The sequence below is a fragment of the Photobacterium sp. J15 genome (assembly GCF_963870815.1).
Lineage (GTDB): Bacteria > Pseudomonadota > Gammaproteobacteria > Enterobacterales > Vibrionaceae > Photobacterium > Photobacterium marinum.
On sequence record NZ_CAWMUI010000002.1, the window covers coordinates 461,372 to 576,714 of the forward strand.

The 115,343-nt window shown below is 44.9% G+C and carries 105 protein-coding genes, 1 tRNA gene and 1 other RNA gene (2 of these 107 running past the window's edge); 50 read left to right on the plus strand and 57 right to left on the minus strand.

From position 1 onward, the window contains the following. A protein-coding gene (locus tag AACQ93_RS18930) for a cation-transporting P-type ATPase (protein WP_064607760.1) crosses the window boundary here: on the minus strand, positions 1–2,515 show its 5' portion. Its footprint begins 239 nt before the window's first position; 2,515 of the gene's 2,754 nt are visible here — the first part of the coding sequence; the start codon lies at positions 2,513–2,515; its stop codon lies beyond the left edge, outside the window. A 272-nt stretch (positions 2,516–2,787) separates the two neighbouring features. On the opposite strand from AACQ93_RS18930, the gene AACQ93_RS18935 reads away from it, so the two are divergent. The 4 genes from AACQ93_RS18935 to AACQ93_RS18950 all read left to right on the plus strand — a co-directional run bounded on the left by AACQ93_RS18935 (position 2,788) and on the right by AACQ93_RS18950 (position 7,674). Next, the gene (locus AACQ93_RS18935; protein WP_064607762.1) at positions 2,788–3,624 is read left to right on the plus strand and encodes a formate/nitrite transporter family protein; all 837 of its coding nucleotides are present in this window, start codon (positions 2,788–2,790) and stop codon (positions 3,622–3,624) included. Between the two features lie 93 nt (positions 3,625–3,717). Continuing rightward, the gene (gene fdhF / locus AACQ93_RS18940) at positions 3,718–5,814 is read left to right on the plus strand and encodes a formate dehydrogenase subunit alpha (RefSeq protein ID WP_232323360.1); all 2,097 of its coding nucleotides are present in this window, start codon (positions 3,718–3,720) and stop codon (positions 5,812–5,814) included. Between the two features lie 2 nt (positions 5,815–5,816). Next, complete coding sequence (locus tag AACQ93_RS18945; RefSeq protein WP_064607764.1) at positions 5,817–6,848, plus strand: 4Fe-4S dicluster domain-containing protein; 1,032 nt, start codon at positions 5,817–5,819, stop codon at positions 6,846–6,848. After that, positions 6,841–7,674, plus strand: coding sequence for an iron-sulfur cluster-binding protein (locus AACQ93_RS18950; protein ID WP_064607766.1), 834 nt, complete (start codon positions 6,841–6,843; stop codon positions 7,672–7,674). Before AACQ93_RS18945 ends, AACQ93_RS18950 begins: the two co-directional genes overlap by 8 nt. A gap of 19 nt (positions 7,675–7,693) precedes the next feature. Here AACQ93_RS18950 and AACQ93_RS18955 read toward each other — a convergent pair whose 3' ends face one another. The 6 genes from AACQ93_RS18955 to AACQ93_RS18980 all read right to left on the minus strand — a co-directional run bounded on the left by AACQ93_RS18955 (position 7,694) and on the right by AACQ93_RS18980 (position 14,144). Continuing rightward, positions 7,694–7,912 carry an acyl carrier protein gene (locus tag AACQ93_RS18955; RefSeq protein WP_232323361.1) on the minus strand — a complete coding sequence of 73 codons (219 nt, stop codon included), beginning with the start codon at positions 7,910–7,912 and terminating at the stop codon, positions 7,694–7,696. A 26-nt stretch (positions 7,913–7,938) separates the two neighbouring features. Then, on the minus strand, positions 7,939–9,294 hold the full coding sequence (locus AACQ93_RS18960) for a dihydrolipoamide acetyltransferase family protein (RefSeq protein ID WP_064607771.1): 1,356 nt from the start codon (positions 9,292–9,294) through the stop codon (positions 7,939–7,941). Beyond that, entirely contained in the window at positions 9,294–10,277 is a 984-nt protein-coding gene (locus tag AACQ93_RS18965; protein ID WP_064607773.1) for an alpha-ketoacid dehydrogenase subunit beta, read from the minus strand. The genes AACQ93_RS18960 and AACQ93_RS18965 overlap by 1 nt, the downstream gene beginning before the upstream one ends. A 13-nt stretch (positions 10,278–10,290) precedes the next feature. Further along, positions 10,291–11,331, minus strand: coding sequence for a pyruvate dehydrogenase (acetyl-transferring) E1 component subunit alpha (gene pdhA, locus AACQ93_RS18970; RefSeq protein ID WP_064607775.1), 1,041 nt, complete (start codon positions 11,329–11,331; stop codon positions 10,291–10,293). A gap of 13 nt (positions 11,332–11,344) precedes the next feature. Further along, on the minus strand, positions 11,345–13,102 hold the full coding sequence (gene acsA / locus AACQ93_RS18975; protein ID WP_064607777.1) for an acetate--CoA ligase: 1,758 nt from the start codon (positions 13,100–13,102) through the stop codon (positions 11,345–11,347). Between the two features lie 97 nt (positions 13,103–13,199). Continuing rightward, entirely contained in the window at positions 13,200–14,144 is a 945-nt protein-coding gene (locus AACQ93_RS18980; protein WP_064607779.1) for a LysR family transcriptional regulator, read from the minus strand. Between the two features lie 89 nt (positions 14,145–14,233). Between AACQ93_RS18980 and AACQ93_RS18985 the strand changes: the two genes are divergently transcribed. Continuing rightward, a complete protein-coding gene (locus AACQ93_RS18985; RefSeq protein ID WP_064607781.1) occupies positions 14,234–14,581 on the plus strand; it encodes a DoxX family protein in 348 nt (115 codons plus the stop codon). A 126-nt stretch (positions 14,582–14,707) separates the two neighbouring features. Here AACQ93_RS18985 and trxC read toward each other — a convergent pair whose 3' ends face one another. The 6 genes from trxC to dhaK form a co-directional block, all read right to left on the minus strand. Next, positions 14,708–15,145, minus strand: a complete 438-nt coding sequence (gene trxC / locus AACQ93_RS18990; RefSeq protein WP_064607783.1) for a thioredoxin TrxC — start codon at positions 15,143–15,145, stop codon at positions 14,708–14,710. Between the two features lie 211 nt (positions 15,146–15,356). Further along, on the minus strand, positions 15,357–15,554 hold the full coding sequence (locus AACQ93_RS18995; protein ID WP_007464005.1) for a hypothetical protein: 198 nt from the start codon (positions 15,552–15,554) through the stop codon (positions 15,357–15,359). A 522-nt stretch (positions 15,555–16,076) separates the two neighbouring features. Then, on the minus strand, positions 16,077–17,111 hold the full coding sequence (locus tag AACQ93_RS19000) for a hypothetical protein (RefSeq protein ID WP_064607785.1): 1,035 nt from the start codon (positions 17,109–17,111) through the stop codon (positions 16,077–16,079). 18 nt (positions 17,112–17,129) lie between these two features. Then, complete coding sequence (locus AACQ93_RS19005) at positions 17,130–18,416, minus strand: cytochrome-c peroxidase (RefSeq protein ID WP_064607787.1); 1,287 nt, start codon at positions 18,414–18,416, stop codon at positions 17,130–17,132. Continuing rightward, positions 18,400–18,813: a FixH family protein gene (locus AACQ93_RS19010; protein WP_232323362.1), complete on the minus strand. Its 414-nt coding sequence runs from the start codon at positions 18,811–18,813 to the stop codon at positions 18,400–18,402. Before AACQ93_RS19010 ends, AACQ93_RS19005 begins: the two co-directional genes overlap by 17 nt. A 273-nt stretch (positions 18,814–19,086) precedes the next feature. Next, entirely contained in the window at positions 19,087–20,154 is a 1,068-nt protein-coding gene (gene dhaK / locus AACQ93_RS19015) for a dihydroxyacetone kinase subunit DhaK (RefSeq protein ID WP_064609618.1), read from the minus strand. Between the two features lie 295 nt (positions 20,155–20,449). On the opposite strand from dhaK, the gene AACQ93_RS19020 reads away from it, so the two are divergent. After that, positions 20,450–21,412 carry a SphA family protein gene (locus AACQ93_RS19020; RefSeq protein ID WP_198160202.1) on the plus strand — a complete coding sequence of 321 codons (963 nt, stop codon included), beginning with the start codon at positions 20,450–20,452 and terminating at the stop codon, positions 21,410–21,412. Positions 21,413–21,701: 289 nt separating this feature from the next. Next, a complete protein-coding gene (locus AACQ93_RS19025) occupies positions 21,702–22,955 on the plus strand; it encodes an HD-GYP domain-containing protein (protein ID WP_064607792.1) in 1,254 nt (417 codons plus the stop codon). A 137-nt stretch (positions 22,956–23,092) separates the two neighbouring features. Here AACQ93_RS19025 and AACQ93_RS19030 read toward each other — a convergent pair whose 3' ends face one another. Continuing rightward, complete coding sequence (locus tag AACQ93_RS19030) at positions 23,093–23,800, minus strand: HAD family hydrolase (RefSeq protein WP_064607794.1); 708 nt, start codon at positions 23,798–23,800, stop codon at positions 23,093–23,095. Positions 23,801–24,061: 261 nt separating this feature from the next. Here AACQ93_RS19030 and AACQ93_RS19035 point away from each other — a divergent pair, with 261 nt between their 5' ends. The 4 genes from AACQ93_RS19035 (at position 24,062) to AACQ93_RS19050 (ending at position 28,597) form a co-directional block, all read left to right on the plus strand. Further along, positions 24,062–24,991, plus strand: a complete 930-nt coding sequence (locus AACQ93_RS19035; protein ID WP_064607796.1) for an aromatic alcohol reductase — start codon at positions 24,062–24,064, stop codon at positions 24,989–24,991. Positions 24,992–25,092: 101 nt separating this feature from the next. Beyond that, positions 25,093–26,472, plus strand: coding sequence for a Na+/H+ antiporter NhaC family protein (locus AACQ93_RS19040; protein WP_064607798.1), 1,380 nt, complete (start codon positions 25,093–25,095; stop codon positions 26,470–26,472). A gap of 74 nt (positions 26,473–26,546) precedes the next feature. Continuing rightward, the gene (locus AACQ93_RS19045) at positions 26,547–27,425 is read left to right on the plus strand and encodes a helix-turn-helix domain-containing protein (RefSeq protein ID WP_064607800.1); all 879 of its coding nucleotides are present in this window, start codon (positions 26,547–26,549) and stop codon (positions 27,423–27,425) included. Between the two features lie 119 nt (positions 27,426–27,544). After that, positions 27,545–28,597: a Gfo/Idh/MocA family protein gene (locus AACQ93_RS19050; protein ID WP_232323363.1), complete on the plus strand. Its 1,053-nt coding sequence runs from the start codon at positions 27,545–27,547 to the stop codon at positions 28,595–28,597. A gap of 279 nt (positions 28,598–28,876) precedes the next feature. Here the strand turns inward: AACQ93_RS19050 and cspE are convergent, their stop codons facing one another. After that, positions 28,877–29,089: a transcription antiterminator/RNA stability regulator CspE gene (gene cspE / locus AACQ93_RS19055; RefSeq protein WP_064607802.1), complete on the minus strand. Its 213-nt coding sequence runs from the start codon at positions 29,087–29,089 to the stop codon at positions 28,877–28,879. A gap of 662 nt (positions 29,090–29,751) precedes the next feature. On the opposite strand from cspE, the gene trmY reads away from it, so the two are divergent. Next, positions 29,752–30,348: a tRNA (pseudouridine(54)-N(1))-methyltransferase TrmY gene (gene trmY, locus AACQ93_RS19060; RefSeq protein WP_007464033.1), complete on the plus strand. Its 597-nt coding sequence runs from the start codon at positions 29,752–29,754 to the stop codon at positions 30,346–30,348. 143 nt (positions 30,349–30,491) lie between these two features. On the opposite strand, the gene AACQ93_RS19065 is transcribed toward trmY, so the two are convergent. Both AACQ93_RS19065 and AACQ93_RS19070 read right to left on the minus strand, forming a co-directional pair. Next, positions 30,492–31,583, minus strand: a complete 1,092-nt coding sequence (locus AACQ93_RS19065; RefSeq protein WP_064607804.1) for an NADH:flavin oxidoreductase — start codon at positions 31,581–31,583, stop codon at positions 30,492–30,494. Between the two features lie 222 nt (positions 31,584–31,805). After that, complete coding sequence (locus tag AACQ93_RS19070) at positions 31,806–32,705, minus strand: LysR family transcriptional regulator (protein WP_064607807.1); 900 nt, start codon at positions 32,703–32,705, stop codon at positions 31,806–31,808. Between the two features lie 378 nt (positions 32,706–33,083). On the opposite strand from AACQ93_RS19070, the gene AACQ93_RS19075 reads away from it, so the two are divergent. From AACQ93_RS19075 to AACQ93_RS19095, 5 genes are all read left to right on the plus strand, one after another. Further along, positions 33,084–33,980 (plus strand): DsbA family protein, encoded by an 897-nt coding sequence (locus AACQ93_RS19075; RefSeq protein WP_064607811.1) that lies wholly within the window; start codon positions 33,084–33,086, stop codon positions 33,978–33,980. A 196-nt stretch (positions 33,981–34,176) separates the two neighbouring features. Continuing rightward, positions 34,177–34,872, plus strand: a complete 696-nt coding sequence (locus tag AACQ93_RS19080) for a pirin family protein (protein ID WP_064607813.1) — start codon at positions 34,177–34,179, stop codon at positions 34,870–34,872. Between the two features lie 38 nt (positions 34,873–34,910). Then, entirely contained in the window at positions 34,911–35,444 is a 534-nt protein-coding gene (locus AACQ93_RS19085; RefSeq protein WP_064607818.1) for an NADPH-dependent FMN reductase, read from the plus strand. Positions 35,445–35,457: 13 nt separating this feature from the next. After that, positions 35,458–36,702: a hypothetical protein gene (locus AACQ93_RS19090; protein ID WP_064607819.1), complete on the plus strand. Its 1,245-nt coding sequence runs from the start codon at positions 35,458–35,460 to the stop codon at positions 36,700–36,702. 11 nt (positions 36,703–36,713) lie between these two features. Next, entirely contained in the window at positions 36,714–37,541 is an 828-nt protein-coding gene (locus AACQ93_RS19095) for a hypothetical protein (protein WP_064607821.1), read from the plus strand. A gap of 85 nt (positions 37,542–37,626) precedes the next feature. On the opposite strand, the gene yidA is transcribed toward AACQ93_RS19095, so the two are convergent. Further along, complete coding sequence (gene yidA / locus AACQ93_RS19100) at positions 37,627–38,436, minus strand: sugar-phosphatase (RefSeq protein WP_064609620.1); 810 nt, start codon at positions 38,434–38,436, stop codon at positions 37,627–37,629. 171 nt (positions 38,437–38,607) lie between these two features. Further along, on the minus strand, positions 38,608–39,759 hold the full coding sequence (locus AACQ93_RS19105; protein ID WP_064607823.1) for an iron-containing alcohol dehydrogenase: 1,152 nt from the start codon (positions 39,757–39,759) through the stop codon (positions 38,608–38,610). Positions 39,760–40,044: 285 nt separating this feature from the next. Between AACQ93_RS19105 and AACQ93_RS19110 the strand changes: the two genes are divergently transcribed. The 3 genes from AACQ93_RS19110 to AACQ93_RS19120 all read left to right on the plus strand — a co-directional run bounded on the left by AACQ93_RS19110 (position 40,045) and on the right by AACQ93_RS19120 (position 42,156). Further along, positions 40,045–40,941, plus strand: coding sequence for an AraC family transcriptional regulator (locus AACQ93_RS19110; protein ID WP_064607825.1), 897 nt, complete (start codon positions 40,045–40,047; stop codon positions 40,939–40,941). Between the two features lie 132 nt (positions 40,942–41,073). After that, complete coding sequence (locus AACQ93_RS19115) at positions 41,074–41,637, plus strand: hypothetical protein (RefSeq protein ID WP_157097608.1); 564 nt, start codon at positions 41,074–41,076, stop codon at positions 41,635–41,637. A 144-nt stretch (positions 41,638–41,781) separates the two neighbouring features. Then, positions 41,782–42,156, plus strand: a complete 375-nt coding sequence (locus AACQ93_RS19120) for a hypothetical protein (protein WP_232323364.1) — start codon at positions 41,782–41,784, stop codon at positions 42,154–42,156. Between the two features lie 145 nt (positions 42,157–42,301). Here the strand turns inward: AACQ93_RS19120 and AACQ93_RS19125 are convergent, their stop codons facing one another. Next, positions 42,302–43,921, minus strand: coding sequence for a CHRD domain-containing protein (locus AACQ93_RS19125; RefSeq protein WP_064607829.1), 1,620 nt, complete (start codon positions 43,919–43,921; stop codon positions 42,302–42,304). Between the two features lie 761 nt (positions 43,922–44,682). Here AACQ93_RS19125 and AACQ93_RS19130 point away from each other — a divergent pair. After that, positions 44,683–44,773, plus strand: a tRNA-Ser gene (locus AACQ93_RS19130). A 46-nt stretch (positions 44,774–44,819) separates the two neighbouring features. After that, positions 44,820–44,949, plus strand: a non-coding RNA gene (locus AACQ93_RS19135) — RtT sRNA. Between the two features lie 55 nt (positions 44,950–45,004). On the opposite strand, the gene AACQ93_RS19140 is transcribed toward AACQ93_RS19135, so the two are convergent. Then, positions 45,005–46,738, minus strand: a complete 1,734-nt coding sequence (locus AACQ93_RS19140; RefSeq protein ID WP_064607831.1) for a methyl-accepting chemotaxis protein — start codon at positions 46,736–46,738, stop codon at positions 45,005–45,007. Between the two features lie 337 nt (positions 46,739–47,075). Between AACQ93_RS19140 and AACQ93_RS19145 the strand changes: the two genes are divergently transcribed. From AACQ93_RS19145 to AACQ93_RS19175, 7 genes are all read left to right on the plus strand, one after another. Further along, complete coding sequence (locus tag AACQ93_RS19145) at positions 47,076–48,482, plus strand: AMP-binding protein (protein ID WP_064607833.1); 1,407 nt, start codon at positions 47,076–47,078, stop codon at positions 48,480–48,482. 47 nt (positions 48,483–48,529) lie between these two features. After that, the gene (locus AACQ93_RS19150) at positions 48,530–48,898 is read left to right on the plus strand and encodes a 3-hydroxyacyl-ACP dehydratase FabZ family protein (RefSeq protein ID WP_064607835.1); all 369 of its coding nucleotides are present in this window, start codon (positions 48,530–48,532) and stop codon (positions 48,896–48,898) included. 21 nt (positions 48,899–48,919) lie between these two features. Further along, positions 48,920–50,152 (plus strand): beta-ketoacyl-[acyl-carrier-protein] synthase family protein, encoded by a 1,233-nt coding sequence (locus AACQ93_RS19155; RefSeq protein WP_064607837.1) that lies wholly within the window; start codon positions 48,920–48,922, stop codon positions 50,150–50,152. Then, positions 50,145–50,609 carry an ApeP family dehydratase gene (locus AACQ93_RS19160; protein WP_064607839.1) on the plus strand — a complete coding sequence of 155 codons (465 nt, stop codon included), beginning with the start codon at positions 50,145–50,147 and terminating at the stop codon, positions 50,607–50,609. The genes AACQ93_RS19155 and AACQ93_RS19160 overlap by 8 nt, the downstream gene beginning before the upstream one ends. Continuing rightward, a complete protein-coding gene (locus AACQ93_RS19165; RefSeq protein ID WP_064607841.1) occupies positions 50,606–51,331 on the plus strand; it encodes a 3-ketoacyl-ACP reductase FabG2 in 726 nt (241 codons plus the stop codon). Before AACQ93_RS19160 ends, AACQ93_RS19165 begins: the two co-directional genes overlap by 4 nt. Positions 51,332–51,535: 204 nt before the next feature. After that, positions 51,536–52,069, plus strand: a complete 534-nt coding sequence (gene mog, locus AACQ93_RS19170; RefSeq protein WP_064607842.1) for a molybdopterin adenylyltransferase — start codon at positions 51,536–51,538, stop codon at positions 52,067–52,069. 79 nt (positions 52,070–52,148) lie between these two features. After that, positions 52,149–52,919: a hypothetical protein gene (locus tag AACQ93_RS19175; RefSeq protein ID WP_064607844.1), complete on the plus strand. Its 771-nt coding sequence runs from the start codon at positions 52,149–52,151 to the stop codon at positions 52,917–52,919. A gap of 325 nt (positions 52,920–53,244) precedes the next feature. On the opposite strand, the gene AACQ93_RS19180 is transcribed toward AACQ93_RS19175, so the two are convergent. The 13 genes from AACQ93_RS19180 to yhfZ all read right to left on the minus strand — a co-directional run bounded on the left by AACQ93_RS19180 (position 53,245) and on the right by yhfZ (position 65,855). Continuing rightward, entirely contained in the window at positions 53,245–53,823 is a 579-nt protein-coding gene (locus AACQ93_RS19180) for a hypothetical protein (protein ID WP_064607846.1), read from the minus strand. Between the two features lie 158 nt (positions 53,824–53,981). Beyond that, positions 53,982–54,872: a DUF7916 family protein gene (locus tag AACQ93_RS19185; RefSeq protein ID WP_064607848.1), complete on the minus strand. Its 891-nt coding sequence runs from the start codon at positions 54,870–54,872 to the stop codon at positions 53,982–53,984. Further along, positions 54,853–55,224 carry a PTS lactose/cellobiose transporter subunit IIA gene (locus tag AACQ93_RS19190; RefSeq protein ID WP_064607850.1) on the minus strand — a complete coding sequence of 124 codons (372 nt, stop codon included), beginning with the start codon at positions 55,222–55,224 and terminating at the stop codon, positions 54,853–54,855. The genes AACQ93_RS19185 and AACQ93_RS19190 overlap by 20 nt, the downstream gene beginning before the upstream one ends. Before the next feature lie 2 nt (positions 55,225–55,226). After that, positions 55,227–56,549 carry a PTS sugar transporter subunit IIC gene (locus tag AACQ93_RS19195; protein WP_064607852.1) on the minus strand — a complete coding sequence of 441 codons (1,323 nt, stop codon included), beginning with the start codon at positions 56,547–56,549 and terminating at the stop codon, positions 55,227–55,229. Positions 56,550–56,559: 10 nt separating this feature from the next. Beyond that, positions 56,560–56,871: a PTS sugar transporter subunit IIB gene (locus AACQ93_RS19200; protein ID WP_064607854.1), complete on the minus strand. Its 312-nt coding sequence runs from the start codon at positions 56,869–56,871 to the stop codon at positions 56,560–56,562. A gap of 277 nt (positions 56,872–57,148) precedes the next feature. After that, entirely contained in the window at positions 57,149–59,332 is a 2,184-nt protein-coding gene (locus tag AACQ93_RS19205; RefSeq protein ID WP_064607856.1) for a carbohydrate-binding protein, read from the minus strand. A 101-nt stretch (positions 59,333–59,433) separates the two neighbouring features. Then, a complete protein-coding gene (locus tag AACQ93_RS19210; protein ID WP_064607858.1) occupies positions 59,434–60,696 on the minus strand; it encodes a phosphopentomutase in 1,263 nt (420 codons plus the stop codon). Next, positions 60,689–61,882: a YhfX family PLP-dependent enzyme gene (locus tag AACQ93_RS19215; protein WP_064607860.1), complete on the minus strand. Its 1,194-nt coding sequence runs from the start codon at positions 61,880–61,882 to the stop codon at positions 60,689–60,691. Before AACQ93_RS19215 ends, AACQ93_RS19210 begins: the two co-directional genes overlap by 8 nt. A gap of 101 nt (positions 61,883–61,983) precedes the next feature. Then, positions 61,984–63,285 (minus strand): YhfT family protein, encoded by a 1,302-nt coding sequence (locus AACQ93_RS19220; protein WP_064607862.1) that lies wholly within the window; start codon positions 63,283–63,285, stop codon positions 61,984–61,986. Positions 63,286–63,294: 9 nt separating this feature from the next. Then, positions 63,295–63,654: a DUF2620 domain-containing protein gene (locus AACQ93_RS19225; RefSeq protein ID WP_064607864.1), complete on the minus strand. Its 360-nt coding sequence runs from the start codon at positions 63,652–63,654 to the stop codon at positions 63,295–63,297. Between the two features lie 26 nt (positions 63,655–63,680). Continuing rightward, positions 63,681–64,559, minus strand: a complete 879-nt coding sequence (locus tag AACQ93_RS19230; protein ID WP_064607867.1) for a phosphotriesterase family protein — start codon at positions 64,557–64,559, stop codon at positions 63,681–63,683. Continuing rightward, positions 64,553–64,930 carry a PRD domain-containing protein gene (locus AACQ93_RS19235; protein WP_064607869.1) on the minus strand — a complete coding sequence of 126 codons (378 nt, stop codon included), beginning with the start codon at positions 64,928–64,930 and terminating at the stop codon, positions 64,553–64,555. The genes AACQ93_RS19230 and AACQ93_RS19235 overlap by 7 nt, the downstream gene beginning before the upstream one ends. Positions 64,931–64,958: 28 nt before the next feature. Continuing rightward, a complete protein-coding gene (gene yhfZ, locus AACQ93_RS19240) occupies positions 64,959–65,855 on the minus strand; it encodes a GntR family transcriptional regulator YhfZ (RefSeq protein WP_064607871.1) in 897 nt (298 codons plus the stop codon). A 361-nt stretch (positions 65,856–66,216) separates the two neighbouring features. Here yhfZ and AACQ93_RS19245 point away from each other — a divergent pair, with 361 nt between their 5' ends. Next, on the plus strand, positions 66,217–66,699 hold the full coding sequence (locus tag AACQ93_RS19245; RefSeq protein ID WP_064607873.1) for a glutathione peroxidase: 483 nt from the start codon (positions 66,217–66,219) through the stop codon (positions 66,697–66,699). A gap of 42 nt (positions 66,700–66,741) precedes the next feature. Here the strand turns inward: AACQ93_RS19245 and AACQ93_RS19250 are convergent, their stop codons facing one another. Further along, complete coding sequence (locus AACQ93_RS19250) at positions 66,742–67,716, minus strand: CHAD domain-containing protein (protein WP_064607875.1); 975 nt, start codon at positions 67,714–67,716, stop codon at positions 66,742–66,744. A gap of 298 nt (positions 67,717–68,014) precedes the next feature. Here AACQ93_RS19250 and hppD point away from each other — a divergent pair, with 298 nt between their 5' ends. Next, positions 68,015–69,088 (plus strand): 4-hydroxyphenylpyruvate dioxygenase, encoded by a 1,074-nt coding sequence (gene hppD / locus AACQ93_RS19255; RefSeq protein WP_198160204.1) that lies wholly within the window; start codon positions 68,015–68,017, stop codon positions 69,086–69,088. A 125-nt stretch (positions 69,089–69,213) separates the two neighbouring features. Here the strand turns inward: hppD and AACQ93_RS19260 are convergent, their stop codons facing one another. After that, positions 69,214–70,764, minus strand: a complete 1,551-nt coding sequence (locus AACQ93_RS19260) for a phospholipase D family protein (RefSeq protein ID WP_064607879.1) — start codon at positions 70,762–70,764, stop codon at positions 69,214–69,216. A gap of 234 nt (positions 70,765–70,998) precedes the next feature. After that, the gene (locus tag AACQ93_RS19265; RefSeq protein ID WP_064607882.1) at positions 70,999–72,048 is read right to left on the minus strand and encodes a hypothetical protein; all 1,050 of its coding nucleotides are present in this window, start codon (positions 72,046–72,048) and stop codon (positions 70,999–71,001) included. 415 nt (positions 72,049–72,463) lie between these two features. Here AACQ93_RS19265 and AACQ93_RS19270 point away from each other — a divergent pair, with 415 nt between their 5' ends. Next, positions 72,464–72,916 carry an acyl-CoA thioesterase gene (locus tag AACQ93_RS19270; protein ID WP_064607884.1) on the plus strand — a complete coding sequence of 151 codons (453 nt, stop codon included), beginning with the start codon at positions 72,464–72,466 and terminating at the stop codon, positions 72,914–72,916. A gap of 567 nt (positions 72,917–73,483) precedes the next feature. After that, complete coding sequence (locus tag AACQ93_RS19275; protein ID WP_064607885.1) at positions 73,484–74,122, plus strand: outer membrane beta-barrel protein; 639 nt, start codon at positions 73,484–73,486, stop codon at positions 74,120–74,122. A 236-nt stretch (positions 74,123–74,358) separates the two neighbouring features. Here the strand turns inward: AACQ93_RS19275 and AACQ93_RS19280 are convergent, their stop codons facing one another. Continuing rightward, on the minus strand, positions 74,359–75,255 hold the full coding sequence (locus tag AACQ93_RS19280; RefSeq protein WP_064607887.1) for a LysR family transcriptional regulator: 897 nt from the start codon (positions 75,253–75,255) through the stop codon (positions 74,359–74,361). A gap of 446 nt (positions 75,256–75,701) precedes the next feature. On the opposite strand from AACQ93_RS19280, the gene AACQ93_RS19285 reads away from it, so the two are divergent. Next, on the plus strand, positions 75,702–76,340 hold the full coding sequence (locus AACQ93_RS19285; protein ID WP_064607889.1) for a porin family protein: 639 nt from the start codon (positions 75,702–75,704) through the stop codon (positions 76,338–76,340). A gap of 107 nt (positions 76,341–76,447) precedes the next feature. Next, positions 76,448–76,696: a hypothetical protein gene (locus tag AACQ93_RS19290; RefSeq protein ID WP_007464173.1), complete on the plus strand. Its 249-nt coding sequence runs from the start codon at positions 76,448–76,450 to the stop codon at positions 76,694–76,696. A gap of 177 nt (positions 76,697–76,873) precedes the next feature. Here the strand turns inward: AACQ93_RS19290 and AACQ93_RS19295 are convergent, their stop codons facing one another. The 7 genes from AACQ93_RS19295 to AACQ93_RS19325 form a co-directional block, all read right to left on the minus strand. Then, positions 76,874–78,217, minus strand: coding sequence for a TldD/PmbA family protein (locus AACQ93_RS19295; RefSeq protein ID WP_064607891.1), 1,344 nt, complete (start codon positions 78,215–78,217; stop codon positions 76,874–76,876). After that, a complete protein-coding gene (locus tag AACQ93_RS19300) occupies positions 78,217–79,602 on the minus strand; it encodes a TldD/PmbA family protein (protein ID WP_064607893.1) in 1,386 nt (461 codons plus the stop codon). Before AACQ93_RS19300 ends, AACQ93_RS19295 begins: the two co-directional genes overlap by 1 nt. 111 nt (positions 79,603–79,713) lie before the next feature. Beyond that, complete coding sequence (locus tag AACQ93_RS19305; protein WP_064607895.1) at positions 79,714–80,703, minus strand: CobW family GTP-binding protein; 990 nt, start codon at positions 80,701–80,703, stop codon at positions 79,714–79,716. A 140-nt stretch (positions 80,704–80,843) separates the two neighbouring features. Next, on the minus strand, positions 80,844–82,907 hold the full coding sequence (locus AACQ93_RS19310) for an acetoacetate--CoA ligase (protein ID WP_084419330.1): 2,064 nt from the start codon (positions 82,905–82,907) through the stop codon (positions 80,844–80,846). A 13-nt stretch (positions 82,908–82,920) separates the two neighbouring features. Continuing rightward, the gene (gene maiA, locus AACQ93_RS19315; RefSeq protein ID WP_007464183.1) at positions 82,921–83,544 is read right to left on the minus strand and encodes a maleylacetoacetate isomerase; all 624 of its coding nucleotides are present in this window, start codon (positions 83,542–83,544) and stop codon (positions 82,921–82,923) included. Between the two features lie 15 nt (positions 83,545–83,559). Beyond that, positions 83,560–84,582 (minus strand): fumarylacetoacetate hydrolase family protein, encoded by a 1,023-nt coding sequence (locus AACQ93_RS19320; protein WP_064607897.1) that lies wholly within the window; start codon positions 84,580–84,582, stop codon positions 83,560–83,562. Positions 84,583–84,642: 60 nt separating this feature from the next. Continuing rightward, positions 84,643–85,773 carry a homogentisate 1,2-dioxygenase gene (locus AACQ93_RS19325; protein WP_064607899.1) on the minus strand — a complete coding sequence of 377 codons (1,131 nt, stop codon included), beginning with the start codon at positions 85,771–85,773 and terminating at the stop codon, positions 84,643–84,645. 414 nt (positions 85,774–86,187) lie between these two features. Here AACQ93_RS19325 and phhA point away from each other — a divergent pair, with 414 nt between their 5' ends. The 5 genes from phhA to AACQ93_RS19350 all read left to right on the plus strand — a co-directional run bounded on the left by phhA (position 86,188) and on the right by AACQ93_RS19350 (position 91,355). Continuing rightward, positions 86,188–87,003 (plus strand): phenylalanine 4-monooxygenase, encoded by an 816-nt coding sequence (phhA, locus tag AACQ93_RS19330; protein WP_064607902.1) that lies wholly within the window; start codon positions 86,188–86,190, stop codon positions 87,001–87,003. Further along, positions 86,996–87,364, plus strand: coding sequence for a 4a-hydroxytetrahydrobiopterin dehydratase (locus tag AACQ93_RS19335; protein ID WP_007464194.1), 369 nt, complete (start codon positions 86,996–86,998; stop codon positions 87,362–87,364). Before phhA ends, AACQ93_RS19335 begins: the two co-directional genes overlap by 8 nt. 384 nt (positions 87,365–87,748) lie before the next feature. Beyond that, positions 87,749–89,050, plus strand: a complete 1,302-nt coding sequence (locus AACQ93_RS19340) for a paraquat-inducible protein A (protein WP_064607904.1) — start codon at positions 87,749–87,751, stop codon at positions 89,048–89,050. A gap of 41 nt (positions 89,051–89,091) precedes the next feature. Continuing rightward, positions 89,092–90,738 (plus strand): intermembrane transport protein PqiB, encoded by a 1,647-nt coding sequence (gene pqiB / locus AACQ93_RS19345; protein WP_064607907.1) that lies wholly within the window; start codon positions 89,092–89,094, stop codon positions 90,736–90,738. Continuing rightward, positions 90,738–91,355, plus strand: coding sequence for a PqiC family protein (locus AACQ93_RS19350; RefSeq protein WP_064607909.1), 618 nt, complete (start codon positions 90,738–90,740; stop codon positions 91,353–91,355). Before pqiB ends, AACQ93_RS19350 begins: the two co-directional genes overlap by 1 nt. Positions 91,356–91,469: 114 nt before the next feature. On the opposite strand, the gene AACQ93_RS19355 is transcribed toward AACQ93_RS19350, so the two are convergent. Further along, positions 91,470–91,685 (minus strand): hypothetical protein, encoded by a 216-nt coding sequence (locus tag AACQ93_RS19355; protein WP_007464203.1) that lies wholly within the window; start codon positions 91,683–91,685, stop codon positions 91,470–91,472. 212 nt (positions 91,686–91,897) lie between these two features. On the opposite strand from AACQ93_RS19355, the gene AACQ93_RS19360 reads away from it, so the two are divergent. Next, the gene (locus AACQ93_RS19360; protein ID WP_064607911.1) at positions 91,898–92,803 is read left to right on the plus strand and encodes an ROK family protein; all 906 of its coding nucleotides are present in this window, start codon (positions 91,898–91,900) and stop codon (positions 92,801–92,803) included. Between the two features lie 117 nt (positions 92,804–92,920). Here AACQ93_RS19360 and AACQ93_RS19365 read toward each other — a convergent pair whose 3' ends face one another. Both AACQ93_RS19365 and AACQ93_RS19370 read right to left on the minus strand, forming a co-directional pair. After that, entirely contained in the window at positions 92,921–93,973 is a 1,053-nt protein-coding gene (locus AACQ93_RS19365; protein WP_157097609.1) for a hypothetical protein, read from the minus strand. Between the two features lies 1 nt (position 93,974). Further along, entirely contained in the window at positions 93,975–94,457 is a 483-nt protein-coding gene (locus tag AACQ93_RS19370) for a hypothetical protein (protein WP_051035745.1), read from the minus strand. A gap of 230 nt (positions 94,458–94,687) precedes the next feature. Between AACQ93_RS19370 and AACQ93_RS19375 the strand changes: the two genes are divergently transcribed. After that, entirely contained in the window at positions 94,688–97,267 is a 2,580-nt protein-coding gene (locus AACQ93_RS19375; RefSeq protein WP_198160206.1) for a hybrid sensor histidine kinase/response regulator, read from the plus strand. Positions 97,268–98,072: 805 nt separating this feature from the next. Here the strand turns inward: AACQ93_RS19375 and AACQ93_RS19380 are convergent. The 3 genes from AACQ93_RS19380 to AACQ93_RS19390 all read right to left on the minus strand — a co-directional run bounded on the left by AACQ93_RS19380 (position 98,073) and on the right by AACQ93_RS19390 (position 101,111). After that, a complete protein-coding gene (locus tag AACQ93_RS19380; RefSeq protein ID WP_064607915.1) occupies positions 98,073–99,233 on the minus strand; it encodes an MFS transporter in 1,161 nt (386 codons plus the stop codon). Between the two features lie 813 nt (positions 99,234–100,046). Continuing rightward, a complete protein-coding gene (locus AACQ93_RS19385) occupies positions 100,047–100,475 on the minus strand; it encodes a MarR family winged helix-turn-helix transcriptional regulator (RefSeq protein WP_064607917.1) in 429 nt (142 codons plus the stop codon). 9 nt (positions 100,476–100,484) lie between these two features. Then, on the minus strand, positions 100,485–101,111 hold the full coding sequence (locus tag AACQ93_RS19390) for a cytochrome b/b6 domain-containing protein (RefSeq protein ID WP_007464219.1): 627 nt from the start codon (positions 101,109–101,111) through the stop codon (positions 100,485–100,487). A 131-nt stretch (positions 101,112–101,242) separates the two neighbouring features. Here AACQ93_RS19390 and AACQ93_RS19395 point away from each other — a divergent pair, with 131 nt between their 5' ends. Further along, positions 101,243–101,674, plus strand: a complete 432-nt coding sequence (locus AACQ93_RS19395) for a c-type cytochrome (RefSeq protein ID WP_064607920.1) — start codon at positions 101,243–101,245, stop codon at positions 101,672–101,674. 91 nt (positions 101,675–101,765) lie between these two features. After that, positions 101,766–102,452, plus strand: a complete 687-nt coding sequence (locus AACQ93_RS19400) for a hypothetical protein (protein WP_064607922.1) — start codon at positions 101,766–101,768, stop codon at positions 102,450–102,452. A gap of 82 nt (positions 102,453–102,534) precedes the next feature. Here the strand turns inward: AACQ93_RS19400 and ylqF are convergent, their stop codons facing one another. Beyond that, complete coding sequence (ylqF, locus tag AACQ93_RS19405; protein ID WP_064607924.1) at positions 102,535–103,485, minus strand: ribosome biogenesis GTPase YlqF; 951 nt, start codon at positions 103,483–103,485, stop codon at positions 102,535–102,537. A gap of 506 nt (positions 103,486–103,991) precedes the next feature. On the opposite strand from ylqF, the gene AACQ93_RS19410 reads away from it, so the two are divergent. Next, the gene (locus AACQ93_RS19410; RefSeq protein ID WP_198160208.1) at positions 103,992–104,147 is read left to right on the plus strand and encodes a hypothetical protein; all 156 of its coding nucleotides are present in this window, start codon (positions 103,992–103,994) and stop codon (positions 104,145–104,147) included. A 237-nt stretch (positions 104,148–104,384) separates the two neighbouring features. Then, positions 104,385–104,780, plus strand: a complete 396-nt coding sequence (locus tag AACQ93_RS19415) for an ACT domain-containing protein (protein ID WP_064607926.1) — start codon at positions 104,385–104,387, stop codon at positions 104,778–104,780. 85 nt (positions 104,781–104,865) lie between these two features. Here the strand turns inward: AACQ93_RS19415 and AACQ93_RS19420 are convergent, their stop codons facing one another. The 3 genes from AACQ93_RS19420 to katG form a co-directional block, all read right to left on the minus strand. Continuing rightward, positions 104,866–106,422 (minus strand): BCCT family transporter, encoded by a 1,557-nt coding sequence (locus AACQ93_RS19420; protein WP_084419334.1) that lies wholly within the window; start codon positions 106,420–106,422, stop codon positions 104,866–104,868. After that, the gene (locus AACQ93_RS19425) at positions 106,409–107,329 is read right to left on the minus strand and encodes a homocysteine S-methyltransferase family protein (protein ID WP_064607928.1); all 921 of its coding nucleotides are present in this window, start codon (positions 107,327–107,329) and stop codon (positions 106,409–106,411) included. The genes AACQ93_RS19420 and AACQ93_RS19425 overlap by 14 nt, the downstream gene beginning before the upstream one ends. A gap of 231 nt (positions 107,330–107,560) precedes the next feature. Then, on the minus strand, positions 107,561–109,771 hold the full coding sequence (katG, locus tag AACQ93_RS19430) for a catalase/peroxidase HPI (RefSeq protein WP_064607930.1): 2,211 nt from the start codon (positions 109,769–109,771) through the stop codon (positions 107,561–107,563). Between the two features lie 263 nt (positions 109,772–110,034). Between katG and AACQ93_RS19435 the strand changes: the two genes are divergently transcribed. Together AACQ93_RS19435 and AACQ93_RS19440 are read left to right on the plus strand one after the other, a co-directional pair. Then, positions 110,035–110,850, plus strand: coding sequence for a glycine betaine ABC transporter substrate-binding protein (locus AACQ93_RS19435; RefSeq protein WP_064607932.1), 816 nt, complete (start codon positions 110,035–110,037; stop codon positions 110,848–110,850). Next, a complete protein-coding gene (locus AACQ93_RS19440) occupies positions 110,843–111,025 on the plus strand; it encodes a hypothetical protein (protein WP_064607934.1) in 183 nt (60 codons plus the stop codon). The genes AACQ93_RS19435 and AACQ93_RS19440 overlap by 8 nt, the downstream gene beginning before the upstream one ends. Positions 111,026–111,136: 111 nt before the next feature. Here the strand turns inward: AACQ93_RS19440 and AACQ93_RS19445 are convergent, their stop codons facing one another. Beyond that, a complete protein-coding gene (locus AACQ93_RS19445) occupies positions 111,137–111,838 on the minus strand; it encodes a hypothetical protein (protein WP_064607936.1) in 702 nt (233 codons plus the stop codon). A gap of 497 nt (positions 111,839–112,335) precedes the next feature. Between AACQ93_RS19445 and AACQ93_RS19450 the strand changes: the two genes are divergently transcribed. Continuing rightward, the gene (locus AACQ93_RS19450) at positions 112,336–113,034 is read left to right on the plus strand and encodes a response regulator transcription factor (RefSeq protein WP_064607938.1); all 699 of its coding nucleotides are present in this window, start codon (positions 112,336–112,338) and stop codon (positions 113,032–113,034) included. Beyond that, positions 113,027–114,358, plus strand: a complete 1,332-nt coding sequence (locus AACQ93_RS19455) for an ATP-binding protein (protein WP_064607941.1) — start codon at positions 113,027–113,029, stop codon at positions 114,356–114,358. Before AACQ93_RS19450 ends, AACQ93_RS19455 begins: the two co-directional genes overlap by 8 nt. On the opposite strand, the gene AACQ93_RS19460 is transcribed toward AACQ93_RS19455, so the two are convergent. Then, positions 114,345–115,343, minus strand: partial view of a YdcF family protein gene (locus AACQ93_RS19460; protein ID WP_064607943.1) — the 3' portion only. 27 nt of this gene lie beyond the right edge of the window; 999 of the gene's 1,026 nt are visible here — the last part of the coding sequence; its start codon lies beyond the right edge, outside the window; the stop codon is at positions 114,345–114,347. The two genes, AACQ93_RS19455 and AACQ93_RS19460, sit on opposite strands and share 14 nt — an antisense overlap.

Here is a 115,343-nt window from a genome sequence, read left to right on the forward strand (position 1 = left end):
ATGAAAAAACAGAGCCGGTGATATAGCGCGAATTAAATAGGTAGAAGATTTCAAACATCACCAGAGTATTCACGGCAGCAGTTCTTGCGTAATCCACGCTTTGTCCGTTCCCTGTCTCCCAAAGAAAAATACCTAATGTTCCGCACATAAGAATGAATGATACAAAGATAATCCGCCAGGTCAGCAGGGTATCAAGCATAGGTTCATCAGCATCACGTGGCGGACGTTTCATAACCTCGCTCTCCGGAGGCTCAAAACCAAGTGACAGGGCAAGGGTGACGGTAGTAATCATATTGATCCAGAGAATTTGCACTGGGGTCAGCGGGAGCTGGTGAAAGCCGTAGGCGACAGCCGCAATGATACAAAGTGAAACGCCGCCGCTGGTCGGTAGGATAAACAAAATCGCTTTTTTCAGGTTGTCGTATACCGTCCGTCCTTCTTCGACGGCATAGGCAATGGAGGCAAAGTTATCATCGGCAAGTACCATTTCTGCAGCTTCTTTTGCCGCTTCCGTCCCATTTTTGCCCATGGCTGTGCCAACATCACAGCGCCTTAGTGCCGGGGCATCGTTAACGCCGTCACCGGTCATAGCAACGATAGCTCTTTTTTGCTTGAGAGCGTTAATCAGGCGGACTTTATGCTCAGGACTGACTCTGGCATAAACATCAACGTTATCGACTTCGTTCTGAAGTTGTTGGTCTGTGAGGTGCTGAAGTTGTTGTCCGGTCAGGACATCATCAGGATTTAGTAATTTTAATCGTTGGGCGATTGCTTTTGCTGTCATCGCATGATCCCCGGTGATCATTTTGACTCTGATCCCTGCTTGCTTGCACTTATTGACTGCTCTTATGGCTTCTTCCCTTGGCGGGTCAATCAACCCGAACAAACCCAGCATGATGAAATCTTCCTCGACATCAGCAAACCTCAGTTCTTTCTGGCCTTTACGTGCCAGTTTGTAGGCAACAGCCAGTACACGCTGTCCCTGCGAGGCTAATTGCTCGATTTGTTGTTGCCAGAACTGGTGATCTACTTGCTCAAGTGAGGAGTCGTTTTTTTGCTGTTCACACATTTCCAGTACCCGTTCAGGGGCACCTTTGACGAAGATAAAGCTATCTTTGCTGTGATCGTGATTATGACTGTGGTGCAGGGTTGCCATAAATCGGTGTTCTGACTCGAACGGGATTAGATCATCCCGAGGGTATTGCTTAGTTTCTGTGTCCTGCTCCTGTCCGGTTTTCAATCCGGCAACCAGAAGCGCTCCCTCCATTGGATCGCCATGCACGCACCAGCCATGGCTGTTTTGCTCTAGTGAGGCGTCGTTACACAAAACGGCAGCGCGTATTATTTCAGTTAGCAAAGGTTGTTCGTCGGCTGGAACGGTTTGCTCTCCAACCATAACAACACCATGAGGGTCATATCCGGTACCGGTGAGCGTGTAGAGAGTATTTGTTGTGACAATGGAACGTGCAGTCATTTCATTGCGGGTGATGGTGCCGGTTTTATCGGTACAGATAACACTGACAGAGCCCAGCGTCTCAACCGCTGGCAGACGGCGGATAATGGCATTACGGCGTGCCATGCGCTGTACACCAATAGCCAGTGTGATGGTCATAATGGCTGGTAAGCCTTCTGGAATGGCGGCAACCGCAATACTGACAGCTGCGAGGAACATTTGAGTGGCTGAATAATCACGAAGAAAGACTCCGATAGCGAAAGTTGCCAGTGCGATGGCAAGGATCCATGCGGTCAGCCAGCGGGCAAAGCGACTCATTTGAATTAACAGCGGTGTGGTTTCATGCTCGATTTCTGAGACCAGAGTGCTGATTCTGCCAATTTCAGTATCAGAGGCGGTAGCAACGACAATGCCGCTTGCCTGACCATGAGTAACTAAGGTGCCGGAAAACGCCATGCAGAAACGATCACCAAGAATCGCATCTGATTTGACTGTATCTGTGTGCTTTTCCACAGTGACAGATTCCCCTGTCAGTACTGCTTCGTTGATCTGGAAACTTTTGACTTTAAACAGTCGGAGATCAGCCGGTACTTTATCTCCGGATTGGAGCATAACAACATCGCCGCAGACCAGTTCTTCCGCGGGAATTGTCATTTGGCGGTTATTTCTGATCACTAACGCATTAGGTGACAGCATTTGCCGTATTGCTTTGAGTGCATCTTCAGCTTTGCCTTCCTGAATGAAACCGATAACAGCATTAACCAGAACGACGCCAAGGATTACTCCGGCATCAAGCCAATGACCGAGAATAGCTGTGGTAAAACAAGCAATAAGCAGTACATAAACCAGAACATTATGGAATTGGTAAAGGAAGCGAACTAAGGGACTTCGCCGTTTAGCCTCAGGGAGTTTATTCGGGCCATCACGATTCAGCCTCTCCTGAGCTTGTGGTTCGCTCAGGCCTTCAAATGATGATTTTAAGTTTTCAGTTATATGCTCTGGCGTTTCAGCATGCCATGGCGGAAACGAAGAGGTTGACTGCTGGTGGTGGCCGTCTTTCATCCATGTTCTCCTTAATCCAACATCTAACCCCTTAAGAACTAAAACTAAGTTAAGCACACAGCATAAAATAATCAGGATGGAATCGGGATTGTTGAGAGCTTTGACACATTTATCGGAGTTGTTTATCAGCAATGTGAAAGCAAAATCATCCACATTTATTAGGGCTTTATATTGATAAAACAGCAATCTGGACTAGCTTAAGAAGCAGATTTCCCCCGTTGCTTTTTATTTTTGTCACGGGGACTTGTCAGATTTGATACCAAGGAGTTGGCATGGCTGATCTTTACGGTTTTGATGCGTTTTCTCCCAAACAAATTGCTGAGAAAGTCGATACGCTCGGAGTCACGAAAGCAAGGTTACCACTGCTCTCTATGGTGATGCTGGGGGTGTTGGCCGGCGCATTCATTGGTCTCGGTGCTTTGTATTTCACTCTGATTAAATCTGACGCCTCTTTCAGTTATGCCACCGGGCAGGTTCTTGGTGGCATGATGTTTTCGATGGGCTTGCTGCTGGTCATTGTGGCCGGGGCTGAACTCTTTACCGGGAATAATTTGCTAGCAATGGCTTGGGCGGATAACAAAATTACTACCGCAGAGCTGCTGAAAAACTGGCTGGTTGTCTGTGTGTCTAATTTTGTCGGTGCGACAGGGCTGGCGATTTTGGTTTTCCTTTCCGGTCATACCGACCTTAATAACGGGGCGATTGCTGCGGTTTATCTCAAGATTGCGGAAGCGAAGTGTGACATGCCATTTTGGATCGCTTTCTTTCGCGGTGTGCTCTGTAATGTGCTGGTGTGTATGGCGGTGTGGATGGCACTGGCTGGGCGCAGTGTGATTGATAAAGCGGTGGCGATTATCTTCCCGATTTCAGCTTTCGTTGCCGCCGGTTTTGAGCACAGTATCGCTAATATGTATTTCATCCCGTTGGCGATGCTGCTGAAATTATCCGGTGATGCCGGGATTGCGGCGGAGTCGGTCACCATGATGGGATTTATCGGCAACCTGATTCCTGTGATTCTAGGGAACCTTGTCGGTGGTAGTGTGCTGGTGGGCCTTGTTTATCATGTTATTTACCTCAGAGGGGCGAACCCGACTAAGCCGAAGGATTAATCTTACTGATTTTATGGCGCTATTCTCATGCCTGCTTCTATTGAGGTTCGGCATGATTGCTATACTCAGACCAATACTCGACATAGGCTGTGTATGACGATGACTTCCTCAATTGTTAAAACTGTCTGTCCGTTTTGCGGTGTAGGTTGCGGGATTAACCTGAAAGTCGATGAAAAGGGAATGCTCACGGGTGTTGAGCCTTTGCCCAACCATCCGATGAGCCACGGTAAACTCTGTGAAAAAGGCTGGAGCACAGCCTATGCCATTAATCCGGACAACCGGATCACTGAACCTCTCAAACGTATCAAAGATCATTTCGAGCCAATCACCTGGGATGAAGCGCTGGACACTATCAGTAGTTCACTGAAGGATGTGCTGGAAGAGTCTGGCCCCGCTGCTGTTGGGGTGATCAGTAGTGCTCGTGCCACCAATGAAGATAACTACGCCGCTCAGAAGCTTGCCCGAGCGGTGCTCAGAACTAACAATGTCGACCACTGCGCTCGAATTTGTCACAGCCCGACAGTAGCCGGGTTAAAGCAAACATTAGGTTCAGGAGCGATGACCAATAGTGCCAAAGACATCTTTGCCACTGATCTTATTCTCGTTATCGGCGCAGATCCGACAGAAAATCACAGCGTGTTTGGCGGGCAGATATTCGAAGCGCAGCAAAAAGGGGCGAAGTTGATTGTCATCGACCCCAGAGTTACTCGTCTTGCCAAGGTCGCTGATATGCATGTTCAGCTCAGGCCGGGCAGTAATATCGCTCTGCTCAATGCGATGTTGCATGTCATCATCAAAGAGAACTGGCACAACCGGGATTTTATCAGCCAGCGTTGTGAAGGTTTTGATGAACTGGCGAAGAACGTTGAGGATGTCACGCCCGAGTCAGTTGAGAGGTCAACGTGTGTCAGTGCCGAACAGATACGACAGGTAGCTAAGGCTTACAGTCAGGCGAAAAGCGCCATGATCCTCTACGGTATGGGGATCACCCAGTTTGTCAGCGGGACACAGAGTGTGATTGGTCTTTCTAACCTGGCGTTGGCTTGTGGTCATATAGGCAGGCCGGGAACCGGGATTAACCCGCTGCGGGGACAAAACAACGTGCAGGGAGCCTGTGATATGGGCTGTCTGCCCAATGTCTATCCCGGTTATCAGGGGGCGGACAGCACCGATACTCAGGCAAAGTTCTCTCAGGCATGGGAAGGGGACGTTGCTGATCAACCGGGGCTGACGTCACTGGGAATGACAAAAGCGACGTTAGCCGGTGATTTTCGTGCGCTTATTCTTTTTGGTGAAGATCCCGTAGTGACAGATCCGGATCAGAACCATGTCCGGGCGGCGCTTAAGGAATTGGATTTACTGGTAGTTGCCGAGTTGAGTATGACCGAAACTGCCAAAATGGCTGACATTATTCTTCCTGCCGCGTCATTCGCCGAAAAAGAGGGCACCTTTACCAACTGTGAGCGCCGCGTACAGCATATCACTCCGGCACTCAGTCCTCCCGGCTCTGCAATGGGGGACTGGCAATGGATGAGGGCGCTGGCAGAGCGTCTTGGCAGTAATCAACTTAGTTGGTTAAACAGTGAAGAAGTGTTCAATGAAATGACATCCCTGACGCCTTCTTATCAGGGAATGAGTTATGAAGCGATTGATCGAGAGCAGGGGTTGCAGTGGCCATGCAATCAGGATGCGCCGGAAGGGACAGACATTCTCCATCGCAACAGTTTCCCGATAGGCAAAGCGAAGCTGATACCGGTTCATTACACTGAAATTGATGAACCGGCAGATGATCAGTATCCGTTGCTGCTGACCACCAACCGGCTCCATTTTCATTATGGCTGCGGTTCTATGACCCGAAAATCCCCTTTGCTTGAACGGGAAATCCCGCCGGGTGTGCTGTTTATCAATCCCGATGACGCCCGTTCGCTGAAAATTACCCGCTATGCGCCTGTAGGTGTCCGTTCCCGACGTGGCTATATCGAGACACGCGCCATGATCACTGATGATGTGCCGCCGGGGCTGGTAAGCATGCCATACCATTTCAAAGAAGCACCTTCTAACCAACTAACGAATACGGCGCAGGATCCGATTACTAAAATGCCTGAGCTGAAGGCGTGTGCTGTGGCGGTATTCCCGCTGCCATCAGGGCAAGACCCTAAGGACGTCCGGCGTTTATGGGAGGAAGAATAACGATGCAGCAATATTTGCTAGAGTCGATCGGTGAGTTACAACGTCACTTGTTTGATTCTCACCGTTTCTATCAGGTGGTGGAAACCGCTGAAGGTGAAGCTCACTGGCAGCAGGTCGAGTCGGATATCTTTCCGCCGCTTACAAACCAACAGCCCATGAGTTCAGCTAAGGGTTTCTTCTTTGCTGAAAGGGAGCCGCTGTATGTCTTTGACGGTCAGTTTTTCCGCGAAACATTGCCCGAGCCGGAGCCTTTTGTTTTGTTCGGGGTGCATAGCTGTGATTTAACCGCCATCCATTATCAGGATACGTTTTTTGAACAAGACCCGTATTATCAGGCTCGCCGCAAACAGGCGCTGCTGGTGGGTATTGACTGTACCCACCCGTGCAAAAACGGGTTTTGTTATATGGTCAATGCCGGTCCCGGCGTGCGCGACGAAACGGCTGATTTGATCCTTCATCCATTGGAGGAAGGACACTGGCTGCTGGTCGCGGTTACCACACGGGGGAAAGATGCCATTCATGGTATGTCGCTGACTCCGGCATCTTCTCATGACATGAATCAGCGCTGGGATCGCTTGAGTCATTGTGAACATGAATTTGAGGATCATTCTTATATCCAGCAGGGAATTGAACTGATTAACCGGGATGAACCGTCGGAAACTTTTTGGAATAAGGTCGGGGTTCAGTGCCTTGCCTGTTCGGGTTGTACAACTTTGTGTCCCACCTGTTCCTGTTATGGGACCCAGACTCACAAATTGATTGATGAAAATGCTGATGTGACCCCCGAATCCAGTGAGCAGGTTAGGTTCTGGGATTCTTGCCTGTATGAAGGATTTCAGCGGGAAGCCAGTTTCCATAACCCGAGCGAGCAGGCCGGAGAGCGGGTAAAGCGCTTCTGGTATCACAAGTTCAGTGATGATTTTTTACCTGAGTTCGGCCGTTATGGATGCGTGGGTTGTGGTCGGTGCGAGCAGGCGTGTCCAGGGGTAATAGGGGTTCATTCGATAATGAAAAGGATAGTCAACGATGCATAGCCTAACTCCAACCGCGATTCAGTTGATTGACTTTTATGATGACGGCGAACTGGCCCGGCATTTTCACTTTCGCCTGATGCCGGGCGCAGATATAGATCAATGGCAGAAAGCCAAAACCGGACAGTACTTCATGTTGTGTCTGCCGAACGCGGGGGAAGCGCCTTTCACTTTTACCCGGCTCCCTGATGAAGAGGGTAATTTTCATGGTCTGGTCCGGAAAATGGGAACAGTGACATCAGAGTTGTTCCGGCAGGAAGCCGGGCAGGTCCTAGGCGCGCGTGGGCCATATGGTGTCGGCTGGCCGATGAAGAAGATCGCCGATAAACGCGTGTTGGTTGTTGGTGGTGGTTGTGGGCTTGCGCCTTTAGTTGGTGTAGTTGATGAATTGATTCAACAGCAAAACTATACTCAGTTGACTGTGGTGTACGGCGCTCGTAATCGCCAGGCTAAGATGCTCAATAGAGAAAGGACGCGTTGGCAGCAGTTTATTCCGGTGTTCAATATGATTGAGAACGGTGACACCAATGGTGACGAAAGTGAATACAGTGGTACACCTTCCGATATCATGCCGACGGTTCTCGACAGTTTCGGGGAGCTGCCGGATGTTGTATTGCTTGCCGGACCTGAGGGAATGATGTTTAGCCTGGCTGAATATCTGGTTGCTTATGGGGTTTCTGATCATTCAATTTATATGTCGGTCGAACGTCGAATGCATTGTGGTGTCGGCACCTGTGGGCATTGCTACGCGAAAAGTAAGTATGTTTGTACAGACGGTCCGACGTTTAGTTGGGATGAGTTGCAGCAATACCTGCCTGCCGAGCGTTAGGATTCTTGCGAATAGTTCTTTATTGAACTAAATGGCTGTGAAGGTATTTGATTATGCCGCTAAGCGTTCTGACTTTCGGGTAATCCTGTTCGGGGATATTAACTCCGCATGCCTTTTTGATAGCAGTGAGTAGGTTGAGGAAGTCCATTGAATCAAGATCGCACTCGTCACGAAGAGCTTCGTCCGGATCGATATCTCCCTCTTCTATTTCCGGGGCAATACCTTGTATTGCTGTCATAATAATCATTCTGATTTCATCAATATTCATAATGCTTCCGGTTTTTGTAAGTTATTTGACAACGCACGGAGAAACTTCGCGCCTAAGGTGCCGTCACTCACTCGATGATCGGCACTGAGGGTAACAGTGATAGTGTCGGCGATCACAAGCTCCCCGTTTTTGACGATGGCTGCCTGGCGCAGGCGGCCGAAACCGACAATGGCAACCTGTGGCGGATAAATAACCCCGAAGACACTGTCGGAACCACGATCGCCGATGCTGGTGACGGTAATGGTGGCATCTGTCAGCTCCGAGGTTCGCAAGTGACCTGTTCGGCTACGTTCGGTAACATCGCGTAGTGCTTGCATGATAGCGTCAGCTGAAAGTTGATCGACATCGTGAATAGCCGGAATTACCAGACCGCCGTCTCGCAGGCTGATGGCGTTACCGATGTGAATGCCTTTGCCCGGTTCAAACTGATGTTGCTGATAAAAGCCATTGAGAGTCGGAAATCTAGCCAGTGCTTGCGCCGTTGCCTTCAGTAGCAGGGCGAGCAGCAAAATGCGTCCATCAGGCTCACGCTTATCATTTTCTGCCTGAAGCCACTTAACGGTTTTAGTGACATCAATATCGAGCGACAGATAATAATGGGGGATTTCCCGTTTCGATAGCTCCATTGCTGAGGCGATAGCTGTTCGCATGGCTTCCGGGTTGTAATGTTTGCGTTTTTTGCTTTCCGGTCCAGTGATGCCGGCTGCCAGCGGAGTCGAAAATGCTTTTTTTCTAGGTGCTGGCTGTTTAGGGGCGGATTGGCCGGGGTCTGGTAATGTAGAGGCTGGTTTTGCGGCAATTCCTTCAACATCTCTCAACAATATGGCACCGTCCGGCCCGCTGCCTTTTATGGCTGTCAGATCCCATCGGTTTTTTGCGGTTAGCTTCCTGACGACAGGGGAAGCAAGTATCCTTGAAGTCGGCTTCTGACTGGAAGGTTTGGCAAGGTTCTTTTCTGATAAGTCATACTGGGCCGGCTGTTTGGTTATTACTTCTGCTGCCTGTGCTTCTGTTGTTAGCATTTCTTCCTTTGGTAAAGCCTGACTGAGGCTTTCTGCTGATTGCGGAGCTGAGGGGGAACTCGGTGTGATATCGCTCAGCTCTCCTTCAACTTCGAGGCGGGCTAAGACTGTACCGACTGGCAGGGAAACAACCGGCTGGACAAGGATCTGGCTGATTGTTCCGGAATGGTAGCATTCCATGTCTATTGCCCCTTTGTTGGTTTCAATTACGGCAATAATGTCGCCTTTACTGACCTTGTCACCTTCGACAACCTGCCATTCAACCAGTGTTCCGTCGCGCATATCAGCACCCAGTGACGGCATGGTGATATCAATCGTTGTTTTGCCCATCAGCGGCCTTCCATTAATGCTTTGGCGGTGGCAACAATCTGCGGAATTTGCGGAAGAGCGGCCTGCTCCAGGTGGCTCGGGTAGGGGATAGGCACTTCTGCGGTACATATCCGCTTTACCGGAGCGTCCAGGTGCCAGAAGCCTTCCTCCATGATGATGGCACTGATTTCTCCGGCAAGGCTCCCTGTGTACCAGCCTTCATCAATAATGATGGCGCGGTGGGTTTTCGCCACACTGGTCAGCAGCGTCGGTTTATCCAGCGGTCGCAGGCAGCGCAGATCGATCACTTCTGCAGAAATTCCGATTTCCTGAAGTTGTCCGGCTGCTGTCAGGGCTTTTTTCAGGTTTCCACCGTAGCTGATCAGGCTGATATCTGTGCCTTCTTTTCTGACAATTGCCTGCTCCATTGATGCTTCAGGGATGTCGGGGACATCTCCGGATTCATTGAGCAGCATGACATGTTCGAAAATCAGCACCGGATCCGGATTGGCCAGCGCCTGTCCAAGCATGTATCGCGCGTCACAATGGGTCGCCGGACTGAGGACTTTTAGGCCGGGAATATGGGCGTAGAAATTTTCCCAGCTGTGCGAATGTTGGGCGGCAAGCTGTTTTCCGGCTCCGCAGGTCATACGGATCACCAGCGGAACATGAAACTGTCCGCCGGACATATGCCTGAGGGTGGCGGCTGTATTGACGATTTGATCCATTGCCAGCAGGCTGAAATTGACGGTCATGACTTCTACCACCGGACGCATTCCGCCAAGGGCGGCACCAATGCCGACACCGACAAAGCCGGACTCGCAAAGTGGGGTGTCGATAATTCGCTCCGGTCCGAACTGATCCAACAAGCCTTTGCTGACGGCATAACAGCCGCCGTAATGACCGACATCTTCCCCCATCAGAAAAACACGCGGATCCTGACTCAGGGCTTCTTCCAGACCTTCACGAAGTGCTTCCCGGTAGCTTAACGTTCTCGAACCCATGAGCTTGCCCTGTTTATTTTTGTTGAGAATCTGGTTGTGACAAATCTGATTGTGATGAATTTCGGCGCGAAGAGTCGAGTGGTGGTGTGTAGACGTCCCGGTGTAAGTCTTCGATCGGCTCCCAGTCGCTTTCTTCGGCAAAGTGAACGGCGGCGGCGATTTCTGTTTCTATTTCTTTTTCAATCGTTTCCAGTTCGCTGTCTTCAAAGTGACTGTTGTTTCTCAGCCATTTAATAAGCTGGCGAACCGGTCCTTTTTCTTCCCACAGGGTGATTTCTTCTTTGTCACGGTATAGTTGACTGTCAAAGCTGGAATGGCCGCGAAAACGGTAGGTCTGGCATTCAAGCAGGTAAGGTTTTTGCTGCTCCTGAATATAAGCGACGGCATCCAGAGCGGCGGCTTCGACATCAACCACATTCATGCCGTCGACCTGCTCAGAAGCTATACCGTAGCTATTGGCTTTTTTGGCAATGTTGGTTTCGGATTCAGATATTGCCAGTGCTGTTCCCATGGCGTAGCGGTTGTTTTCGCAGATAAACAACACCGGAAGCTGCCATAAAGCAGCAAGGTTTAGGCTTTCGTGGAATTCGCCTTCGGCTACAGCGCCTTCACCAAAAAAACAGGCTGCAATGGCCGGGCGTTGCAGCTTTTTGTTTGCCAGTGCCAGCCCGGTAGCCAAGGGTAATCCGCCGCCGACAATCGCGTTACCGCCGTAAAACTGCATCGGTCTGTCGAACAGGTGCATAGAGCCGCCACGACCACGGCTGCAACCAGTGGTTTTGCCGTACATTTCAGCCATGACACTGCCCATAGTCAGTCCTCGCGCCAGTGCATGGCCGTGCTCCCGGTAGGTGGCGACAATCTGATCTTCGCCGCTGAGCGCACTCATGACACCGACCGCGATGGCCTCTTCTCCGATATAGAGGTGGAGGAATCCGCGGATCTTCTCCTGGGCATAAAGTTCGGCGCATTTTTCTTCAAAGCGGCGGATGCGCAGCATTTGTCTTAGTTGGTGCAGTAGGTGATTTCGGTTGATATGAAGTCGTTCGGTCATTATTCGTCACTCACTATTTTTCGTCACTTTCCAGCGTCGAAATGTCACCTTCAGGCAGGCCGAGTTCACGGGCTTTGAGCAGGCGGCGCATAATTTTGCCGCTGCGTGTTTTAGGCAAATTGCTGCGAAAGACGATTTCTTTCGGGGCAACCGCGGCACCGAGCCGTTTGCGGGCAAAGCCGGTTAATGATTTGAGCAGGGCTTCATCCGGCTCGAATCCCGGCTTGAGAGCCACAAAAGCTTTTACGATTTCTCCGGCGACAGGATCCGGTTTTCCGATCACGCCTGCCTCGGCTACTGCTTCGTGCTCCATCAGGGCACTTTCGACCTCAAACGGGCCAATCAGGTGCCCGGAAGATTTGATCAGATCGTCTTTACGGCCGACGAACCAGAAATAGCCATCTTTATCCTGCATTGCCAGATCGCCGCTTAAATACCAGCCGCCCTCAAAGCAACTGCGATACTTTTCCTCTTGGTTGAGGTAACCACGGAACATGGATGGCAAGCCCGGTTTGAGGGCGAGTTCACCGGCCTGCATCGGTGATGAGATAATATTGATATTACCGTCCTGATCATGCTCGACGATGACGGCCTCAATGCCAGGTAATGGTTGGCCCATCGAACCGGGTTTTACGTCTTCACTGGCAAAATTGGCAATCATGATCCCGCCTGTTTCGGTTTGCCACCAGTTGTCGTGGAAGGGAATGCCGAAGGTTTTATATCCCCAGACCACGGCTTCGGGATTGAGTGGCTCGCCAACGCTGGAAATAAAGCGCAGCGTTGACAGATCATATGGCTGGCAGAGTTCACTTCCGGCTTTCATCAGCATCCGAATCGCTGTAGGGGCGGTGTACCAGACCGTTACTTTGTGTTGCTGCAATAGGCTGTACCAGCGTTCGGCCTCGAATTCGGCCTCATCAATTAGCATGGTGACGCCCAGGCACAACGGGGCGATGATCCCGTAGGATGTTCCGGTAACCCATCCCGGATCGGCGGTGCACCAGTAAACATCGTCAGGCTTAAGATCCAGTGCGTAATAAGCAGATAACATGTGATGGCTAACGGCCTGATGGACATGGACAACTCCTTTCGGTTTGCCGGTCGTACCGCTGGTGAAGTGCAGCAGTGCCATGTCTTCTGGTTTGGTTTGAACACAGGAGAAGTTTGGATCGGCTTCGTCCATTAAAGCCGAAAGGTCGTGGCAGCCGTCATCTTCCACGTTACCGTCAATGATTAAAATAGCCTTTAATTCTGGTAGTTTGTGCCACCAGTCCTTGATCTTTTTGCGATAGAGGCTTTTGGTTGTCAGCAACACATTAGCTGTGCCTATTTCCATTCTTGAGCGGATTGGTTCTGGCCCGAACGCGGAAAATAGCGGAGTAAAAACACAACCGGCTTTGAGAGTGCCGAGGGCGGCGATGTAAAGTTCTGGTTTTCTTCCTGCTAGGCTGAATATGCGAGCTCCGGGTTGCAGCCCTAATGTATTCAGCACGCTGGCAAATCGGCTGGTTAGCTCACTGAGATCACGATAGGTGAAGTCGCGAACCTGATCATCTTTGCTTATCCAACGAATCGCGATTTTATCAGCAGTCTCTGTATTCAGGTGGCAATCAATGGCTTCATAGCAGATATTGAGGCCGTTCTTTGCTGGCAGTCCTTTGGGGGAGGGACCGTTTAGGTTTGAACTGTCAAACTCGCGATAGCAACGGCGGTAATCATCCAGATTTGCTTTAACATCTGAATGTGGCTTTTTTATGATTGAATTCGCCATTGAGCCTCCCAGTGCTAAGCATGATGACAAACGCCGTACCCGCCATAGATTCTGGTATAAGCGTTGCGCTTCTGCTTTCGCAGAGTTGAGAGGCGTATTAATCCCTTTTTTGTTCAAAAACCTCACTGATTTTATCGCGGATCCATTTATGAACAGGATGGTTTTGATGACGCTCGTGCCAGATGCTCCGGATCATGATATCTGGTAGGGGAAACGGGCTAGGCTTTATCGCCAGTCCGTAAAATTGTTCTCCTTGACCAGCAAGTGATTCCGGCAAAAAGCCAATGAACTCCGTGCCGGATATGAGGGGAAGTTGTTGGCTAAGTGTTTCGGTGTACAAGCCGATATTGCGGCGGGGTACTTTTCTGTTCTCGGAATCTTTAGTAGATCCAACTTCAGTGTTGGCATACTGACTGACAGGATCATCTCTCTCCGGAATAAGGCTGGATTTGATATGGGGAGATTGGAAAACGGAAGCTGAATTCCAGTTGTTGAGTGCAGGGTGGTGCTTATCCAGCAGACAGACAAGCTTTTCTTCAGCAAGGCGTTTTTGGCGTAACTTGGGTTTTGCCTGTAAACCTGTTCCGATGATCATATCGAGTTCACCGTTATCAAGCTTTTGGTAGCCGTTGTTGTCTAAGGTCTGAATATCAAAAACGATATCAGGTGCCAGTTTATTGATGGTCCTGAATGCATCAGATAAATAAGCGGCGACCAGAAAATCATGGGTCTGTATTCTGAAGCGGTATTGCACTCGGGATATATCAAAGTCTGGTGGAGTTAGCAAAATATCAATTTCATCCAGAATGAAGCGTAGCTTTCCATCCAGTTCCAGAGCCCTGTCGGTTGGCTCCAGTCCTTTAGCTGTGCGAACAAACAGCGGGTCGTCGAAGACTTTTCTCAACCTGGTAAGGGTATGGCTCATGGCTGATTGGGAGACATTCATTTTTTCAGCTGCTCGACCGACATGATTCTCTTCAAGCAAAGCTCTTAATGATTTCAACAAGTTGAGATCAATTTTAGCAATATTATTCTCATTCATAACTGATATTAACCTTAATCACTATCGCTCATGATGGTGGCCGATTAGGCTTATTTCAAGATTCAATCGTGTTATTGAGAGATTTAAAAATGCTAACTGTCGTAATCGGGCTTTTGTCCGCATTTTTCTTATTTGCTAGCTCCATAAAACTGTTTGGCTGGCAGAAGATGATCTTTGAGAAACAACTGGAATTTTTTTATTCCTACGGACTTAACCGTCAGATAATGGCTTTGGTTGGTACGGTTGAAATGTTTGGTGCAATTACGATCTGGTTTCAGGGAAGCTGGCTTGGGTTGCTGGGGGCGTTGGCATTGTGTGGGACATCGGCTGGTGCGATATTTTTCCATCTGCGTTTTGATACCTGGAAAGACGGTATTCCTGCGATGGTGACACTAACGCTTTCAGTGTATGTGGCTGCAATGTCGATTTACTGGTAGTCAGGACATTTTTTGAAGTTGTCTTGTGAAGAGTGAAGAGTGAAGAGTGAAGAGGAGAGGAGGCAGATAAAATCTCGATGGTGACAGGTACTATGGCTGTCACCATCGCGCAATAGTGATATAGCGTTATGCTTTCGTCAGTGCTTGATTCAGCCACTGATCAAACTGCGACTTCGGTAGCGCACCGTTCAGGGTATCGATCATCTGGCCGTTTTTGAACACCATAATGGTTGGGATACTGCGGATGCGGTATTGAGCGGCCAGTGCTTGCTGGGCTTCGGTATCAATCTTCACAAATCGTGCTGTGCCATCGCGCTCGGTGGCAACATCTTCGAAAACAGGCGCAAAGCCAACACATGGGTTACACCACGGAGCCCAGAAATCGACAACGACAGGTTGTTCACCTTGAATTAAAGAAAGGAAGTTGTCGGCTGTACCTTCTACAGGTTTACCATCAAGAAGTTTTTCTTTGCATGCGCCGCAGGAAGCAACATCTTTTACGCGATCAATAGGAAGGCGGTTCATTGCTTTGCAATGAGGACATCGGGTAGTCATTGTGGTCATTATTGCGTTCCTTTCATATTCGTTTGGCAATAATGTAACGACTACCCCAGTATTATCAAAGTCGGAATAACCGATGAGTTTAATAGGTTATTTCTATTAATATAGTTAATTCTGTAATTTCAGACAGTTATTGGTTAATACGAGTCAGCGTAACGGCAGGTTACCGAACGGTGACGTTTTTTATTGTTTGTTTATATTGGTCTTTGGTTGATTAGTGAATTAGTCCCAGTTCTTTCGCTTCTGCGATGGTTAGGCCGCTTTCACGAATGTCGCGAAGCATTTCAATACGACGTCTTGCTTCTGCCTGTTGACGCTTTGATGGCGAAAGGTTTGAAGCAGTTTCGTCTTTGTAATCCCACTTAGAAGCAACGTCAGCAATCTCAGTGTGGTCGATAGAATTGATAGACACAATTACCTCCTATAGAAACCTTGCGTCGAAATCAACTTATCTTTATCAGACGATTTTGCCGGAGTTAAGATGATAAAATCCAGATTGTGATATATCGCATAATTGTGCAAATTCCATGAAAACATGCTTTGCACCGGAGCCGTTCAAAGGTATCTTTGACAGTTCCCCCCCAGAAGAAATGAAGGGGTTCAGATCAAATTTCCCGCTTACAAATGTTCCGTTTTTGACCTACCGTGAATGAGTCGCTTTTTCTCTCAGATTTAGAGAATAACTGAACTTAAAAATTCTTTATTTTCAGCACCTTGCAAGCTTTGTTGAAATTATTGAGTGAAAGGTAATCAGTTGATTCAATTCGCTATTTTCAAGCTCAATCCTTGGTAGTATCATTCACTGTTCTTATGAAGCAAGAGTCAATCGAACACTGACATTCGTGCATGGAAATTATTCATGTTCCGCCTCATAACCGAATTTAAAAGCCCTGCCATTTTTGGCGGGGCTTTGTTGCTTTTGAGGCTAAAAAACTCAAGCTTTTCCTTTCTCAATTTTACCGAACATTGGCTGTTTTACATTCAGCGGTCCCCCTGCCTCAAGAAACAGAATGAGTAACACAGTGAAAATCGGCATATGACCAACCAGCTCCTCCGTACCTGATAGCAGGAATGTCAGCATAAAGATCATAAGTAGCAATCCATAGATGAGTCTGTTTGCGAGGTTAGTGATCAGCAGTAAACCAAGGATGGCTTCGCTAAGGCCAACGAAAAGTACAAAGTGAAGGTTGCTGACCTGAGGTAAATTCAGAAGCGGGAAGAAGTTGTAGTAGGCATTTTGATCGATAAAGGCCAGAGCCATACCCGGCAGCATGAGTTTGTTGTGGATGCCAAGCTCAAGTAGTTGAAGGCCGAGTCCGATACGGATCAGGTTTACTGCAATGCTGCGCCACTGTTTTTTATGCTGTCCGAGTGATATACAAAATTTGTTGTCGTTATTGTTCAGGCTTGGGCCAATAAAAATCATAGCCAGGCCGACAAATAAGAATTCAAATACATAGTCGAGGGCAATGAAAAACGGGAAGAAAACAAAGAGTCCTAAAGAGGTGAGCACAATCGCAAAGCCAGTCAGGCTGACGGAAACCGCCATCAATACTATTGCAGCCGCCTGAATTAATACGCCATAGATAGCGACCTGAGGTGATAAGTACAGGTTTGGCGCGAGAAACTCACCCATTAACAGGTTGACGGCGAGATAGCAGTTAATGACAAGGATCAACAGATACCACATCCAGGGGTAATCAGAGATAACAGGATGTGTTAATCCTGTTTTCAGGCGATTTGGCAGTAATGGCAGATAACTGACAGTTGTCGCAAACAGAAGCAGGCTTATAGTTGCAAAAACGATAGCAAGGCTGACGGTGTCATAAGGCAATGTGGTTTCAGGGTTGGTGCCATCGGCGATGAACCAGCGCACATGAGCAAAACAATTGCTGCTCAGGCAAAGCGCTATTGGGATCAGTGTGATGGGAAGCCAGCGCCAAATGTTAGTTGTTTGGTTTCTGATCATAAGAGAGCTCCTGATTTCTTATTTGGTGGCTGCCGACGTTTCTTGCTGTTGTTGTATCGGACTGTCATATTCAGTCAGTGTTAACAGGAATGCTTCGAGCTGGTTGAGTTGATAAGGCAATAGTTTTAAAGGCTCTAAGTCTGAGTGTGCGCCGAAAGGGGTTGCTGCCCGGTTATAGTAATGAAGCACTTCATTGAGGGTGGTTAACTGCCCTGAGTGCATGTATGGAGCAGTTTTACCGATATTTCTCAGGCTCGGTACTTTGGTGGCGCTATTAAGTTCATCTCCGTATCTCTTGCTGTAAATGAGTTCTTTACACTCCGATGGATTACTGTCACTGAATATGCCTAGACAATTGAACGGATCAGCAACAGCGAGTTCGATGCCTTTCAGCCGGCCTTTTTCTGCTGAAGGGTGAGGGGTGGGAACCGTTGTGGCCTGAAAGTCGCCATTAGTTAAAAGCGGACCGTTATGGCAGCGTAGGCACTTACCCTGATCACTGATAAACAGTTTCAGACCGGCTACTTCATCAGATGTCAGGAGACTTATGGCTTCGCCGATAGTTCTGTTGGTTGCTGTGCTGATTTGATCGACAAAGCGATCAAATCGGGATTCAGTGGGCCACAATGTTGCCTGGTAAGCGGCCAGTAGTTTTCCGATATTGCTGAAAACACGATTAATGGCTTGCTGTATATGAGGCGGTATCTGTTGCCATGTTTGTTGCTCTTGCGGGTACTGACTTAAAGGTGAGGCTTGCGCGGGTAAATCTGCGCTTATCAGCTCATAGGGGAAGCCTCCGAAGACCTCCTGATAGAGTTCAGGGTAACGGCTCAGTACATACTGGACATATTGGGTGCGTGTACCGCCATGCTCGATATGGTTTTCAAGTGGAAGTAGCGCCTGTGCCCATAGACTATCTGCTCGACCATCCATCATAAACCAGCTGAAACTGGCGACGCCGAGTAACGTCGGAACTTGTTTATCCAGTGTGATCTCACTGTCTGAAGGCAGAGAGAAGTAATGCTCAGGTTGATGACAGCTCACACAGGCAATCTGTTTAGAGCGGCTTAATCCGGTATCAAAAAAAAGAAACTTTCCCAGTATTTCAGCTTTGGGGTTGTGTAACAGTTTGTTTGAATCATCCTGAACTATGTTTCGAGGTGGTAGGCGTAAGTTGTTAATTATCGCCCGCTCTGTTTCCGTTAAGCTAACGGTGCTTGTTTTTTGATTGTATAAAACGACATAAACAAAAGTTACGCCGATAAATAAGCTAAGACATAAGATAATTTTATTGGCTGTTGGCATGGTCTAACTCAAACTCTATTCGATACGTTATCGGAGTATCCGAATCGATTAGCTCAAGTAGCCATTTCCCGGTCATATTAAATTTAACGCCATCAATGATATATTGCCCCGGCTGACCTTCACTGATTAGTTTAGGTTTGGTCGGCAGCCCATGTCGATGTTCAGGCATCCCACCTTTAACGTCGAAACGTAATCCTTGGACGGGGGTGCCATTTGTATCATTGATGGAAACAAACCATTGGTGAATCTTATTGAGAACTATTGGTTTTTCGGCTGGTTCGGCTGTGATTGTATAAGAGGCGTGTTGTACGGTTACTGGAAACTGTGTTGAAGCCTCCGAAAGTAAAGGTATCAAAAAAATAAATAACGACGAAACACCCTTACTTGTACTAATCACGACAGCCTAGCCTTTTTATTATTAATAATTGAAGTATTGTCTTATGAGGGGCTGGATCAAGTTCATTATCAAGAATTAGCGGAAGATTCATACTAACGAAAGATTTATATAAAGGTACAGAACATAACTCTGTTGTTTTCAATGAGTATTGTTTTTACTTTCAATATGAAATGGATTTATTTCTCATCGTTATTTGGTGAATGAATCCAATTTAGGTAACAGAAATAATAACGGCGACAACGATGTCGCCGTAGAAAAAACAAAATGTTCTGATTAGCAGCCCCACCTCAGTGCCGGAGTGTGAACCGGTTTATCCCAGAGAGACAACATTTCATCATCGGCGTTAAGTATTGTTATTGATACCCCTTGCATATCCAGTGATGTACAGTAAGCGCCAATCAGGTTGCGCTCTATGCTTAGTCCATTCTTTTCCACAATTTCGGCGACTTTACGGTAAACACAATACAGTTCAGAAAGGGGGGTGCCACCAAGGCTATTGACCAGAACGATTACATTATCGCCTTGAATCAGCGGTGAGGTTGTCCACTTTTCTTCAAGCCACTCGCCCTTGTCATTATCCCAGCGGCGGACATCTCTTTCATAGGGCGTGTTATCAAGCAGGCGTTCCATCATTTGAGTTACCATGCTGTCACTGTCTGTGAAGGGCATTCGTTTGATGCCGGGTTCACCATGGATTCCGATACCAAATTCAACTTCGTTATCAGCCAGCGTGAAGCCGGGGATGCCTGCTGCCGGAACCGTGCATGCCGCAAGGGATATTCCGATAGAACGCGTGTGATTGGTGATTCTTTTGGCAAGCTTGCTGCATTCATCAAGGCTGTAACCTTGCTCTGTTGCAGTCCCGAGTATTTTTTCAGCCAGAACGGTCCCTGCAACGCCACGGCGCCCGGCGGTATAGAGGCTATCTTTTACCGCGACGTCATCATCAATTAGTGCAGCCTGGACTTTAAAACCGTCTCCGTGAAGCAGTTCGGCGGCGGTTTCAAAGTTCATGACATCCCCGGTGTAGTTTTTGACCAGAAACAGTATGCCTTTACCGCTCTCGACCTGTTTGGCACATTCATACATTTGATCCGGTGTCGGTGAGGTAAAAACTTCACCCGGGCAGGCTCCGTCTAGCATTCCGAGGCCGACAAAGCCGCCGTGCATTGGCTCGTGACCGCTTCCGCCGCCGGAGATGAGTGCAACTTTGGGATTGGCTGGTTTTTGTCTGGAGATATAGAAAGGATCCAGGCTGACGATAAGATCCGGATTTGCTTTGGCAAAACCTTTAAGTTGATCTGAAACGACATCATCAACCCGGTTGATCATTTTTTTCATGGCAAGGGCCTTCATCTGTCCAAACGTTTGTCTGTTTATGTTAGTAGACGGTGGCTGATTTTCCGTATCAGGCTTTGTTATGTGAGCCAATAGTGGTTAAAGCTTCCGAACATAAATGGGATCTCATTATTACTGAATGTTCTCATCAGTAATATTTTTACTTTGTTTTCTTCTGCTTGTGGTATCTGAATGAATGGTTTTGGCTACGCTATGACTATGTGATGAATAATCCCAACGGAGTAGCGCTGGCTGTGCTGAATGAAACAGTATTAATAGCGAAGAAGGTATGTTGAATGTGCTGCTGAGAAGTGCCGTTATCATGCCGCTGTTTGTATCACTCCTTGGGGGTGGAAGTGTTTCTTGCGTGGCGGCTGAAGCAGGACAGAGTCATTATTGGCCGGGAAGTATTGCTTCGGTGATTGATCGTGCTTCGCCTTCAGAGTCTTTGGTTATAAATGTTTCTACAAGACGTCATGAGGGCAGAGTGAGCCATAATGGAACACCTGTGCCTCTTGGCAGGTTTCTAGCAACGGATGTTGATATTGAATCTGAAATGCTGGCTGTTGCAGTGAATTGGAATCCGGGGCGGGAGATTGCCGAAGATTGGATGTATTCAGCAGGGATGAAGATCCCTTATATTTCGCAACAGGTAACAGCAACGATAGGGAGTGGAAATTCAGGCGTTCGAAAGAGTGATAAAGATAGCGGAGCCGGGGATATTCTTTTGTCACCCTTGATGTTGTCATACGCTGTCAACAGAACGTGGTGGGGGGATGTTCGCTTTAATATTTATGCTCCGACCGGACGTTATGATGCCGAAAGCCTGGCTAATACCGGCACTAATTATTGGACGTTCGAGCCCATTGTTGGCCTGGTTCATATTGAGCCTGCGGTTGGCCGGGAGTTTTCGTTGTTTAGCGGTATGGCAGTTAATACCAGGAATACGGATACGGATTATCACACCGGTGCTCAGTTTCATCTGGCGTCGACTTATGTCCAATACGCTATCTTACTTGGTGGTTTTACCGGAATCGGTGTGAGTGGTTACTTGTTTCGCCAGCTTAGCGGAGACAGTGGTTCCGGTGCCAGTGCAGGCGACTTTAAAAGCCACGGAGTTGGGCTCGGTCCTGTACTTAGCTACCGAAGCTGGTGGGGGGGGGCAGCTATTATGGCTGAGCTGAAATGCTTTTACAGTGTTGAAAACACCAGATCGCCGGATGGTAATCATTTCTCATTGAAGTTCAGCATGACCTATTAAGATTGCAGGTAGTCAGCTCTAAGAAAAAGTAGTGGTGATGATTTGCTGCCTGCAATCTTCCCTATATATCTAAGTAACCTAAATTTCTTTCTGTATATATCTGAAAATCGCAGTGTGAAGCGGTTATTACTTCTGATATTTGAAGCACTTCAGATTTATATAAGTTGAATTATTTCAATAAAACTTTCTGTTGCTAGTCTGGATAGTAGATGCATTCATTATTTGGGTCGAAATACATAAGGTCAGTTTTTATTGGGGTGGAAGCAGATTAATAAATCAAGGAGATAAGATGAACGGAATCTCGGGGCTACAGGTCGATCTTCGCCAATTGATAATTGCTATGGAGGCGGCGGTTTCATTGGTCGGTATGGATGACAGGAACCATGGTAAACGGGTAGGCTATATTGCCAGTCAGTTAGGAAAACAGCTGGAATATAGTGATGAGGCTATAGCATTTGCATTTGAACTTGGTTTATTGCACGACTGTGGTGTATCGACTGCACAAATGCATTCCTACCTTGTTAATAATTTCAACGGAAATGATGCTCAAATACACTGCGAAAATGGTCACCGTTTATTAAATGGTTTCAAACCATTAGCTAAATTTGCCACGCCTGTGCTTTACCACCATACGCCATGGGAAGATCTTGAGAGAACAGATGTCAGTGCTCAAGTTGCTTTAATGGCAAACCTGATATTTATTTCCGATCGGATTGACGTTCTAGCGGCTACTCACAGTGAAACAGATTCATCCCCGGTGAGTGAAAAAGTCGTCAGTTCTATTGCCAAATATTCCGGAACTTATTTTGAACCGTCATTTGTGTGGGCGTTTAAACAAGTCGCCAAATCAGAGGTCTTCTGGACAGCATTGGAGGAGCGCCATGTCACTTGTTATACAAGGGATATGGGGCAATTTGATAATAGTCGAACTTTAAATATCCCTCAGCTTAAACAGTTCGCATTACTTATGGCTGATATTGTTGCTCAGAGAAGTCCGTTTACTGATCTCCATTCCGTGAGGGTAGCAAATTTGGCGAAATACTTGGCGGTCTCCCTTGGGTTGGTTAAAGAACGGTGTGAAAAGATTGAAATTGCCTGTCTGCTACATGATCTCGGAAAGCGTTATATACCTGATACCATTGTTGAGCAGCCGGGAACCTTAACCGACAGCGAATGCGCTTTCATGAAACAATGCAGCTACGAAACCTATGAAATTTTAAGGCATGTAAATGGGCTTGAAGATATAGCTAGCTGGTCTGCATTTCACCATGTCGGACTGGATGGAGTTGGACACCCGTTTTACCCCTATGAAAAAGATTCAAGTATTGAAGCCCGGATTATTGCGGTCGCAGATGTTTTTCAGGAATTGGTACAGGACAGGATGTATCAGGAAGGCATGTCATTAAATCTGGCTATTGATAAGCTGGACGACTTAGTTATCAAAGACAAGCTTGATAGCAAAATTGTAATTTTACTCAAGCAACATGCAGATGAATGTTTTGACCTTGCTAAGGGGCAGGAGTTGGCTCAGTGTGAAGGTTAATACGTTATTGAGAGTTTTAACATTATCCATTGAGGAGCCAGTCATTCATTTTGAATGAGTTTGGTAGTTCAACATCTAATAAGGGCCGTAATTGGATGTACGGCCCTTATTTTTAATGGTGTGCTCTATGTTCTCTATCAGAGCGAATGACAGAGGTTTGTCAGCTCTTGAGGTGAGTGAATAACATAATCCGGTTTTACCGACCATCTGTCAGGATTGGCTCCGCTATAGGCCGCTGCGACTGAAATAACATTGGCATTCTGGCCTAGAGCTGCATGAAGGTTGCGAGCGAACTGAACATCCGCTTCATGATCACCGATATACATTAATGTTTTATTTGCTGGGGTATCGAATATTTGTTCCAGGCAAATAAGGCCACCTTCCGGTGATGGCTTTTGGCTATGGCTTGGGACATCATCGTATCCCACAACGGCTTTAAAAAAGTGTTCAACCTGAGAGTCGGCTAATACGTTATAGATGTTTTTTGACGAGTTCTGAGAGCAGATCCCATGGGGAACGTCAGCAAGGCCGCGAACAGCATCGTCGATACCAGTGAACAACCTTACTGGTGTGGTATTCGCTAACTGATGCTCTGCCCATAATGAACCGGCAGTCAGCATTTCCTGCTCGGTCATGCCGTAGTATTTAATATAGAGTTCCTGCCAGTTTTTGGCTGCGTGATTTGCTTGATGGTAAGCCGTTTCACTGCGTAAATAATGAGGAAGGTTATCACCGGTTAAATGCGGGGCAACAATCGATAAAATATTTTTGGTGATATCAATATTTTTAGGCACCGAGTTAACTATAGTTCCATCATAATCCCAAAGGATTGCATCCAGTTTCATTATTCCCTCGTTTTATTTGTTCTGATAGCTCTAAAAAATAAAGAAGATTGAACCTGTTGAACAGCCTAAAAGTGTTCATCAGTGGAAACAGTGAATCCTCATTGAATATGCGCAATAGGACTATTGGCTGGATTAATTGAGACAGGTTCAGTTTCAGGTTCGATATTTACCATTTTTTGGCGTACCTGCACCGTGTGGTGACAGGGGGCTCAGAGCTACACTGATTGCGTTATCAGAAACGGATTCAGAGAGAGCCGAGCTATGTATACCTTCAGAAAACAAACTGTCGCAGTAATTGGTGCAACCGGGCAGGTTGGTACGCCTTTAACAAAGAATTTATTGTCATTAGGCCATGATGTGCTTGTTCTTACCCGAAGCCTAAACACTGAAAAGATAAGTGAATTTCAGGCTTTGGGTGCCAGAGTGGTAGAAGTGAAGGACATGATGGATGTCGATCTGATGGCGACAACATTGGCAGGTGTCGAGACTCTGATCTGCGCCGTTCCCGGTTCAAAATATATTGTTACCCAAGCAGAGCCGTTATGGTTAGATGCTGCGGTAAAAGCTGGTGTGAAGCGTTTTGTACCGACTGAATTTGGTGCTCATACCCGTGGTTTAGAACTGGGCGATGGGGTTATCTTTGACCATAAGAAAGCCCTGCATCAGAAGATCTTTGAGTCTGGCCTAAGCTGGACATTCTTTTACACCGGCGGGATTTTTGATTACTTCCTGCCTAACCTGCGCTTTTTCAGGAAGATCACAACGTTTGGTGATCTCGATATTCCAATTTACACCCACCACATCAATGATATCGGCGCAGTTGCGGCTATGGCATTAACTGACGACCGGACAGTAAACCGCTGTGTTCAGCTGGATTTTAATGTGCTTAGCCAAAATGAAATGCTGGAGCAGATTGAAGCTAATTTTCCTGACTATGATTTTGAGTATGAACACTTCTCATCTGAGTTTATTACTGAGGCCCGTAATACTGCTGGTGATGAAGTGACTGCGAAGAAGGGCGCGGAAACCGATCGTGAACGTTGGGGTATTAATTACGTCATTTATGTGATCGGTAAGCTGGCCTCTTTCACCGATGAAACCCTTGGTACAGCAGAATTGTATCCGGAATATCAGGTGAGTATGACGCCGGAGCAGGCTTTGGCCGATCCTGACTTTGTTTTTGAGAAATAATCAGAGTCATTATTCCGCTTATCTATTTTTATACTCCTTTGACCATGGGGGATTCAGCTTCATGGTCAAACTAATCCCGCCCATATATTGAAGTACCAGTCATGAACACTTGGGTTTGCTTATTACCCCCAATTATTGCTATTACTCTTGCTATTACGACACGACAGGCTCTGTTATCCATCTATTCTGGTGTGTTAATCGGAGCGATTTTATTAAAAAGGGATTTACTGACAGGCATCACCATGAGCTTTGATGCGGTGGCTCAGACTTTTAGCTCAGAAAGTACAGTAAAAAGTCTGATCTTTATTTTGGTGATCGGTGCCATTATTAACGTTCTTCGCCAGTCGGGGGCGGTTAGTCAGGCCATCCTGATGCTGACTGAGCAGAAAAAGTGGGTTAACACACAGCAGGGAGCTCAGATCCTGACTTTTCTGATGGGCTTTCTGATGTGTCTTGAAGGGATTGGTTCGATGATGATGGTCGGTTTAGTTGGTCGGCCGTTGTTTGCCCAACAGCATTTGTCGAAGGAAAAACTCGCTTATGTGGCTAACAGTACCGGTGCTCCTTTAGCCTGGTTGCTGCCTGTTAGCGGGGCTGGAGTGTTTTTAGCCAGTCTGCTTAATGCGCAGGTTGAACAAGGTGTCCTTTCGGGGCAGTCAATGGCCTACTTGTTTGACGCTATTCATTATCAGTTTTATACCATCCTGGTTTTGTTGTCTGTTCCGGTATTAGCGATATTCAGGCATGACTTTTCGTTAAACATTAACAGGGAAAGAACTCAGAAAGAACGGGAAAGCACCGACGCTGAAAAAGCAACTATTAGTGTTGTTACGGTGATGATGTTAATGATGCCGATTGCAATTCTGCTGGGTTCTATATTCTTGATAATGACAACGACCGGAAACGGGAATCCGCTCAAAGGAACTATTAGTGATGCTATTTATTGGAGTGGTTTCATCACATTGATTGGTTCAGGCTTTATATATCGCTTAGCGGGTGTTGTGTTCGGTAAGTATATGGCATGGGTAATGGAGGGGTTTAAACAAATATTGCCAGCTGTTGTCATTCTGGTTCTGGCTTTTACCCTAAGCCATATCATAGGGCTGTTAGGTACAGGGCATTACCTCGCTGGTATGCTGGCGACTAATTTTCCATTTTGGTTTATGCCTGCCGTCATATTCCTGGCTGGAATTGTGATTTCATTTTCTACCGGAAGCTCAGGTGCGACAGTGAGTATTTTGACGCCAATTGTTATTCCGATGGCAATGAGCCTTGGACTTGAAGTGGCGCTAGTGATTGGTGCATTAGTATCGGGAGCCGTTTTCGGTGATCAAAGCTCGCCGATTTCAGATTCGGTTATTGTGGCTGCATCGGCGGCTGATTGTGAGCCAGAGCGGCACTTTAGAACGCAACTTCCGCTGACACTGAGTTTTGCGGTACTGTCATTCACCGGATACATCATTGTCGGTTCAATGGGCTAGGGACACCTTAATAACTTGATGCTCATCAGTTCCATCCTTTACACTGCGTTTTCGTGTCTTGGATGGAGCGGTGAATGGACATTCCACATATTGGTTTTAACCATGAGAAAACCAATCAGGCTGAGTTAGAAATTTTCGATCTTTCATCACTGTACCAGAGACAAAACTTGTCTCATGATCCTCAAACTCCGCATCGGGTAAACTTCTTCATGTTGGTTTACATTGAGCAGGGTGAAGGTGTGCACATGGTCGACTTCATCAACTATGCTTTCTCACCCGGTTCGCTCATTTTTGTCCAGCGAGAACAGGTTCATGCCTTTGATTTTTCCTCGAAGCCGCAAGGTAAAGTTATGCTCTTTACTCAGGCATTTCTTGATCAGGTGCATGCTAATATGCGCTTGCCGAACTTTACTCCGACACACCTGAATCACCAGCATAACCCTTTATTGCATTTAGATGGGCTAAATTCTCAGCGAGTACCTTCATTGATTAATGAAATGATCACTGAGATTGGATTGGATCAATCCGATCCTCTGATTGTGATGTATCTGTTCTCTGCGCTGACCCTGATATTGCACCGACTGCGTCCTGAGCTTCGTTATGACCAACTGACACAGGCGCAAAGCGTTAAGCTCGCTCGTTTTTTTGAACTGATGCAAGCTCACTTCCAGCACAGTCGAGATGCCAGCTGGTATGCCAGTCAAATTAATACAACCTATAAGACGCTCAACCAAGTGTGTAAGTTAGCAACAGGCTTAACCGCAAAACAGATGGTTGATGCCTTTACCATCATTGAAATGAAACGTCGTTTAGTCGTAACAAATACTACTTCCCAGCAAATGGCTTACGACTTCGGTTTCGAGGATGCCAGTAACTTTGTGAAGTACTTTAAAAAACAAACTCAGTTAACACCGCTCCAGTTTCAAAAACAGTATGCGACGCCGGAGTTATAGATAGGAGGTGAGTTGTTCTAAGTTATTATTTTATAAAGAAAAATAGTTGTATAAATGTTGCTTGTGATGTTTACTTATGTTGGTTCGAACGAAGAATAAGCGTTAGCAACTGAATGCTTATGGCTTTAAATATCCGACTTCCAAAATTAGATTTATTAAGTATGAGTATGACTAATAAGAAAGTTCGTTGGGGTATTGCCGGGTTAGGTAAAATCGCACATCGATTTGCAAAAGATCTTACCCAGCATGTTGAAAATGGAGAACTATATGCTGTCGCGGCAAGAGACCTGCAGCGGTCCGAGGCGTTCTCCAGTGAATACAACTGTCAAAATAGTTATGGTTCATATCAGGCATTAGCAGAAGACCCAAATGTTGATGTTGTCTACATTGCTACAATTCATCCTTTTCATAAAAGCATGACTGAGCTGTTTTTAACTCACGGTAAACACGTTTTGGTTGAAAAGCCTGCTTTTACTAATACAGAAGACTGGGATGAAATGTCTTCGCTCGCTAAAGAGAAGGGCTTACTTTTAGTCGAAGCAATGAAGTCAGTTGCCTTTCCTGCTTATCGTGAATTGCGACAGTTTATTAAAGATAACAATGTGAAAATTGACTCTGTTGAGGCTGCGTTTGGCAACTGGCATGAGTTCGATACCAGTCAGCAAATATTCAACCCTGATTTATGTGGTGGGGCTACATTAGATGTGGGTGTGTATGCTTTATGGTTGTACACTGATTTATGCCAACTCATGAAAACTTCAGTATTAGAACCCTCAGCGAAACATAGTAAAGACAATGCTAAATCTGAAGTAGACGAAAATGTAGAGTTACTTTTTGAGGGAGAGATCAAAGGAAAAATTTGCGCCTCTATTACTCGTAACCTAAAGCGTGAAGCCATAATTAGAGGTCCTGAACTTGAAATAACCATCCATGAAAAGTGGTGGAACCCAAGAACCATTGACATTTTATATCAGGGAAAGAAGCAACAAATTACTACACTCGTGAGAGGTGGGGGATTTGAATACGAGATTGAGCATATTTCTTCACTTATACTTGATGGAAAATATCAATCTGATGTCATGCGTTCTGAGACTAGCCGACAAGTCATTTCAATAATGGAAGCCAGCTTAACAGCGAATGGCTTTCAGCATTTAGTTCGTTCAATGGGGTAAGGTAGCTTCAAAACCGTTAGTAACGCTTTATCTCATAGCAAATGGTTATTTATCTTCGTGAGATCAGTTCAAATAGGCATTTTTGCACACTACGGAGAGTAGCTAATGAACAAGCGATATTGCTGAGACCAAAATTTTTTGCAAACCATTGAGCATGGCAATATGAAAAGAGTAGATGTTTGAAACGGTTATCTTTCTAAGAGAGGTATGAATAATTTTAGAATGGTAGGTTATAATTGGCGTAAATGGTGATAGTACCACTTACGCCAACTTGTCAAATTACAGCTTAACTACGTTAGCTGCTTGAGGGCCTTTTTGACCTTGTTCTACATCGAAAGATACTTTTTGGCCTTCAGACAGTGTTTTGAAACCTTCTGAAGCAATTGCACGGAAGTGAACGAAAACGTCAGCGCCGCCGTTGTCTTGAGTAATGAAACCAAAACCTTTATCTTCGTTAAACCACTTTACAATACCAGTTGTTTTGTTAGACATGTCGTGTCCCTTATATATAAATTCATAATGTAATCGCGATGATGCGATGCGCTGAAGTTCTGAAGTATTGAATGTGACGATGAAGCTAAGGGAAACACTAAGGATAACAACAATAACGAAGGAATTCTGAGGTTTTACTTTGACTTGAGTTTCATTAATAAATCTGAACAACAGAGCGAGGTGAATGATACCTTAGTGTTGAACGTTGTAAAGATTTATTTTCATTTTTTTTTAACACCAATTCAGGCTCTGACTTTGAGGTGTGACAATCTCTTTTATTCCAAACTTTTATCAATTTCACAGTCATGCCAATGCGTTCTCATTCACCAGGTGCCTAGTAACGAGCTGAATGTTCTTTTCCAAAGCCATTTCAGCTAACTGCTCTAGTGTGATGTGTAAGGTCTCATTAGAAAAATGCGTTGCTAATGAGTGGGAAATATCGCCAAAATGATCTATTAATGTGCGTTTTCTAGTGAGGATGGACGCAAAGGAACACATTTCTAGTTAGGTCTTATACCTTTAATTTTGTTCACGCGGTTAATTACAGTTACATAACCAACTAAAGCTGTGATAATAGCCGACCACAATGTATGGTGACTAAATTACCATAGGCATCAGTACTTATAAGAAGTGCAATATTCATATCAATAGGACAATCATCTATGCGCGCCTTTGTATTACGAGCCAGATCCGCTCCTACCGACAGTCAGCAATTATTGGCATCAGTAGGTCAGGAGGCCCACACCGAAATTCTGGCCCACACTCTGATGAACTCTATCTTTGTGGCACAATCGCACCGCGAAGATGTCGTGGTTTACTTAGTGCTGGAAAGCACTCAAGACTTTTCCCGTACCATTTGCTTCAGAGCTAATGAGATTAGTAATATCGGTGGTTTTCATGAGCAAGCGCTTATGAATAAGGTTGCCCGGGCATTAGACCTATCCAAAGGTATGAGCAAGGAGCAAAAGCGTGAAGTAGAAGCCGGGATTACCGTTCAGACTATTAGTTTTGAAAAACTGGTGCAGGAGTTAGCTGAGGATTATCAGCTGTTCATGATGGATAAAAAAGGAACTTTTATTCGTGAGCAGGAATTTAACGGCAACCCTTGTTTTATACTTACAGATCATATCCCTATGCCGAAGAAGAGTTTCAACAGTTTGAAGCGATTAGGAGCAACAAAAATCAGTTTAGGGCCAAAGATGTTGTTTGCCTCCCAGTGTGTGGTATTGATTCACAATGAATTGGATCTCTGTCAATAGACCTATCAATTCACATGAGAGTTACCGCTTTTGTTTTTTCAATTAAGATTCAGATCTTTAACCCAAATGGGTAACTCTCTTTGTTCAAACTGAAGTACCAGATCTGGTACTTCAGTTTGTGTTTGCCAGGCAATCTGACTCAATTATCTCTTCTTATGAACGACACAAAAGTTGCCACGTCTTGTGCGGCATTTTGAGCATCTTTCACAGTCTACTGGTGCTCTGTTACCTTCTTTCCAGCGCTTGAGTAAATGAGGTTCAGCAAGCAAAGGTCGTGATAGGGCAAAGTATTGAATGTTGGTTCTATCTGCGATCTCTTCAATAGCATCAATATCACTCAGGCCACCAACAGTAATTACAGGCACATTCACATCCTGGCTAATTATATCGCCGTATTCATGAAAATAGCCTTCTTCCTGCAGGGTATGACCATCAAAAGATTCACCAATCATGGTGTTTGCTTTGCCATGAATGTTGCCCGAAATGATGATCGCATCTACACCAATGGCTTCTAATTTTTTACAGATGGTGCGTGTTTCATCGAAGGTTAAGCCACCCTCAAAAAACTCCGATGCAGTCAGTTTAACCAATATCGGGTATTCATCACCGACCAGCTTTCTGATCTCTGTGTAGATCTCCAATAGGAATCGCATGCGATTATCGAGACTGCCGCCGTATTCATCTTCTCGACGGTTGTAATACGGGCTCAGAAACTGGTTGATCAAATAGGTGTGCGCTGCGTGAATTTCAACGCCATCAAAGCCTGACTCCTGGGCTCTCCGGCTTGCTTGTGCGAATGCCTGAATGATGTAGTTGATTTCGTCTTTAGTCATCGCTTTGCCAAGTGTTCCTGTACCTCGCTCTGGTACCTCACTCGGTGCATAAATTACCCTTTCGCCGACGTTGTGAGTGGTTTTAGTACCACCGTAGGCAAGCTGCATCACGATTTTGGAATCATTGGAGTGCACTAATTCGGTCAGCTTTTTGTACTCATCGATAAAGGAATCATTGTACATTCCCATCATGCCAGCATTGGGCTTCTCTTCTTCTACAATATTGGCATAACCCGTTACAATCAGACCGACTTCACCTTTGGCAAGTTCTTCGTAGATAGCGTATAGCTTATCCGTCATATGACCATCTTCTGTGGCAAGGTTTTCCCATGTAGCGCTTCTGATAAAGCGGTTTTTAAGCGTCATGTTGCCAAGACGGGCTTCTGAAAACAAAGTGCTCAAATCCAATCCTCTTTAAATCGGTTTAGTGCTATTCATCAGTGTTACAAAGAACCAGAAAAGAACAGCTATACAATATTTTATGTATGTGTAGTGAGTTTGATGAGTAACTGCACAATAACGACAATACGGATGAAGATCCTTAATCTGGATTAAAGTCGAGACATTTTCATGTTGAAAGATCATGTTTGGTTGAATTTGAATCAGCTGCATTCAACCTTGGTTTTATGCCGTAAGAACCGGGTTCGTTTTGATTTTTTCTTCTATGAAGTCCATAAAACATTTTGTTTTAAGTGGGATGTTACGGTTTAGCGGATAAACGGCATTGATTGGGTACCTTTTATAGTAGTCTTTGAGTATATGAACCAGTTGCCCAGACTCGATATAGGGTGCCACCAGCCAGGTGGGCATAAACGAGATGCCGGTATCTGCCAGCAGCATTTCCATCAGACCACATCCGGTATCACATTGAAAATTACCTGAAACCTGAACGGCGCTATCTTCCTTTTGGTTTGAGAAGTTCCAGATATTTCCCTTGGCACCCAGACTATAAACGAGGCAGTTGTGTTGCTTTAACTCAAGTGGGTGCTGAGGTATTGAGTGTTTCTCCAGATAACCGGGGGAGGCGACAATAATGAGATCGTCCGAGCCTAAACGTCGGGCTATCATTGAAGAGTCTTTTAAGTCACCCAGTCGAATGGCAACATCAATGCCTTCTTCAACCAGATCAACCATCTTCTCACTAAATTTCAGATCGAGTTGGATTTCAGGATAAGTGGCTAAAAAATCAGGAATTACTGGCGCAATATAGAGGGTTCCAAACATGACTGGAACCGTGACCCTAAGTTTTCCTCTTGGTGTCGTTGTTAACGATCTGGCTTCACTCTCGGCCTGCTCAATTTCACGTAATATATTAATCACACGCTCATAATAGCTTTGTCCCGTCTCAGTCAGTGTGTGAGTTCGGCTTCCTCTTACCAGCAACTGTGTGCCCAGATTTGATTCCAGCGCAGCTACGCGTTTGCTGATTGTTGCCTGGGTGGTGTTCTCCTCTCTGGCAACAGTGGAAAAGCTCCCGGTTTCAACAACCCGTACAAATGAGCGCATAGCAATTAGTGTATCCATTGATCTTCATTATTCCGATTGGGAATACCTTGTATTCATAAAAGCCTGAATGTAGTTATTACAAGCATAGATTACACTAAAAAACTGTTGAGTAGGCTATTGTTGAAATTTATTTTACATTGCTTCGTTAAAATTCCAGCAAGGAAATAACGCATCGTTCTGCAGTTGAAAATGGCACTTAAATTAAAATTGAAGAGCTTATTTGAGAAGTGGAAAGCCTCTCGTTATATGAGAATTACGTGGAGTGTTGTTTTTAGTAGTAAAGTTTTTTTAAAATCCATTGCATTATTTATATGTCTAAGGTTACCGATTAAAAACGCTCAGATCTTGGTCGTGATTGATTTTTCATAGGTATATATAACTTTGAAGTTGAATATTATGAAAGAGAATATTATTGAAATTATTTGTTATACAGATCCTTATTGTACTTGGTGTTGGGGATCAGAGCCAATACTTCGAAAGTTAAAAGAACAGTATGGTGAACAGATTCATATTCGTTATGTTATGGGGGGCTTAGTTGAGGACATCAGGCAATTTCATGACCCGGCCAACGGTATTGGTGGCGAATATTGGTATAAAGAAGTTGCGGCACATTGGTTGGAAGCTTCAAGCCGCCATAAAATGCCTGTAGATGAGCGCGTCTTCTATGATATGAAAAATGAGCATTTTTCAACACATCCGGCTTGCATTGCTTATGAAGTCGCCACATTTCAAGGGGAAATAAAGGCACATCGCTATTTGAGAAGGTTGCGGGAAGCGGCATCTATTGAACGACAAATCATTCAGCATAGAGAAGTTCAGGAAGCTCTTGCACTAGAGGTGGGGTTGGATGTCGATCTGTTCAGAGATAGCATTGAAAGTGGAGCTGCTATCAAAGCATTTCACCGTGATCGCCTAGAGTGTCGACAAAAAGCTATTCATGGCTTTCCTAGTTATATTGTGAAGGGAAATAACGATGAATTTATATTAAATGGCTACATTCCATATCAAACTTTTGATTTTTGTTTGCGAGAGTTGTCCGGTAATCGAATAAACCAAAAAGAAATTAAGGTCAGTAAGGGGCAAGTATTAGACTTTATTAGTCGTCACCAAAGTATTGCTCTTATCGAAGTGACAACTGTTTTTAATATTTCAGAACAAAGAGCGAATGAAATATTAGCGGAACTTACAAATCAAGGGTTAATAAAAGAGAAGAACCTGGGTAATGGTGTAATGTATTCAATAACTCCAAGTATATTATCGTGTAATCCTCTAAGTGGTACGTGTTCTTTATAACCAAAAACTAGCCAGTTTATCCACAGTTATCACTATTCCTGAAGAGAATACTAAGTATTCAAATTAACACAGATTTAATTGTTTCAGGAATGGATTATCTTTATTTACAAGCCCGCAACACAAGAGCCTTTAACTAAACTCAATTAAATTTGCGGGCGATTTCTACAATTAAAGGCTCGGAATGGAGAATAAAGTTATGAATGCTCAGCCTCTTCGCATTATCCATCGGAATGATCTACCTGTCGGTGGTTTCGCCGGAATAGTTGAAACCCATATGGTGAAGAATCCGGCCATTTGGAAGGACGCGGGTCAGCGTCAGGACATCAGTCATGGCCTTGGAGATTTCATCTATCTCGCTAGTGGTTATTTCAAACCTAATGATGGCGCACCGCTACATCCTCACAATGATGTAGACATTGTGAGTGTGATTCTGAATGGTGCTGTCGGTCATAAAGGCTCGATTGGTGACGGAACCGTCATTGAAGGGCCAGGCGTTCAGGTTCAGCGGGCGGGAACCGGAATGCAACACGCAGAGTTCAGCATGAACGATGCCAAGGCTGAAATCATTCAAATTTGGTTTTTGCCTCCGGAAAACGGCCTGCAGCCGGATTACCAGAATTTCAGCCTTAAAGAAGGTGAGCTGACAACCGTACTGGGTGGAAAGGGAGCCGAGAGCTTTCATAGCAGTATGACTTGTCAGGTTGGTTTTATCCCAAAAGGCCAGTCTGTCAGTTGTGAACAGCCTTTCGTCGCCATGATTACTAAGGGGGCTGCGGTAGCTAATGGACAGCCAGTGAAAGTGGGAGATCTCATGGAGGGTGAAGCATTGAAACTTACCTCAGATGAAGATTTTGGATTGGTGCTGATTCAAGGCACTGAGAAATTTCAATAAATCATAAAAAGATTACTCACAGTATTGGAGAAAAATTAATGAAAGTTGTTGCCTTTGGAGCAAGTACCAGTAACTCGTCGATAAATAAGACGTTAGCTGCTTATGCTGCCTCTTTGGTTCCTGGAGCCGAAACGGAAATTCTGGATCTCAATGACTATGAAATGCCTCTGTTTAATGAAGATAGAGAGGCGATGTTCGGGCAGCCTCAGCCGGCTTTTGATTTTATTGAAAAACTTGAATCTTCAGATGCCATTGTTGTTTCTTTTGCTGAACATAATGGCACTTATACGGCTGCCTTTAAGAATATTTTCGATTGGGCCAGCCGGATTAAACGTGAAGTCTTCCAGCATAAGCCTGTCGTCTTCCTTTCGACATCTCCGGGGCCTGGAGGAGCGGCGAGTGTTTTGATGTCGGCTAATCAGTCTGCACAGTTTTTTGGTGCAGATGTAAAAGCGAGTCTTTCTATACCCAGCTTCTTTGAAAATTTTGATATGGGAGCAGGGGAGCTGAGTAATCCCGAGATCAAACAACAGTTAATTCTGACTATGAACAAGCTTTTACCGAGCGTGTAAAGAAGAGGTTATTATGAAGAAGTCAAAAGTATTTGCACTTAATGCCATTGCTGCTCTTTCACTTGGAACTGCAAGCCTGACAGTAAATGCCGGGGCACAACCCGTATCAGCGACCATTCTTGAATTTGCAGATAAAAATACACTTTTTGTTGCGGATTCAGACGGCGGGCAAATTCTGGCGTATGAATTGCCAACAGTGAAACCAGCGAAAACGTCAGCCAGTTATAACCTGGAAGGTGCCGGTAGCAAGATTGCAAAACTTCTCGGTGTTGACAGCCATTCAATTAACTATCATGACATTGCGATCCACCCGGTAAGTAAAGAAGCCTTTATTTCTTTGTCCACTCAGGTAAAAGGAAAACGGACGCCAGTTATCATCCGTGCGAACCAGAACGGTGATTTAGCTAAGGTCGATTTAAAGTCGTTACCTAAAACGGTTAAGAAGCTGACTGATACCGCGACGGATGGGGTCAAATTCTGGCGCGACATTCCTGCATCTACGCTGGGCATTACTGATTTGGATTACGTTAATGGCACTCTTTATGTTTCCAGTCTATCGACCGGCGAGTTTGCATCAACCTTGCGTAAGATTACGTATCCGTTTGATAAATCCTCCACGACTTCACATGTGGAAATTTACCATACGGTTCATAACCAGACGGAAACCCGAGCTCCTATTCGGGCTATGACTGTACTGGATCTGGATGGAGAGGAAACCTTGGTGGCGGCTTATACCTGTACTCCGTTAGTAACTATTCCAACCAGCCAATTAAAAAACGATGCCCATGTGAAAGGAAAAACCATTGCCGAGCTTGGTTACGGTAACACGCCATTGGATGTCATTCATTTCACAGCCCAGAATCAACAGCAGAAAATGGAAGACTACGTGTTGGTTCTTCATAAAGAGCGAAGTGCGGATTTAATTCGTGTCTCGGACATTGTTAATGCTAATAAGCAGAAGGGACTGTCTACGCCGGAAATGTGGGCGAAAGCAGGTGTAGCAACTCGTCCGGTACCATTGGCGGGGGTTCTACAGGCTGCGGATCAGGATGAGCAGTTCATTGCAACCTTGAAAAGAAACATGGTAACCGGAGATATGGATTTGGTCTCGTTCCGTAAAGGAGCATATTTCCGCCTGAATGATTTTATCAGTGAATATAACTTCTCTAATTACAAGTATGTTCCAGAGCAGGATATGTTCCGGTCATTCCAGAATCTACTGAAAACTGATTCTGGTTATAGCGATCTGGTTCGTTAAGGAGAGCAAGTATGAAAGCAGCTTATCTGTTCAGCATAGCAATGGGATTAATGATTTGTTCTTCAACAGTGTTAGCTTCTCAATGCGATTCAATGGCAGACAAAGCTCAGGTGTCAGCAGTCTATCCGACTGCTGATGTTCTGCCTGAGAATTTACTTCGGTTTTACGTCTATTTTTCAAAACCGATGCAACGTCAGGATATTTTGTCCTCGGTTTATCTAGTGGATCAAGATGGGAACAGGCTAGATGGTGTATTCCTTGATAATAAATTTGATCTTTGGAGTCCGGACAGTTCGCGTTTGACACTTCTATTTGACCCCGGACGGGTTAAAACAGGGCTGGTTGCACATAATGCGATGGGACGGGCACTTAAGCCTGGTGAAGAGTATCAGTTAGTTATTGATACATCGGCGGCGGACGTAGATGGCTGCTACTTGAACCGCACATTTCGGAAAACTTTTACAGCGACAGAAGCTGATTACGAAGTGCCAGATATTCATGAATGGAAGATCCATCAGCCTGAGCAAGGGTCTAATGAGCCGCTAAGGATAGATTTGAACGGAAAAATGGATCACGTTTCGCTGGCATATCGTATTCGGGTGAAAGATGAAGTCGGAAACACAGTAGCTGGAAGCATCGCGCTTTCAAAGCATGAGCAGCAGTGGATTTTCACACCGGAGCAGCTATGGGAGAGCAGCCAGTATCAGGTAGTTGTTGACCCTGTATTGGAAGATGTAGCCGGCAACAGGCTGACAGGTTTATTTGATCAACCCTCTCTTGCGAGGGAAAGTGCAGGCCAGCAGTGGATTTCCATCCCTATAAAGCTTGATGAGAAGTGAGCTTGGTGTGAAGGGGAGCTAATTTATTCAGGCAGAAACAACTTTAACAAGGTTATTTCTGCCTGATTTTATATGAGATAAGCCGTTACTTATTCAGGATAAAGGTTTCAATTACCTGAGCCACACCATCATCATCGTTAGTAGCCGTGATGTGATCAGCAAGCGCTTTGGTATCTTCGGTTGCGTTACCCATCGCAACACCAAGACCTGCGTATTTCAGCATGTGGTGATCATTACCGGCATCACCCATGCAGATCACTTCGCTGGCATCAATGTTCAGATGTTCGGCCAGTTTTGCAACACCAGCACCTTTGTTGCTGTTAGGGTTCATTAGCTCAAGGAAGAATGGTGCGCTTTGTACAATGGTGTACTGCTCGTAAAGCGAAGCCGGTAGTTTTTCAATGGCTGCGGATAGAATTTCCGGATCCGCAACCATCATCACTTTGATGATTTCTTCATTGCAGTCCAGTTCAGCGAAGTCGATTTCGGTTACCGGAACACCGTTAATGGTTGACTCGTGTTGAGTGTAGGTGTTGTTCTCTGGCGTGATCAGGCCGCGCGTCGGAGAGAAAGCGTGTACATAAGCACCTAAATCACGACCCAGGCTGGCGATATTTTTTGCATCACTGCCCAGCATGATTTGTCTGTGAATGATTTCTTTGCTTTCAACTCGCTGTACCAGTGAAGCATTGTAGCTCAGTGCGTAATCTTCATTGCTGGTCATGCCCAGTTCAGTGAGATAATTTGTAAGGCCTTCTAGAGGACGTCCTGAAGCCAGTACGACCTGAACACCTTTTTCTCGTGCCTGTTTGATTGCCTGCTTGGTACGTTCAGAAATTTCTTTCTGCGAGTTTAGCAGGGTGCCATCCATATCAAGTGCAACCAGTTTGTACATGTTGTGTATCCGCATCCATAAAATTTTAGAACGCGCATAATACTCAATTTTTGTGACCAGCTCGACATCGAATAATGACGAAACTGTGATCATCTGTGGTTGATTTGATTTCAGATAAAAAAGCAGCTCGCGAGGAGCTGCTAAACAGGAGGGAGTGGCGGATAGAAGTAATTACAGTGCCGCTTCCAAAATTGCTCTGCTGTCAGCAATGGTGATGTTGCCGTTTTCGCCCAATGCCTTCATTCCGTGTTTCTCCAGACTGTCGACCAGAATGTCAACGGCTGATTTATCTAGTTCCACATCGCTCAGGCTGGTCGGCACTTCCATCTGTTTGAAGAAGGCAATTGTTTGAGCGATGGTGGCATCAATACGCTCATCTGTGCTGCCATCTTTGATGCCGAAAATACGTTCACCATACTGAAGCAACTTGGCTTCCTTATCGGCACGGCGTTCTTTCATTACAGCCGGAAGAACGATACTCAAGGTACGCGCATGGTCGATGCCGTAGTTACCTGTCAGTTCGTGACCAATCATATGGGTTGTCCAGTCTTGTGGAACACCGACACCGATCAGGCCATTCAGCGCCTGAGTTGCTGCCCACATGATGTTTGAACGTACGTCCATATCACTCGGCGCAGCCAGAGCTTTCGGCCCTTCTTCCATCAGTGTCAGCAACAGGCCTTCTGCGAAGCGATCCTGAACTTTAGCGTCAGCCGGGAAGGTCAGGTACTGCTCCATCACGTGAACAAAAGCATCGACAACACCGTTCGCAACCTGGCGAGGCGACAGAGTTAGGGTCGTTTTTGGATCAAGAACCGCAAATGCAGGCTGAACCAGAGGCGACATAAATGCCAGCTTGTCTTTACCTCGGGAGACAACCGAACCCATGTTGCTTTCAGAGCCGGTTGCAGGCAGCGTCAGCACACAGGCTAGTGGAACGGCAGACTGAACTGCTTCATTACGGGCCAGGATATTCCAGGGATCTTCGCCTTCATAGTTTGCAGCGGCAGCGATGAACTTGGTGCCGTCGATCACAGAGCCACCACCAACGGCAAGCAGGAAGTCATATCCCTCAGCTTTAATCATATCAACGGCTTTCATCAGGGTGTCATATTGAGGATTGGGCTCAATACCTTGGAACTCTCCCCATTGATGGTCTTTAAGAGCAGCCGCAACCTGATCGTAAACACCGTTTTTCTTTATTGAACCACCACCATAGATCACCAGCACTTTTTTGTCGGCAGGAATTTCAGCGGTGATGTTAGCAATCTGGCCTTCGCCGAAATGAATGCGGGTAGGGTTGTGGTAAGTAAATTTGTTCATCATTGCTCTCCAGTGTGAAACTGTATGGCTTAACCTGTAAAAGTCGAGCTCTGATACAGCTCGGTTTGATCCATTCTGATGACATTGCTCAGGATTGATGTTCATTACGTGTTAACCAATGTGATTGTTTATACGCAATGAAACTTTATGGACTTAGTCTAGAAGAGAAAGACCTGCGGTTTAATACACAATCCTGTCAGAAATTTGCCTGTTCCTGCTATTTGAGATGAAAGGCTTGCTTTAAACATTATGATGGTGATGATGGGAGTGTGAGGAGGATTAGGCATGAAGAGTAACGAGCGTTTAGCTGAGTCATTGTGTGCAGAATATGGGTTGGCCCAACAGTCCGGAGTGGTTCAAACTGGCTTACCTGGTGTACGTTTGTTTCGTATTACTAAGTACCATAAGGTGACGCCGCAGATGTATCAGCAAGGTGTTGTCGTCATTTTCCAGGGCAACAAAGTGGGGCACCTGAATGACTATCGCTTTGAATACGATACTGAACGATGCCTCATCGTTGCTACACCATATCCTATTGCTTGTGAAACATTTGCTTCTGAAGACTCTCCGTTGATTGGTATTGATATAGAGTTCGATTTACCAGTGATACAGCAGCTGGTGGAGATGGTTGAGCAGTTCGGGGATTCGCAGGTGTTCAAGGAAGATCCTAACGGACGCGGGGTTGCGGTTTCACGGATCACTCCGTCAATATCAGACTGCCTGTCCAGGTTGTTGCAGATCATGCACAGCCCTATGGATTCCAAAGTGCTTGGTCCACAACTTTTGAGAGAGTTTTTCTATCTTTTACTACAAGGGCCGCAGGGCTGTTTGCTTGCCCAATACTGCCGTCAGGATAGTGCTTTGTCTCGAGTTTCTAAAGTGATCAATCATGTTCAGTCTCATTATGAACAGAAGCTGGCCATTGATGATCTTGCCAGTATGGCGGGCATGAGTGTTTCGGCATTTCACCGGGCCTTCAAGCAGGTAGTGACAGATCCGCCTTTGCAGTACATCAAGAAAATTCGTTTGAATAAGGCGAAGTCTTTTATGGTTCAGGACGGCTTGCCTGCCAATGTGGCAGCAAGAAAAGTGGGCTATGAAAGTGCAACTCAGTTCAGTCGTGAGTTTAAACGTTACTTTGGTTTGCCGCCGAGTAAGGTGGGGGAGCTGATTTCGCTGTAATACTCACAATTTGGTAACGATAACTTTCCACTTCATATAGTTTTTAAATGGTTTTATTGCACGTTGTTTTATTGTTGTGTAATATTTCGCTCGTTCAATTTGAACGGTGTTTTATTTTGTGGGGTGGACGTTTTGAACCGTTTCCTGATTTCATCTGTATTGTTACTGACTATGCTGCTGGGCTGTGTGGCATATCCGACGACAAGATCTTACTTTGAACCGAATTCGGAAGATGGCGTTTTAACAGCGACGAGTGGATGCGGTTACCACACTACAAAACTGGACTCTTTGGTTAGGGAAATTGGAGATATCAGTATTCAGGTGATCCCAGAATACTTAGAAGCAGATAATCTCAAGGTTACCGTTTTTATAAAACGTGAGAATGACTACGTCTCTTTTGAACCAGAGTTAGTAGTGTTAGATGCGAAGTCAGTAACTACTTCGGGTGATGAAAATCAGACTCTGCTTAAAGCTTCTGATATTACTTCCAGCCTTCAGGTGCCAACAAAGAGTACGCCATACTATGGCCAATGGTATGTGCTGACGTTCCCGGTAGCAGCAGATGAATTGAATGGAATATCAATTACGCTTTCAGCAGAAAGTTTAGCGCTGGGTGAAAATAGTACCAATGACCTTGTCTTCAGATTCAAAAAGATTGCCAAACAAGATTTTTATTACAATTCAATCAATTGCTGAATTCACTCAGATTGGTTGCAAATATTTGCTTTGCTCGGTTGGGTTTGTACAATGAGCGTGATTTTCGAGGGAATGGTTGATTGGTTTTCGAACCATTGGTTGGCGACTACACTGATCAAGAGAGACTTTTTTGCGGAGGTTTTCATGAGTAAATGTTCTCGTAACTGGGTTGTACGGCGGTTATGCGAGACACTTTTGTTATGTACTTTCGGTTTTGCCACTCATGCAACCTTAGCTGATACAATTGATGTCAGGTGTGATATTTACCCTAAAGGGGCTGATAAGCCTTCTGGGCGGTATTTTTGTGTTTATTCTCAGCGTCAGGGCTATATCACTATCGATCGTGCGGATGGTGTTTATTATGACTTTATGCCGGCTGGGGATGAAGTAGGAAATTACACTGATCGGTATGGTAATCCTGTGTACAGACAATCCGGTTTGGGGAAAGATGGATATATCTTCAAAACCAAAAGTGAGTCTGTGTATGTGTACTGGAACACAGCAGGTTTAGAGCAATAACGACACCGTGATTTTGCTCATCAGATGTAATTATTTGCAGTTATTCCCTTTGCTAAACACAATCCGGATGATAAGAAAGCGGGATGGCCTCTGGGCTGTCCCGCTTTAGGTTTTTCTGCATCAGATAGTTATTTATCAAGAAAGCTTATTCAATCTGTCCCCTGATTTCTCCATCAGGATTAGCCGGAGTATGAACGTTAATATAATGACCGCCACTAAGCAGTGTATTAGCTGTTTCTTCATCCAGAACAACACTATCTGGTGTTTCCCAGACGGTGACATCCGCTTCGGACTGATCAAGAGGAACAATCACACCACCATTTTCGCCGGTTTCACCTTCATGGATATGTGCTTCATCCGCATCATCAATACCTGTTGTGACTATTCTGGCAACCAGTTCTTTGGTCATTTGATTAAAGGTGGCGTAGCCGCTGCCACTGGCTTCGGTATCTACAGGAGGTACTTCTTGAGTGCCATCCAGCGGGAACGTGAATAGAACAAAATCTTTACTCAGTACCTGTCCGCGTATTTCTCCGCTCTCATTAGCCGGAGTATGTACATTGACATAGTGACCTCCGGCTAAAAGCCTGGTGACAGTCTCTGTATCAAGAGTTGTTCCGTTAGGGCTTGTCCAGATTGTGACATCGTCAGGATCCTGTTCCAGGCCAACAATTACCGAACCATTCTGTCCAATAAAGCCTTCATGCAGATGGGCTGCTTCAGCATCATCAACGCCAGATGTCAGCACTTTGAGATCCAGTGCTTCAGTTGTGCTGTTGTAGGTAGCATAACCGGATCCGGATGCTTCTGTTTCAACGGCTGGCACTTCTTGCTCACCATCGAGGGAGAAAGTCAGCAGGGTAAAGTCATCGGTCAGTATTTGTCCCCGGATTTCTCCGCTTTCATTAGCAGGAGTATGGACGTTGACGTAATGTCCACCATTGATCAGACGATTAGCCGTTTCTTCATCCAGAGTGGTGTTTTCCGGTGTCATCCAGGTACCGCTGGTATCTCCGGCAACCAAATCCACAATAACGCCCCCATTTTCGCCGATAAAGCCTTCATGAATATGGGCGGCAGTTGCATCATCTGCATTTTCAGTGATAACGGTAAGGTCTACGGCATAATTTTCTGTATTAAGTGTGGCGTATCCGTTACCGGAAGCTTCGCTATCCACTGGCGGTACTTCTTGTTCGCCTTCAAGAACAAAAGTCACTATTGCAGTATTGCTGTCGACAATCTGCCCCCTTACTTCGCCTGATGGGTTGAGTAGGGTATGAACATTGATATACCACTTGCCGGATTGTAGCTCTTCTGCCTGCTCTTGAGTTATTTCGGTTTCGGCCAGTGACATGGTTCCGTTGTTGTTATTTGTAAATTCAAATGCGACAGGTCCGTTAACTCCAATTTTCCCCTGATGGATATGTGCAGCCTGGACATCAGTGAGCATGCTGATATCAAGCTCAGCGCTTAGTGTCCAAGTGTCATCATCGGAATAATCAGGGGAATCGTCGTGGTAATCTTTATCGTAATCTTTGTCATAGTCTGAGCCATCGCCAGAATCATAATCAGAATCTGAGTCGACCAGATGAGATGCGCTGTGCTGGATAGTCAAAGTCACAACAGCATCGGCTTTGGATTCAGCTGCAACGGGTGGGACTTCTTGGTTGCCAGAGAGACTGACGTTAAATGTCAGCTCTTCTTCGTGACAGCCGAGCAGTGAAAACAAAGCTAACAACACAGCAAAACAAAATTTTCTACTCATGATTTGCTACTCCAGGTTGTATTGCGATTGATACGACCCACAGAGTTTAGACAGAGTATTGATTCTTGGATTTAAGACAGAGTCTTACGCTTGGGAGTTTTACGTATGTGGGAAAGGAACTCTTTGTAAATGGGAGGTTAATGAGAATGTTTTATAGTTTTGTTATCAGATATTTTAAAGCCTCCATATCGGAGGCTTTTTCATCTTCGTCTATTTCTTAGATTTCACTTCTTTCAGTATTTCTTTGATACGTTTATTTGAGATACGCTTAGCCATATAAACTCCTTTTTAAGGTTATAAACACCACGGACTAAAGTCGTTCCTGCGGCTTCCGAATAGCGACTTAGTTTATAGCGCTCTAACTACCGGAGTGGTTCATCCCCTAGAGCGTTAATGCCGCAGGCATGAATTCAATATACCCCTCTGACGGTTGAAAGGAATCCCTCTATTACCTTGAATCATAAGGGCGTGTAGTGTGACGGAGGCATCGTTTTGGTGTTTTATATAACACTTGATGCTTATTGTGGTGGTTTGTGTTAACAAGCTAAGGCCGTGAGATATTTTTTCATTAACCTCGCTATATAAGTGATATTTTATCTCATTTGAAAAAGTGTGATGAATGTCAAACTAAATCTGGATTGGGATGCAAATTGTTTCGGTTGTTATCTTGCCGATCAGAACAATTACTGTTCAAATAAATACTTGCTGACAAAAAAGACTTTACACAATAACGGCCGCTATGTACTATTCGCCGCACTTACGGAGAGATGGCTGAGTGGTTGAAAGCACCGGTCTTGAAAACCGGCATACGTTTGTAGCGTATCTAGGGTTCAAATCCCTATCTCTCCGCCACATTCAAGAAAACCGCTGCATTATCAGCGGTTTTTTTATGTCTGAATTTTATATTGTAGGGATAGGGCGCAGAATCCTAGAAAGGGTTCAGCCGAGCGCAGCGAGACAACGTTGCTAGCCGAAGGCGTTTTAAAGCAACGGCCCGAAGGGCGAAGTAAATCTCTATCTCTCCGCCACATTCTAAGCCCCGGCAGAAATGCCGGGGCTTTTTCTTTGTAGCAATAATCTCAATTACCCAATCTTATAGCGCTCAATTTCTTGCTGCATAGATTCAGCAAGGTTAGCGAGCTCAGATGTGGCTGCGCTGCTTTGTTCTGCTCCGGCTGCGGTTTGATCTGAAATATCGCTAATGCTGAGGATGTTTTTATTAACCTCTTCAGTGACAGAGCTTTGTTCCTCGGCTGCTGTGGCTATTTGGGTATTCATTGAGTTGATTTCATCTACACAGGTGATGATTTGCTGTAGGGCATCGCCTGCCAGCTGTGCTTTTTCAACGCTGAGTTTGGCTTGTTCTGTACCTTGTTCCATCATCGACATGGCTTCACGGCTACCATGTTGTAAACGCTGGATCATCTGTTGGATTTCTTCGGTAGAATCCTGTGTTCGTTTCGCCAGAGTCCGGACTTCATCTGCCACGACGGCAAAACCGCGGCCTTGATCTCCGGCGCGAGCAGCTTCAATGGCTGCGTTCAGAGCGAGCAGATTGGTCTGTTCTGAAATACCCTGAATGACGTCAACAACACTGCCAATCTCATCTGAGTGATGGCGAAGCTGGTTCATGGCTTCAGTTGTTTTGTTGAGCTCCATGGATAGCTTTTCAATCATGGCAATGCTATCACTGACAATTGACTGGCCGTCGACGGCGGTTGTATCTGCCTGCTGAGAAGCACTGGCTGCTGCTGAAGCATTCTGTGCAACTTCATGAACAGTGGAGTTGAACTGGTTAATGGCAGTGGCGATTAATTGGGTTTGCTGTTGTTGTTCAATCACGTTACGTTGAGTCTGGCCTGAAACAACGGCATTTTCCTCGGCCGAGCTTGCCAGTTTAGATACTGACTGTTGCGAGTTTTGCACCACATTCTGAAAATCAGAAACAATCCGGTTCACATACTCAGCAATTCTCGTGAACTCATCATTGCCCTGAAGGTGGATTCGCTTAGTTAAATCACCACTAGCGATGTCTTGGGCAGTATTTTCCAGTTGATCGGAAGCACTGTTAACTCTTTTGATAATAAAACCGCAGAGTAAAGAGATGATAATCAGGCTGGCAACGGACAAAACGCCGACAGTAACGATAAAGTGATTAATGTTTTGATTGGCCTGCTTGAAATTGTTCTCTCCTTCCTGAGTTTGTAACGCGAGGAAAGCCTGAATTTTTGTTGTGATTCCTTTGAACTGCGGGTTAATAGCTCGAAGTAAGATCGTATTAGCACGATTGTAGTTTTGTTGCTTCAGGGCACTGATTGCTGGCTCAAATCCTTGATTGACGACTTGGCTTATCTGTTCAAGTAATTGTGTGACCTGAACTACTTCTTCGGGCTCCAGTGGCGAGGTGAGGATTTCGTTTTTCACGATTTGATGAGCAAGTTTAATCGATGATTCAGCCTGATTGATATGCAAATCCACCGGGTGGTTGTGCATACTGGCAAATTTACTGGTCGGATCATGTTGGAATGCCAACATCAGGGCGCTTCTTGCCTGACTCAGTTCATCAATTACTTTTCCTGCTCTGATCGTGTGTTGCATCCCCTGGCTATAAAGCTCCTCAATGGAGTTGGCTGCTTCTTGCATACCGGTTATACCTTTATATCCAAGAACACAAAACGAAAAGATAATCAGCAAAATTATGCTTTTTAGTTGGAATTTTACTGACTGTACTCGCTGGAAAAAGTGATTGCTATCGGAGTGATTTTTCTTATGGGGGTCAGTAATTGATCCCTCTGCTTTAAATACGTCGTTAGGCATATTCATTCCTTATTGTTTTAATGCTCCTATCTATAACTATAAGCAACAAGGGTGTATTTAAAATTCATGTTTAGTGATGAAGATCTGTGTTTGAAGAAAATTAATGTCGACGGTAGACCTGAAAACAAAAAGTAATCGTTATTATTTAACGGAATATTTATTGATGGATTTGTCATTCTAGTTGGTCAGTCACTTCATATGGTGAGCTAAATCCCAAGCTTTAATGATGAAATCATTTTTTTCTGGTAGTGATATGTCCGTTATTGCATCTTGTTTGCGCTTATCTTTATTTCATAAAAGATAAGTGAAATGAATCAAGAGTATTAGTGGAGAAATAATGAAAGCGGTTGTGAATAAAGGTGCTACTCAAGGTGCTGTTCATTCTTCAAATAGTTTTTGTTTACTCTCAGAGCTTATGCTCTCACCACGCCATCATGAGTTGGTCATTGCAGATAAAGGCGGTTGTGACATTGCCTGGCATCAGTTTCGATATGACGTTGAAGTCGTTGCCAGCCATATAAAAAAAAGTCAGCAATTACGCTGGGCACTTTGTTTTGATGACAGCTACTATTTTGCTGTGGCGTTCTTTGCAGCGGCTTATGCCGGGAAGGAGATTATTTTACCTGGTAATTATCAGTCTGCGGCATTGGCTGAATTGGCTGAGCATTATGATGCCATTATTCATGACCGAACTGAGCTACAACAGTTGGATTGTTATCAAAAGTATTTGCCGGAAACACTAAATCGGAATTCTGAAGCAGAGCTGTTTTCGTCTTCACTATCAAAAGATACCTCTGTTACTTTATTTACTTCTGGTTCGAGTGGAACACCGAAAGCGGTAAGGAAAAAGCTTCTGCATCTTGAAGCTGAGATTGCCGAGCTTGAAAAGACATGGGGAGATAAAGTTAAAGGGACTCGTGTCGTCAGCACTGTTTCGCATCAACATATTTATGGTTTGCTGTTTCGTGTTTTATGGCCACTGTGCGGTGGTCGGGCATTTGATCGATATATGTTGAATTACCCTGAACAGGTGATGGGGTGTGCTGATGCTGACATTGTTTTAATAACCAGTCCGGCACTGTTAAAGCGTCTTGTTCAGGAACAGAAGACACAACCTTACCGTGCTATTTTTTCTTCTGGTGGTCCGTTATCAGAACAGGCCGCTCACCAGTGTCAGGAGTTGTTTAACCAACTTCCGTTTGAAGTGTTGGGTAGTTCGGAAACCGGAGGGATCGGTTTTCGTCAGCAATATAGCTGTGAAACACCCTGGCAATTGTTTGGTGTTATCGAGATGGCGCTTAATGAGGAGAGTTGTCTTCGGGTTCGTTCTCCCTTTATCGACTATGATACTTGGTATCAGACCAGCGATCAGTGCCGATTGATGCCGGGCAATCAGTTTATGTTACTGGGGCGTACGGATCGGGTTGTTAAGGTTGAAGAAAAGCGCATTTCATTACCTGAAGTTGAGCAACGACTTTGTCAGCTTAACTGGGTTGATGAAGCTGCTGTTATTACCGTAAATGAAGAGAGCAGGTTGATTCTGGCGGCGGTTTTAACATTATCGATGGATGGTGAAAAGCAAAGGCAGACTGTCGGTAAAGGTCGTTTCGGTCTTGAAATTCGCCGTGAATTAAGAAAATGGCTTGAGCCTGTTGGTATTCCCCGTCGGTTCCGGTTTGTTGATGAAATTCCGTTAAATAGTCAGGGTAAACGTCAGGTGCGAGAATTAGAACAGTTTTTCTAATTAGCTTTAAGACATAAATAATTAAATGACATTGATGGCAGAAAGTTTTGAGAAAACTAAATCCGACGGTTATATCTAAATGCCGCACTGGCAATAATGTTGAACTTATTTTGAAAGTGGATGATGACATCGCTTTTTTCCAAGGGCATTTCCCTTTACATCCCATATTGCCCGGTGTGACACAAATTCACTGGGCTGTTCAACTGGCTAGTGAGTTATTAAATACGCCGACAGCTTTTTCATGTATGGAGGCGGTCAAGTTCGTAGAGCCAGTATTCCCTGGCTGTATTATGACACTGAAAATAAGGTGGGATCCTGCAAGGGAAAAATTAACCTTTAATTACTATTCACACCCTGAAAATAAATCAGAACCTGTTGTCCATTCATCGGGGCGAATTCAGCTTAATAAGAGTTGATACTGGGCGAAAGGGAACGCTATGAATACAAATAAACAACATTCCGGGTTTATCCCCGTCTTCATCCATGACTGTGGTATGAATTCCGCATTGGGTGTTGAGCATTCAGTTATTCATGAACGGCTGAAACAAGGTTATTCGCCGGATATGCAGTCAACACAGCACTGGCTTAATAATGGTGGGGAGACTGTGGTCGGGAAAGTCTCCGATCAACTTCCGGCATTACCGGAAGGATTCGAAATCTACGATAATGCAACGAACAGGCTGGTGTTGTCCGTGTTAGAGCAGATTGCGGATACGGTCAAAAAGGCAATTGAGAAGTATGGCCGTGATCGGGTTGCTGTTGTTGTCGGAACCAGTGTTTATGGTATTACAGACGCTGAGAAAGCGCTGGCAACGCAAATTGAAACCGGTGAATTCCCGGATGGGTATCATTATCGTTGTCAGGAAGTGGCTAATGTTAGTGATTTTGTCGCTGAGTACTTTGATATAAAAGGTCCTGTATATACTTTATCGACGGCATGTTCATCGAGTGGACGGGTGTTTTTATCGGCGAAGAGACTGCTAAAGGCAGGAATTGTTGATGCCGTTGTTGTTGGTGGTGCCGATTCACTTTGCCTTTTGACGCTGAATGGCTTTAAAGGGCTGGAAGCTTTGTCAGATTCGCTTTGTAATCCGTTCAGTGAAAATAGAAAGGGGATCAATATTGGTGAGGCGGCGGCATTTATGTTGTTGTCGTTGAATGTTGAAGACTCAGAGGTAGCAAAAGAACATCCGCCCGTTGCGCTGCTTGGGGCTGGCGACAGCTCTGATGCCCACCATATATCGGCACCACATCCGGAAGGAAACGGAGCAGAAGAAGCCATGTGTAAAGCGCTCAGCGATGCCGGACTATCAGTTGCAGATATCGGTTATATCAATGCGCATGGCACGGCGACACCGCTGAATGATGAGATGGAAGCAAAAGCAATTTACCGGGTTTTTGGTGATGAGGTTCCGGTAAGCTCAACCAAACCCCTGACAGGGCATACCCTTGGCGCAGCCAGTGCGGTAGAAGCGGCGATTTGCTGGCATATCCTGAGTTATAAGCTGCCGTTACCCGTTCAGGTCAATGATGGTGAAATCGATAGTTCACTGGCTCCGGTGAAGTTGGTCGACGCGGAAACAGAGTTATCCCGACCAGCAATTCTGAGCAACTCCTTTGCGTTTGGTGGTAATAACGTCAGCTTGATTTTCGGGTATGCTCATGACTGAACTCCCTTTACTGCAGGAACTATTGCCTCATGATGTACCTATGGTGCTGATTGATGAACTGGTTGATGTCGGAGGTAAGCATGTCCACTGCCGGGTTACGCCAACAGCTGATAACTTATTTTTCGATTGCGTAGCTAGAGCCGTGCCGGGATATATTGGAATCGAATTTATGGCGCAGTCCGTTGCAGCTTGGGCCGGTTATCATGCTCGGATGCGTGGTGAAACGCCGTCGGTTGGCTTTTTGCTGGGCTGTCGCCGTTATAAAGCAGAAGTCTGTTCTTTCAGAGAAAATGAATTATTAGATATTCATGCTGAGTTGGTAATGGAAAACAATGGTATGTCGATTTTTTCCTGTCAGATTGAGCATGAAGGTAAAGCTATTGCCGCCAGTCAGATCAGCACTTATGCGCCAACGAACAATTTATTCGACAACAAGTTAAACAAGGATGATGTATGAGTCGACAGGTATTAGTTACCGGAGCCAGCAAAGGAATAGGGCGTGCTGTCGCAGTTCAGCTGGCACAGGATGGTTTTACCATTATCGTTCATTATATGAGTGATGGGGTTGGTGCAGAGCAGACTCTTTCTGAAATTGAACAAGCTGGTGGTCACGGGCGAGTGATCCAGTTTGATATCAGTGAGCGTCAACAGTGCCGTGAACGCATTGAAGCTGATATTGCGGAATATGGTGCTTATTACGGTGTGGTCAGTAATGCCGGAATCACCAGGGATACGGCTTTTCCTGCCATGAGTGAAGAGGAATGGGATGGAGTGATTCATACCAATCTAGACAGCTTTTATAACGTGCTTCACCCGTGTGTTATGCCAATGATCAAACTGCGCAAAGGCGGGCGTATTGTTACCCTTGCTTCTGTGTCTGGAATGATGGGGAACCGTGGCCAGACTAACTACAGTGCGGCTAAAGCCGGTGTTATCGGTGCGACTAAAGCATTGGCGCTTGAGTTGGCGAAACGCAAGATCACTGTTAACTGTGTGGCACCGGGGCTGATTGATACCGGAATGGTTGATGAGTATGTTAAAGCGCAGGCGTTACCACAGATCCCGCTGCAACGTATGGGAGAGCCGCAGGAAGTCGCCGGGCTGGTGAGCTATCTGATGTCAGATATCGCCGGATATGTGACGCGTCAGGTGATATCTGTTAACGGGGGCCTGATTTAACCTGAGTTATCTTTGGTGGCATTACGATGATATTGTCACCAAAGGTAAACTAACTCTCTTTATTTCCACGTTTTTTCACTCCTGAGGTTTATCCGCTCACAGTTATTCCTTAAACTTGCATTTTATTTGTTTGAATAGCTGGCTGGCGCATGTTCGCTGGTCGGCAATAATGAAGAAGCAAGGTTTGAGCCTGAGGGATAACAAATGACAAAAGCAAAAATCGGTATTGTTACGGTAAGCGACCGTGCGAGCGCTGGTGTGTACGACGATATTTCTGGTAAGGCAATCATTGAAACTCTAAATGATTACCTTACCTCTGAGTGGGAGCCGGTTTACGAAGTGATCCCTGATGAGCAGGATGTTATCGAAGCCACGCTGATTAAAATGGCCGATGAGCTGGACTGTAGTCTGATCGTAACAACCGGTGGTACAGGTCCGGCAAAACGCGATGTAACACCAGAAGCTACAGAAGCCGTATGTGATCGCATGATGCCTGGTTTCGGTGAACTGATGCGTGCAGAGTCGCTAAAATTTGTTCCGACGGCCATTCTGTCTCGTCAGACTGCTGGTCTTCGTGACGACAGCCTGATTGTAAACCTTCCGGGTAAGCCTAAGTCTATCCGCGAATGCCTGGATGCTGTTTTCCCTGCTATACCTTATTGTATCGACCTGATGGAAGGTCCGTACCTTGAGTGTAATGAAGACGTTATGAAGCCTTTCCGTCCGAAGAAAAAATAACGGATATAGCTTTAAGGACACAAAATTAGACTGAAAACCGGCAACTGATAAGTTGCCGGTTTTATATGGAGAGTAGACAATGAAGTTGAAGCTAATTGTAGTCGCGTTATGCCTTGCGGTGGCTCCGGCTCATGCCAGTTGGGAAGAGATTAAGAAAGCGGCATCAGATCTTGGGCAAAAGGTTAGTGAAGGCTCGAAAAAAGCCTGGGAGGATGTTTCTGATTTTTCCAAAGAGACCTGGGATTCGGTTTCTGAGTGGGGTGAAGATGCATTTAATACCGCTGGTGAATGGACTGATGCCTCGATAGAAAAGGGTAAGGAGTGGCTGGAAGCCGGTGAAGCCAAGCTAAATGAAATGCTGGAACCGGAAACTCCGGAAGAAGCGCGCTTGGCGCTGGATACAATGTCAGATACAGCACTTGTACGTTTGTTTAATGAAGAGCCGTCTGCAAAGTTGTTGTTTGATACTGCTTATGGTTACGCCGTGTTCGATTCACGTAAATTCTCTCTGATGCTTCATACCAATCAGGGCGCGGGTGTAGCGGTTGACCGTAAAACAGGAAAGCGTACATACATGAAAATGTTTGGCGCAGGTCTGGCACTTGGACTCGGAGGTAAGTTCTACCAGCAGTTGATCTTTTTTGAAGATAAGAAAACGTTCGACAGTTTCGTTAAAGATGGTTGGGAAGCAACGTCAGAAGCCGGTGCTGTCGCCGGAACAGACAGTGCAGAGTTGACCGCAAAGTATAATGGTGGGATGGCAATTTATCAGATCGGTGAGAAGGGTTTACTGCTCGACGCTAATATTTCCGGTTCGAAATACTGGGTTGATGAGGATCTGACTCAGTAGTCATGCTGTTTGCCGTCACTGTTACTCAATACAAAAAAATACGCCTATCAAATAGCGATAGGCGTGGAATAAAGTATAAGGAACAACATATTTGTTTAAAGCATGAGCAGTTTATCGCTTGAACAAAAAATGCTCAACGATCGGTTTTGTAAAGATTGTATGTTGTTATGTTAAATGTCTTTTGTGGTAAAAACTTAATCGATGAAAAAAATTTCATCGATTAGCGCGTTTTTTTCTGGTTTAGTCTTTCTGTACCTTTAATCATGCAGTGCCCAATAATTGCTTTACTCAGAAAACCAGAAGGAATATGGTGCCGAAGTTTGGTTTAACTCCTTTTAAATAAGCGTTTTAGCTGATTTTTAATTGTTAACAAAACGGAGGTGTCACGATCGTTCTGACGATAAGCTTCAATGCCAGCATAATAGGCCTTCATGAACAATGAACGGTAATGTTCACTGTCATTCATATTTTCTTCGTGTTCTACCTCTGCTTGATTTTCGGTTAGCAGGTTCGCTGTTTCTGCTGCTTTGTCATTGGCATAACTGAAGTCAATGCCGGTATAACCTTGAACCATAAACCAAAGTGATGAGATAACAACAAGTTCGGCCTGATTGAGCGTTGAGAACTTACCTGCATGCTCGGTGCCGACACTATCGGTAAACATAGTCTTGAGTTCAGCAATTTTTGGTTGCGTCGCCAGATAGTTGTTGAATGCTTCTTCATGAGCCTTGGTCAGTAAGCCCAGAGCCATATCATGGTGTGGCTTGTCCGGTTTCTGCTGACAAACATGCTCAAAGAACGTAGAGCTGTGTTCGATAAACTGCTCCAGCAGCGTGGATTCCTGTTCTGTGAAGCTCAGAGAATTAAGCCCCATTCTTTCCAGTTCTTTGAGGAAGTTAGTCATTCTTTCATATCACCTTTAAAGCTTTGCAGCATTATACTCGGGTGTCAGAACATGAAAACAGTATAGGGCAGTGGTTTCTGTTGAAAATAATGAGCTCCGGGTTAGCAATAGGAGCTCATTGAGTTACAGCATTGGAACACTCTTTGTTTTAAAGCGTGTTAACGGCGGTTAGCCATGCGCTTGAACTGGTGACGTCTGCCTCGGATAGTTATCCCCATTCGCATGATGTTTTCCGGAATTGCAATACCACCATACCCACCGTCACCGATGTGAACAATATCAGCTCCAGCGCCTTTAGACTCAAAGGCAACTTTTTCGATAAAGCTCTCTGATGCCCCTTCCTGAGATGTACCAATTGCCAGCAGACCTAGCATGCCTGCTTCATGAACAGTATTCATGATGGTTGATGCTAGCGTTGGATTCATTCCTGGAGTGGTGTAAGGAGCTGGGAACATCATAATGTCAGCGCCGGCTTCGGCAAACTGAGGAATGATATCCAGATTATAGTCGTTGCCAACACCGCCGCCGTGCATCTTACCGGCAATAATCATGATGTCTTTAGAAACTTCGCGTGTTAGAGAAATAGCATCCAAGATTGTTTCTTGTGACACCATTTTGCCGGGATTTCCTGTCAGCATGACGTAATCCAAACCCAGTTCAACTGCTTTTTGAACCGTTTCTTTTGTCAGGGAGCGGCCGATTTTGATATCGGTAAAACCAGCAGGAATAGGTTCCAGGTTACAACCGATAATACGTCCGGATAGCTGCTTGAGTTCTGTTACTGTGAAATGATCTGCACTACCATGATCGGCTGCACCATTAACTTCAGCACGAGGTTCCAGCAGATCCAGGCAGTTTAGAGTGATCATATCAGCGCCGAAGGCCGCTGCTATTTCCGCACCCGAGACAAGATCAAGAGGTGGAGCCATAGCAACCACATTCTCAACCATCATAGTACGACCTTCTGAGCGACGAATACAGTCAACAAAATCGACTCGCGTCATTGCTTCAATATCATGACGAGTTAAATCAAATATACGTTTTTTCATTTTCCGGTAATTCCTTCTTATTTGCGATGAGTGAGTGGATCGCAATAATTTCGGTTGCCAAGTCACGACAAAGCATGGTGGTCATAATATGATCTTGAATATGAGTAAGGATTAAAGTCATTGTGACTTTGCCTTCACCTTCATCAAAACCAATCAGGCCAGTTTGAGTCCTGTGGACGTCTGCCAAGGCTTCGTCAGCAATAGTTATCATTTCTTCAGATTGAGTGAAATCACCTTTTCTGGCTAAAGTAATTGCATTCATTAATGACGCTCTGGCTTCTCCAACTTTGCAAAGTAAGGTCATTAGAAATTCTTCGGTGATGTCTTCTTGCTTATTAATTACAAATGTCATGATTATGCCTTTGATGGTTTTAATTCCATTTCCTGCTCTTCATTTGCTTTTTCCTCAGCAAGGAGTTGCTTTTCATGGATCTTAAAGAATGGGTAATAAATAATGACACTAACTACAACACAAAGGACGACAACAAATGCAGCAGTACTAGAGTTGGTTGCAATAATAGCACCGATAGGAGCAGGCATTGTCCATGGTGGCAAGGCAATGATTTTTGAAATTATTTCAGTTTTAAATGCAGCCCAAACAATACATGTGTTTATTATTGGAGATAACATCCAAGGAATAAAGTAGTTTGGGTTCATAACAATAGGTGTGCCGAAAATAACAGGTTCATTAATGTTAAATGTACTTGGGATAATTGACATTTTTCCAATAGTACGAAGATGGGTTGATTTAGAACGCATCATTAATACCACAAATCCCCATGTGCCACCGGCACCACCAACAAATATAAAGAAATCAAGAATCGGGTTTACAAATATTTTCGGTAGATCTTCTCCAGCTGCCAGCGCTTCTTGATTTAATCCCAGGTTGATAATTAATACTGGGTACAATATTCCGGTAACTACGACAGATGAACCATGGATACCACCAAACCACAGTAACTGAATCATTATTACTGCTAACAAACAGGCAAAGAATGAATCAGAGGCTGAAACTAAAGGTTTGAAAATTTCCATAATGGCTGTTGGAATATTCAGATCATAGTTTGCCAACATAGCGTTGATAGAAACTACGACAATACTCACAATAACAACCGGGATGAGAAGATCAAAAGATGCGGAAATTTTCGGCGGTACGGCATCTGGCATCTTCAGTCGAATGTTTTTGTCACGTAGGAAGCGCTGAAGTTCTGGAACAAGTAAACCAGTCAGGATGGCTGTGAACGCACCGGTACCTCCCATGTTAGCAATAGGCATAATGCCGCCCATATCGATAAACTGTACCGGAGCTACTGCCAGCAGGAAGGAGAATAAGGATAGCAGACCAGAGTTAAGTGAACGGAGCCCATACGATTCTGCTAGGTTATAACCGATGCTGAAAGCAGCATAGACAGCAAAAATGCCCATACTGATTTGGAAAGAAGCTAGAATATTTTGTTGGCCGATTATTTCTATTAGCGAGTGCCAGCCATCAAGAAAGAAATTTCCTTTTCCTGGTGGGAAAGCTAATACAAGTAATAAGGAGCCGACTATTAAAAACGGCATTGTTGCAACGAAGCCATCTTTAATAGCATTAATATGCCGCTGACAGGAAACTTTCGCTGCCATTGGAGCAACAATTGCTTCAACAAACTGTAGAACCTTATTAAAGATACTCATGATGTATTCCTTATTTTATAGAGTTATAAAGCTCTACAGCTTGTTTCAGAATGACATCACCTTTCATCATGCCGTAATCCATCATATCAATTAGCCCACAAGCTTTACCTTTTTGTTCTGCTCTTGATTTAAAGCTTTCATATTGGAACTTAACTTGTGGTGCAACAAGGCATACATCATTTTCTGCAAGGGCGGGTTCAAATTCAGAAATGGAATAAGCATTTATAGAACATTCGAGACCTTGGTTATTGGCGGCGTCTTGCATTTTTTTTACAAGCATGCTGGTGGACATACCAGCGGAACAGCATAGGAATATCTTCATGGTGATCATCCTTGTTTATTTTTTTGGGTTAGGGTATTGATTAAAGGTTAATGTTCAATATATTGAAAATAAATGTTTGTGCTCACATATTTTTATTCTAAAAAATTGAAAATATCACTGTGTGAATTAAACTCCATCGTTTGATTAGTGGTTGTATCTGTTACATTGTTATTTTTGTTGTTGGCTTTAAATTAGTCTCTTGATTTTTAGATGCTATTAAGTAAATGGCCGCAATTTTTGTTGTGGCCATTTTATTAATCAAATTAAAGCAAGATAATTAACAGCTGCTAACTGGCTTCCATGGGCCACCAAGATCGGGTTTGTTTCCTTTTGTCCACCAACTGGCTTCATAGACTTTTCCTTGGTATGTCACTCGATCACCTCCTACATATACTGTATTGCTATCCCATGATGCAGGGCAGGATGAACCTTTCTCGAAGCTGACAACCAGTTTGTGATTGCCTTTAACCGTGGAGAAAGTGAATGAATTCGCTGCTGGGTGAGTGATGCCGTCGACAATAATTGATTTCACTCGGTATCCGGTATCCGGAACAAAATTAACAATGAAGTCAGTCCCGCCTTTAGCTTGCAGGATGCCGTCGTTGCCTGGAGTTGGTGAAATAGAACCACCGTTACCTTCAACTGAGACGCTGATGTCGAACATTACAGGAATGTCGATAGTGACTTCATCGTAGTTACCGGAGAAGCCAGAGAAGTTTTTTGCGCTTAGTTGTTTTACATCGGTGTTATGAAGGGTGATTTTCTTCTTATCACCTTTGGAGTAAGGTTCCAGTAAAGTAATAACGACATTTGTACCTTCTTGTGACAGTTTCAGAGCAGAGAAAGGAACAGGTTGATTGCTCGGAACTGTCAGCACTGTTTTATTTACATCGAAGGACTTAACAGACAAAGTCATGTTCCAGCCCCAGTTGATGTGGTTTAGTGGCACAATATACCCAAGACGATCATAACCGCCAGTAATATTGATAAACATTTCTGGAGTTAGATCTGCAAGGCTCAGGCCTGTCAGCTCATAAGACGCGTAAATACCGCCATCTTCGGCTTGAGGACCAATGATGACTGAGTTTTCAGTTTCATAAGCTTTCAGGTGTTTGAATCCGATACCTGCACTGCCCTCAATTTTATCAACTGCTGGGTTGAAACCATTAACTACTTGTTTGCCTGTATTCCAGGCCAGTGTATAGACATCTGATTTTTCGATAACGGCTGATGGGTCTATCAGTATATCTTTAGCTGCAATTCCTTTGAGTACAACAGATTGTCCTGCAAACTGTAATTCACTGTTACCGTTAACATCACTTATGGTTAGTGATGCTAGTGGATCTGCTGCTTTCCAGCCACGTAAAATGATTAGATCTTTGTTTAGCTCGAAATCGTTAATGGTTGTTGTTGAACCATTTTGCTCGTTCAACAGTATTTGGTTACTGCCGCCGCCAGTAATAACAGTATCATTCCCCCAACCAGCAGTAAGTACTTCATCATAGATAGAGCCGTGAGTCGTACTGTTTCCCGGAACATCAAAGAGGGTATCGTAGCCACCGAATTTATCTACATACTTAGTAATACAAGTGCCTAGCTCATCGCAAGTGATTTTGTCTTTGGTCAGAAGAGCGCCTGTTCCCCATGCTCCGCGTAAGTGAGCTGCCGCAAGGATACCTGACATCGTAGCCTGCACTTGAATTGGCTTTCCGTTGTCATCGCTGTCTTGCCAGCTTTTTGCCAGAGCTTGCTCCCAGGTCATGTTGGCATCGGCAAGCAATTTTGAAATGATCTTATAGTTGAAGTGCATTGCATCGCGGATCACCAACTCTTGTTTTTCCGGACGCAATAAATCGCTGAAACTATTTACACCGTTTTTCCCGACAAACTTACCTTCCCAGCGGTTGTTGTCTGTGACATAAACCTGATTGCCGCCAGATCCCGGAATTTCTGCCAGTGCTTCTGTTTTACAACCGATCCAGGTTGAATCTGGCACAAACATATAAAAGCTATCGTATTCCTTACCATCGATCATGACGGTTTTAGGGCTGTAGTAACCGGCATCAATTAATACGGCTTCTCCCAGCTGATAACCAACAAAGCCCCATGCGTTCATAGAGTTATACTGCATTGAACGGAACATGTCTTTGTTATGTGGTGTTGCCGGATTATAGATATCGTCAATGCCTAACTTCTGGAAGAACTGCTTGATGGTTGTAGGTTCTGACACCATAACACCTGTAGAACAGTCACGAACTAAACGTCCCGGTTTGGTCACTTTTGCATAGGTGTATACAGGGTTATCGAGGTTGTCGTGATAGAAAGTGCTAAGGTTCGGGTTTATACCTGATTCAAAGTCTCTCAGGCTATCAAGAAAGTCTTGCATACCGCCGTTAGAAGCATAGGCTGAAGGGGCTATAGCCAGTGTAATTGCGACAGCTAGGGTTTTACGGAACGTCATTGTTATCTCCTTGATTGAGTACAGTCGATAAAACGCTTAAATGTGGGCACTTGTCTTTTAATGTTGGGGGGAACCATGCAAATGCCCGTTAGTTATCTTTGTTATGTCAATGCATGCTTGGCGTGCGGGATTATTCCTCTTAGTTGTTGATAGATAGTTGGCTCCCCGAATTCCGGTGACAGGGCTTTGAAATAAGCACAAGCGCTGGCTCCTACATCAGCAAGTGTTTCGCAGGTGCCAAGTTGAATGCCTTCAATGCCAGATCTGTAGATCATGAGCGGGACTTGTTCGCGAGTGTGTTTGGTATGGCCGATGAAAGGATCGTTGCCGTGATCTGCCATCACCACTAAAATGTCTTCCTGTTTCATTTCATCAATGATGGTGTTCAGTCCTTTGTCAGCTTTTTCCAGAATGGTCCAGTAACGTTTGGGATCCTGTTGGTGTCCGGAGAGATCTGTTTCTTGTACGTTGGCACAGAAGAAACCTTGATCATGTTGGCGAAGGTCATTGATTAACAGTTCGAAAACCTTGCCGGTATCGACGATTGAGGTATAAGAAGTACCAGTTTCGTTTTGCACTATGTCGGCAACTTTGCCATAGAGGTAAGTGTGAATTCCTGCCTGGTTCAGTTGGTAGGGAACCTGAGTTTGGGCATTGACCCCGTAACCCAGATGAATGACCTGAAAACCGTTGTCATAGGCTCCTGAGTCCGGTGCATTAACGCCGATATAGCATGGATTGCCGTATTTATCAGTCTTGGTTTCAATTGCGTTGAGGATGTTATTAATTGAAGGTACAAAGCCTCCGAAAGCAATGTTGCGGCTAACGGCATTAGCTGAGCGGACGACATATCCGATCTTTTTAACTTCTTCAAAACTGATCTGGCTGAAATTCGCCGTAAGGTTATAGACTTGTCCTAAGTCTGCTTCAAGGTTGTCGCCAACAACGACACTGTTGTTAACCATCAGTAGTTGCAATGAATCTCTGGTAATCCGGTCTACGGAATAACCTGCTTGTAACAGTGCTTTTTCAATATTATCAATAGATTCCTGAAAAGGTCTTATCATCGGCGGTTTAGGGTGGGTGCCCATGATTTCCTGGTGCCCCATAAATGTATCGCAACCATAATGAGCCAGTTTGGCTTTACCCCAGTTTGCAATGGCAGAAAGTGCCATGACAGAGTTAGCCTGTCCGACAATATTGATAAGCCCCAGCTTTTCTAGTATCGGAAGCTTTTTAAGTGGGAAATGGTTGAGTAATTTACCTGCAGTATTGGCACCGAGATCTTGTGGGCGAACAGATGCAACGTCAGGCATTTCACCAACTCCGAATCCATCTAATACCACGATAATAAATTTAGCCATGTGTCACCTCGTTTCCTTGTGCATCGAATAAACCAAGCAATCTTGGGGAATTGCCTGATAGTCCCTCGACAAGTGCGACATCACTTCGTGTAACAAAAATTTGGGTACGAAAGGCCATGACAACAGGGGTGCCGATAGCACAGGGGTAATCAAATTTCAGGTAGTAGTCGATATTGGATTCATCTTCGTTACTGATATTGACTATTTTGTCTCTGGCTATGATTTCCGAGGTGTTGGCCTTTGTTGTTTCTCTTATAAGTGCATTCGATAACTGGCTGCGGCGGTAATAGCCGCCTCCGTAGCAGTAACTTTTGCCGTCAAAATGGTGGGAGACTTCGCTGATATACAGCATGGCGATTTTTTCAGGTTGGTTGCCATCTTGATTGGCGGGTGTTGTCCCCGTCAGGGCATGCCCCGGTTCGCCATGTGTCCCGCCGAACTGTTTAATTGTTTCAATCGTCTCGCAACTTGTAGCTGACGGGCAGTTAATTTGGGAAAGTTGATAGCCAAGTTCGCTGGCCTGTCTATGTGCGACATTGACAGTCTCAATATTGGCTGTCGCTTCAGTTGATTGCGTTTTGCTGTTGAATAAGAAGCAAGGGAAGTGTGTCAGGCCTTCAATGTGGATATTCGGCAGGGCGGCAACCTGAGCAAAAATATCTTCTAGTGACTCAATTGGAAAGCCGGCTTCCTGGTTGGTATATAGCTGGTCATTGCTACGGAAGAATTTCAACAAAACACTTTGTTCCCGGTTAGCTTTCTGAGCAGCAACTGAAATTTCGCGTGCTTTTTCGATAGAGTAGACAGTGATAACTTCGGGGCGAATTTTGGAAACAATAAAAGGGATATAGTGGCTGGGGGGCTGAACTAAATGACCGACATGGCCTATTTTAGTCCCGGCCTGATGAAGTTGTCGGGCTTCTTTGTAGTCGACACAGACAATACCGTCATATCCCAGCTCATTAACCAGCATTCTGGCTAAAACAGGATTACGACCGAACTGTTTGGTCATGGCATAAAGTCTGATGCCATGTTCATCAGCTTTCGCTTTTATTAATCGGGCATTTTCTTTGAACTGGTCGACATCGATGACATAGGTATCGGGCAGGATCAAGCCATCCTGAAGTAGCTTAATTGCTCCGTCAATCAGTGCCGGATTTTGTTTTGTTAATGCATTGAGAAACATAAAAGCACCTTTTTAAGGACGACAAGAGCCAGTCCACAAGGGCACCTTATAGGTTAACCATGATGTGGAACTCTGTGAGACTGACTCTGTTTACACGAGATCTAGACTGCGAACAGACCGAATACGAACAACACGTTTAATGCAATACCCGTCAGGATGGCGGCAACGGCTGGTGCTGCGATCTTGAGGATCGGACGTCCCATAACCTCATTGAGGAAGAATAAAATGGTAAAGATGGTCAGACCGGTGGTAGAGCCCATCTTCATAACAGCCAGAACACCACCAATCAATAGTGCAAACTCCATAAGGGTATTCATGGAATCACGGATGTTATCAGAGGCATTACGGATAGACGGGAATTGTTCCAGGAAATGACCAATTTTGCGGAGCAGGAATATTTCCAGGCAGATAGTGATTGCCCCGAGTAGAGCTGCAACCGGAATGTTCGGTGACAGGTAACCGACAACGAAAACGAATGTCATACCTACAACGCCGTATACCCCGGTAGCTAATGCTGTGGTTGCGATGAGCGGAACGAAGCCCAGACCGCGCATAAATTCAGACAGGGCGACTTGCTGGATAGCTGCATCTTGCGCCGCCTGATCGGTAATTTTGTAGGCTTCAGCAAGAGAATAAATGGATACTTCAGAGCCGGCGAAGATCCCAGCATTAGCAACAATGGCAATTAGGGCCCCTGTCGCAGCAAGGAATGGCATGTTTTTCATAATTCGTTTGGTTCGCTCTTCAAACAAGCTATGCATACCGGACATGTCGGGAGGGGTGATGCCTTTTTTCTTGTTATCAATATCTTTGTAAATGGCGATGCCAACCAGCATGACCATGCCGACAAAGATCTGGATTGATTCTGGGTAGATGCTGGTGTATTTGATGACAAGTAGGCGGGAGATCAGGACAACACCGCCGGCCAGGGCTCCAGCTTTCCAGCCAAACTGATTGAAAATCGCTAGTAGCGGGAACAGAGCAAAAGCTGTCATTACCGGTGTACCCAGTTCGCCTAAAGCGCCGAGTGCATCAACAGGTAAGCCAGTCAGTACCGCATTTACGCCGTGTAGTGAGGTGATTACTAGAATTCCCCACAGACCGCCAGCAAGTGCCGCCAGTAAACGGCTTCCCAGCATAACGCCTATGATGTCTGTAGGCAGGAATAATAGCCACGGATTAAGTAATCCGGTGGAAAGAGTAAATGAAATCCCCACGGAGGCCACGAAACCAATCGACAGGCCGAATGCAACAGAGCCGGCATCTCGTCGTGTCATGTTTCCTTCGACCAACTGGGGCAATATGGGTCGGATCCCATCGTGAAAGACTGAGGCGCTCATGTTGGCAATTAATGCTGTCATAGCGCAGAGTAGGGCGACTAAGCCGGTATTGATAATATCCATGTCTGTGCCTTATTTGTTAGCCAGTGTAGTGATGAGCATTGGGATCGCGTGTTCGACATGCTCGACAGAGAGGCCAAAAGCTACTTTGCCTTCTTCAATAAAGCGTTTTACTTCATCTGGTTTGGCCTGAATTGCAGGTTTGGCAATGGTGCAGCTTTGGGCAAAACCGATGATAGCGATAGCAATGGACAGGGCAGCACCGGCACCTGTGTTACAGCAGCCGATATAGTAGTCGAGCTCCCCGGTTTTCACTTTCATTGCGGCATCCATGTCGTTGAGGATGTGGCATTCAAAGTGACCAGGCAGCGTTTTTTCGATCTGATCTTTAATCTTCTCTCGTTGTAAGCCTGCAATACCAATCTTTTTCATAACGGGAACCTTTTGTCTTACTGTTTTTATTGGAAAAGTGTGTAGGGGGTGTACTTGAGCATGGTGTCGACTTCTCTCTGATTGATACCCGCATCCAACATCATTGGAACAAAGGTATCGACTAGATAACAAAAGCCGGGGCCGCCATTTTTCTTTAGGTGCGAGCGACGGGTGATGTCCATAGAAAGCATCACTCGATCGAGTAAGTTACGTTCGGACAAAGCCTTAAGCATGTCCACTCGCTTGGAATCCGGGTAATAGGAATTTTTGCCGATAGTGTCAAACTGGACGTAACATCCCTGATCGATCAGCCAGAGGATGTCTTCAAGGTTATCTTTCAGATCACAATGGCCGATAGTGACTCGCTCCAGGTTAACTGCAAACTTTTTGAATAATTCGATCTGGTGCCGTCCCATAGTGCTCATGGACTGATGAGTAGAGATAGGGCGGCCGGTTTCGTAGTGCGCCATGGCAGCTGCTTCAAAGACTTTTTTCTCTGTATCAGTAAAAGTATTTTCGCTGCTGCCAATTTCACCGATAACGCTGGCTTTGAATTTACTGTCGTCTAAGCCGACTATGATTTCTTTGATCATTTCCTGGCTAATGTCATGGGCTGACTTGTTATAAAGTTCGTCCGGGAAGAAGCCTTCAATGTAATATCCAGTTGAAAGCAAAATGTTTATTCCTGTGTCGCATGCTAAACTTTCAATAAATTGAGGATTTCTTGCCATAAAGGAATTAGTTACTTCTACGATGTTATATACACCACGCTCAACAAGGGCATCCATTTCATCCTTGATGAGATCGTATTGATCCAATCGACAATCGATGTTTCCTTTTTGGGGAGAAAGGTCGATATGCAGGTGCTCATGGCAATAGGTATAGCCGCTTTTGTCAATTAACATATCGCCTCCTTTGCTTGGCATGCGTAATGAAGTGAGAAAAGGTTACTGAGTAAAAAGGAGTTTTCCGTATCCGGAGTGTTATCAAGCTCAAGTGAATCCAAGATCAACTGGTTTAGAGCGCTGATTCGTCCGAATTCGTCGTCAGAGCTTATTTCATCAAAAATTTCCGAATCCAGACCTTCAGCAATCGTGTCGCCATTTTTGATGCGGTCATAGGCTCTTGCCAGGTGTGTCATGGCCATTTGGAATTGTTCGCTGTTTTCATCAACATTGTAATGACGACTTATGAGATCTATTGCCATTAATGTTGCCTGGCAGGCATCTTTTGTGATCACATTGGCCTGCTGTAATAGGGTAAGACGATCCTTCATAGCACACTCCTGTTGCTTGGATTCTATTTTAATAACTTGGCGTTATTTCGCCCTTGACGACTTTCTGTTGATGCTCGAGTAATGCAGGAATATTGATTAGTTTTCGAAGCAAAATATTAATATGTGGCGCATCACCGCTAACTAGTATGACGGCTTCTGAGGCAAGTACGCATTGCTTTATATGATCAAGAGGTCGCTCAGAAAGGCCATATTTTTCCATTTCTATCGCTTCAGGAAGCCAGACAACAGCATCGATTTTGCCTTGTAATAATTGCGCAAGACTGTCTGCATAATTGATTTCAACAATATCGATGGATTTATCTTCAAACGCCAACTCAGTTAGTATTTTTTGGTCGGGAGAGTCCGGGTCGACTCCGACTTTTTTTATTTGCTCATATTCACCATTCCGGTAAATCAGGCGGTGCTCATGAGAGTATGTATTTCGTCCTAAGTCTATTGCAGTGACAAAACCGTCTGAATATGTCTGAGCAGCGAGCTTAGACATAATAGCAATATCGTATGTTCCTTCTTTAAGGCATTCTGCCCTGACACCCGCACCGCGCATATGGGCAAAATATAATGGTAAGCTGCCAATTTGCTGTTTCAGACCACTGGCCAGACCCTCGTAGTGCTTGGTATAAGGCAGGGGCATAGCACATACCACATGGGAAAAACCGGCCAGTTTTACTAACCCCTGATAATCCAGCTTAGAGATAAAAGTACCGTTTCGGCCTTGTTTAGACAGTGTAACGGCACCTTGTTGTTCTACGGTACTCAGCGCTTTCTGAATAAAGCCGACAGAAACCCCAATATCCTCAGATAAAGAATCAATTGTTCTCAGTCTGTCGTTGACTGAGGTTGTCATTAAATAGCGCGCAATATTAATAATGGCTGCGCCTTCTTTGCTGATGTATTGAGCTTTCATAGTCTGATTTTTAATCTTCAATATTTTGAATGTTTAAATTAGCAACGTTTGTGGGTTGTTTATAGCTCACTTTGTGGAATGTGAGATCTGGGTCATATTGGAGGGAGTAATACGTGACTGAGCTGGCAAATATGATGTTTGCGTTTCATAAGCAGCTTAAAAGAACTGAACCCAATAAAGTATTTTCATTACTTTATGAGGTTTTCTTTTTAACGTTTTGAAATTTAAGGCTTTATATTTTGTTTTGGGTTTTCGGTAAGAGAGGAGAGTGAACTAAATAGAATAACCATTCTAATTCTATTTGCTAAATTCACTGTGTGCGCTTCGGAAACAGTTTTTATTCCGTATATGGAGAAAGGTAATGATGACGTTTTATGATCTCTCAGCGAACAGTATTCGCGGGGAGGAAATCGCAATGAGTGACTTTGCCGGAAAAGTTGTTTTGGTGGTTAATACGGCCAGTGAATGTGGTTTTACTCCACAGTATAAAGGGCTGCAGGAACTCTACGCGAAACATAAAGATGAGGGATTGGTTATTTTGGGATTCCCTTGTAACCAGTTTGGAGGCCAGGAGCCGGGAGAGAACCAGCAGATTGCGGAAGCCTGCCAGATCAACTATGGCGTTGATTTTCCAATGTTTGAAAAGGTGGATGTCAACGGCCCGGACAGCCATGAAGTGTTCCAATATCTGAAAAAGGCTCTACCAGGGCTTTTCGGCCAAAATATTAAATGGAACTTTACCAAGTTTCTTATTGGTCGTAACGGCAAACCGATTAAGCGCTACGCGCCAAACAAAGCGCCAGAGTCTATTGAGCAGGATATTGCTCGTGCATTGAAAGCTTAGATAAGTTGTTCTGAGGTAAACGCGGTGAAAAGCCTGATTTGTTCAGGCTTTTTTTTCGACTAGGTAAAGTTTTTTGTAGCTCGCAATATTGTCCGGATGGGTGAATTGGGTTAACTGAGTGATGACATGCTGCTTTGCAGCCTGGTGTTCACTTTGGGCTATTGCTTTCAGCTGAGTGATCGCAGCGAAGGTTGTTGATGATGTCTCTTTGCCCTTCAGGTAGTGTTCAAGAAATAACTGCTGAACTGATGAGTCATTAAACTCACCGAGTTGATCCTGAAGTTGTTTGAGACGCTGTATCTGCTCCTTATTGATTTTTGCCGGAAATATCGGTGTAAAGAACTCTAAAAGATAACGGAGTTTTTTACAGCAAATTCTGAGTTCATGAACAGATTCATCCGGGCTGTTAATTGTGAGTCCATTACAATGCGTCAGAACCTGCTCAAAGTGCTGCCAGATCATTTCGCGCCCGAAGTCTTTACTTTTGCTACGTCCTTTGGAGGTCGGACAGTATTCGAGTTCAGCAATAAGTCCTTTTACAAGCTGGCATTGCTGTTCGTAACTTTCTGTTTTCAGCCATCGTTTTAACTCTTTGTGCGTGTTTCGCCTCATGTACTGTAATTCGTCAAAGAAGCAGATAAGTCCTTGGTGATACTGATGCTCCAAAGCAGAGAAATAATCTTCCATCTTTAGCAGAAACACATCCAGATCCCTTAGGTGGTTGCTTTTCTGCATCATGGTTTTGAGTTCGACTTTGAGCATTTGCTTTTGTTCTGCTTTAAACAGTGATTTAAGCAGGCTGATCAGCGCCCGACACCTTCGCAGAGCAACACGGTACTGGTGAAGAAATTCAATGTCATCATCGCGATTGATGCCTTTTTCATGTTGCCTGGCATGGTTGAATTCGGTTTTCAGGAAATGAAATACGGGCTGATGAATTTCGGCATCGGCTTTTAATAATACGTCCGGCTTTTTTCGTTTTGGTAATTTGAGCTTATCGCGCTTATTTACATTCATTTTTTCACCTCTTCAAATAATCTTAGTCGCAGACTGAGAGGTATGTAATTAAGCTTCGGAAACTGATAACTCGGTAGCAAAGATTTGAATAGTTTGAACAAAGCGGTTTAGCCTGCACGGAAAATAAGGCTTGGTGAGTTGCCTTTCATTTTGATGGCAATTGGAGTTTACGAGCAGCGTTTACAATCAAGTAACAGTTTTTACCTGCTTAATGTCTCAACCCTCGGTGTAACTGCTAATCCTATTAATAAGATTGAAGTGATCACGCTTGGTGAGGAATAAAGTGAGGATCATGAGGATGAGCAAAAAGATTGAAAACCCCTTGGGTACTGACGGTTTTGAGTTTGTTGAATACACCGCGCCGACACCGGAAGGAATTGCAAACCTGAAGAACCTGTTTCACCTGATGGGCTTTGCTGAGGTAGCAAAGCACAAGCACAAAGCGGTGTGGTTGTTCCGTCAGGGTGATATCAATTTTATCGTAAATGGTGAGGCTCACTCGCAAGCTGCTGGTTTTGCCGGAGTGCATGGGGCCAGTGTGAATGCGATGGCATTTCGGGTTTATGACTCGGCGAAGGCACTGGAGTATGCGACAGAGCAGGGCGCGACAGCCTGCGCGGCTCAGGCTGGTCCGATGGAGCTTAATATACCGGCAATTTATGGCATCGGTGACTCGCTGATTTATCTTGTCGACCGTTATGGTGAGCATGATATTTATGAAATCGACTTTGACTATTATCCTGACTATAAAGCCAGAATGGCGCAGTTAGATGCCGGGCTGGAAGTGATCGACCATCTGACACATAACGTGCAACGCGGGAATATGGATGTTTGGGCCGGTTTTTATGAACGTATTGCTAATTTCAGGGAAATCCGTCACTTCGATATCAAAGGTAAGATGACTGGTTTGCTGTCACGAGCCATGACTTCTCCGTGTGGAAGAATACGGATTCCGATAAATGAGTCGAGCGATGATAAATCCCAGATCGCTGAGTATCTGGATCAATACAATGGCGAAGGTATACAGCATATAGCGCTGAGTACCAAAGATATTTATGCCACAGTTCAAAAGCTCAAAGATGGAGGTCTGGCGTTTATGGATACGCCCGATACCTACTATGAAAACGTCGATAAACGCCTTCCCGGCCATAATGAGGATGTGGCCAGGCTTAATGGGTTAAAGATCCTGATAGATGGTGATGAAACCGGTATTTTGCTGCAGATATTTACCGATACCGTTATCGGGCCGGTGTTCTTTGAAATCATTCAGCGTAAGGGTAATCAGGGCTTTGGTGAAGGTAACTTCCAGGCGTTGTTTGAATCCATCGAACTGGATCAGATCCGCCGGGGCGTATTGGATACGGAAGATTAGTAATTCTGTACAGCAACATGAAGTTTATGATTATGACATGTGATTAAAGTGATGTGGCTGGTATTGATAAGGGCGGGCAAAGATAATTTTCCGCCTTTTTGTTAGGGCTGAGAAATGTATTCGGATTATAGCTGGCTTTCTATTGGCAATATGCCGGAAAACCATGCACCAAGCCGTGACCAGAATCCGGCATAAGGCTCAGACGTATAGCGTCGACCTGTATGATCATCATTCCATACGATTTCGCCGTTATCGAGTTCGAGGCGATATGTGTTTTTGAGCAGTCCTTTATCCATTTTTTGATAGATATTTTCGACAAATTCTGGCGTATCTAGGAAAACGCCCATTTCCGTATTGATATAGGCCGAACGGGGATCAAAGTTAAACGAACCGACGAAGATTTTATGGCGATCAATGATAAAGGTCTTAGCGTGAAGGCTGGTGCGGGAACTGCCTAGCCAGGAGCGATCTTTTTTAAACGCAGGATCAATCTTTACTTCATAAAGTTTGACACCACCTTCCAGTAAGGTCTGGCGGTATTTTGCATACCAGCCATGAACGGCAAAGACATCATTGGAAGCCAAAGAGTTGGTAATAATGGTGACATTAATTCCTTCACTGGCAGCTTGAGCAAGGGCTTTTGCGCCCCCTTCAGTTGGGACAAAATAGGGGGAAATCAGCAGAAAATCAGATTTCGTTTGTTCAAGAACAGCAGAAATTTGGTGCAGTAACAGGGCGTTGGTATCTTGAGCATAGACTTTGGCTGGGAGGTCATAAACAACTTCAGCTTCTGCCAGATAAATGCCAAGGTTTTGATTTCTAAGTTGCCGGGCTAACGGCAGGTCAGCCAGAGAATTTATGTAGGCAGAGTTTTTGAAGTAATCCTCTAACGATTTTTCCCATTGAGTCAATTGTTTCTGTGTAGGGGAGTGAATATTATCGACAAGGTGCTCTATTGGAGTAGACGGGCGGCTGTTCCAATATAAGTCGAATTGTCTGGCTATATCGGGAACGGCAGGCCCAAGCAGGAGCAGGTCGAAATCACCAAAATCGACCGTATCATTAGCGGCGAAGTATTCATTGCCAATATTTCTGCCTCCGGTGATGGCAAAAGCACCATCGGCGACCAGTGCTTTATTGTGCATGCGACGGTTGAGGCGGCTGAAGTCACCGACAAAGCCCATCATTCGGAAAGTCCGTTGAGTAAAGGCATTAAACAACCTCAGTTCGATATTAGGGTGACTGGAAAGAGCCGCCAGTGTGCTGTCATCCCGTGTCTGCATATCATCAAGTAAGACACGAACTCGTACATCTCGCTCTGCGGCTTGGTAGAGTGCCCAGGTCATGAGTGAGCTTGTCTGATCATCGCGGTAAATATAATACTGGAGGTCAATGCTGTCCTCGGCGCTTTGGATCAGAGCAAGTCTTGCCAGTAGAGCTTCTTGCCCGTCATCGAGCGGATAAAAACCGGAAAGCCCGTTAGCGTCAGCAAGGTAAGTTTGGCTATAACCCGCCAGCAAAGTATCAGGACTAGCTGCAATAGCTCTGCTGGATTCTTTATCTTGGGGAATTTTTTGTGCGCAACTGAGTTGAGCTCCAATCAGACAAAGGAACAGCAGACGGGGAACATAAGAAATGAACAAAGCAAACAGGGGAGATCTTGAGTTCTTAACCATCTATGCCACATCACGAAATGCTGAAAATTATTCTATGGCACTAATTGTATTCCTGATATGTAGTGCTTGCGTAGGATAACTTTTCTGAATATTGACGTGGTTATATTAAGAGTCAATCAAATAACAATTTTGCTTTGACATTTAATTAGTCGGAAAAAGAAAACCCGCTCAACCTGATGGCGGAGCGGGCTATATTGTCTTGTAAGGTATCTTAACCTTGAGGCTTGTTGAAACTTAGTTTTCAGTTACTCCGTGCCACTGGTAGTGATTGTTGGGTTTTTTACTGACAATGCCTTCTTCTAGTAGCTGTTTGAAGATATCGTCGACTTCTTCACTGCTGATTTTCAAAAAGCGGGTCACAGCACGTTTTGTACAGTTAACCTGATTGCTGCTTAGCGCTTTAATCACCATTTCGTATGGTGTTTTGGGCTCTTCTGCTTTCTGGGGGGCCAGCTCTGGCGATTCACTTTCAGTTACGTCGTAATCATCCATTTGGTTTGTCAGTAATTCAGGCTCTTTAGGCTCGGCATTAAACGCATCAATGGTTATTGGATTCAGGCGGTGGAACTGATTACGGAAACGGATTTCTTCACCAATCAAGCCAACAAAGAATGCGGCGAAAAAGTCCAGCAGTACAGAAAGGAAAATGACTAGCCCTAGCTGTGCGGTTTGAGTCTGAATATTCAGCGATTTGGCCAGGCTGTCAATCAGGCCGATCACTGATCCCTGGGCGGCTACTGGCAGGCTGTCACGTTCGGCTGCCAGTTTTAATTGCTGCTGGCGGAGTTTATCGTTCTCTTTCTGGATACGGGTTACGCCAGTTGCGATTCGTTCCATCTGAATATATTTCTCGGCAGCAACATTATTAAGCTCGATCTGTTTATCGATAGCTGCGATTTGCATGTTATAGCTGTTAACTTTGCTCTGGTGAACACTAATGTGACTTTGTGCCTTGTTAGTTGCACTGTTGATACCACCGACAGAGCCACCGATAGAGATAGCAGCCAAAACCGCATAGAAAGCAAATGCCGAAAATGCTCCGGTGTAATTACGGCGTGCGCGGCGCTCACCGAATTCATACCACGCAAAAAACTTACCTAGTTCGAAAATCACGGCCAGTCCGCCGAAGAGTACCTGCATCATCGGGTTTTCATCGATCGACAAAAATAGCAGCAGGGAGAAAATGATCGAAGCCAGAATGGATGCACCGGTAAAACTGTACACGGTAAACATCGCAAATGTCCCTTTCGGGAAGCGTACGGGTAGGTTGTCGTTGTAAAGCATAAATGTTGTTCTTTCGCTATGAGCACGCTGGCTCATAATTTTAGCCCTTCGGTTTGTGCCGCAGGGCAATAAAAAAAGGTGGCTAAGGATACCGTAAAATATGCGGTTAGCCCTTATAAATTAAGGCATTCAGTATTTTTACGACGGATTTTTACACTGCGCTTTCATAACTGAAGAAAAGTTAGTCAAACAGAACGGAGTGAATGTTAGCCGCACGTATAAGCGGGGCTACAAATGGTTAGTGATTGCTAAATAAAAATCATACTGATTCATATGAATTTGGTACTTTAGCGTCAGTAATATAAGGTTAGAACGAATGCTCTATTACTGTTTGCCATAATCTGATCTGACTATATCTCCGGACAGGAAGTATGAGCCGGCGATAATAAAATATTACTGACTGCAAGGAGTGCAAATGAACGAACTATTGAAAGAATACCCGGTCATTACAGAAATTCCGGTCGCCTGGGGAGAAATGGATGCCTTCCAACATGTTAACAATGTGGTTTATTTCCGATATTTCGAAACGGCCAGGATCGACTACTTCCGCGAAGTGGCATTGATGGATGAAATGTACAAAACCGGCATAGGCCCGGTGCTGAGCGAAACCAGCTGCCGTTATAAGCTGCCGGTGACCTACCCGGACATTTTATATATCGGCAGTCGGGTATCTGAACTTCATGATGACAGGTTTACTATGGAGTACGCTGTGGTCAGCAAGAAGCATGGAGCGGTAGTGACAACCGGGACGGCAGAAGTCGTGATGTACGATTTCAACAATAAACAGAAAGCAAATATGTCACCGTTACTGGTCGACAGTATTCAGGGAATTGAGTCTCGAACTTTGGTGCAACAGGAAACATTCTGATTCAGCGTAAGCGGCAGCCGGAGTAATGTTGTGTTGCTTTAGCTGCCGTAGACTATGTGTTGCTGAGCAATATGTGCTCGGGAAGAACCAAGTTTTTTGGCGGATATAGTAAATTGTTCAGTAAAACAATGGCGCAAAGCATTTGATATCAGAAAGCGATAGATTGTTGTTCATTAGGTAATAGTGATTTGTGTAGTGATATATATATCACAAATGATAACGTGATTATTATTCACCGCTTCATTAAACCTCAATGCTTTATTTTGTAGCCCTTGTGGGTTTGAAGTGTATTTTTTGATTTGAGATAAAAATCAGGAAGTTATACATCAGGCTTATATTCGAGGGTATATTGAATGTGCTTTAGTTCATATCATAGTTAATGTTATTACGTTATAAATCATACTGTCCGGGTATATATCCATTCTTAATAATCAGGCGGGAGTATTTTTGTTTTTTATTTAATTGCAAATAAAACCTTCAGCTTGAATGAATAAATGCGTGAAAATTGACTCAAAAGTGCTGCAAAGTAAAGTGTGAGAAAAATAATTAAGCTTAAGATAATAAATTATGAAATATATTAAATTATTAGCGGTGTTAAGTGCTTTGTGTGTGGCCTCATTCTCTTATGCTAAGGATGCAAGAGGTTTTTATGTCGGTGTCGGCGCAGGTACTGTGGAGTTGAATGATCTTGATGATTCACTGAATGGCCCTTATGAGGATGATTCAGGTTTTACACATCAAGTTAGTACAAAGGTGGATGGTACGGCAATAAAGCTAATTGCTGGTTATCAGATTAACCGAGTTCTTGCGTTTGAAGCTCAGTATACAAAATATGGCGATGTTAATTCTACAGATACAACAAATGTTTTTGGTCATCAGGTAAAAGGTACTAAGACGATTTTGGCTCCTGAAGCATTTTCATTTTCGCTTAATGCCGGTTATACATTTAATAACGGATTGCGTCCTTTCGGCATTCTAGGTATGTCAGCAGTTGATATTAACCAATCTTTGAAACTATATGCTGACGACCTTAACCCTGGTATGCGTTACGGTGTCGGCCTTGAATATACACCACCAGCGATGAACAGACTAAGTATACGTACTGCTTATGAAGCTGATATGTTCTATCTTGATCCAAAAGAAGCAATTGAATTTGAAGACTATATTCTGTCTTCTGTTTATGTAAGCCTTTCATATAAGTTCTAAAGCTGACTAAGAATTTATCCTGGTAAAAAGCTGCGTTTATGACGCAGCTTTTTGATTTTATATACTTGCTCACTCACTATGCTGCCTGAATTAATACCCGCAAGTAATGCAAATAGGTGATTATTTAAGTGGTCTTAGTCGCTATAGAAATTCCTGTCGTCCGGTGAGAAAGGATACTATCCGAGCTGTCTACAGTGTGGGTGGCCTGATACTAACTTCTGAGAAATCTGCTCTGTTTAAATCATTTTTTGACTAAACCAGTCACAAAGAAAGTTGATCAACACTTTTACCCGTTCAGGTTGGTAGTGAAGTTTGTTATAGATTATGTGAACCGGAATCGGGGTGATATCCCATCCTTTTATGGCTGGGACTAGGGTTTTCTCCTCTAGCTCGCGCTTCAAATAGAAAGATGGAAGTCGTGTAATGCCTGAACCCTCAAGTGCAAACTGGCGCAGTACCCGGCTGTTATTACAGTTCATCACTGTTGGGATAAGGATGTCTCTTTGTTCGCCGAAAGAGTTTTGAAACTGCCATTTTACAATTGGGCCCGCAAGGCACCTGTGCCGAATCAGTTCGTCAGGGTGTTCGACAGTTCCGTACGTTTTAAGATACTCAGGCGAAGCAAACAACCCCATTTGCATGGTCATTAAAGGGCGGCAGATCAGTCTTGAATCTGCAGGTTCACCGGCACGAATAACAAAGTCATACTGCTCATCAATCAGGTTAACGTGTCGGCTTTCAAAAGACAGGTTTGTTTGGATATCGGGATACTGTAGTGAGAACTCAGCCAGGGCCTTTGCCAGATAATCCTCACCAAAAACGCCACCCAGGCTGTTTATATTTATTTTACCCGTCATCGCATTAGTCATCTCTAATACGTTAGCTGCGGCTTTTTCAATAGCTTCAAGAGATGTCTGGCAGGTTTGATAAAAAAATTCACCGGCATCAGTCAGCTTTTGAGTACGGGTTGTTCGGGTGAGCAACTGTACACCCATGTCTTTTTCCAGTTGACTTAGCTGTCGGGAAACATGTGCTCGGGAAGAGCCAAGCTTATCGGCGGCTTTCGTTAAATTACCCATTGAAACAATGGCGACAAAAGTTTTGATATCAGACAGAGATAGATTGTTGCTCATCCGGTAATAGTGATTTGTGTGGTGATATATATATCATCAATAATAACAAGTTTATTATTTAATTTCTCGTTAATTCTTAACATTTCAACCTACAGTCCATTTGATGTATGTTTAGCTTTATACTTATTTGATTATTAAGTGATTAATAGCTATAGGGTTATTAATCAGACATATAAAGTTAGAGATATATTAGTGGTGAACTGAAATCAGTTCAGTTCATATAGCAATCATAGTGGCTGTCATTGAATTATAAAATATGTCTTTTGGGAATAATGCTTTGATTGTAAAAATAACACTTTAGCATTATTGGTCTAGTTCTATTTGGATATAACTTTTTGATTCTATCTAAATGAATTAAGTATGCCGGAAATGATAGATGTAATTTTTTGACTTAATTGGTTGTGGGTTGAAATAAACTTCAATAATCAATCACAATATTATAAATTATGAAATTTTTTAAAATAATTGCTGTTTTTAGTTCATTACTAGTAGCCTCATTTTCTCATGCTAAGGATGTAAGAGGTTTTTATGTCGGTGCCGGTGTTGGTACAATCGGTGTTGATGATCAAGATGGCTTTTTTGATGTATTTGAAGATCTTCCTTTTGATGTGGCTGGAGAGGGAAATACCTATAAACTAATTGCTGGTTATCAGGTTAACCATATTCTTGCTCTTGAAGCTCAGTACACGAAGTATGGTGATGTTAAGATTGCATCTAAACCTGTGACGGTACAAAGCTGGGAGCCAGAAGCGTTGTCTTTTACCGCAAATGCGGGTTACACCTTTAACAATGGTTTACGTCCGTTCGGTATTTTGGGGTTGTCAATGCTCGAACTGAATGAATCTAGTAATGTGGATTTCCTAAAATTAGATGAAGATAAATATTTAGGTCTTCGTTATGGTTTGGGTATTGAATATATGCCACCAGCATTTAATGCACTAAGTGTCAGACTTGCCTATGAAGCTGATTTCTTCTATGCCGAGAAGAAAGAGACTCGTCATGGAGCTTACTCAGATTACACGATTACTGAGCTTTACGACTTTACTCTTGATTCAGTCTATCTGAGCGTTTCTTACCGCTTCTGATTGATTCATAAATGAGATATACGAAAAGGCTGTGATTAATCACAGCCTTTTTTGTTACATATTTTTATCCCCTCACTATACTTTCTTATGAACATAGGGGAGGGACCATGTTTATCGCGATTGAGCACGAAATCACAGATCCTGAATTGTTCTGGCAGAAAGCCAGTGGCGCGATGAGTCATCCGCCAGCGGGAATGCGGTTGCACTCCACTATGGTCAGTGAGCATCAGAAGATGTGTCAGTGCATGTGGGAAGCTGAATCGATCGACATAGTACGCGAGTTTCTCGAACCGGAACTGGCTAATTCCTGTGTAAATACTTACTATCAGATAGATCCTGATAAGGCGATAGGGTAGCGGTAGTTTCGAGTTGAAAGGAGAGTGGTGAGAGGTTGATACTGCCAGTTAAGTGAGTAACTTCCCTTCCGGAATCCAGATAAAAGAACGGCGAGCTTAATAGCTCGCCGTTTGTATTATTAGTTTCTTTTAACGCTAGTTTCTAGATATTTCTATCTCGACTCTAAACTTTGTCTTCTACTTCCCGGCAATGTTCAGTTTGCTGAAGCGGATTTTTGGCGCAAAGAAATCACGTTCGTAATCGTGAGTCAGTGTATTACCCACAGCATCAATTTCTTTGATCATCTGGTAGAAGTTACCGGCCACTGTAATACCGCGTACCGGCTTGATGCGTTTGCCGTCGCGACACAGGAAGCCGCTGGCACCGAATGAGAAGTCGCCGCTGATAGCATCAGCCCCGGAGTGAACGCCTTGAAGTTCAACTAGTTCCAGGTATTCGCCTGCTGTGATTTCAGCATCCGAGCTGGTTCCGGTTGCAATCGTAGTATGGCGGGATGATACGCCTAAGCCACCTTTAGCTGAACGGGCAGCGTTGGCTGTGTTCTCAATACCAAAGAAGCTGGCAGTGTGGCTGTTGTGCAGCAAGCTTTGCAGCTGACCCTCACCGATCAAGATGGTATCGCGGGTGGCATAACCTTCACTGTCGAACGCCTTAATCGCAGAACCGCCTTCAATAAATGCGATATCCGATACAGTAAGCAGCGGGCTGGCAACCTGGGAATGAAGTGAATCACGCCACGGGTTGATCCCTTTCATTGCCGACTGGCCAGATAAGCACATGCCAAATGCGCCGAACAGGCTGCTCAGGCAGCTCAGATCGAAGATAACGGAGTAGTTACCGGTATTAACAGGCTCACCGTCAAGCAGGGCTTTAGCGATTTCGTAACCATGATTAATACAGTAGGCGGAATCCAGTTCGTCAAAACGACGACCGGATGACATACCTCCGTGCATTGACTGCTTGTCGTCCTGCTCATACAAGGTATAAGCATAACAGTAAGTTGAGCGTTCCTGATGCTGACACAATGTACCTTTAGTATTGGCCAGAATTACTTTGCTATCCGATTCACCAAAGCCGTTATATGGCGATGCTTTAGCATGTGGCAGGGCAACAACACCACTTTCCAGCGCCAGAGCAAGCTCGATCTTGTCGTCAACAGTGGCTTCATCTTGCTGGTAGATTTCAGCCACATCTGTTGTCAGGCGGCTGTCTGCGCAGCTGATGGTCTGATGCTCGTCTTGCTTGGTGTATTTCGCATTCAGCAGGGCTTGCTCAACAATGCTGTCCAGGCTGGAAGGTTCCAGAGATTCGGAATAGCTGGTGGCGACACGCTGATCTTTGATGACACGAACACCAATAACCTGACCGGATGTTACCTTGTATTCGTCCAGTTCGCCGCCGTTGGCTTTCAGGGAGAAGTTATTGCTGCAGTTAGCGATAACATCAGCTTCGGCACCGGCTGCTTTTACGCGATCCAGAACCTGATCAATTGCCTGTTGAAGTTTGTTTTGATCGGCCATTAGTTACCACCTCCCACAAGAATGTTGTCTACCTTCAGTGCCGGTTGTCCGACGGTAGTCGGTACTGAACCACTCACTGAACCACACATACCGGCAGCCAGTTCGAAGTCTTTACCGACCATACTGATCTCTTTCAACACCTTAGGTCCGGTGCTGATCAGCGTGGCGGATTTCAGTGGCTTGGTTATTTGGCCGTTCTCAACCAGATAAGCTTCTTGTACTGCGAAGTTGAATTCACCAGTTCCCGGCTGAACAGAGCCCCCGCCCATCTTCTTGGCGTAGATGCCGCGCTCGACGCTGCTGATCATTTCATCCAGTGAGCTGTCACCCGGTTCGATGAAGGTATTACGCATACGGGAAGTCGGTGCGTACTTGTATGATTCACGACGGCCGGAACCTGTGCGGGAGTAGCCAGTTTTCAGTGAACCCATATGGTCAACCATAAAGCTTGTAAGCTTACCGTCTTTGATCAGTTGGGTACGCTGGGTTTCCATCCCTTCGTCATCGATATTGATTGAGCCCCACTCGTTTGCCATGGTGCCGTCATCAACTGCATTGACGACTGTATTGGCAATCATCTCACCCATTTTGTCGTGGAATACAGATGCCTTTTTAGCAACAGATGTGGTTTCCAGCAGGTGACCACAGGCTTCATGGAAAATAACACCGCCGAAGCCGTTACCGATGATCACCGGCATTTCACCTGAAGGGCAATTTTCTGCGAACAGCTTAACCATGGCCTGTTTGGCAACGTCATGACCAAGCTCACGTGGATTCAGGCGGGTATTGAATTCCCAGCCGGTCAAAGCGCCAGGAGCTTCATACCCGATAGATTGCTCGCTACCGTTTTGGGCAATAGCTGTAGCTGCAACACGAGTGTAATGGCGGGTGTCGCCGATATGCAGGCCGTTGGAGTTGAAGATTTCAACCTGTTGTTCACGTTGCGCGATACGACCGATGAACTGAGAGATTTTTTCATCTTCAGCACGGGCTGCCAGATCAGCTTCTCTCAGGAAGGCGATTTTTTCTTCCAGGTTAGCATTCTGGCTCAGCGGAAGCTGGCACGAGTGGATACTGTTATAACGGCTGAGGTTCAATGCACCCGCGGTAGCAATCTGGTCGCGCTTGTCTTTGGCGGCCAGCAGGCTGGTAACACGTTTCAGTTCTTCTTCGTCGGTGCTGTTGGTGTAGCCATAAAGGACTTTATGGCCGAAGAAAAGGCGAACACCGATACCGAAGTCGATACCTGAGTTTACTTTGTCGATCTCGCCAGAGTTCAGCTCGACAGAGCCTGACTGGTGGTGCTCGACAAACAATTCTGCAAAGTCAGCGCCCAGGAAGAGTGCATGATCAATGACCGCTTTCGCAGTAGCAGGGTTTAGCATAGTTGCTCCTTGCTTGAATTAGCCCATGGTTAACCGGATTGAACCATGGGCGATATTTTCTTTTCCTACCTATTCATATTTAGCATGAAATCAGCAGGTTGAGTCTTTTTCTCAGTTTTTAATCGTGGTCAGTGAGCACAGGATTTCTTCCAGCTCACCCCATGGCAGCAGCTCGTTGTCAATGACTTCAATGCGGGACTCGAAGCCTTCAAGTGACAACTCGTTTACAGTAACTACCTGATTTACAACATTGAAAGCGTAACAACCGCGTTCAGTGTTAACCACTGCTTTTACGCGCTGGGCATTGATATTGGAAAATAGGCTGAACAGCTTAGAGAAATCGAAAATCTGATCGGCTGCAAAGAACCAGCCACAGCTATGGTAACCCTGTCCGTTGTTTTCTTTACGTACATAAGTCTGACCCGGTGCCAGTTCAAAGCCCGGTAGCGGTGCCGCTTCTTCGTCACTATGGTGGTGATGATGGTGGCTGTGCTCAGCTTTGCGCTCAGTACGTTCAACATCCAGCCAGCTCAGTTCCAGCTCACCCTGTTGCACTTGGCCGATAATTTTCTTCTTTGGCTCGCACTGGTCGATATAGGTTTCGAAAGCCAGAATGTCGTAATCCACACACTGGTCAATCTTGTTGGCGACCACAACATCAGCCAGCGCAATCTGGTCCTGGAAGTTCTGGTTTTCGGTATATAGTGGATCCGCAAACTGACGAGGATCTACCAAGGTAATGGTTGCCTTCAGGTCGATATAGTTACGGAAAGTATCGGAAGTCAGCTTGTTGATGATTTCCTTCGGATGACCTAGTCCGGTTGGTTCCAGCAGCAGTCGGTCCGGTTTTTGTGCCAGTAGTGCATTGATGCCGACAGACATTGGCAAACCTGCCACACAGCACATACAGCCGCCCGGAACTTCTTTAACAATGGCACCTTGCTGATCAAGGATGGCACCGTCTACGCCGACGTTGCCGAACTCGTTGATCAGGATCGCCCATTTTTCATTTTCTGGCTTACGCGCCAGCAGAGAGAGGATTGAAGTGGTTTTCCCAGCACCCAGAAAGCCGGTGATGATATTGGTTGGGATGCGCTTCATGTTGGTCACAGTTCTCCTTCATTAATACCAAACGGAACAATGGGTTGCTGTTATTCGACCATGATTCCGTTTGGTATGAAAACAGCTATCATAACACTCAATAACAGCAAGCGAATTGCTTCAGACGATTTATTTGAGGGTTATTTCGTAACAACTTGTAGTTCAGGTCGATTTTTGAACTGTTCCAGCGCCTGAGGGTTGGCTAATGCCCCGACATTCTTTACCGGTTGGTGATGAACAATATTGCGAACAGCCAGTTCTACCAATTTGCCTGATTTGGTTCGTGGGATGTCACTGACTTCGAGGATAACAGCCGGTACGTGGCGGGGCGAGCAGTGCTCGCGGATCTGTTGGCGGATCCTGGCTTTGAGTTCATCACCCAGCTCATAACCTTCAGACATTTGTACAAAGAGTATGATCCGGACATCATTTTCCTGATTCTGACTGATAACGACAGAGTCGGTAATTTCTTTTAGCGGATTAACCTGACGGTAGATTTCCGAGGTGCCTATCCTGACGCCGCCCGGATTAAGTACTGCGTCTGAGCGGCCATAGAAAATCATACCGCCTGTTTCGCTTAGCTCGACATAGTCGCCGTGATGCCAGACACCCTTGAACCGACTCCAGTAGGCGCTGTGATAGCGACTGTCGTCCGGGTCGTTCCAGAACCCGATTGGTTGATTGGGAAAACTATTGCAGCAAACCAGTTCGCCTTGCTGTTTAAACAAGGCATGCCTGTTGTCATCGAATACCTGCACATCCATGCCAAGTGCGCGTCCTTGACATTCACCTCGATAGACAGGGTTGAGCGGGTTCCCGATAGCAAAACAGCCGCAAATGTCCGTACCGCCTGAAATTGAAGCCAGTTGTATGTCGGATTTAACAGAGTTGTAGACATAGTCGAATTGCTCCGGTGCCAGAACCGAACCTGTAGAGCATAAGGTGTTAAGCGATGTCAGGTTGTGGCTTTGTGCTGGCTGACAGCCTTGTTTTTCCAATGCTTCCAGGTATTTTGCTGATGTGCCGAACAGGCTGATTTGTTCTTGTTCTGCCATGTCCCACAACACTTTATCGTCAGGGTAGAAAGGTGAGCCGTCATACAGGACAAGTGTCGCTCCGGAAGCTAGCCCGCTGACCATCCAGTTCCACATCATCCAGCCACAGGTGGTGAAATAGAACAGCCGCTCACCGGGTTTGATATTGCAGTGGAGCTGGTGTTCTTTGAGGTGGTTGAGCAAGGTTCCGCCGGTGTTGTGAATAATACATTTGGGCTTTCCCGTGGTTCCCGACGAATAAAGGATGTAAAGCGGGTGATTAAAAGGTACTGGCTGGAAATTAATGGTCTGTGCCGGGTATTGCTCAAGTAGATCCGGCCATAAAGTGATTTCGTATCGCCCACTGTCTGAACTAAGGTTTCCCGTAAGTTCAGTTTTTTTATTTTCTCGCTCGGTAAAAGGAATGACGAGAAGCTGTTCAATAGAAGGAAGCTTTTCTAATATCGCCTTCGTGTTGTTTAGGCCTGAGTGAACGTTACCGTTATAGAAGTAGCCGTCTGCGCAAATGAATACCTTGGGGGCGGTTTGACCGAAACGCTCGACAACGCTGTCGACGCCGAAATCCGGTGATGTGGATGTCCATATTGCTCCCAGTGAAGTTGTCGCCAGCATGGCAACGATGGCCTGAGGAATATTGGGTATATAAGCGGCGACTACATCGCCTTGTTTAATACCTTTGTCTGCAAGGAAAGCTGCTACCTGAGAAGTCTGGCGGTACAGTCGTTGCCAGCTCAGATGTTGCCTACGATGCGGATCCCCTTCACAATGGAAAATGATGGCATCAGCTGCGGCATGCCGGTTCCAGCCTTTCAGTAGGTTTTCAGCAAAGTTAAGCGTCGAGTGGGGAAACCACTGGGTTTCTTTGGCCGGTAATTTGCTGTGCGGTGGACAGAAAGTCAGAGGCGGGCATTTATTCCCAATGACCTGACTGAAATCCCACACCATATCCCAAAACTCTTCGCTGTTTTCGACAGACCAACGGTGGAGCTGGTTGTAGTCGTGGAACAGGGTATCTTTTTTCTCACTCAGTTCGACCATGAACTGGTACAGCAGGCTGTCATGGATGCGATCTTTCTCCGGCATCCACATGATTTGTGCTGGTTCACTGGCTTGTGCCTGAAATACCAATTTGTCACCGTTCTCTGCCATAGCGGGATCCTTGCTATTTTTGGTTATCCGGATGAGCTTTTACAAAGGCGTCCAATTGTTGGCAATGTGACTCGATCGCCAACAGGGTCGGGTAAGGACTGACATCAAAATGAAAGCGTCTTGCATTGTAGAGTTGCGGGATCAGGCAGATATCGGCCATTGTTGGTGTACTGCCGAAGCAAAACGGATGACTGTGGCCGCGAAGCAGACCCTCAAGGGCATGAAATCCCCGATTGAGCCAGTGGTGATACCAGATCATTTTCTCGTTCTGGTTCACACCGAATTCACTGTCTAGGTAGTTCAGCACTCGCAGGTTGTTAAGCGGGTGAATATCACAGCTCACCGTTAGGGCGACTTCCCGGCATTTTGCTTTGTCCCAGTGGGATTCCGGGAGAATCGGCGGTGATGGATAAACTTCCTCCAGGTACTCCATAATTGCCAGCGACTGGCCGAGCAGGCCGAGCTCTGTTTCCAGCCCCGGTACTTGGCAGCTCGGGTTGAGCGCGGAATAGCGGGCGCTGTTTTGTTCGTCATCAGCCAGAGAAATATTGCATTTCTCGTAGGTCAGTCCTTTAAGGTTTAATGCAATCCGCACCCGGTAAGAGGCTGAAGAGCGGTAGTAATCGTATAGTTTCATCAGTCACCGCCTGTTTTAATGTGGTTTATGGTGATCCAGGTCTTCATTGTGGTAACGGTGTTCATAGCGCACGACCTGCTGGTCAATGGCGCCGAAAATTGAGTGGCCGTTGTCATCAAACATTTCGATTCTTACTTTGTCGCCAAAGCGCATAAACGGTGTCTGAGCTTCTCCGTGATCAATCGTTTCCAGCATTCGTCGTTCAGCAAGGCAACAGGAGCCAACGCTTTTGTCTTTGTTGGAAACGGTGCCTGAGCCAATGATGGTGCCGGCATTCAGTTTCCGGCTTTTAGCTGCATGCTGGATAAGTTCGGCAAAATTAAAAGTCATATCGGTGCCGGCATGGGGCTGGCCGAACAAAGTTTCGTTGTAATGGACGGTCAGGCGGTGATGTACCCGATAGTCGTACCAGCGGTCACCCAGTTCGTCAGGGGTGACGGCTACCGGAGAGAAAGATGACGCCGGTTTCGACTGGAAGAAACCAAAACCTTTCGCCAGTTCGGCCGGGATCAGGTTGCGCAGCGAAACATCATTGACAAGCATCAGTAGCTTGATATGGCCGTGGACTTCTTCGGTGCGGATGCCCATGTCTATGTCATCAGTGATAACGGCAATTTCCGCTTCAAAGTCGATTCCCCAATTCTCATCGGCAACTTCGATATTCTGTGTCGGTGAAAGAAAAGCATCAGACATACCTTGGTACATCAGCGGATCGGTCCAAAAGGATTCCGGCATTTCAGCGCCGCGGGCTTTGCGAACCAACTCAACGTGATTAACGTAAGCACTGCCGTCGGCCCATTGATAGGCGCGTGGTAGGGGAGAAGCGCAAAGTTTCGGGTTGAACGGGAATACATCATGGGCAACACCGTCGTTAAGGTTGCGGTACAAGTGCTGCAAGTCACCTTCAACCTGATCCCAGTTATCAAGGGCGAACTGCAGAGTCGGTGCAATGTCATGGGCATGAACGGCTTGGGTGAGATTTCTTGAGACAACAATAAGTTGTCCATCACGGCCGTGATTCAGGGAAGCAAGTTTCACGCTCGACTCCTTATTTACAATGTAAATTTTTTCGGCGGTTCTTATTCCATTTGGGACTACTTAATCTTTCTGTCGCCATGAATAAACATAGTCTTTGTTTTCAGCGTCTTCAGGTAAATCGGCAATTTCCAACGGCCAGCGGGTATCAATCATCACAGCCACTTCGTCAGTCTCTTTTTTGGGATTTTCCATGCTGGTTGCCAGTGCTTTCGGGTGTGGGCCATGCGAGAAGCCACATGGGTGGTGGGTGATCATACCGGCTTCAATATTGTCACGGCTGAAGAAATTCCCCTTGTGGTAGAACAGCACTTCATCGTAGTCGTCATTGTTATGGTAGAAAGGCACTTTCAGCGCCTGAGGATCGCTTTCGATCGGACGCGGTACAAAAGTGCAAATGACGAAACCGTCAGCGACAAACGTTGTATGTGCTGATGGCGGTAAGTGATAGCGGTGGCTCATTAGTGGCCTGATATCCCGCCAGTTGAGTTTGAATGCCGTCAGGTTGCCTTTCCATCCCTGAGCATCAAGTGGGTTGTAGGGATAGGTGATGGTATTCATGGTATTGCGGGCTTTCAGCATAACCTGCCATTGCTGGTTGTTATTCTGCTGAGCTAAGAAGGCATCATCTATACGGGCATAATCGAGGATTGCGGGGTCATAAACGGCATGCTGACCGACAAGGCCACGTTCGGCCATCTGATAACTGCTGTTTGTTGCTTCAATCAGCAGGAGTGTCACCGGTGAGTTCACTTCAATTCGCCAGCTGGTTGCTCTGGGAAGAACAACATAATCGCCATCGCGGAACTGCAGATGACCGTAATCGCAAAACAGCTGACCGTTGCCTTTATGTACAAAAAGTATTTCGTCACCATCTCCGTTTCGGACTAGGTGAACCATATCCTGCGAACAGTTCCACACCCGCATTTTCAGATTGTTGTTATACAGAATCAGAGAGGCATCCCAGGGGGATTCGCCTGGCTGATTGAGTTTGGTTGTGTCTATTGCCCGCGGTCGCAGCGGACCTTCCCATGCTGTCCATCCGGTCGGTGGATTTGCATGGTACATATGGCTGGCTGGGCCGAAGAAACCTTCCTTTCCGCATTCCCGCTCATAAGTTCCTTCTGGCAAATCACAGTGAGCCTGCCGTGACGCTTCTCCTTCAATTATCGGAAACTGAAACCAGTGCCGCATAACCTGATCCTCGGTTATCGCTGACCTGCGTTCATGCAGGTTAACTTTATGTTAACTCGATACGTAAAATCTGGTCGAGCACAGCCAAACAGGCAACTTATAAGAGAGTTTATTGTTGTTTTTTGTGTGCCGATAATTTTACAAATTCGCTGGGTTCACAAGAATATTCAGGCCGTCAGAGGCAGATGTGAGTTGGCGTGGATAACACCGTTGAGATTCTCAATATTAAAAAGCGATGTAAAAATAATGTTACATTCGGCTTTTGCCAGATCGAAAGCCGAAGGTTCATACTTTGTCAGTGTTGCTCCTAACCTTAATAAAGACAGTGACTTTTCTTTGTTTCTGTTTGAGGAAAGAATCGAATAACGCCATGGAAAGGCTTACTGACAGCAAAAAATGTAAAGTGGGTTTTTTATGGGTACTGCGACGAAATACGTATCAAAAAAGCCGGATGAAAACGGCTTTATTCACTGGTCTGAAGAAGAGAACCGGGTTTGGCATGATCTGGTAACCCGTCAGCTAAGTGTCATTGAAGGACGGGCGTGTGAAGAATATATCAACGGATTACGCCTGCTGGATTTACCTCGGGATCGGGTTCCGCAGTTGGAAGAAATTAACTGCGTGCTAAGGAAGACGACAGGCTGGGAGTGCGTTGAGGTGCCGGCATTGATCGACTTCGATCGTTTCTTCAGTTTGCTTGCGGCCAAGCGTTTTCCGGTTGCGACGTTCCTGCGTCGGCGGGAAGAATTTGACTACTTGCAGGAGCCGGACTTTTTCCATGAGGTCTTCGGGCACTGCGCGATGCTGACTAATCCGGCGTTTGCTGAATTTACTCATACGTATGGTCGTTTGGGGTACGAGGCCAGTAAGGAAGACAGGGTATATCTTGCGCGTTTGTACTGGTTTACCGTTGAGTTTGGTTTGCTTCGTCATAACGGGGATATCAGGATTTACGGTGGCGGGATTTTATCGTCACCGGGTGAGACCGAATATGCGGTAACCAGTGATAAGCCGGAATATCGCGAGTTTGACACGGTTGATATTATGCGCACGCCTTACCGGATAGACATCATGCAGCCTATATACTTTGTCATTGATGATATCGGGCAGCTTTATGAGCTGGCCCGACAGGACATTATGGGCATGGTGCAGCAGGCGAAATCCCTGGGGTTACATGCACCTGTATTTCCACCGAAAAACAACAAGGAGACAACGGGAGATTATGTCTGAATTACATCAACTCAAGTGTGAGGCCTGCCATGTCGGGGCACCGATGCTGACTGACAGGGAAGTGATTGAGCTTTCTCAGAGTGTGCCTGAGTGGGACGTATATAACCGGGATGGAATCAACCAGCTGGAGCGGGAGTATAAGTTCAAGAATTTTAAACAGGCTTGGATGTTTACTGACAAAGTAGCCGAGCTGGCAGAGGAGGAATTTCACCACCCGGCGATAACTCTGGAGTGGGGCAAAGTGACGGTATGCTGGTGGAGTCATTCTGTAAAAGGCTTGCACCGAAATGACTTTATCTGTGCCGCTAAAACGGATATTGCTTACCTGTCATTGAATAATCAGGATTTGGCGAAGGAGTAGATCGGAGTCGCAACGAATGAGATAAGTACCCATATTATCAATATGGGAATGCGTTTATTAACTATACTGATTATTAGTGGCGCTTGTGCTTATTTCCTTTCAGGTTATTGATATCAGTTGTTTGTTTCATCGGAAAAGTTAAAGTTTGCTTATTTGTGCATATCAAAAACTAGACGTTCACTTTATCTTGTTGACTTAGCCTCCTGTTCCGGGAGGTTTTTTATTTCATACTGCCTATCATCTTATTACAAGCTTAATGACAGGCCATGACTGTACTGAAAACGTGATAAACAGCGGCTATTCAATAACTTTGTCTCACCTTGCCTGATGGTATTTCGCAGACTTTTCCTATACTGATTTGAAAAGGCGGAGCGAAGACCGATCATGAGTGAACCTGCTGTATCTCAAATATATATTGCTTGCGAAGAGTGTGGCCTGGTCACTGAGCTTCCGCCGTTAGGTGACGGGCAAAAAGCATCGTGTCCCCGTTGTGGTCACACGCTGGCTAAGCATATCAGTTTGCCGCTTAAGCGCCCGCTGTCGTACGGTATTGCTTGCCTTATCATGCTGGTTCTTAGTATCAGCTTTCCGTTTATGTCCTTCAGTGTTCAGGGGATCCGGCAGGAAATTACCCTGCTGAATGCGGCTGAAATGCTTAATAACTTTGAGAATAGTCTGTTGGCTGTCTTGCTGCTGTTGACTGTGGTGATTTTGCCTGCGCTGTACATTTCTCTTGTGCTTTATCTGTATTGGCTGGCGAGACAGCGTCAAAGGGCAGGGATGCCTGAAGGGGAAAGTCTTCATAACAAACGCCTGTTTCGCACTATGTGTAGGATGGAGCCCTGGCTGATGGTCGATGTATTCCTTATAGGAGTGCTGGTCAGCTTGATCAAAATCGCTTCAATGGCAGATATCGGACTGGGTATGTCATTCTGGGCGTTTTGTATTTATACCATGCTGGTGGTTAAGTGCGTCTCCATGGTGGATCGGACCTGGCTCTGGTTGCAAATTGTGCCCATGCATCCGTTGGAAGGGGTGATGCCGGGTGACAGTCATCATTCAGTCAATCATGTCAGTTGTCATACTTGTGCTCAGCTCAATCCGTTGCCGGAAAAAGATCATGCCTTTTGTGTTCGGTGCGGGGGGCTTTTACATCCGTTCAGCCCGCAGCAAAGCTTGCAACGGTCATGGGCACTGCTGATTGCTTCGGCGATCTTTTTCATTCCTGCCAACCTGTATCCCATGATGTATACCGTCAGTCTTGGTCGATCAGAGGGTTCTACCATTATTGGCGGCATTGTCTTGCTTTGGCAGTTGGGCTCTTATCCTATTGCCGCTGTGATTTTCCTTGCCAGTGTGGTTATTCCGTTAGCTAAGATTTTTGCCCTGGGTTGGTTATATACCAATGCCCGGCGCTCAGGAGATATTGATTCCCGCCAGGCCATTCAGCGTCTGCGACTTTATCGGATGACCGAACTGATCGGGCGCTGGTCAATGATTGATATTTTTGTGGTCGCCATTCTGGTGGCGTTGGTTCAGTTACAAAACCTGATGGCTATCTATCCTGGTCCGGCGGCGCTGTCTTTTGCCTGTGTCGTGGTGTTGACCATGATATCGGCAATGGTGTTTGACCCCCGGGTATTCTGGACTGAATCAGAATCTCTCCCTCGAACGGAAGCGACTTAAGGGAATATGTTTGGCCGTAAATAATAAAGAAAAGGCTGATTATGAGTGATGGTAAGTTTGAAAAAGCAGATGTGCAGTCGATAAAGCAGATATCGTCTATCTGGCTGGTTCCGCTGATTGCTGTGGGAATCGGTATCTGGATGCTGGTTCAGTTTGCCACCAGTAAAGGGCCGGAAGTCACGCTGTACCTGAATACTGCCGAAGGGCTGGAAGTTGGCAAAACCGAAGTTAAAGCGCTGAATGTCAGGGTTGGGGTGATTAGCGATGTGCGACTTAATGACGATTATAGTGCCATCATTGCTACCGCTCAGATCGATAAAGATGCTGCTCGGATGCTGAGGGAAGATACCCTGTTCTGGGTGGTAAAACCCCGTATTGGTAAAGAAGGTGTGTCTGGGCTTGAAACCTTGTTATCCGGGGCTTATGTCCAGCTTCAGCCGGGGGTAGCCAAAGAGGAGAAGTATGAGTTTGATGTACTGGAGGTTCCGCCAGTAGCGCCTCCTGACGCTAAAGGCTTACGCTTGATGCTTTATCACAAGGAAGCCGGAAAACTTGGAGTCGGCGACCCTGTATTGTATGAAGGATTTACTGTCGGCCGGGTTGAGAAAGTCACTTTTGATCCTGAAGCGAAAAAGGCCAATTATCAGCTGTTTATTTTTGAGCCTTATGACAGCTTAATTCGTAAGAAAACCCGTTTCTGGCTGACATCCGGCGTTGATTTAAAAATGTCTGCTGAAGGGTTCAGTATGCAAATTGGCTCTATTGAATCGTTGATCACCGGCGGTGTTAGTTTTCGGGTGCCCAGAGGAAATGAGCCCGGAGAGCTGATCACCAAAGATTTTTCTCGCTTTCGGCTTTATAACAATCTCAAACAGGTACGTGAACGTTTTTTCGATGAGTATCTGGAATATGTCATGTTGTTTGATGAATCGGTACGGGGACTGAATCCGGGAGCGCCGGTGGAGTATCGCGGGATCCGGATCGGAACGGTCAGGAAAGTGCCTCTTGAGTTACCGAGCGACAGGGATGGTTTCTCCAATCGTCAGATCCCTGTTTTAGTCAGAATCGAGCTTGGACGAATATATGGTGAGGTTGAAGAGGAAGCTTTGCCAAGGCTCAAGGAAAGCCTGGAGAAGGAGTTCAGGTTGGGTCTGCGAGCGTCTCTGAAAACCGGAAGCTTATTAACCGGTGCCTTACTGATAGATACCGAGGTATACCCGGAAGAACCAATGCCGGAATTAAGGCAATATCGAAAGTACGATATCTTCCCGACTAAAGCTGGTGGTTTTGCTCAGATTCAAAAACAGCTAACAGCAATATTGACCAAAATCGAAAAACTTCCGGTTGAAGATACTATTAGCAGTCTGAATAAGAGCCTTAATGCGTCGCAAAGGTCATTGCTGGCTGCTGAAAGAACGGCCAATGAGCTTACTAAGGTATTAGCGCAGAGAGAGACAAGAGCATTGCCCGGTGACATTCGTCAGACTTTGCAGCAAATTCAGGAAACTCTGAAAGGCTTTAGCCCTGATGCGGAGCCTTATCGAAATCTTGAGCAAGCTCTGGGGCGCTTTGAGCAGGTGATGTTGGAGTTACAACCGGTTCTTAGGCAGCTTAATGAAAAGCCGAATTCATTAATATTTACCGGGGAGAAGCCGAAAGATCCGATTCCGGTTAAGGGGGCTCAGTAATGTGCAAGGGATTTATTTTTTCGTTGATGATAGCTGGGATGCTGGTTGGTTGTAGTAGTCAACCTGAAGCTGTCAGTACCTCTTATCTGCTGCCGCCTTCAGCTCAGAGTGTAAATGTACAGGAAGCGAACATGCAGCAGTTTGTTACTCGTGGTAAACATCAGCCTCTGCTGGTGGTTCGTCCGGTTGAAATGGCAGAGCACTTGTCGGGAACTGGTCTTGTCTATCAGATGAGTGAAACCGAGGTGGTACAAGCACAACAAAATTTATGGGCTGAGTCGATCAGCAGGCAACTTACTCGCAGGATAAATAAAGACTTACGCTATAAGCAGAGCCGTTATTGGTCGACTGAGTTGACACCAGCGTTAACAGTATCGGACTCGCCGCGTTTGCAGGTGAAGCTCAGTCAATTTAATGGTCACTATACAGGTATGGCGAAACTGGCCGGAGAATGGTTGTTGCTGGACAGTGACGGTGAGCTGAAGGGCGTTTATCCGTTTGCTTTTCAGGTTCCGCTTGATCAGGAGGGTTACGACGCACAGGTTAAAGCGTTGTCTGAAGGTGTGGATCGACTAACGACCCAGATAGCACAGCGATTGTCCATTAATGCGTTATGAGCTAAGGCATTGTGAATTGATAAGGATTATACGCTTTGAAAACATAGAGCCCGCTATATTGGAACAGGAAGTCGAATAGCGGGCCTTTTGTGAATGGGGTATTTGTTGCTCTGCTTATTTTTGCTGGAGACGGTAGTAGCCGTTGACCCAGCATTCGGGCAGGTTTTCTCCTGATGGGAAGGAAAGGTTATGCTTGTCGACAGTCACAGGCTCAGCGAGATCTTCACCTGATTGGTATTGAACAGTCACATGTTGTGAGAAAGGATTGACCAGCGATGCCATATCGACAACATCGACCAGATCTCCAGTGCGCGCTTCTTTTAAAAACATACCAGAAATCTCCACCGTTAAATAATGATTGATTGGTTAACGGTTTAAGTATGGTCGATTTTGCTTTCTTTGCGGGCAAATGCCTTGCTGTATACCGTGAATACTTATAGCTCAATTACTTGTATCTCAATAATTCGCTCTAGTTAACTGAATGAGTTGTATCCGGTGTTTATGATGTTATGTCATAACTTTGGCAAAACAGTGGAGACAAGATGAGCCGTTATTATTGGGGGGTAGACCTAGGTGGCACCAAAATCGAGTGTGCTGTGATGTCCCGTGATGATGATCAGTGCATCGTACGCGAACGGATTGCGACTGAAGGTGAGCACGGTTATGAACATGTGCTGCAGCGGATTAAGTCACTGATCGACATATGTGCGGAGAAGGTTGGGGAATATCCTGAACGAGTTGGTTTTGGTACTCCGGGAGTGTTGGATCCGCAAACCGGCGTCATGAAGAACTGTAACTCCACTTCGCTCAATGGCAAGGCACTTGATAAACATTTGGCTAGCTTGTTAGGTGTTCCGGTAAAACTGGCTAATGATGCGAATTGTTTTGCTTTGGCTGAAACGCATCTTGGCGTTGTTAAACAGGTTAAGCCGGATGCCGAGGTGGTCTTCGGTATTATCATGGGCACAGGCGTGGGCTCCGGTATCGTCGTGAACGGTAAGGTGCTTTACGGATGCCATGGTATTGCCGGAGAGTGGGGGCACAACGTACTGGAAGCGAACGGCGAGCCTTGTTACTGCGGAAAGCATGGTTGTCTGGAAACTGTTATTTCTGGCAAAGGGCTGGAAGCCCATTATCAAAAACTGGCGCAACGCACATTAAGTTTGCCGGAAATTGTTGAACAGGCTGAATTGGGTGAGAGTTTTGCGCAACATACAGTTACCCGTTTAATTGAAAAGTTCGGTCTTGCAGTTGCGCAAATCATTAACGTGATTGACCCGGATGTGATTGTTGTTGGTGGCGGTGTCGGTAATATCGATGCGCTGTATGAATACGGCCCCAAAGCAATAGAACGACACCTGTTTAATCCTGTTTTGAACACCCTAATCGTAAAACCTGCATTGGGTGACAGCGCTGGCGTATTTGGTGCGGCTATGTTAGTGAAATAGCGGTTGATGAAATAACTGCCTGTAAAATAATGTCTTATGGAATGGCTCTGTAGTTGAAAGAAAAAAGAAGAGGCATTTGGCCTCTTCTTTTTTGTTTGCTGTAATGATGAATATGTCCTAGAAGACAAAGTTCAACATGAGGGTATAAAGCTGTGCATCTTTATCTTCACCGATGGCTTTCGCCGGAATGACAAACTGTCCAGTGTTAAACCGATTGTAATCATCGCTATCCATATAGACACCCTGCCACTCAGCATTCAGTGAGATGGAGTAGGTTATGTCGTAGCGAACACCGGCGGTGATGCTGCTGGATTTACGCCTGTGGTGGCTTTCACCATAGACGAGGTACGGTGTGAATTCACCTATGTGATACGCTCCGCTCAGATACCAGTTAGCCTGTGTGTTGTCGGCCTGAATTTCAGCCATAAAGTGCCAGTTGTCAGGCGCGTATTCAGCTCCAAGGGTATAGATATTTAATTTGCTGAATGGCTCCGTCCGCGGAATCATCTCAAATTGAGTATGCATAAAACCGAAATGAACCCGGTAATTAAATCCACTGACATCAAGCGCTATACCAGCAACCAGATCGGTATCAAATGTAATCTTGTCCGGACCAATTTCAGTGGTGTTGTCTCTTTCGAAACCATAGTAAGGTGACACTGTCACAGCAGTGTCATCCGAAATGTCAGTTTCCCACCTGACAGAAAGTCCGTCATAGAAGGTAAAGCCCAGAATTGAGTCATATACTTCCTGAGGCGGGCGGCTCCATGTATAGGCTTGTCCGACATAATAGTATTGTGATGCAAGGAACAATGGGATCCTTAATCTTCCGCCTTCGAAAGTCAGATCATCATATTGATAAGCAAGATAAGCCCATTCCAACTCGGGATCTGACCAGTTATCCTGAGGACGTTTCACCAGTTGAATTGAAGCATTCAGCTCATCAGTTATTAACCAATCAGCTTGTAAGCCGAAAATGGTATCGCAGTCGTAGCAGGTCTCGTCACTGATTTCCCGATGAACAAACAACGGTGTGCTGTTATCAGATTTTGTTATCGATGTTGAGCCAAAGCCGCTGACAGAAAAGTTATCGGTGATTTCAATAGCCGCGAAAGATGTGCTGGTGAAGCTGAAAAGAATGAGCGTGAATATTTGAGAAAGTTTCATCATCTTACTCTCCCTGTAAGATTGTGATGAGGATATTGGCATTTTCCGGAACGGTACTGACAGGCGCATAGGCTATGCCATTAGGATGGTCATTTAACCATTCCAGAATATCTTTTATGTCATCACTATTGAGTTCTTCTGGCGGTGTGCCTTTACCCGAGAATGAGAGACTGGCCCAATACCCATTCATTTGTGAAATAGATTTCCCGAGTAACATACTGTAGAAATCTTCCCGTAAGATTGATGTTTCCGGCAAATCCACCAATACAATCTTAATGCTGCCATTTAACTTTTTTGTTCTCCCCTTGTAGAGCATTCGGGCTTTACTTTTTGTGAGCTGAGGTAATTCCTTATTCATTGAGAACACGGCAAACTCAACATACTTGTCATTACTTGTAGCCGATGATGCAGAAAAGGATGGAAACAAAAAAGCTCCCAACATGGAAAGTAAGGCGATCAAAGTATTATTTTTCAGTCCATTGCACATCGAAAAATCCAATTTGATAAATATATCCTGCTATAAATAATAGTATACAAATATGCACAGACAAATAGGCAAAATAGGTTCGAGTTCAAGGAGAAGATATGAGCCTGTTAAACAGAATATCGATAAAAACAAGGCTTTTGTTATTAGTTGTGGTACCGCTCACATTTTCTTCGTTATTTACCGGTGTTGAACTAAAAGAACTTTATGGGAAATTGCAGTCATTAAATATAATGTCTGCTCAAATCCAACTTCTCGATGAAACTTTAATATTTGCATCATCAATTCATGAACTGAGAACAGATAAACTTCACAATATTGAAAATAAAGAAGCACAGCTGCAAGCAAGAGAAGCAGCAACTCATTATTTGGATATAAGTAAGAAGTCATTGGCTCAACCCGGCAAAGACAGTGCAATTGCTGTCTCACACGATATGTTTAATGCGCTGGATGACTATGGCAATGTCAGTTTTAATGAGGTTTACGACTGGTCTAACTGGGCCGGTGATGTTGTTGAGCAGTCGCTTAAAAACCTTGAAAAGAACGCTGTGGAGACTGGTGTCCGTGAAATTGAGCAAAAACTGCAAGTGTTATATCAGTTACAGTGGTTGAAATTCTGGGCGCAGCAGGAAAACTGGTATGTACATTTATTGATAGATCGTGTGTCTGTAGATGAAAGTGAAGTAAAACCACTGATAGCAACTATTATTGAGAACCAACAACTTTTCATTGAGCGTTATTTGTCGATCAGCGCAAGTCCTGAGCAGATTGAGTTGCTTAGTAAGACCTTTATTCACCCGGCCTTTGCAAATAGTTATAGATTACGTAATGCGATTTTAAATGGTGAAGTGACTGAAGAAGTGCATCAATTCGGAATGAATGCTTTTAATGAGCGATTCAGGTTAATTCAGTTCGTAGTATATGAGGTCAGCAATCAATTAGTTTCTGAAATAAAACAAACCACAGCAAAAACCAAGAATATGATGTGGATCTATGTCGGCATTTTGTCATTGTCTTTGGTTTTTATTTGTTTTCTTGGTGTTAGCCTTTCAAGACGGATCATTACTTACCTGATTCATGTTCTTAATGTTATGGCGCGAATAGAAAATGAGCCTGAACGACATATTAAGGTGAGGGAAGACGGCCGCGATGAATTTACAATTTTCTCTAAACAGCTGAACTTGTTGATTGAAGAGCGTTGCCGAAACCGGGATATTCTTCTTAATGCTAAAGAGGAAGCGGAACAAGCTAATATAGCCAAGAGTTCCTTTCTGGCTAATATGTCTCATGAAATTCGTACACCACTCAATGGCATTATCGGGATGTCCGGCATTCTAGCTGATACAAAGTTGACTGCTGCACAGTTCGAATATCTGCAAACGATCGAAACTTCATCTCAGACGCTGCTACTGCTGATTAATGACATTCTGGACTTATCGAAAATTGAGTCAGGAAATCTGGTTCTGGCTCCGAACGAATGTAATATCAGGGAAGTTGCTTATGACACAACAAGTATCGTTTTGACTAAAGCAGCAGATGCTCATAACGATCTTAGGCTAATGCTTGATCCTGATATTCCTGAGCAGGTGATGCTGGATGAGCATCGGCTACGTCAGGTATTGATGAACTTAATGTCTAATGCGGTTAAATTCACTGAAAATGGTATGGTGACGCTAGCCATAGACTGTCAGCTTAAAGGTAATCATAAAGCTGACCTAACTTTTTCTGTCATGGATACCGGAGTTGGTATTGCCGGGGATAAGCAGAACCAGATTTTTGCGCCGTTTGTTCAGGAAGATGGCTCGATTACCCGACAGTTTGGCGGAACAGGGCTTGGACTGACGATTTGTCGTCAGTTAGTTGAACTTATGGGAAGTGAGATTCAATTATTCTCCGAGAAAGATGTTGGCAGTAATTTTTACTTCTCAATGGAGGTTGACGTTGTAGAGGAAAGTGCTGAACCAGCTTCAGACTTAGTTGGATACCGTTGTCTTTTGATAACAGATGACCGCCATGGCGGTGCTTGTGATATTGCCCTTGAATGTGAAAAATGGGGCATGAGCTGCGATAACATTAAATCCACAACTCAACTTGAACCTAACTCTGATGATTACGATTTTGTCCTGTATTGCCCTCATGAACGATCACTGGTAACAGCAGAGCTGTCTGCCATTCGTCAGCGATTAACTCATTCCGCATTAATCCTGTGTTGCCATCATTACCGTGAGAGTCATGATTTTGGTTCAGATGTTGACGGTATCGTAATGCTACCTTTGTTGGGAAGCCGTTTTTACAATGCACTGAAGTCGGCAAAAACTGTTCGGGCAATGCCGGACGGAGTGAAAGTTGATGCGGTGATGAAATCTGAAACTATGGTTCCCACAGGCACTGTAGAAAACGTGATAGAAGAAATATCAGATATCCCTCAAAGTGATCTTGTTCTGGTTGTTGAAGATAATCTGGTAAATCAGAAAGTGGCTTCTCTGTTTCTTAAAAAAGCCGGATATCAGTACGAGGTTGCTAATAATGGTCAGGAAGCTCTGGATGCGGTTAAGCAGGGTAAACGCTATGGTGCTATTTTGATGGATTGTATGATGCCTGTAATGGATGGTTTCACTGCAACACAAGAGATCCGGCGCTGGGAGCATGAGGCTAAAACTGGCTATCGGTTACCAATTATTGCGCTTACAGCCAGCGTTTTGGATGAAGACATTAATAGGTGTTTTGATGTCGGTATGGATGATTACGTCGCGAAACCCTTTAAGAAAGAGGTGTTGTTACAGAAACTGGAGCAGTGTACACAGCTTGTTTAGTAACGATTTCGGCTTTTTAGATGAGTAGTGGCTAATACATACCTAGGAAGTGCTTGTGGTGTTTGGGGGAAACAGAGGCAGAGTTCGTATCCGCTTGTGAGAGATCTCTTACAAACATGTGGGAGAATAGAATGAATATGACCAGGTTTTAACTGTCATTAAATTCAATGTTATTTAAAATCAGTTGCTTATGTTTGTTTCTTGGTTTGTTTCATTTGTTGGCAGAAAAAATTTGAGCTTGAGCCGTTGCTTAGATTCTCAATTCCCGTAATCTAAACCTTGTCGGAAGGAACTGACGGAACGGAACAGGAAAGCTGCCAGGGATTATGGCGACCTCAGGATGAGGACGGTAGATCAGGATGATTTATCGAACATGGACTGTGAAGGGACAATCGGAAGGAACCGATATGACAAGCAGGAAGTTTGTCAGTCAGGAAGACAAAACGGACCTCTTCAGGATGAAGTAAGGGACACCTCCAGGAAGGAGAAGAGAGTCGAAACAGGATGCTTCGACGGGTCAAGGTTAGACCGAAAGGATATCTCCGGGATGGGGACTAAAGGACTAAGCTGAAGGAAACAGCATAATCAAGGAATGATGCAGGGAGCACCATAGTAGCTGGATTGCTGCGAGTAAGACCTAAGGGCGCGACGAAAGTCGCGCCCGCTCTTTTTTGAGCGCTTAGAATTTTTGAGTTTCAAGATGTAAAAAACGCCGCAGATTTTGCGGCGTTTTTCGTTTTCAGGCATTTTTGTAGTTGCATTTGACTACAGGTGACTGTGAACCTACAAAAGCACAACAGCCTGTTTAGCTAGCCAGTACAGTAGTTTTGCGACGAATACTGGCAAACAGCATGTAGATTGCTGTAGCAAGCAGTACGATGAAAAAGAAATTCATCAATCCATTACTTTCTTTCATAAACTGGCTGGCACCAACAGGCCCTAATGCCGAACCGATACTGTAACTGAATAGCATTACCTGAGTTGCTGCGACAATGAACGAAGAGTCCAGGTGATCGCAAGCCAGAGTAATAGCAATTGGGTAGAGGGCAAAAGCCGACATTCCCAGCATTGCCAGAGCAATGACCATAACCAGATAATGATCTGAAACATAAGTCAGGCCGATTGCAAATACACCCAGTAAAGACATCATACCCAGCAACAATGTTTTGCTCATTTTTACGGATACTTTTCCAATTACCGGTTGGATAAGCATACCTCCCATAATAATGGCTGCCATCAATACGCTAATCTGCTCGGCATCAAGATGGTTCTGGCGTAAAGACAGTGGCATCAAGCCATAAATGCTCCCCATTACCACGCCGGAGATCAAGCAGCCAATCATAGCTGGCTTACTCAGACGGCTGATTTGTTTCAGCGACAGGCTTTGATGCTGACAGGCAGCAGGTTGTCCCTGACGAACCATTAGCGGTGGAAGTAGCGCTGTCAGCAATAGCATCAGAACCGCAATAAAAGGGCCAAAACCCTGAGTACCGATTACACCTACACCAAATTGTCCGATGGTCGTACCGCCGTAAAGGGAGGTCATGTAGATCCCAAGGCGTTTAGCTCGCTCTTCGGCACTGTCGCCAATCAACAACCAGGATTCAACCACAACAAAAATCCCGGCTACAGCCATACCTGCTATCAATCGCATTAAAAGCCAGGCATCTTTGTTAGGGAAAATTGGCTGCATTGCAACAGTAATTGCTAATAGTACAAGGAAACTGATGAATGCAAAGCGATGACCAATTTTGGCAATGACAGGCTCAATCATCATCGAACCCACTAATAAGCCAAGATAATATGTGCTGGCTAACCAACTCGCATAGTCAGTATCGATCCTAAAACTCGACAGGGACAATGGGATCAGGCTCATCAAATAGCCAGAGGCTACGGCGAATAGGGTTAGGCCCGCAACAGGTACAAAAATGCCTTCGCTTTTGCGACAAGTAGTGGAAAGTGTCACTACCTTAGTCTCCACGTAAAAATAAAAATTAATAAAAATTTGTTTACTACCAGTGATTTATGAAAGGCAGAGCAAGGCTGCCCAAAGAGCTGTAAAGCACTTCAGGGATGGTAGTAAAGCAATGTTAGAATTTGTTTTCGAACGAAAACGGGGGGAATATGAGGCTTTATTTCGCTGACGTAAAATGAGAAATTCTAATCCGATGTCGCTGTTTTATTTATCCGAGTAAAAGGCGATAAATAATCATTAGAGTTGTTTGGATTGATTCAATTTTATTGTTGAAGTTCGAGGTGAAAATCATAATAAAATTAGTGGTATATTTTGCTTTGATATCTTTTTTGAGCTCGATGTTTAAGTGAAATGCTTAGTGTTGTAAAAGATTGGATTTATGTACTTGAAAGTTTCAGCAGATTTTTGATTGAAAAAAAGATGATTTATTGAAAGTAAGGTATGTAAGTAAGACAAATAAGTATTTTTTAGCCTTCGCCACTTTTCCATTCTTATCAACAATACGTATCGTCGTGGTGCACATTTTCCTCTATATGGTGCGCTGCTGGGATGAGGTGATTGTAACTTACTGATTTTTAGTTGTGAGAAAGTTGGCACGTTACTTTCATAAAGTAAATTGCGATGGGGCTTCATCTTTTACCTGACCTCTCTCAAATTTCAGGCTGAAAGATAAGTCACCGTTGTTAGTAGGTACATAGTCACTTTGTCTAATGACGTTTCAAGTGCGGCTCCCCAGTAGCGGGGGGAGCTGCACTCTCTTTTTAGTCGGGATTTGTCTCAGTTCTTCAGTATCACAGTTTAGTTCTAAATCGCCGCCACCATCTTCTGTAGTAAACGAATCATTTCTAGTTGCTCATCTTCATCTAGTGAATCTAAGAGAGACTGGTTAACGGCAATAGGAACAGGTAGCAGTGTTTCTTTCAGATCACGCCCTTTATTAGTGAGATAAATACGAAATGAACGGCGACTATTGGGATCCGTTTGTCTTTCGACTAATCCCATTTTTTCCAGCTTATCTAGGGTACGGGTTGTCGTTGAATTTTCCACCTTGGACTTTTGCGCAATTTCGCGCTGGGTGATCCCTTCCTCTTCCCATAAGCACATCATTGTCGGCCAGAGTGCTACTGTCAGTCCGTGCTTTTTCAGCTCGGTGTCAAATTGTTTGGATGCCTTATTTGCAACAACATTAATCATCCATCCAAAACTTTTCTGGCGGTCAAACTCTACGCTCATCTATCCATCTCACATTAGGGAAACTGCAATAATTGCAATAGTAACTAATACGGAGGGAACAAGCACTAATAGTGCTCGGCTATTTTGTGCCATTTCAACATCCTGGCCTGCAAGTTGGTTTTGTACACCACTGACCATTGCCCATACCAAAGGTTTAGAGCAAAGCTTATAGACCAGTATGGCTAAAAGATGGATTGCAATAAGTACAGGTAACAGACGAGCCAGTACTAGGTGAATAGCAAATATGGCATCAAAGACAGGGTCGTCGAGTAAGGATTCAATCAAAGGAACAGTATCGAAAAATCCTGCAATGATGAGACCGGAAACACATTGAAGCAATAACATTGAAATCATGAGCATCACCATCCATCCGCCTGCAGGATTATGGCCGGGACGAGCAGGAAACTTTCCACGTAGATAAAGGATGACCTGTTTCGGTGAGCGTAAAAATTGACGAAAACGGCTTGTTTCGCTACCGATAACCCCCCAGCCTAACCGCCAGATAACCAAGGTAAAAAGTATTAATCCCAGATAAATATGTGGTCCGTTATTGCTAAAACCGCTGGCAAGCAATCCGATAAATAAGATGGCTTGAAGCCAGTGGTATATACGAGTTGGTAAGTCCCAGACTTTCATGATTTGAGCTCCAATAGTTCGATTCAGCGTAAAATAAAGATTGCACAAATTTACACAGCAATAGTTGCTATCGCAACTATTGCTGTGTAAATTTGTTGGGTAGAAGTCAATAAGGAATGATTGGAGAACAAGTGAAAAGACTAGCTACGACAATCTTGTTGATCATGCCGCTTACCAGTATGGCTCAGGATTTCGCCAATGAAATTCAGGCCAGACAGCAGGCGTTTTCAGCTATAGAAACAAAACTCGAGCAGGCAGAAGAGAAACTGGATAGTAATCAGAAAGACTGGCTGAGTATCAAATTGATTGGAGCTGAGTTAATGGAACATAGCCAGGTTTTGATGTCTTCGTTTCCTGAAGGGAGTGAAGAGGGCAGTAAAGCAAAGCCTGCAATATGGGATAACCCGGATAAATTCCAGCGTTTGCTGAAGCAAATGGAACAGGGTTTCAAGGCCTTATACAAGGCAAGCACTTCACTGAATAAATCAGATGCTGAAGCCGGTTTGGAAATGGCTTCGGACACCTGCAGGAGCTGTCACCGAAGCTACCGTTCACGTTGGTAAATATTCAATCGCGGTTTAGTTGCTCAACAAAATCGTATTGCACAACACGAATATAACTATTAGCCGAGCTCAATAAGAGAAGGAAAAGATAATGAAAGTAAACCAGAGAACTTCAATGGTAATTGCGGCAGCATTGGGCTTTTTCAGTGCATCCGTATCAGCGGCAGATTTTGGCGTTGCTTTGGAGTGGAACACCAACAATGCAGAGGAAGTATTGGATACCATGGCTGAGCAGCGTGCTGCATTTGGTGAACTGATTCAAAAGGGCGAAGTAAAGGATATGTACTTGGTTGAGAGCCAGTTAGATGGAAAGCCAATTCAGATATTACGCTTTGTTCTCGAAGCAGATAGCGAGAAAGCTGTTAAAGAGAAACTCGCCGATTTACCAATGTATAAAAAAGAATTGGTGAAAATCTCCAATATCAAACCATTGGGTGCCAAGTGGCTGGATAACACACCAATAAATAATAATTATGGTGTGACCTTCACCTGGAACCAGAATGTCAGCAGCCTTGAGATGGATCGTGTACTGGGGATCGATTTGCAGCGAGTCATCAGTCTGAATCAGGCCGGTGTTGTGACTTCTTCATACCTGCATACCCAAACATTGAGAGATGGTCAGGTTCGTCCGATTTATTTAGTATCTATGCTGGCGAAAGACGCTCAGCATGCTCGTGAGCTGAGTAAGCAGTTTGAAGCGGTAAACCTGGGCTATGCAACAGTTGATGTTCAGTACCTTGGCCACAAGCTTAATATGGAACAACTTAAAATTAAGTAAGGGCATCCTTGTCGTAGTGCCCAACGTAAAAAGCCAGTCACAATGACTGGCTTTCGGCTATTTTGTGTGAGGCGACTTGCGATTAGCGCTTATTACGTAGATAACGCTTACGACGCTCTTCTTTGTTACGCGCTTTTTCTTCAGCTTTTCGCTCTGCTTCAATAGCAACGTCGATTAGTTCCTGAGTGATCATCTCTGGACGTTCCATCGTGATGTGGCCCAGAGTACCGTTACGAAGCTCGTTGATCAGAATTTCAGACGCTTTATGCATGTCTACACGGCCACCGGCTTTCAGACAGCCACGCTTGCGGCCAATCTCTTCCATCAGCTCAATTTCAGTTTCCGGTAGTTCGTCGTCCAGGTTGTAACGGGCTTTGATCAGTTCCGGATAAGCCTCTTTCAGGTATTCGACAGTAAAGAAGGCCACATCTATGTAATCCATCGCAGTATCTTTAACTGCACCGGTAGCGGCCAGGCGGAAACCACTGTGCGGGTTTTCAACTTTCGGCCATAGAATCCCCGGAGTATCAGACAGCACAATACCGTTTTGCAGGTTAATACGTTGCTGTTGACGGGTTACCGCAGGCTGGTTGCCAGTTACCGCAACAGTACGACCAGCAAGGGTATTAATGATGGTAGATTTACCTACGTTTGGGATACCCATGATCATGGTACGAATGTTTTTGCCCATTTCTTCACGGTGAGGGGCAAGCTTACGACAAAGATCCATGATCTTATGAACTTCATTAACATTTTCAGTGGTGATCGCAATTGCTTTAACACCTTGCTCTTTTTCAAGGTGTTCAATCCACATTTGTGTCATTTCCGGATCGGCCAGATCGCGTTTATTCAGTACTTTAACAACTGGCTTATCATTTTTTTCACGGAAGGTTTTGATCAGCGGGTTTTCACTACTGAAAGGAATACGTGCATCAAGTACCTCAATAATCACATCGATCTTTGGCAGTACTTCTTCGATCTCTTTACGAGCTTTATGCATGTGGCCCGGGAACCACTGAATTGTGTTACTCATCTGATTTATAACTCTTTCTTTGTCAAAGCCTCGCTATATGAGATACCCCTTGGGGGCATTGAAAGCGCAGGCTAACGAAACAGGGTTAATCACCGGTGACGGATTAAGGCATATTGTGCGTGCTGTAAAAGGCATCGTGTCACCAGTGTTACGAATAGTTAGATTAAGAATTTGGAGTTGAGTTTAACGTACTGAGAGTGAGACATAAATCACTTTAATTGTTAGATCACGTTACAACGGCTTGCTCAGGTGACGTTAGATATATCGGATGATAGAACGAAAACTTTTCTGTTGTTATAACTCTGATTATTTATCGACCATCACGATGTGTTTTTTGCGGGTTTAATATCTGGCTTATCAGTAACTTTCTCATATTGTGATAGTCAATCAAGCTCATAAATTGTTTCAATGGTCACGATAAAAAAACTGATTAGTCTGTAAGCATTGCACCTGATTTAATAACGGCCGATAAATTCGTCTTTGTTTTTTGAATTCAAGGTACTTACATGTTCGAAGTTGATGATCAAGTAGTTGCTACAAAAGGTGCGGATTTAGGTCCAATGGTGGTTACTGGCTTAAGCGGTGGTGGCTTTTATGTGCATGTAAAAACGAGTGACCAACACACCCTGACTTATCCAGCTAAATACCTTAAAAAAGCCTAACTATTACTGCAGAAAATCACAAAAAGGTAGCTATGAGCTACCTTTTTGTTTTTCAGCCCTAAACCACCATCTATGGCGGTGGTGATTGTTTTGGGGATGAAGGTTATTACTTTTTGGATTGGATAAGTTTTATAGTCCTTTACTATCATTCAAGTCTTAGTGGTTACTAATAATGCCCAAATAAATAGTTGCTTTTAATGAGGCGCATAAGCTTGAGTAAAAAAGGGAGAGTCAGTTATGGCCGGGATAACTGAATTAGATGAACTGTTGCAGTCTATGTCACCAGCCCTTCAGGATGGCGAGTATGTGTTTTGTACCGTTGCTGGCTCGTGTTCTGAGTACTCTCATTTAGAACCATTGGCGACTTTTCACGAACAGGAAGGATTAACGTTAGTTCTGGACAAGGACGTGGCAAAGAAAGCAAAGCTTGAGTTTGAGGCTTCGTTTAAATTAATCACATTAACTGTCCATTCTAGTCTGGAGGCTGTTGGCTTGACCGCTGCTGTGGCTACTAAGTTAGCATCAAAAGGTATAAGTGCGAATGTTATTGCTGCCTATTACCATGATCATATTTTTGTTCAGAGTAAGAAAGCAGAACAAGCATTAGCTGCACTGGAAGAGTTTAGGCAGTGAATTTTGAATGTAAGCTTGAGATATTTAATAAAAGGATAGCTTAAACCTCAGCCATCCTTTTTTATAGCAAACTGATGTCAATAATTTATATCGACTGTACAGCTCCTACATTTTTATACTCAGTTGCGAACGAAAGGCTATCTTCCTGCTGATTTTGGTGACTATCCTGTCTCAGCTCTTGCATCAGGTGTTTCACAAGAATGGCGTAAATAAACATCATAGGCAGCCCGGCTACAACACATAGCGATTTAATTGTATTAATCCCGCCACCACATAGGAAAACGCTGAAACTGATCAGGGCGATAGCTCCTGCCCACAAGAGTTTGACCTTATTATCCGGATCACCATTTAATGCCAATTCGTTAGTAGTCAGCATTGCAGTTGCGACACTGGCACTGGACATGGTGGTCAGCATCAGAAAGAACTGAATGACTAAGAACACTGTGAGTATTGCAGATTTGGCTGGTAGCGTTTTTATTAAAGCGACGACCGCAAAGGTTAATCCACCCTCCGACATCCAGGTTTGCACCGGGAATCCGCCGATCAGTTGAGCCCAAACGGCATAGCCGCCAAAAATGGAAATAAAGAAAGCACAGCCCAGAGCCCCCATAGAAATAGTGTACAAGATGACTTCACGGATCGTTCTGCCACGCGATATTCGCGTGATGAACAAGCCCATCATGATGAGGTAGGCGTAGTACCAGAACCAGTAATATTGAGTCCAGCTTTGCGGGAAACCACTTTGTTGTACCGGATCTGTCCATAACGACATTCTGAAGAAGCTATCAAGCATGACACCGATAGCGTCGGTGAAGTTATTCAGAATGAATTGTGCATTAGACGAAAACAGAACAAAGAGGGCAAAGCCGATGGCAACAGCAACTGTATAGTCAGAAACCTTATTGATCCCGCGATTGAATCCCACCAGCATGACGCACAGTAAGGCCGCAACAAACAGCAGGATTATGCCGCCTTGTAGCAAAAGGTCGTTTTCAATACCGAACAACTCAGAAGCTCCGGTACTCAGTAAGGTTACGGTCAGCGCGAGTGAACTTGCAAAAGCTGCTAGAGTGCCAAAGATAGCCAGTAAATCGATGGCTTTTGCCATGACAGGATGATGGCCTGTTACGGATGAACACAGGGTGGACAGTTTCAGAGTTCGCTTTTTTTGAACATAAAAAGCGTAAGCGAACGGAATCGCAGGAAAGCAATAAATCGCCCAGCCGGTGATCCCCCAATGGAAGATAGAATAGGTAACAGCCCATGCCGCAGCCGGATAGCTGTTGTGTTCAGCAAACAGCGGGGGATACTGTAAGTAATACATTGGCTCACCAATCCCCCAGTAAATCAGAGAAGCACCTACTCCGGCAGTAAAAATCATGCCGCCATAAGAAAAATTGTTGTATTCCGGTTTGTCTTCTCCGAGCTTGATATCTCCATATTTGGAGAAAGCGAGCCAGAGTAAAAAGCCGACTAGTGCAAGGCTGCCTATTTCAACTAACCAGCCAAACCAACTGGTTACATATGTCATTGCAGCGTTTGCCATCGTTTGTGACTGCACCGGGTAGAGGGAAGAGACGACGAGCAGAATCAGTACCAGCCCGATTGCCGGTAATGCCAGTCCATAATTAAGATTCTTCAATGGTCTCTCTCCATTCTTTCAGTGCCTGAATATGACAAGGTTGTATGCCACAGCATCCGCCGATAACACTGGCTCCAAGTGCATGCCAGCGTTTTGCAAAGTTCAAATAGTCTTCCGGGGTTAGTTCACGCATCGATTGCAGCGTGTCATTGGCTTTATGATCCGATTGGATAGGGGTGAAGTTATTTGCAAACACGCCGATTTCCACATCACTATTAGAGCCATAGCTGTCAATCGTTGCTTTTGCATCTTTAATAGCCTGCTCCATTACTTCAGGTACTGAGCAATTAAAGAAGATGCCTTTTCCGCCACTGTAACAAACCAATGCTGTGGCGGTTTTCACTGTTTGTCCTGATCTCAGTCTGGCTATATCTGTGACTTCATCTTCTAGAGTGAAGGAGTAATAACAATCCTTACGGGTGTTTTTTAGGACTGACTGAATTACCTCGAACTCTTGAAGGCTGGATATGGTTTCAGCTATCCACAAATCAACATGTGGTTCCTGGGCATAAAAAAGCGCGGTTGCAATTTCTTTTGCTTCTGGTGCTTTGAACAAGTCAGGGCGATAACTGCCGAATGCAGGAGGAATAGAACCCGCCACATAAACGGTATTGTGATGATAGGCGCGTTCATTTAATGCGATGGATTCTGCGATCTTTGCTGCTTTCCGGGCCAGTTTTGCACCATCTGTTTTGTAAAGCTCTTCACCTAAATGAAAAGGCACGCAAGCATAGCTGTTAGCAGTAATGATTTGTGCGCCGCTATCAATAAAATTTTGATGTGCTTTACGAACGTGTTCGGGAGATTCAATAAGTGCCTGTGCACTCCAAAGTGGTTGTGAAAATGGTGCGCCAATGCGTTTCAGCTCTCGGCCCATACCACCATCGAGAATGGTCAATTTCTTCATTATGTAGTTTCCATACAACTTAAATGGCGGATTTCATTGAAACATATTGTGATCGTTATCAAAGTGAAACCTGTTCAAAATGAACATGAAAGAAATTCAAGTATGAAAAATAAGGCTTTATAGACGAGGTACATATTCGGTGGTTAACGACACGGGATGATTAACTTTGTTAGGTACACCGACTAAGGCACTCCGAATTGCGGAGTGCCTGATGATTCAGCCTGATTTGGCTCAGAGCAGATCGAAACGATCGGTATTCATCACTTTTACCCAGGCTTTGACAAAGTCGTTGACGAACTTTTCTTGCCCATCGTCAGCGGCATAAACCTCTGAAAGGGCTCTTAGCTGAGAGTTAGAACCGAATACCAGGTCAACACGTGTTGCGGTCCATTTTACTTTACCAGTTTTGCGATCATGACCTTCAAACTCTTGTTCATCTTCCGAACTCGGTTTCCATTCAGTGTCCATGTCGAGAAGGTTGACGAAGAAGTCATTGGTCAGGATACCCGGATTGTCTGTCAGTACTCCGTGCGTTGACTGTCCAAAATTGGCATTCAGTACCCGCATGCCGCCAACAAGTACCGTCATTTCCGGGGCTGTTAGCGTCAACAATTGCGCACGATCAACCAACATTTCTTCTGCTGAAACGGAGTAGTTCTTTTTCAAGTAGTTACGAAAACCGTCTGCAATCGGTTCAAGCACATTGAACGAGTCGGCGTCGGTTTGCTTGTTAGTTGTATCAGTACGTCCCGGCGCAAAAGGAACTGTAATATTAATTCCTGCATCATTAGCTGCTTTTTCTATCGCGGCAGATCCGCCAAGTACAATCAGATCAGCAAGCGAGACGGCTTTATTGCCAGATTGTGATGCGTTGAAATCTTTTTGGATGCCTAAATAAGTGTTGAGAACTTTCTGTAACTGGGCTGGCTGGTTAACTTCCCAGTCTTTTTGAGGTATCAGGCGAATGCGAGCACCGTTAGCTCCACCACGGTGATCAGAACCACGGAATGTTGATGCTGAAGACCAGGCGGTGTAAACCAATTCAGAAATGCTCAAGCCTGATGTCAGAATCGTTTTCTTTAATTCAGCGATGTCGTTAGTGTCGACAAGGTCATGATCAACTGATGGTAGCGGGTCTTGCCATATCAAGTCTTCAGACGGTACTTCGGGACCGAGATAGCGAGATTTAGGTCCCATATCACGGTGGGTTAGTTTAAACCATGCCCGGGCAAAAGCGTCGGCGAATTCAGTTGGGTTATCACGAAAATGCTCGGAGATTTTCCGATATTCCGGATCCTCTCGCAGTGACATATCTGCTGTGGTCATCATGAGCCCTACGCGCTTAGAGGCATCTTCCGGATCCGGGGCATGATTGTTTTCAGCCAGGTTTTTAGGTGCCCACTGGTAAGCTCCGGCTGGGCTTTTAGTCAGTTCCCACTCATAGCCGAGCAACATGTCAAAATAGCTGTTGTCCCATTGCGTTGGCGTCGGTGTCCACGCACCTTCCAGCCCACTGGTAATAGCATCGCGACCCTTACCACTGCCATATCTGCTTTTCCAACCCAGTCCCATTTCTTCCAGCGATGCGGCTTCCGGTTCAGGGCCAACGAGGGCTGCATCACCTGCTCCGTGACATTTCCCAAAGGTGTGGCCGCCAGCCGTTAATGCAACAGTCTCATAGTCGTTCATTGCCATTCGGGCGAAAGTTTCACGGATATCTTTACCCGATGCGACCGGATCTGGGTTGCCATCCGGACCTTCAGGGTTTACGTAAATCAACCCCATCTGGACAGCTGCGAGAGGATGATCGAGCTCACGTTCACCACTGTAACGGTTGCTACCAAGCCATTCGTCTTCAGCTCCCCAATATACGTCTTCTTCTGGCTCCCAGATATCTTCCCGCCCGCCACCGAAACCAAAGGTTTTAAAGCCCATGGATTCAAGAGCGACGTTGCCGGAAAGAATGAATAAATCGGCCCAGGATAGCTTGTCGCCATATTTTTGTTTAACTGGCCACAGCAGACGACGGGCTTTGTCGAGGTTTGCGTTATCCGGCCAACTGTTTAAGGGAGCAAAGCGCTGGTTGCCGGTAGAGGCGCCACCACGCCCGTCACTTGTTCGGTAAGTCCCCGCAGCATGCCATGCCATACGAATGATCAAAGGGCCGTAGTGACCGTAATCTGCCGGCCACCAGTCTTTTGAATCAGTCATGACTTGTGTGAGATCCTTTTTAACTTCATTTAGATCAAGTTTTTTAAATTCTTGCCTATAGTTGAAATTTTCACCCATCGGGTTCGACTTTCTATCGTTTTGGTGGAGGATTCTTAAGTTCAGTTGATCAGGCCACCAATCCATATTTTTGGTACCACCACCGCCAAGGCGAGTGTTACCACCATGCATGACAGGGCATTTGCCTGATGACGTACCTTTACCATTGCTCATGTCTTACTCCTCATGATGCTTTTGTTGGATGTAACGGCAGGTTCTACCCTGAAAATATAGGCAGGTTGGTCATGATTGGTTGGTGGTTTTATCAATAGTGTTGATTGGTTTTTTCTATAACGGTGTTGCTTCGATTTTCAAAAATTAATTGAAAATCATTAAAGCTAAGTCGTGTTTTTCCTTTTTAAACAGAGGCGTATTGTATGACTTAAAGAAAAGTTGTGAACAACAAGTCAGCGCTTATTTATTCAAAAGGAAAAACCATGAATCAAAAACAAATTTCTCTGGGTGTCACCGATTTATCGTTTCATCGGGTAACCGGCTCTTTGCTAGCACATGTCTTAACTGATATGGGGTTTGAAGTGTCTCGCCACTATGCACCGCACCAGGAAAACTTCATGCATCTTGAACAAGGCAAGGTTGATTTGCTCACTTCAGCCTGGTTGCCATCAAGCCATGGTGAGTATAAAGCTCAGGTTGAGAAAGTTGTTCCTCTTATTGAGTTAGGGTTGCATTATCAGCCATATGCACTTTGGGGTGCGCCAGATTATGTACCGGCTGAAGACGTCGAGCAGGTTTCTGATTTGTTGAAACCAGAAGTTAAAGCAAAGATGAATCCGACAATTCAAGGGATTGGTCCTGGTGCCGGTATTACTCGTTTTTCTATCGAGATGATGGATGCTTATGGTTTGAATTCGGCTGGGTATTGTTTTCTTACGGGCACACAGGATGATTGTATACAAGCTTTTGAACAGGCTGTAAATAATGGTGATTGGGCAGTTGTTCCTCTTTGGCAACCACAGTTTTTGCACCATCAATATAAGATCAGAGAGATCCGTGAACCTAAAGGTTTGTTAGGTGTTGTTGATCGAGCGGTTCTATTGTTACGAGGAGATAAGAAACACCTGTTTACTGAGCCGCAGCTGAATGTGTTGGATAATCTTCAATTTTCGAATGAAATTATCTCCAAGTTGGATTATCTGGTTTCCCAGCGTGGCGAAGCGTTGGATTTGGTTACTAGAAACTGGTTGGATACAGTTTATTATCCAAATCAGAGTATGGAAACGGTCAATGAATGAGCTGTCTTCATCTCAGATACTTGATGCGATTGATAAGTTTGCGTGTGATATTCAGTCAGATCTCGATGCTATCTTCTCGAGTTCAGTGATTAAAGCGGTTGTGAGTTTATATTATCAGCATGAAGAGGTTCATGGAGAAAAAGTCAGTGAAGAGAGCTGTAATCGAGAGAGTTGATAGCATATGCCGCCTTGCTAACAGGTTTAGCTAAGCCATACCATACCTGTTGTCGCTGGTATGGCTTTGGTTATCGGCGGTACTATTTCACCGTTTTTTCGTCTGAGCTGATTACTCTTCCGGACGCCAGCTCAACGCACTGGCAATGGTCGCTACCGCCAGTAAGTCTTTTTCGTTGTCAGACAGATCCGGCAGCATCTGCAGGGTGATCATGCCGTTAGTCTGAGCTGCGCCAACTTCCTGATTACCACGTTTGAAGCTGTAACCGAGGGCTTTTTCTACTGGCATTATCATCCCTTCGCCAGTATGAACCGTTTCAATGTTGAAATGGGTTGAGCCAATTCGAACTGACCCGTTTTCAGATTGCGCCAGTCCAATGTTGATCATGCTGTTTTGGGGCTCAATGCGGTATTCACCGACTTTTTTGTCGTTCTGGTGGATATCGCAAACATATGGATCGTTACCCCCTAAGCTGACTCCCATGTAATTTACTGAAACGCCGCCGCCGGAGCAGACCAGTTTCCAGGTTTCATTATTGTCATTGCGGGTAATGGTTGCACCCATTGCTCCATCTTTGAATGACAGAGTATTGAACCAGGTGGAATTTGAGGCACTACGGGTATATTGACCATGGTACTGACCGGCCATATTGAATGTCCCTTCTTTACCTAGTCCCCAAAAATCACCATCAGTTTTTACCATTATTTCGGGTTGAGCTTTAACTGCATCTGATTTGTTCATGATAGCGACAGTGCCGCAGCCAGTTAGTGACATAGCGGTCAGGAGGAGTAGGGCTGTTGTGGTCTTTTTCATTGTTATATCCGGAGCTGATTAATATTTTGAGCTTGCGTGTTGTTGGTTTGGCACACAGGTTCAGTCAGGCGGGTAGCCATGTTTTGTGGGATCGTAATCAGTTGGATAAATAAGGTCATTAATGCAATTGATTTACTATTGATGTGAATAAAGAAATGTAAGCGAGATTAAAAGCAACAAAAACTACACTGCCTTAGTGGTTTATGCTGAAATCAGGGTTTTACTTGAGTTTTATTTTGAATAAATTACTCATGATGGTGGCATTAACTTCCATATGATGGTTTGTCTGATAATAAATTCTGTATGTAAGCTCGTGTAAGGGTTAGCAGTTAATTTGCTGTTAAAACAGACTGTATTGTGAGGATTTAATTACATATTTCAGATTATTATCAGAAAATCATAAGCTTGATAAAATAGTATCTAAATTACCCATTTTGAAGGTGATGAGTTAATATTGACTCGATTTATAGATAGTCTCTTATCAAAGAAAAATAAATATGATTGAGTCGGAAAATAAAATACTCATTATCGAAGATGATAGTGAGATAGCTCGCCTGACAAAGATGTATCTTGAAACAGAAGGTTATGAAACAAAGGTCATTGACGGTGGAGATGTTGCACTTGATGGTATAAAAGAGTTCAGCCCCGATGTTGTTCTGCTGGATTTAATGTTGCCTGGTTTGGATGGTGCTGAAATTTGCCGAAGAGCCCGGGAGTTTTATACCGGAATGATTTTAGTGCTGACAGCCTCTGCTGATGAAATGAGTGAAGTTACATTATTTAAGCTCGGCGCGGACGATTATGTCACCAAGCCTGTTCGTGGGCATATTTTATTGGCGAGGATTGAAGCTCTGCTGAGACGAGCGCGTCCCAAGAATTTTAAGTTACCGGAAGGTGTTGTTGAAAAATTCGGCATATCGTTACATAACTCTAGCCAAAGGGCTTTTTTTGAGAATAAACAGTTAGACTTAACGATATCTGAATATGAAGTGCTGCAGTTGCTGTTTGAACATAGTGGTGAAGTTGTCTCCCGTGAAGAGTGTTGTAAGCATATTCGCGGCATTGACTATAACGTGAATGACCGTTCCATTGACATGCGGATTTCAGGCTTAAGAAGAAAATTGGCTAATCACAATGTTAATACGGCGGTGGTCAGAACAATCCGAAATAAAGGTTATATGCTTTCTGATGCGTAAATTTGGATCGTCAATGTTTCTTCGGTTATATGCTGGGATTATTGCTGCGCTTATTTTAGCGCTTTATAGCTTTATCACTTTAGGTGATGGTTATATGCGCAGAACTGAAGCGAGTATATTTCTCAATGACGGTCGTTACTTTTTTAAACAGTATCTGGAACAGTATGAAAACCCAGATTCTTTGTATAAAGAGTTAACAACAAGTAATAAACAAAAATTTTATATTTTCGATCTTTCATTAGAGAAAAGCACCGTAGAAGCTTTTTCCTGTGATGAATGTGAATTTTTATATGAAATAGATTCTTCACCGGTTTATTTGAAAGACGGACAACTCTACGTTACCGTTTTTCCGCTTCCTGATAGTGGTCAGTTGTTTGTATTCAGTGAGAACCGGGACTTTTTCAGTCCAGAAGTCGAATGGTATCAACATACTGAAAATCTGTTTTTAATGGGGTTAGTACTCTTTGTATGTTTGTCTCTGTCTTTGCCTGTTTATATTTTATTACGGAAATTACAGGGCCAGATAAAGACTCTACAGCATACTCAGGTGGAGTTTGGTCAGGGCAAGTTGCAGGTAAGGGCACAAACGAATATACCTGAGCCGGTAGCCTCTCTGGCAAGGAGCTTCAATGATATGGCGAGTGATATCGAAACTCGTGTACAACAAAGTCAGATCTTTGCCCACGCAATTCCTCATGAAATTCGCACTCCTTTAAGTCGTATTCAGTTGGCGTCAGATCTGGCCAGGCTTAACGCAAGGAAAGAAGAGCAACCATTGTTCGATGATATTGATGGTTATATCGACGATGTTAATGGCTTAGCATCCGACATTATCACTCTTTACCGGTTAGCTCCGGAAAATAACCCTCAGGAGTTATTGAACAGAGAATCTGTCGATATTGAGAGATTTTTCCATAAACGCTTGGCAGCAATGGCGCCAGAAAAAGGAAGATTTAATTCAGCTTTGGCTGACTCAAAGCGTGCATTGTTTGATCGTACGTTAGCAAGATTGGTTATCGACAACTTAGTTAAAAATGCCGACAAGTATGCGGTTGAGCAGGTATGGGTGAACCTGTCTGATAATGGTGAGCAATGGCAGATTGATGTTGAAGATGACGGGCCAGGGATCCCTGAAGATAAATATGATGAGATCTTTTATGCATTTTCTCGTCTGGATAAAAGCCGAACTGCAAGTACCGGTGGTTTTGGGCTTGGGTTAGCGATAGCCGGAAGCGCTGCGGGTTTGCAGAGTTGGACGATTGACGTCTCTGACAGTCAGTATGGTGGTGCGCGTTTTACTGTGTCTATACCTAAACCTGTATAAATGGTTCACAGTTAAACGCCGGCAGTCCGAAGGCCCGAAGGGCATCAATGTAGCAAAAGAGTTTGGTTTGATCAGTTGGAAATAACGTAGTCATCAGTCCGTCATTAACTGCACAATGGTTGAACTTTAGTGATGGTCTGTCTGTTTTTGATTGCAGGATTTCAAACAGAATTTGTGAGCGGTGGACGTGATTTGAACCGCTGATAATCGTTGCGTTAGAAACCTTTTTGTCATGTAAAATATCAAGGCTGAAACGGGCGTTCTCAATGGTGTTAATGGCCTTACTTTCCTCAATAATTCGATCGCTATTAATCCCATTATTAGCCAGCCATTGAAGCATCTGCTGGGATTCAGTGGTTCCTTTTTTAGCCAGTCCGCCTGTTACTATCAGCTGACTGTCAGGCAACAGTCGGGCAAGCTTTATAGCGACTTTAAGACGTTGAACTAGCCTGTCTGCCATTGAACCATCCTCATTCAATATGTACCCCATAATAACAATTGCATGGTTATTTCGTGTATAGCTACCTCGTACATAGTTACCTCGCAAAGATTTGAAATATCCGCAGTTTTTGTTCGGGTTAATACAGAGCGGAGTTGCCATAATGGCATCTATGCTATGAAGAAGGTTTTCGACTTCGCGCGCTTGTTTTTCATTGAATTTCTTTAATAGCGCAATGCTTTCATTTCTTTGAGCTATGTCGTCATTCATAGCTTGGCTGTAGTGGTGCCATACAGCTAAGTAGGTAAGCGCAATGATTTTGTCATTATCGTCAGTCGTTGATCTGAAACACTGTTGAAAAACCTGAAGTGCAGCCGGGATATTTCCTCGAAATGTTTCCATGTTGGCTATGGTCAGAGGCAAGCCGAAATGATCGGGTAATTGCGTTATTGCCTGTCGCAAGAAGTGCTCGACCGCATCCAGATTGCTGACTGTTTTACCGTCCAGCGGATACTGATCCCTATTTGGACTATTGTAGGCAGAAAG

Bases quoted from the DNA above. Each gene is read 5' to 3' on its own strand.
- AACQ93_RS18935 (WP_064607762.1), top strand. From the start codon at position 2,788: ATGGCTGATCTTTACGGTTTTGATGCGTTTTCTCCCAAACAAATTGCT.
- fdhF (WP_232323360.1), top strand. From the start codon at position 3,718: ATGACGATGACTTCCTCAATTGTTAAAACTGTCTGTCCGTTTTGCGGT.
- AACQ93_RS18945 (WP_064607764.1), top strand. From the start codon at position 5,817: ATGCAGCAATATTTGCTAGAGTCGATCGGTGAGTTACAACGTCACTTG.
- AACQ93_RS18950 (WP_064607766.1), top strand. From the start codon at position 6,841: ATGCATAGCCTAACTCCAACCGCGATTCAGTTGATTGACTTTTATGAT.
- AACQ93_RS18955 (WP_232323361.1), bottom strand. From the start codon at position 7,912: ATGACAGCAATACAAGGTATTGCCCCGGAAATAGAAGAGGGAGATATC.
- AACQ93_RS18960 (WP_064607771.1), bottom strand. From the start codon at position 9,294: ATGGGCAAAACAACGATTGATATCACCATGCCGTCACTGGGTGCTGAT.
- AACQ93_RS18965 (WP_064607773.1), bottom strand. From the start codon at position 10,277: ATGGGTTCGAGAACGTTAAGCTACCGGGAAGCACTTCGTGAAGGTCTG.
- pdhA (WP_064607775.1), bottom strand. From the start codon at position 11,331: ATGACCGAACGACTTCATATCAACCGAAATCACCTACTGCACCAACTA.
- acsA (WP_064607777.1), bottom strand. From the start codon at position 13,102: ATGGCGAATTCAATCATAAAAAAGCCACATTCAGATGTTAAAGCAAAT.
- AACQ93_RS18980 (WP_064607779.1), bottom strand. From the start codon at position 14,144: ATGAATGAGAATAATATTGCTAAAATTGATCTCAACTTGTTGAAATCA.
- AACQ93_RS18985 (WP_064607781.1), top strand. From the start codon at position 14,234: ATGCTAACTGTCGTAATCGGGCTTTTGTCCGCATTTTTCTTATTTGCT.
- trxC (WP_064607783.1), bottom strand. From the start codon at position 15,145: ATGACCACAATGACTACCCGATGTCCTCATTGCAAAGCAATGAACCGC.
- AACQ93_RS19000 (WP_064607785.1), bottom strand. From the start codon at position 17,111: ATGATCAGAAACCAAACAACTAACATTTGGCGCTGGCTTCCCATCACA.
- AACQ93_RS19005 (WP_064607787.1), bottom strand. From the start codon at position 18,416: ATGCCAACAGCCAATAAAATTATCTTATGTCTTAGCTTATTTATCGGC.
- dhaK (WP_064609618.1), bottom strand. From the start codon at position 20,154: ATGAAAAAAATGATCAACCGGGTTGATGATGTCGTTTCAGATCAACTT.
- AACQ93_RS19025 (WP_064607792.1), top strand. From the start codon at position 21,702: ATGAACGGAATCTCGGGGCTACAGGTCGATCTTCGCCAATTGATAATT.
- AACQ93_RS19030 (WP_064607794.1), bottom strand. From the start codon at position 23,800: ATGAAACTGGATGCAATCCTTTGGGATTATGATGGAACTATAGTTAAC.
- AACQ93_RS19035 (WP_064607796.1), top strand. From the start codon at position 24,062: ATGTATACCTTCAGAAAACAAACTGTCGCAGTAATTGGTGCAACCGGG.
- AACQ93_RS19040 (WP_064607798.1), top strand. From the start codon at position 25,093: ATGAACACTTGGGTTTGCTTATTACCCCCAATTATTGCTATTACTCTT.
- AACQ93_RS19045 (WP_064607800.1), top strand. From the start codon at position 26,547: ATGGACATTCCACATATTGGTTTTAACCATGAGAAAACCAATCAGGCT.
- AACQ93_RS19050 (WP_232323363.1), top strand. From the start codon at position 27,545: ATGGCTTTAAATATCCGACTTCCAAAATTAGATTTATTAAGTATGAGT.
- cspE (WP_064607802.1), bottom strand. From the start codon at position 29,089: ATGTCTAACAAAACAACTGGTATTGTAAAGTGGTTTAACGAAGATAAA.
- trmY (WP_007464033.1), top strand. From the start codon at position 29,752: ATGCGCGCCTTTGTATTACGAGCCAGATCCGCTCCTACCGACAGTCAG.
- AACQ93_RS19070 (WP_064607807.1), bottom strand. From the start codon at position 32,705: ATGGATACACTAATTGCTATGCGCTCATTTGTACGGGTTGTTGAAACC.
- AACQ93_RS19075 (WP_064607811.1), top strand. From the start codon at position 33,084: ATGAAAGAGAATATTATTGAAATTATTTGTTATACAGATCCTTATTGT.
- AACQ93_RS19080 (WP_064607813.1), top strand. From the start codon at position 34,177: ATGAATGCTCAGCCTCTTCGCATTATCCATCGGAATGATCTACCTGTC.
- AACQ93_RS19085 (WP_064607818.1), top strand. From the start codon at position 34,911: ATGAAAGTTGTTGCCTTTGGAGCAAGTACCAGTAACTCGTCGATAAAT.
- AACQ93_RS19090 (WP_064607819.1), top strand. From the start codon at position 35,458: ATGAAGAAGTCAAAAGTATTTGCACTTAATGCCATTGCTGCTCTTTCA.
- AACQ93_RS19095 (WP_064607821.1), top strand. From the start codon at position 36,714: ATGAAAGCAGCTTATCTGTTCAGCATAGCAATGGGATTAATGATTTGT.
- yidA (WP_064609620.1), bottom strand. From the start codon at position 38,436: ATGTACAAACTGGTTGCACTTGATATGGATGGCACCCTGCTAAACTCG.
- AACQ93_RS19105 (WP_064607823.1), bottom strand. From the start codon at position 39,759: ATGAACAAATTTACTTACCACAACCCTACCCGCATTCATTTCGGCGAA.
- AACQ93_RS19110 (WP_064607825.1), top strand. From the start codon at position 40,045: ATGAAGAGTAACGAGCGTTTAGCTGAGTCATTGTGTGCAGAATATGGG.
- AACQ93_RS19120 (WP_232323364.1), top strand. From the start codon at position 41,782: ATGAGTAAATGTTCTCGTAACTGGGTTGTACGGCGGTTATGCGAGACA.
- AACQ93_RS19125 (WP_064607829.1), bottom strand. From the start codon at position 43,921: ATGAGTAGAAAATTTTGTTTTGCTGTGTTGTTAGCTTTGTTTTCACTG.
- AACQ93_RS19140 (WP_064607831.1), bottom strand. From the start codon at position 46,738: ATGCCTAACGACGTATTTAAAGCAGAGGGATCAATTACTGACCCCCAT.
- AACQ93_RS19145 (WP_064607833.1), top strand. From the start codon at position 47,076: ATGAAAGCGGTTGTGAATAAAGGTGCTACTCAAGGTGCTGTTCATTCT.
- AACQ93_RS19155 (WP_064607837.1), top strand. From the start codon at position 48,920: ATGAATACAAATAAACAACATTCCGGGTTTATCCCCGTCTTCATCCAT.
- AACQ93_RS19160 (WP_064607839.1), top strand. From the start codon at position 50,145: ATGACTGAACTCCCTTTACTGCAGGAACTATTGCCTCATGATGTACCT.
- AACQ93_RS19165 (WP_064607841.1), top strand. From the start codon at position 50,606: ATGAGTCGACAGGTATTAGTTACCGGAGCCAGCAAAGGAATAGGGCGT.
- mog (WP_064607842.1), top strand. From the start codon at position 51,536: ATGACAAAAGCAAAAATCGGTATTGTTACGGTAAGCGACCGTGCGAGC.
- AACQ93_RS19175 (WP_064607844.1), top strand. From the start codon at position 52,149: ATGAAGTTGAAGCTAATTGTAGTCGCGTTATGCCTTGCGGTGGCTCCG.
- AACQ93_RS19180 (WP_064607846.1), bottom strand. From the start codon at position 53,823: ATGACTAACTTCCTCAAAGAACTGGAAAGAATGGGGCTTAATTCTCTG.
- AACQ93_RS19185 (WP_064607848.1), bottom strand. From the start codon at position 54,872: ATGAAAAAACGTATATTTGATTTAACTCGTCATGATATTGAAGCAATG.
- AACQ93_RS19190 (WP_064607850.1), bottom strand. From the start codon at position 55,224: ATGACATTTGTAATTAATAAGCAAGAAGACATCACCGAAGAATTTCTA.
- AACQ93_RS19195 (WP_064607852.1), bottom strand. From the start codon at position 56,549: ATGAGTATCTTTAATAAGGTTCTACAGTTTGTTGAAGCAATTGTTGCT.
- AACQ93_RS19200 (WP_064607854.1), bottom strand. From the start codon at position 56,871: ATGAAGATATTCCTATGCTGTTCCGCTGGTATGTCCACCAGCATGCTT.
- AACQ93_RS19205 (WP_064607856.1), bottom strand. From the start codon at position 59,332: ATGACGTTCCGTAAAACCCTAGCTGTCGCAATTACACTGGCTATAGCC.
- AACQ93_RS19210 (WP_064607858.1), bottom strand. From the start codon at position 60,696: ATGGCTAAATTTATTATCGTGGTATTAGATGGATTCGGAGTTGGTGAA.
- AACQ93_RS19215 (WP_064607860.1), bottom strand. From the start codon at position 61,882: ATGTTTCTCAATGCATTAACAAAACAAAATCCGGCACTGATTGACGGA.
- AACQ93_RS19220 (WP_064607862.1), bottom strand. From the start codon at position 63,285: ATGGATATTATCAATACCGGCTTAGTCGCCCTACTCTGCGCTATGACA.
- AACQ93_RS19225 (WP_064607864.1), bottom strand. From the start codon at position 63,654: ATGAAAAAGATTGGTATTGCAGGCTTACAACGAGAGAAGATTAAAGAT.
- AACQ93_RS19230 (WP_064607867.1), bottom strand. From the start codon at position 64,559: ATGTTAATTGACAAAAGCGGCTATACCTATTGCCATGAGCACCTGCAT.
- AACQ93_RS19235 (WP_064607869.1), bottom strand. From the start codon at position 64,930: ATGAAGGATCGTCTTACCCTATTACAGCAGGCCAATGTGATCACAAAA.
- yhfZ (WP_064607871.1), bottom strand. From the start codon at position 65,855: ATGAAAGCTCAATACATCAGCAAAGAAGGCGCAGCCATTATTAATATT.
- AACQ93_RS19245 (WP_064607873.1), top strand. From the start codon at position 66,217: ATGATGACGTTTTATGATCTCTCAGCGAACAGTATTCGCGGGGAGGAA.
- AACQ93_RS19250 (WP_064607875.1), bottom strand. From the start codon at position 67,716: ATGAATGTAAATAAGCGCGATAAGCTCAAATTACCAAAACGAAAAAAG.
- hppD (WP_198160204.1), top strand. From the start codon at position 68,015: ATGAGCAAAAAGATTGAAAACCCCTTGGGTACTGACGGTTTTGAGTTT.
- AACQ93_RS19260 (WP_064607879.1), bottom strand. From the start codon at position 70,764: ATGGTTAAGAACTCAAGATCTCCCCTGTTTGCTTTGTTCATTTCTTAT.
- AACQ93_RS19265 (WP_064607882.1), bottom strand. From the start codon at position 72,048: ATGCTTTACAACGACAACCTACCCGTACGCTTCCCGAAAGGGACATTT.
- AACQ93_RS19270 (WP_064607884.1), top strand. From the start codon at position 72,464: ATGAACGAACTATTGAAAGAATACCCGGTCATTACAGAAATTCCGGTC.
- AACQ93_RS19275 (WP_064607885.1), top strand. From the start codon at position 73,484: ATGAAATATATTAAATTATTAGCGGTGTTAAGTGCTTTGTGTGTGGCC.
- AACQ93_RS19280 (WP_064607887.1), bottom strand. From the start codon at position 75,255: ATGAGCAACAATCTATCTCTGTCTGATATCAAAACTTTTGTCGCCATT.
- AACQ93_RS19285 (WP_064607889.1), top strand. From the start codon at position 75,702: ATGAAATTTTTTAAAATAATTGCTGTTTTTAGTTCATTACTAGTAGCC.
- AACQ93_RS19290 (WP_007464173.1), top strand. From the start codon at position 76,448: ATGTTTATCGCGATTGAGCACGAAATCACAGATCCTGAATTGTTCTGG.
- AACQ93_RS19295 (WP_064607891.1), bottom strand. From the start codon at position 78,217: ATGGCCGATCAAAACAAACTTCAACAGGCAATTGATCAGGTTCTGGAT.
- AACQ93_RS19300 (WP_064607893.1), bottom strand. From the start codon at position 79,602: ATGCTAAACCCTGCTACTGCGAAAGCGGTCATTGATCATGCACTCTTC.
- AACQ93_RS19305 (WP_064607895.1), bottom strand. From the start codon at position 80,703: ATGAAGCGCATCCCAACCAATATCATCACCGGCTTTCTGGGTGCTGGG.
- AACQ93_RS19310 (WP_084419330.1), bottom strand. From the start codon at position 82,907: ATGGCAGAGAACGGTGACAAATTGGTATTTCAGGCACAAGCCAGTGAA.
- maiA (WP_007464183.1), bottom strand. From the start codon at position 83,544: ATGAAACTATACGATTACTACCGCTCTTCAGCCTCTTACCGGGTGCGG.
- AACQ93_RS19325 (WP_064607899.1), bottom strand. From the start codon at position 85,773: ATGCGGCACTGGTTTCAGTTTCCGATAATTGAAGGAGAAGCGTCACGG.
- phhA (WP_064607902.1), top strand. From the start codon at position 86,188: ATGGGTACTGCGACGAAATACGTATCAAAAAAGCCGGATGAAAACGGC.
- AACQ93_RS19335 (WP_007464194.1), top strand. From the start codon at position 86,996: ATGTCTGAATTACATCAACTCAAGTGTGAGGCCTGCCATGTCGGGGCA.
- AACQ93_RS19340 (WP_064607904.1), top strand. From the start codon at position 87,749: ATGAGTGAACCTGCTGTATCTCAAATATATATTGCTTGCGAAGAGTGT.
- pqiB (WP_064607907.1), top strand. From the start codon at position 89,092: ATGAGTGATGGTAAGTTTGAAAAAGCAGATGTGCAGTCGATAAAGCAG.
- AACQ93_RS19350 (WP_064607909.1), top strand. From the start codon at position 90,738: ATGTGCAAGGGATTTATTTTTTCGTTGATGATAGCTGGGATGCTGGTT.
- AACQ93_RS19355 (WP_007464203.1), bottom strand. From the start codon at position 91,685: ATGTTTTTAAAAGAAGCGCGCACTGGAGATCTGGTCGATGTTGTCGAT.
- AACQ93_RS19360 (WP_064607911.1), top strand. From the start codon at position 91,898: ATGAGCCGTTATTATTGGGGGGTAGACCTAGGTGGCACCAAAATCGAG.
- AACQ93_RS19365 (WP_157097609.1), bottom strand. From the start codon at position 93,973: ATGATGAAACTTTCTCAAATATTCACGCTCATTCTTTTCAGCTTCACC.
- AACQ93_RS19370 (WP_051035745.1), bottom strand. From the start codon at position 94,457: ATGTGCAATGGACTGAAAAATAATACTTTGATCGCCTTACTTTCCATG.
- AACQ93_RS19375 (WP_198160206.1), top strand. From the start codon at position 94,688: ATGTCTGCTCAAATCCAACTTCTCGATGAAACTTTAATATTTGCATCA.
- AACQ93_RS19385 (WP_064607917.1), bottom strand. From the start codon at position 100,475: ATGAGCGTAGAGTTTGACCGCCAGAAAAGTTTTGGATGGATGATTAAT.
- AACQ93_RS19390 (WP_007464219.1), bottom strand. From the start codon at position 101,111: ATGAAAGTCTGGGACTTACCAACTCGTATATACCACTGGCTTCAAGCC.
- AACQ93_RS19400 (WP_064607922.1), top strand. From the start codon at position 101,766: ATGAAAGTAAACCAGAGAACTTCAATGGTAATTGCGGCAGCATTGGGC.
- ylqF (WP_064607924.1), bottom strand. From the start codon at position 103,485: ATGAGTAACACAATTCAGTGGTTCCCGGGCCACATGCATAAAGCTCGT.
- AACQ93_RS19410 (WP_198160208.1), top strand. From the start codon at position 103,992: ATGTTCGAAGTTGATGATCAAGTAGTTGCTACAAAAGGTGCGGATTTA.
- AACQ93_RS19415 (WP_064607926.1), top strand. From the start codon at position 104,385: ATGGCCGGGATAACTGAATTAGATGAACTGTTGCAGTCTATGTCACCA.
- AACQ93_RS19425 (WP_064607928.1), bottom strand. From the start codon at position 107,329: ATGAAGAAATTGACCATTCTCGATGGTGGTATGGGCCGAGAGCTGAAA.
- katG (WP_064607930.1), bottom strand. From the start codon at position 109,771: ATGAGCAATGGTAAAGGTACGTCATCAGGCAAATGCCCTGTCATGCAT.
- AACQ93_RS19435 (WP_064607932.1), top strand. From the start codon at position 110,035: ATGAATCAAAAACAAATTTCTCTGGGTGTCACCGATTTATCGTTTCAT.
- AACQ93_RS19440 (WP_064607934.1), top strand. From the start codon at position 110,843: ATGAATGAGCTGTCTTCATCTCAGATACTTGATGCGATTGATAAGTTT.
- AACQ93_RS19445 (WP_064607936.1), bottom strand. From the start codon at position 111,838: ATGAAAAAGACCACAACAGCCCTACTCCTCCTGACCGCTATGTCACTA.
- AACQ93_RS19450 (WP_064607938.1), top strand. From the start codon at position 112,336: ATGATTGAGTCGGAAAATAAAATACTCATTATCGAAGATGATAGTGAG.
- AACQ93_RS19455 (WP_064607941.1), top strand. From the start codon at position 113,027: ATGCGTAAATTTGGATCGTCAATGTTTCTTCGGTTATATGCTGGGATT.